114 protein-coding genes, 1 tRNA gene and 1 pseudogene (2 of these 116 running past the window's edge) are annotated in these 112,113 nt (G+C 64.5%); 48 read left to right on the forward strand and 68 right to left on the reverse strand.

The window, feature by feature from the left end; all coding sequences use genetic code 11:
• The 8 genes from MU856_RS04295 to MU856_RS04330 all read right to left on the reverse strand — a co-directional run.
• A protein-coding gene (locus MU856_RS04295) for a hypothetical protein (protein WP_263588434.1) crosses the window boundary here: on the reverse strand, positions 1–295 show its beginning. 710 nt of this gene lie to the left of the window's left edge; only the first 295 of its 1,005 coding nucleotides appear in the window; its start codon is at positions 293–295; its stop codon lies off the left edge, out of view.
• Positions 288–488, reverse strand: a complete 201-nt coding sequence (locus tag MU856_RS04300; protein WP_263588435.1) for a hypothetical protein — start codon at positions 486–488, stop codon at positions 288–290. Before MU856_RS04300 ends, MU856_RS04295 begins: the two co-directional genes overlap by 8 nt.
• A 1-nt stretch (position 489) precedes the next feature.
• Positions 490–885 (reverse strand): hypothetical protein, encoded by a 396-nt coding sequence (locus MU856_RS04305; RefSeq protein WP_263588436.1) that lies wholly within the window; start codon positions 883–885, stop codon positions 490–492.
• Positions 878–1,066, reverse strand: a complete 189-nt coding sequence (locus MU856_RS04310) for a hypothetical protein (protein WP_263588437.1) — start codon at positions 1,064–1,066, stop codon at positions 878–880. Before MU856_RS04310 ends, MU856_RS04305 begins: the two co-directional genes overlap by 8 nt.
• Positions 1,063–1,257, reverse strand: coding sequence for a hypothetical protein (locus MU856_RS04315; protein ID WP_263588438.1), 195 nt, complete (start codon positions 1,255–1,257; stop codon positions 1,063–1,065). The genes MU856_RS04310 and MU856_RS04315 overlap by 4 nt, the downstream gene beginning before the upstream one ends.
• A 274-nt stretch (positions 1,258–1,531) precedes the next feature.
• Positions 1,532–1,726: a helix-turn-helix transcriptional regulator gene (locus tag MU856_RS04320; RefSeq protein ID WP_263588439.1), complete on the reverse strand. Its 195-nt coding sequence runs from the start codon at positions 1,724–1,726 to the stop codon at positions 1,532–1,534.
• Between the two features lie 130 nt (positions 1,727–1,856).
• Entirely contained in the window at positions 1,857–2,861 is a 1,005-nt protein-coding gene (locus MU856_RS04325) for a hypothetical protein (RefSeq protein ID WP_263588440.1), read from the reverse strand.
• 74 nt (positions 2,862–2,935) lie between these two features.
• Positions 2,936–4,198: a tyrosine-type recombinase/integrase gene (locus MU856_RS04330; RefSeq protein WP_263588441.1), complete on the reverse strand. Its 1,263-nt coding sequence runs from the start codon at positions 4,196–4,198 to the stop codon at positions 2,936–2,938.
• A gap of 329 nt (positions 4,199–4,527) precedes the next feature.
• On the opposite strand from MU856_RS04330, the gene MU856_RS04335 reads away from it, so the two are divergent.
• The 4 genes from MU856_RS04335 (at position 4,528) to MU856_RS04350 (ending at position 8,938) form a co-directional block, all read left to right on the forward strand.
• Positions 4,528–5,499, forward strand: a complete 972-nt coding sequence (locus MU856_RS04335) for a glucokinase (protein WP_234180147.1) — start codon at positions 4,528–4,530, stop codon at positions 5,497–5,499.
• 45 nt (positions 5,500–5,544) lie between these two features.
• Positions 5,545–6,285, forward strand: coding sequence for a gamma-glutamyl-gamma-aminobutyrate hydrolase family protein (locus MU856_RS04340; protein WP_234180149.1), 741 nt, complete (start codon positions 5,545–5,547; stop codon positions 6,283–6,285).
• Positions 6,286–6,488: 203 nt separating this feature from the next.
• Complete coding sequence (locus MU856_RS04345) at positions 6,489–7,862, forward strand: aspartate aminotransferase family protein (protein ID WP_263588442.1); 1,374 nt, start codon at positions 6,489–6,491, stop codon at positions 7,860–7,862.
• A 140-nt stretch (positions 7,863–8,002) separates the two neighbouring features.
• Positions 8,003–8,938 carry a DUF808 domain-containing protein gene (locus tag MU856_RS04350; RefSeq protein ID WP_234180153.1) on the forward strand — a complete coding sequence of 312 codons (936 nt, stop codon included), beginning with the start codon at positions 8,003–8,005 and terminating at the stop codon, positions 8,936–8,938.
• 95 nt (positions 8,939–9,033) lie between these two features.
• On the opposite strand, the gene MU856_RS04355 is transcribed toward MU856_RS04350, so the two are convergent.
• The 8 genes from MU856_RS04355 to MU856_RS04390 all read right to left on the reverse strand — a co-directional run bounded on the left by MU856_RS04355 (position 9,034) and on the right by MU856_RS04390 (position 18,537).
• Positions 9,034–10,164, reverse strand: coding sequence for an ABC transporter ATP-binding protein (locus MU856_RS04355; protein WP_263588443.1), 1,131 nt, complete (start codon positions 10,162–10,164; stop codon positions 9,034–9,036).
• A gap of 2 nt (positions 10,165–10,166) precedes the next feature.
• Positions 10,167–11,012, reverse strand: a complete 846-nt coding sequence (locus MU856_RS04360) for an ABC transporter permease (protein WP_058813279.1) — start codon at positions 11,010–11,012, stop codon at positions 10,167–10,169.
• Positions 11,012–11,917 carry an ABC transporter permease gene (locus tag MU856_RS04365; RefSeq protein ID WP_263588444.1) on the reverse strand — a complete coding sequence of 302 codons (906 nt, stop codon included), beginning with the start codon at positions 11,915–11,917 and terminating at the stop codon, positions 11,012–11,014. Before MU856_RS04365 ends, MU856_RS04360 begins: the two co-directional genes overlap by 1 nt.
• A 24-nt stretch (positions 11,918–11,941) precedes the next feature.
• On the reverse strand, positions 11,942–13,048 hold the full coding sequence (locus MU856_RS04370) for an ABC transporter substrate-binding protein (RefSeq protein ID WP_263588445.1): 1,107 nt from the start codon (positions 13,046–13,048) through the stop codon (positions 11,942–11,944).
• A gap of 118 nt (positions 13,049–13,166) precedes the next feature.
• A complete protein-coding gene (locus MU856_RS04375; protein ID WP_234180161.1) occupies positions 13,167–14,558 on the reverse strand; it encodes a glutamine synthetase family protein in 1,392 nt (463 codons plus the stop codon).
• A 7-nt stretch (positions 14,559–14,565) separates the two neighbouring features.
• Positions 14,566–15,909, reverse strand: coding sequence for a transaminase (locus MU856_RS04380; protein ID WP_263588446.1), 1,344 nt, complete (start codon positions 15,907–15,909; stop codon positions 14,566–14,568).
• Positions 15,906–17,177, reverse strand: a complete 1,272-nt coding sequence (locus tag MU856_RS04385; RefSeq protein WP_234180165.1) for an NAD(P)/FAD-dependent oxidoreductase — start codon at positions 17,175–17,177, stop codon at positions 15,906–15,908. Before MU856_RS04385 ends, MU856_RS04380 begins: the two co-directional genes overlap by 4 nt.
• 13 nt (positions 17,178–17,190) lie before the next feature.
• The gene (locus MU856_RS04390; RefSeq protein ID WP_263588447.1) at positions 17,191–18,537 is read right to left on the reverse strand and encodes a glutamine synthetase family protein; all 1,347 of its coding nucleotides are present in this window, start codon (positions 18,535–18,537) and stop codon (positions 17,191–17,193) included.
• 215 nt (positions 18,538–18,752) lie between these two features.
• Between MU856_RS04390 and MU856_RS04395 the strand changes: the two genes are divergently transcribed.
• Positions 18,753–20,072, forward strand: a complete 1,320-nt coding sequence (locus tag MU856_RS04395; RefSeq protein WP_263588448.1) for an aspartate aminotransferase family protein — start codon at positions 18,753–18,755, stop codon at positions 20,070–20,072.
• Between the two features lie 93 nt (positions 20,073–20,165).
• Here the strand turns inward: MU856_RS04395 and MU856_RS04400 are convergent, their stop codons facing one another.
• Together MU856_RS04400 and gltX are read right to left on the reverse strand one after the other, a co-directional pair.
• Positions 20,166–21,452, reverse strand: a complete 1,287-nt coding sequence (locus MU856_RS04400) for a citrate synthase (RefSeq protein WP_062902222.1) — start codon at positions 21,450–21,452, stop codon at positions 20,166–20,168.
• 37 nt (positions 21,453–21,489) lie between these two features.
• The gene (gene gltX, locus MU856_RS04405) at positions 21,490–22,956 is read right to left on the reverse strand and encodes a glutamate--tRNA ligase (RefSeq protein WP_234180168.1); all 1,467 of its coding nucleotides are present in this window, start codon (positions 22,954–22,956) and stop codon (positions 21,490–21,492) included.
• Positions 22,957–23,025: 69 nt separating this feature from the next.
• Here gltX and MU856_RS04410 point away from each other — a divergent pair, with 69 nt between their 5' ends.
• Complete coding sequence (locus tag MU856_RS04410) at positions 23,026–23,601, forward strand: hypothetical protein (protein ID WP_234180170.1); 576 nt, start codon at positions 23,026–23,028, stop codon at positions 23,599–23,601.
• Between the two features lie 120 nt (positions 23,602–23,721).
• Here MU856_RS04410 and lexA read toward each other — a convergent pair whose 3' ends face one another.
• From lexA to MU856_RS04430, 4 genes are all read right to left on the reverse strand, one after another.
• Positions 23,722–24,405 (reverse strand): transcriptional repressor LexA, encoded by a 684-nt coding sequence (gene lexA / locus MU856_RS04415; protein ID WP_058813269.1) that lies wholly within the window; start codon positions 24,403–24,405, stop codon positions 23,722–23,724.
• 65 nt (positions 24,406–24,470) lie between these two features.
• Positions 24,471–25,661 (reverse strand): molybdopterin molybdotransferase MoeA, encoded by a 1,191-nt coding sequence (locus MU856_RS04420; protein ID WP_263588449.1) that lies wholly within the window; start codon positions 25,659–25,661, stop codon positions 24,471–24,473.
• Entirely contained in the window at positions 25,658–26,131 is a 474-nt protein-coding gene (gene moaC / locus MU856_RS04425) for a cyclic pyranopterin monophosphate synthase MoaC (RefSeq protein ID WP_062902226.1), read from the reverse strand. The genes MU856_RS04420 and moaC overlap by 4 nt, the downstream gene beginning before the upstream one ends.
• Before the next feature lie 15 nt (positions 26,132–26,146).
• On the reverse strand, positions 26,147–27,376 hold the full coding sequence (locus tag MU856_RS04430; RefSeq protein WP_263588450.1) for a sensor histidine kinase: 1,230 nt from the start codon (positions 27,374–27,376) through the stop codon (positions 26,147–26,149).
• Between the two features lie 160 nt (positions 27,377–27,536).
• On the opposite strand from MU856_RS04430, the gene MU856_RS04435 reads away from it, so the two are divergent.
• Both MU856_RS04435 and MU856_RS04440 read left to right on the forward strand, forming a co-directional pair.
• Positions 27,537–27,950 (forward strand): hypothetical protein, encoded by a 414-nt coding sequence (locus MU856_RS04435; RefSeq protein WP_263588451.1) that lies wholly within the window; start codon positions 27,537–27,539, stop codon positions 27,948–27,950.
• Positions 27,951–28,007: 57 nt separating this feature from the next.
• Positions 28,008–29,009, forward strand: coding sequence for a fumarylacetoacetate hydrolase family protein (locus MU856_RS04440; protein WP_263588452.1), 1,002 nt, complete (start codon positions 28,008–28,010; stop codon positions 29,007–29,009).
• A 73-nt stretch (positions 29,010–29,082) separates the two neighbouring features.
• Here MU856_RS04440 and MU856_RS04445 read toward each other — a convergent pair whose 3' ends face one another.
• The 7 genes from MU856_RS04445 to MU856_RS04475 form a co-directional block, all read right to left on the reverse strand.
• Entirely contained in the window at positions 29,083–30,129 is a 1,047-nt protein-coding gene (locus tag MU856_RS04445; RefSeq protein WP_217373288.1) for a type II secretion system F family protein, read from the reverse strand.
• Between the two features lie 13 nt (positions 30,130–30,142).
• Complete coding sequence (locus MU856_RS04450) at positions 30,143–31,114, reverse strand: type II secretion system F family protein (protein WP_263588453.1); 972 nt, start codon at positions 31,112–31,114, stop codon at positions 30,143–30,145.
• A gap of 69 nt (positions 31,115–31,183) precedes the next feature.
• Positions 31,184–32,452 carry a pilus assembly protein CpaE gene (locus tag MU856_RS04455; protein ID WP_186403072.1) on the reverse strand — a complete coding sequence of 423 codons (1,269 nt, stop codon included), beginning with the start codon at positions 32,450–32,452 and terminating at the stop codon, positions 31,184–31,186.
• Entirely contained in the window at positions 32,449–33,096 is a 648-nt protein-coding gene (locus tag MU856_RS04460; RefSeq protein ID WP_263588454.1) for a CpaD family pilus assembly protein, read from the reverse strand. The genes MU856_RS04455 and MU856_RS04460 overlap by 4 nt, the downstream gene beginning before the upstream one ends.
• Positions 33,097–33,119: 23 nt before the next feature.
• Complete coding sequence (locus MU856_RS04465; protein WP_263588455.1) at positions 33,120–34,625, reverse strand: type II and III secretion system protein family protein; 1,506 nt, start codon at positions 34,623–34,625, stop codon at positions 33,120–33,122.
• A 1-nt stretch (position 34,626) separates the two neighbouring features.
• Positions 34,627–35,649 carry a Flp pilus assembly protein CpaB gene (cpaB, locus tag MU856_RS04470; RefSeq protein ID WP_263588456.1) on the reverse strand — a complete coding sequence of 341 codons (1,023 nt, stop codon included), beginning with the start codon at positions 35,647–35,649 and terminating at the stop codon, positions 34,627–34,629.
• A 47-nt stretch (positions 35,650–35,696) separates the two neighbouring features.
• Positions 35,697–36,281 carry a prepilin peptidase gene (locus MU856_RS04475; protein WP_263588457.1) on the reverse strand — a complete coding sequence of 195 codons (585 nt, stop codon included), beginning with the start codon at positions 36,279–36,281 and terminating at the stop codon, positions 35,697–35,699.
• On the opposite strand from MU856_RS04475, the gene MU856_RS04480 reads away from it, so the two are divergent.
• Complete coding sequence (locus MU856_RS04480) at positions 36,280–37,419, forward strand: NAD(P)/FAD-dependent oxidoreductase (RefSeq protein ID WP_263588458.1); 1,140 nt, start codon at positions 36,280–36,282, stop codon at positions 37,417–37,419. The genes MU856_RS04475 and MU856_RS04480 overlap by 2 nt on opposite strands.
• 84 nt (positions 37,420–37,503) lie before the next feature.
• Positions 37,504–37,680 carry a YegP family protein gene (locus MU856_RS04485; protein WP_082657463.1) on the forward strand — a complete coding sequence of 59 codons (177 nt, stop codon included), beginning with the start codon at positions 37,504–37,506 and terminating at the stop codon, positions 37,678–37,680.
• A gap of 54 nt (positions 37,681–37,734) precedes the next feature.
• On the opposite strand, the gene dcd is transcribed toward MU856_RS04485, so the two are convergent.
• The 4 genes from dcd to MU856_RS04505 are packed head-to-tail and all read right to left on the reverse strand — an operon-like array spanning position 37,735 to position 40,036.
• Positions 37,735–38,289 (reverse strand): dCTP deaminase, encoded by a 555-nt coding sequence (gene dcd / locus MU856_RS04490; protein ID WP_058813255.1) that lies wholly within the window; start codon positions 38,287–38,289, stop codon positions 37,735–37,737.
• A 39-nt stretch (positions 38,290–38,328) separates the two neighbouring features.
• Entirely contained in the window at positions 38,329–38,781 is a 453-nt protein-coding gene (locus tag MU856_RS04495) for a cytidine deaminase (protein WP_263588953.1), read from the reverse strand.
• Positions 38,781–39,542: a glycoside hydrolase family 25 protein gene (locus MU856_RS04500; protein WP_263588459.1), complete on the reverse strand. Its 762-nt coding sequence runs from the start codon at positions 39,540–39,542 to the stop codon at positions 38,781–38,783. The genes MU856_RS04495 and MU856_RS04500 overlap by 1 nt, the downstream gene beginning before the upstream one ends.
• Positions 39,539–40,036: a UPF0262 family protein gene (locus MU856_RS04505; RefSeq protein WP_003044535.1), complete on the reverse strand. Its 498-nt coding sequence runs from the start codon at positions 40,034–40,036 to the stop codon at positions 39,539–39,541. The genes MU856_RS04500 and MU856_RS04505 overlap by 4 nt, the downstream gene beginning before the upstream one ends.
• 128 nt (positions 40,037–40,164) lie before the next feature.
• Here MU856_RS04505 and MU856_RS04510 point away from each other — a divergent pair, with 128 nt between their 5' ends.
• Entirely contained in the window at positions 40,165–41,676 is a 1,512-nt protein-coding gene (locus tag MU856_RS04510; protein ID WP_058813253.1) for a replicative DNA helicase, read from the forward strand.
• Positions 41,677–41,800: 124 nt separating this feature from the next.
• Here MU856_RS04510 and MU856_RS04515 read toward each other — a convergent pair whose 3' ends face one another.
• The 6 genes from MU856_RS04515 to astD form a co-directional block, all read right to left on the reverse strand.
• Positions 41,801–42,709, reverse strand: coding sequence for a phosphoadenylyl-sulfate reductase (locus MU856_RS04515; protein ID WP_238929667.1), 909 nt, complete (start codon positions 42,707–42,709; stop codon positions 41,801–41,803).
• Positions 42,702–43,124 (reverse strand): DUF934 domain-containing protein, encoded by a 423-nt coding sequence (locus MU856_RS04520; protein WP_263588460.1) that lies wholly within the window; start codon positions 43,122–43,124, stop codon positions 42,702–42,704. The genes MU856_RS04515 and MU856_RS04520 overlap by 8 nt, the downstream gene beginning before the upstream one ends.
• Positions 43,117–44,751 carry a nitrite/sulfite reductase gene (locus MU856_RS04525; protein WP_263588461.1) on the reverse strand — a complete coding sequence of 545 codons (1,635 nt, stop codon included), beginning with the start codon at positions 44,749–44,751 and terminating at the stop codon, positions 43,117–43,119. Before MU856_RS04525 ends, MU856_RS04520 begins: the two co-directional genes overlap by 8 nt.
• Before the next feature lies 1 nt (position 44,752).
• A complete protein-coding gene (locus MU856_RS04530) occupies positions 44,753–45,049 on the reverse strand; it encodes a DUF2849 domain-containing protein (RefSeq protein ID WP_062902239.1) in 297 nt (98 codons plus the stop codon).
• Complete coding sequence (cobA, locus tag MU856_RS04535) at positions 45,037–45,834, reverse strand: uroporphyrinogen-III C-methyltransferase (protein WP_263588462.1); 798 nt, start codon at positions 45,832–45,834, stop codon at positions 45,037–45,039. The genes MU856_RS04530 and cobA overlap by 13 nt, the downstream gene beginning before the upstream one ends.
• Positions 45,835–45,920: 86 nt before the next feature.
• Complete coding sequence (gene astD, locus MU856_RS04540; protein WP_217373302.1) at positions 45,921–47,366, reverse strand: succinylglutamate-semialdehyde dehydrogenase; 1,446 nt, start codon at positions 47,364–47,366, stop codon at positions 45,921–45,923.
• Positions 47,367–47,595: 229 nt separating this feature from the next.
• Between astD and MU856_RS04545 the strand changes: the two genes are divergently transcribed.
• From MU856_RS04545 to MU856_RS04555, 3 genes are all read left to right on the forward strand, one after another.
• Entirely contained in the window at positions 47,596–48,486 is an 891-nt protein-coding gene (locus MU856_RS04545; RefSeq protein ID WP_263588463.1) for an alpha/beta fold hydrolase, read from the forward strand.
• Positions 48,483–49,685, forward strand: a complete 1,203-nt coding sequence (locus MU856_RS04550; protein WP_263588464.1) for a glycosyltransferase family 4 protein — start codon at positions 48,483–48,485, stop codon at positions 49,683–49,685. Before MU856_RS04545 ends, MU856_RS04550 begins: the two co-directional genes overlap by 4 nt.
• Before the next feature lie 85 nt (positions 49,686–49,770).
• Positions 49,771–51,174 (forward strand): NAD(P)H-dependent flavin oxidoreductase, encoded by a 1,404-nt coding sequence (locus MU856_RS04555; protein ID WP_263588465.1) that lies wholly within the window; start codon positions 49,771–49,773, stop codon positions 51,172–51,174.
• A 42-nt stretch (positions 51,175–51,216) separates the two neighbouring features.
• Here MU856_RS04555 and MU856_RS04560 read toward each other — a convergent pair whose 3' ends face one another.
• Positions 51,217–52,215, reverse strand: a complete 999-nt coding sequence (locus MU856_RS04560; RefSeq protein ID WP_062902244.1) for a 2-hydroxyacid dehydrogenase — start codon at positions 52,213–52,215, stop codon at positions 51,217–51,219.
• Between the two features lie 136 nt (positions 52,216–52,351).
• Between MU856_RS04560 and MU856_RS04565 the strand changes: the two genes are divergently transcribed.
• On the forward strand, positions 52,352–52,810 hold the full coding sequence (locus MU856_RS04565) for an SH3 domain-containing protein (protein WP_003044512.1): 459 nt from the start codon (positions 52,352–52,354) through the stop codon (positions 52,808–52,810).
• 84 nt (positions 52,811–52,894) lie between these two features.
• Here MU856_RS04565 and MU856_RS04570 read toward each other — a convergent pair whose 3' ends face one another.
• Positions 52,895–53,359 (reverse strand): RcnB family protein, encoded by a 465-nt coding sequence (locus MU856_RS04570; protein WP_062902246.1) that lies wholly within the window; start codon positions 53,357–53,359, stop codon positions 52,895–52,897.
• Between the two features lie 278 nt (positions 53,360–53,637).
• The gene (locus MU856_RS04575; RefSeq protein ID WP_263588466.1) at positions 53,638–54,825 is read right to left on the reverse strand and encodes an acetyl-CoA C-acyltransferase; all 1,188 of its coding nucleotides are present in this window, start codon (positions 54,823–54,825) and stop codon (positions 53,638–53,640) included.
• A 166-nt stretch (positions 54,826–54,991) separates the two neighbouring features.
• On the opposite strand from MU856_RS04575, the gene MU856_RS04580 reads away from it, so the two are divergent.
• Together MU856_RS04580 and MU856_RS04585 are read left to right on the forward strand one after the other, a co-directional pair.
• A complete protein-coding gene (locus MU856_RS04580) occupies positions 54,992–56,446 on the forward strand; it encodes a coniferyl aldehyde dehydrogenase (protein WP_263588467.1) in 1,455 nt (484 codons plus the stop codon).
• Positions 56,447–56,512: 66 nt separating this feature from the next.
• A tRNA-Leu gene (locus MU856_RS04585) sits at positions 56,513–56,597 on the forward strand.
• A gap of 576 nt (positions 56,598–57,173) precedes the next feature.
• Here MU856_RS04585 and MU856_RS04590 read toward each other — a convergent pair.
• The 3 genes and pseudogenes from MU856_RS04590 to MU856_RS04600 form a co-directional block, all read right to left on the reverse strand.
• Positions 57,174–58,247: pseudogene (locus tag MU856_RS04590) on the reverse strand (recombinase family protein); the annotation flags it as partial.
• Between the two features lie 382 nt (positions 58,248–58,629).
• The gene (locus tag MU856_RS04595; RefSeq protein WP_263588468.1) at positions 58,630–58,923 is read right to left on the reverse strand and encodes a type II toxin-antitoxin system RelE/ParE family toxin; all 294 of its coding nucleotides are present in this window, start codon (positions 58,921–58,923) and stop codon (positions 58,630–58,632) included.
• Positions 58,920–59,189 (reverse strand): CopG family ribbon-helix-helix protein, encoded by a 270-nt coding sequence (locus tag MU856_RS04600; RefSeq protein WP_263588469.1) that lies wholly within the window; start codon positions 59,187–59,189, stop codon positions 58,920–58,922. The genes MU856_RS04595 and MU856_RS04600 overlap by 4 nt, the downstream gene beginning before the upstream one ends.
• A 680-nt stretch (positions 59,190–59,869) precedes the next feature.
• Between MU856_RS04600 and MU856_RS04605 the strand changes: the two genes are divergently transcribed.
• A complete protein-coding gene (locus MU856_RS04605; RefSeq protein WP_263588470.1) occupies positions 59,870–61,945 on the forward strand; it encodes a ParB/RepB/Spo0J family partition protein in 2,076 nt (691 codons plus the stop codon).
• A gap of 94 nt (positions 61,946–62,039) precedes the next feature.
• Here the strand turns inward: MU856_RS04605 and dmeF are convergent, their stop codons facing one another.
• The gene (gene dmeF, locus MU856_RS04610; protein WP_263588471.1) at positions 62,040–63,005 is read right to left on the reverse strand and encodes a CDF family Co(II)/Ni(II) efflux transporter DmeF; all 966 of its coding nucleotides are present in this window, start codon (positions 63,003–63,005) and stop codon (positions 62,040–62,042) included.
• A gap of 11 nt (positions 63,006–63,016) precedes the next feature.
• Positions 63,017–63,292 (reverse strand): metal/formaldehyde-sensitive transcriptional repressor, encoded by a 276-nt coding sequence (locus tag MU856_RS04615; protein ID WP_263588472.1) that lies wholly within the window; start codon positions 63,290–63,292, stop codon positions 63,017–63,019.
• A gap of 378 nt (positions 63,293–63,670) precedes the next feature.
• On the opposite strand from MU856_RS04615, the gene MU856_RS04620 reads away from it, so the two are divergent.
• Entirely contained in the window at positions 63,671–63,970 is a 300-nt protein-coding gene (locus MU856_RS04620) for a DUF736 domain-containing protein (RefSeq protein ID WP_263588473.1), read from the forward strand.
• A gap of 198 nt (positions 63,971–64,168) precedes the next feature.
• Here the strand turns inward: MU856_RS04620 and MU856_RS04625 are convergent, their stop codons facing one another.
• From MU856_RS04625 to MU856_RS04635, 3 genes are all read right to left on the reverse strand, one after another.
• Positions 64,169–64,522, reverse strand: a complete 354-nt coding sequence (locus MU856_RS04625; protein ID WP_263588474.1) for a Rap1a/Tai family immunity protein — start codon at positions 64,520–64,522, stop codon at positions 64,169–64,171.
• A gap of 33 nt (positions 64,523–64,555) precedes the next feature.
• Entirely contained in the window at positions 64,556–64,903 is a 348-nt protein-coding gene (locus MU856_RS04630; RefSeq protein ID WP_263588475.1) for a PepSY domain-containing protein, read from the reverse strand.
• Between the two features lie 76 nt (positions 64,904–64,979).
• Positions 64,980–65,867, reverse strand: a complete 888-nt coding sequence (locus MU856_RS04635) for a DUF1259 domain-containing protein (protein WP_263588476.1) — start codon at positions 65,865–65,867, stop codon at positions 64,980–64,982.
• A gap of 277 nt (positions 65,868–66,144) precedes the next feature.
• On the opposite strand from MU856_RS04635, the gene MU856_RS04640 reads away from it, so the two are divergent.
• Both MU856_RS04640 and MU856_RS04645 read left to right on the forward strand, forming a co-directional pair.
• Positions 66,145–66,813, forward strand: a complete 669-nt coding sequence (locus tag MU856_RS04640) for a response regulator transcription factor (protein WP_263588477.1) — start codon at positions 66,145–66,147, stop codon at positions 66,811–66,813.
• Positions 66,806–68,194, forward strand: a complete 1,389-nt coding sequence (locus MU856_RS04645; RefSeq protein WP_263588478.1) for a sensor histidine kinase — start codon at positions 66,806–66,808, stop codon at positions 68,192–68,194. The genes MU856_RS04640 and MU856_RS04645 overlap by 8 nt, the downstream gene beginning before the upstream one ends.
• Before the next feature lie 7 nt (positions 68,195–68,201).
• Here MU856_RS04645 and MU856_RS04650 read toward each other — a convergent pair whose 3' ends face one another.
• From MU856_RS04650 to MU856_RS04680, 7 genes are all read right to left on the reverse strand, one after another.
• Positions 68,202–69,347, reverse strand: a complete 1,146-nt coding sequence (locus MU856_RS04650; RefSeq protein ID WP_263588479.1) for an ABC transporter ATP-binding protein — start codon at positions 69,345–69,347, stop codon at positions 68,202–68,204.
• A complete protein-coding gene (locus tag MU856_RS04655; protein ID WP_263588480.1) occupies positions 69,344–70,021 on the reverse strand; it encodes an ABC transporter permease in 678 nt (225 codons plus the stop codon). The genes MU856_RS04650 and MU856_RS04655 overlap by 4 nt, the downstream gene beginning before the upstream one ends.
• A 173-nt stretch (positions 70,022–70,194) precedes the next feature.
• Complete coding sequence (locus MU856_RS04660; RefSeq protein ID WP_263588481.1) at positions 70,195–71,049, reverse strand: substrate-binding domain-containing protein; 855 nt, start codon at positions 71,047–71,049, stop codon at positions 70,195–70,197.
• A 4-nt stretch (positions 71,050–71,053) separates the two neighbouring features.
• Positions 71,054–71,539 (reverse strand): chromate resistance protein ChrB domain-containing protein, encoded by a 486-nt coding sequence (locus MU856_RS04665; protein WP_263588482.1) that lies wholly within the window; start codon positions 71,537–71,539, stop codon positions 71,054–71,056.
• Between the two features lie 14 nt (positions 71,540–71,553).
• Positions 71,554–72,222, reverse strand: a complete 669-nt coding sequence (locus MU856_RS04670; protein ID WP_263588483.1) for a superoxide dismutase — start codon at positions 72,220–72,222, stop codon at positions 71,554–71,556.
• A gap of 71 nt (positions 72,223–72,293) precedes the next feature.
• Positions 72,294–73,697: a chromate efflux transporter gene (gene chrA / locus MU856_RS04675; RefSeq protein ID WP_263588484.1), complete on the reverse strand. Its 1,404-nt coding sequence runs from the start codon at positions 73,695–73,697 to the stop codon at positions 72,294–72,296.
• The gene (locus MU856_RS04680) at positions 73,694–74,653 is read right to left on the reverse strand and encodes a chromate resistance protein (protein ID WP_263588485.1); all 960 of its coding nucleotides are present in this window, start codon (positions 74,651–74,653) and stop codon (positions 73,694–73,696) included. The genes chrA and MU856_RS04680 overlap by 4 nt, the downstream gene beginning before the upstream one ends.
• Positions 74,654–75,066: 413 nt before the next feature.
• Between MU856_RS04680 and MU856_RS04685 the strand changes: the two genes are divergently transcribed.
• From MU856_RS04685 to MU856_RS04795, 23 genes are all read left to right on the forward strand, one after another.
• Entirely contained in the window at positions 75,067–75,909 is an 843-nt protein-coding gene (locus tag MU856_RS04685) for a DUF932 domain-containing protein (RefSeq protein WP_263588954.1), read from the forward strand.
• Positions 75,910–76,428: 519 nt separating this feature from the next.
• A complete protein-coding gene (locus MU856_RS04690; RefSeq protein ID WP_263588486.1) occupies positions 76,429–76,692 on the forward strand; it encodes a DUF2285 domain-containing protein in 264 nt (87 codons plus the stop codon).
• A 133-nt stretch (positions 76,693–76,825) separates the two neighbouring features.
• A complete protein-coding gene (locus MU856_RS04695) occupies positions 76,826–77,068 on the forward strand; it encodes a transcriptional regulator domain-containing protein (RefSeq protein ID WP_263588487.1) in 243 nt (80 codons plus the stop codon).
• Positions 77,007–77,630 carry a DUF2285 domain-containing protein gene (locus tag MU856_RS04700; protein ID WP_263588488.1) on the forward strand — a complete coding sequence of 208 codons (624 nt, stop codon included), beginning with the start codon at positions 77,007–77,009 and terminating at the stop codon, positions 77,628–77,630. Before MU856_RS04695 ends, MU856_RS04700 begins: the two co-directional genes overlap by 62 nt.
• 130 nt (positions 77,631–77,760) lie before the next feature.
• Complete coding sequence (locus MU856_RS04705; RefSeq protein ID WP_015459426.1) at positions 77,761–78,027, forward strand: helix-turn-helix transcriptional regulator; 267 nt, start codon at positions 77,761–77,763, stop codon at positions 78,025–78,027.
• The gene (locus MU856_RS04710) at positions 78,024–78,530 is read left to right on the forward strand and encodes a DUF2840 domain-containing protein (RefSeq protein WP_263588489.1); all 507 of its coding nucleotides are present in this window, start codon (positions 78,024–78,026) and stop codon (positions 78,528–78,530) included. Before MU856_RS04705 ends, MU856_RS04710 begins: the two co-directional genes overlap by 4 nt.
• The gene (locus MU856_RS04715) at positions 78,527–79,072 is read left to right on the forward strand and encodes a S26 family signal peptidase (RefSeq protein WP_263588490.1); all 546 of its coding nucleotides are present in this window, start codon (positions 78,527–78,529) and stop codon (positions 79,070–79,072) included. Before MU856_RS04710 ends, MU856_RS04715 begins: the two co-directional genes overlap by 4 nt.
• A 35-nt stretch (positions 79,073–79,107) precedes the next feature.
• On the forward strand, positions 79,108–79,443 hold the full coding sequence (locus MU856_RS04720; RefSeq protein WP_230188836.1) for a DUF736 domain-containing protein: 336 nt from the start codon (positions 79,108–79,110) through the stop codon (positions 79,441–79,443).
• A 184-nt stretch (positions 79,444–79,627) separates the two neighbouring features.
• Entirely contained in the window at positions 79,628–80,359 is a 732-nt protein-coding gene (locus MU856_RS04725; protein WP_263588491.1) for a lytic transglycosylase domain-containing protein, read from the forward strand.
• Positions 80,360–80,597: 238 nt separating this feature from the next.
• Positions 80,598–82,364, forward strand: a complete 1,767-nt coding sequence (locus MU856_RS04730) for a relaxase/mobilization nuclease domain-containing protein (protein ID WP_155178405.1) — start codon at positions 80,598–80,600, stop codon at positions 82,362–82,364.
• A gap of 15 nt (positions 82,365–82,379) precedes the next feature.
• A complete protein-coding gene (locus MU856_RS04735) occupies positions 82,380–84,362 on the forward strand; it encodes a conjugal transfer protein TraG (RefSeq protein ID WP_155178407.1) in 1,983 nt (660 codons plus the stop codon).
• Positions 84,363–84,371: 9 nt separating this feature from the next.
• Entirely contained in the window at positions 84,372–84,800 is a 429-nt protein-coding gene (locus tag MU856_RS04740; RefSeq protein WP_155178410.1) for a CopG family transcriptional regulator, read from the forward strand.
• A 228-nt stretch (positions 84,801–85,028) separates the two neighbouring features.
• Entirely contained in the window at positions 85,029–86,015 is a 987-nt protein-coding gene (gene trbB, locus MU856_RS04745) for a P-type conjugative transfer ATPase TrbB (RefSeq protein ID WP_155178412.1), read from the forward strand.
• Positions 86,016–86,068: 53 nt separating this feature from the next.
• Entirely contained in the window at positions 86,069–86,380 is a 312-nt protein-coding gene (locus MU856_RS04750) for a TrbC/VirB2 family protein (protein ID WP_031290822.1), read from the forward strand.
• Entirely contained in the window at positions 86,377–86,658 is a 282-nt protein-coding gene (locus MU856_RS04755; protein ID WP_155178416.1) for a VirB3 family type IV secretion system protein, read from the forward strand. The genes MU856_RS04750 and MU856_RS04755 overlap by 4 nt, the downstream gene beginning before the upstream one ends.
• Entirely contained in the window at positions 86,655–89,102 is a 2,448-nt protein-coding gene (gene trbE / locus MU856_RS04760) for a conjugal transfer protein TrbE (protein ID WP_155178418.1), read from the forward strand. The genes MU856_RS04755 and trbE overlap by 4 nt, the downstream gene beginning before the upstream one ends.
• A complete protein-coding gene (trbJ, locus tag MU856_RS04765; protein ID WP_155178420.1) occupies positions 89,099–89,818 on the forward strand; it encodes a P-type conjugative transfer protein TrbJ in 720 nt (239 codons plus the stop codon). The genes trbE and trbJ overlap by 4 nt, the downstream gene beginning before the upstream one ends.
• A gap of 15 nt (positions 89,819–89,833) precedes the next feature.
• On the forward strand, positions 89,834–90,223 hold the full coding sequence (gene trbK-alt / locus MU856_RS04770) for a putative entry exclusion protein TrbK-alt (protein ID WP_155178422.1): 390 nt from the start codon (positions 89,834–89,836) through the stop codon (positions 90,221–90,223).
• Positions 90,220–91,560 (forward strand): P-type conjugative transfer protein TrbL, encoded by a 1,341-nt coding sequence (trbL, locus tag MU856_RS04775; RefSeq protein WP_263588492.1) that lies wholly within the window; start codon positions 90,220–90,222, stop codon positions 91,558–91,560. Before trbK-alt ends, trbL begins: the two co-directional genes overlap by 4 nt.
• Positions 91,561–91,566: 6 nt before the next feature.
• Positions 91,567–92,250 (forward strand): conjugal transfer protein TrbF, encoded by a 684-nt coding sequence (trbF, locus tag MU856_RS04780; RefSeq protein ID WP_155178426.1) that lies wholly within the window; start codon positions 91,567–91,569, stop codon positions 92,248–92,250.
• A complete protein-coding gene (trbG, locus tag MU856_RS04785; RefSeq protein ID WP_155178428.1) occupies positions 92,247–93,269 on the forward strand; it encodes a P-type conjugative transfer protein TrbG in 1,023 nt (340 codons plus the stop codon). Before trbF ends, trbG begins: the two co-directional genes overlap by 4 nt.
• The gene (locus MU856_RS04790; protein ID WP_155178430.1) at positions 93,269–94,531 is read left to right on the forward strand and encodes a TrbI/VirB10 family protein; all 1,263 of its coding nucleotides are present in this window, start codon (positions 93,269–93,271) and stop codon (positions 94,529–94,531) included. Before trbG ends, MU856_RS04790 begins: the two co-directional genes overlap by 1 nt.
• Positions 94,528–94,749, forward strand: a complete 222-nt coding sequence (locus tag MU856_RS04795; RefSeq protein ID WP_155178432.1) for a DUF2274 domain-containing protein — start codon at positions 94,528–94,530, stop codon at positions 94,747–94,749. Before MU856_RS04790 ends, MU856_RS04795 begins: the two co-directional genes overlap by 4 nt.
• A gap of 19 nt (positions 94,750–94,768) precedes the next feature.
• Here the strand turns inward: MU856_RS04795 and MU856_RS04800 are convergent, their stop codons facing one another.
• The 4 genes from MU856_RS04800 to MU856_RS04820 form a co-directional block, all read right to left on the reverse strand.
• Complete coding sequence (locus tag MU856_RS04800) at positions 94,769–95,074, reverse strand: hypothetical protein (RefSeq protein WP_155178434.1); 306 nt, start codon at positions 95,072–95,074, stop codon at positions 94,769–94,771.
• Between the two features lie 86 nt (positions 95,075–95,160).
• Positions 95,161–96,072: a LysR family transcriptional regulator gene (locus MU856_RS04805; RefSeq protein WP_174834971.1), complete on the reverse strand. Its 912-nt coding sequence runs from the start codon at positions 96,070–96,072 to the stop codon at positions 95,161–95,163.
• 470 nt (positions 96,073–96,542) lie between these two features.
• Positions 96,543–97,742: a 3-oxoadipyl-CoA thiolase gene (gene pcaF / locus MU856_RS04815; protein WP_155178438.1), complete on the reverse strand. Its 1,200-nt coding sequence runs from the start codon at positions 97,740–97,742 to the stop codon at positions 96,543–96,545.
• Positions 97,743–97,788: 46 nt separating this feature from the next.
• Positions 97,789–98,382 (reverse strand): NADPH-dependent FMN reductase, encoded by a 594-nt coding sequence (locus tag MU856_RS04820; protein ID WP_155178440.1) that lies wholly within the window; start codon positions 98,380–98,382, stop codon positions 97,789–97,791.
• A 220-nt stretch (positions 98,383–98,602) separates the two neighbouring features.
• Between MU856_RS04820 and MU856_RS04825 the strand changes: the two genes are divergently transcribed.
• Both MU856_RS04825 and MU856_RS04830 read left to right on the forward strand, forming a co-directional pair.
• Positions 98,603–99,358 (forward strand): nitroreductase, encoded by a 756-nt coding sequence (locus MU856_RS04825; protein ID WP_217482577.1) that lies wholly within the window; start codon positions 98,603–98,605, stop codon positions 99,356–99,358.
• A gap of 15 nt (positions 99,359–99,373) precedes the next feature.
• Complete coding sequence (locus MU856_RS04830) at positions 99,374–99,913, forward strand: DUF4863 family protein (protein WP_155178442.1); 540 nt, start codon at positions 99,374–99,376, stop codon at positions 99,911–99,913.
• Here the strand turns inward: MU856_RS04830 and MU856_RS04835 are convergent.
• The gene (locus MU856_RS04835) at positions 99,889–100,920 is read right to left on the reverse strand and encodes a LysR family transcriptional regulator (protein WP_233387977.1); all 1,032 of its coding nucleotides are present in this window, start codon (positions 100,918–100,920) and stop codon (positions 99,889–99,891) included. The genes MU856_RS04830 and MU856_RS04835 overlap by 25 nt on opposite strands.
• A 243-nt stretch (positions 100,921–101,163) precedes the next feature.
• Between MU856_RS04835 and MU856_RS04840 the strand changes: the two genes are divergently transcribed.
• Positions 101,164–102,519: an aldehyde dehydrogenase family protein gene (locus tag MU856_RS04840; RefSeq protein WP_233387976.1), complete on the forward strand. Its 1,356-nt coding sequence runs from the start codon at positions 101,164–101,166 to the stop codon at positions 102,517–102,519.
• Between the two features lie 381 nt (positions 102,520–102,900).
• Complete coding sequence (locus tag MU856_RS04845; RefSeq protein WP_263588493.1) at positions 102,901–103,884, forward strand: helix-turn-helix transcriptional regulator; 984 nt, start codon at positions 102,901–102,903, stop codon at positions 103,882–103,884.
• Between the two features lie 34 nt (positions 103,885–103,918).
• Here the strand turns inward: MU856_RS04845 and MU856_RS04850 are convergent, their stop codons facing one another.
• The 6 genes from MU856_RS04850 to MU856_RS04875 all read right to left on the reverse strand — a co-directional run.
• Positions 103,919–105,028, reverse strand: coding sequence for a DUF2817 domain-containing protein (locus MU856_RS04850; protein ID WP_155178449.1), 1,110 nt, complete (start codon positions 105,026–105,028; stop codon positions 103,919–103,921).
• A gap of 19 nt (positions 105,029–105,047) precedes the next feature.
• Positions 105,048–106,058: a DMT family transporter gene (locus MU856_RS04855; protein ID WP_155178451.1), complete on the reverse strand. Its 1,011-nt coding sequence runs from the start codon at positions 106,056–106,058 to the stop codon at positions 105,048–105,050.
• Between the two features lie 13 nt (positions 106,059–106,071).
• Positions 106,072–107,118: a threonine aldolase family protein gene (locus tag MU856_RS04860; RefSeq protein WP_155178453.1), complete on the reverse strand. Its 1,047-nt coding sequence runs from the start codon at positions 107,116–107,118 to the stop codon at positions 106,072–106,074.
• A 72-nt stretch (positions 107,119–107,190) separates the two neighbouring features.
• Complete coding sequence (locus tag MU856_RS04865) at positions 107,191–108,807, reverse strand: GMC family oxidoreductase (protein ID WP_174834965.1); 1,617 nt, start codon at positions 108,805–108,807, stop codon at positions 107,191–107,193.
• Between the two features lie 94 nt (positions 108,808–108,901).
• Positions 108,902–110,368 carry an aldehyde dehydrogenase family protein gene (locus MU856_RS04870; protein WP_174834964.1) on the reverse strand — a complete coding sequence of 489 codons (1,467 nt, stop codon included), beginning with the start codon at positions 110,366–110,368 and terminating at the stop codon, positions 108,902–108,904.
• A gap of 111 nt (positions 110,369–110,479) precedes the next feature.
• Positions 110,480–112,113, reverse strand: the 3' portion of a protein-coding gene (locus tag MU856_RS04875) for a TonB-dependent receptor (protein WP_174834963.1). The gene runs 556 nt beyond the window's last position; 1,634 of the gene's 2,190 nt are visible here — the last part of the coding sequence; its start codon lies beyond the right edge, outside the window — the gene reads right to left on this strand; it ends in the stop codon at positions 110,480–110,482.

Consider the following 112,113-nt stretch of genomic DNA (forward strand, 5'->3'; position numbering starts at 1 on the left):
AGCCGCGGTCCATTAGCTCGACCAACGCCCGCGAATTGGCGGCATGGTTCTGATTGCCGAGCGCGGCGCCGAGGTTGTCAATCGACAGGCCGATGTGGCCATTGTTGAAGCCGTTGAAGCGTTCGAGAATGACGAGAAAGCAGGAGCGGGCGCGCTGCGACAGGCTCATGAAGGCAGGGCTGCGGAGTAATGCCCTAGGAATCTGGACGAAGCCGCCACCGTCAACACCATGGTCAACGGGCTGCGCCCTTTCCTTGTGGCCCTTCCTGTTGGGCCTTTTTGTTCTGTCAGCCATGCAAAGCTCCCTTCTTGTCTGCATTATCGACGAGCGGGAATCCGGTAGCGTCCGACAGCAATTGCGCCGTGTCGCGGGCGAGCTGGAGATTGGTATAGGTGGACGGACGGGCGAACGAGCGGGGCAGGGCCTCCACCGGGTCACATTGGACCCGGTAGAAGCTCCCCGCGCGCGAAAGGATCACGCGTCCCACGTTAAGCCGCCTTGTCGAACAGATCGGGCGAGCTATCGTCATTGTCAGGCTTGGGCAGATATTCCGCCGCGACCCACAGATTGACCCGAACCCCCGAATTGCCTTCGGTGCGCTCGCCTTTCTTTCCAATCTTCCCTTGCTTCTTGAGGTCCGACAAGCGGGCGCGGCAAGTTGAGAGATCGGGGAAGGGGGAATCCGGCGCGGTGTAAACGTCGTTGGCGCGAACGCCGCGAACCCCCGCCGCCTTTACTACGGCAAGTGCGAAATCGCATTGCGTGACCCGCCCGCCAGTGCGGTTGACGAGGCGGGCGCCATCCTTGCTTGCCTCGTCGTCACGGTGCGGAGCGCCAGCAGGATAGCGCGGCAGATCATCTGTGTTTTGGATATCCTTACGCATGATGGAGAACCTTTCCAGCCTGGCCCACGGCGCGCTTGGCGACCCGTGCAAGCCACTCACGTTGCGCGGGCGAAGGGTGATCGACCCGGCACATGGCCCCGACGAACTTGCGTTCCTTGGGGCCAAGGAACCCGGAGAGCGCCATGAGCCAGCGCGCGGTCTCTTTGTGGTCATCCGTCATGCGGCGACCCCTTCAAACGACAGTCCGGCTTCCTCGCAGAGCTTTTGCAGCCAGACGGATTGCTTGGGGGAAAGTGGGCGATCAGGAAGCCCCGCGACTTGCCCAAGAAACTGGCAGCCTTTCCACGAAAGGCCGTGATAGTGATCGGTGAGAATTGCGAGCGCAGCCGCTCGCGGTGTCATCTTTTCCATGATTATCTCCGATGATTTGCAGACGGGCGCGCCGAGGGGCCGCGAGCTTCGCGGTCGCTGTATCTGCGCCCATGTCGGTTTGCGTCGGCCCACGCATCGCGGGCCTGGAGCATCGAGGCAGCCCACACTTGCGCGGCCCGCCCTTCGTCGCTATTTTCAGAGATACCAGCCCCGACCAAAGCGCTGATAATCTCAGGACGCCGCACCGTCAGAAGGGTGCGGCGTTCGCTGTTTTGGGCCGCCGAGTGCCCGCTATGTTCGCCACCCATAGCACTTAAGCCGCCTGCGCTTCGCTGGTCGAAGCGACCAAATTGCAGGCAAGATATTCGTCCAGATCGGCGCGGCGGTAACGGACCGAGCGACCGAGCTTTGCATATTTCGGGCCTCGACCGGCAACGCGCATCTTATCGAGAGTGTTACACGCCAGCTTGAGATACGCCGCCGCCCCTTCTCGGTTCAGAACTTCCATTGTCATATTGACCTCACTTGGCAGTAGCCAACGCCGACCATCAGCGCGCTACACTGTCCAATTAGGTCAAGGATTCCGGGAGTTTTAGACACCGCCCAAGGCTTGCTAGTAGTAGCCCTAGGGGTGCGGGTTATTCGCCGTAGCCGTTCGCAGGATTGTATGATCTGGACGTTGGCGGCGTCAGCTTCTTTATGGATCGCTCGACAATGCCTTGCACCTTATCGGTATGCGCGGCGCAAATTTGTTTCGCCACCCAATAAACGGTTTGCTCTGGATACTCGTCCCACAATTCCTGCGCCCGCTGCCGAGCCACATGGTCGGCAGTTTTCTCACCACCTGCTATCGCTCCTCGTGCCGCCCCGGCAGCTTGCCGCTCAGCGCGCCGCGCCTCATGTTTCGCCAACGCAAAGCCCGCAAGCATCGCTGAATTTACCAGCGAGCGCAGACGGACATAGGAGCTTGTGTCATCGATTGGCAGCCCATCCAGCATCTCAAACAGCAGATCATGCGCGGCTGCTGCATGATACTTCGCCATATGGTCGGCGCCTTGTTTCCAAGTAGGAGGGCCAGAAAGGTTGCCGAAGCCGACCGGCTCGATTGCCGCGATACGCGCGACTGCATTGTCAAACGCCTCGCGCGACCCGTGCGATATTATCCGGGTGTTGCCGTAGAAGGCGAGGGGGCCAATACCCGTCTCAATGCTGCCATCGGCGCGCGTCAATTTCAGGTAGGCAAGGCGCACCCCGTAGTCATGGGGATGGTGAAGGAATGTCACTTCATCAACCTGCTGCACCCGCTCGACCGTTACCCTATCCCCGGCCTTGGCAAATATGGCTCGCCGGGTGACGCCCTTTTTCGCTTCCTTGAAGTCTGGCGCCGCTGCCTCGCCGGGGAATATCAGGCCGGAATGATGCTCGGCATCGCCCCACACGTGCCACCAAGGTCGCGCCGACCATTCAGCGGCCGGAATGTCAGGATGGGTGAAATCAATTTCGACGCCTTGAAACACCCCAACACGCCCGGTTGTGGCAAGCTCGACCGCTATGCGTCCGTCCTCGCCATCCTGAACCTGTAGGTTAGTAACGCGGCGTATATCGCCACCGAGGCGCACCGGCACTGTTGCAATGTTATTCATCGTGTCGCCTCCGCTGGCGATCCGCACGGAATGATGACGACGCGGCAGCCGGGCGGAAACCGGCCTTTCGGGAGCTACCCTAGCCGCGCCGCCTTGCTCGCGCTCACCGAAGCGAGCGGAACCACGTTGTCCTTTGGATCAATGAGGCCCGCGACATGCGCGCCCCAAGTTTCCAGCGCCTCGCGCTTTTCGTCGGCAAATTCGTAGCGCTGATAAACGCCCGCCATTCCGCTCTTGCGCCTGTTCTGCGCGGCTTCGATCCAGTCGGACGGAATACGCAGACGTTGAAGCCCTGTCGCTGCGCTGCGCCGTAGATCGTGAAAGCGCCATGGTTCAACAGGCGCCTCGTCATCCTCGATCAGATCGGCAATCTGTTCGTCTAACTTTCGTTTTGCCTTGGAGAATCCAGACACCCGCGATTTGCCCGCATCGGTCGTGAGGACGTAGCCCTTCTTGGGCCAGCGCTCCCCGTCAGCCAGTGCGTCGAACAGCGCGACAGCTTGAGGCGACAGGGGGATTAGATGCTCGCGCCCGTTCTTCGCCCTGGAGGCTGGCAGCAACCATTCGGCGCGCTCGCGATCCAGTTCGCGCCAATCAACCGCGGCGACTTCATCCCGGCGCTGCCCCGTAATCAGGAGCAAGCGCACCAGCGCACAAAACACCGGCCCCAATTCCTCGCTCGCGATCCAGACTAGCCGCAACTCCCGGTCGGCCAATACGCGATTACGGCTGGCAACCGGTTTCGGCGCCTCAATATCTTCCAGCGGATTTGCCGCCAGCTCGCCCCGGCCCTTAGACCAGCGCAAAAGGCGATGGATAACCGCATAGACGTTGCGGCGCAGGGCGGGGCCGCCTTCCAGATCATCGAGCAGCGCGATAATCTCAGGCCCGGTGATGGAAGGGAGCGCCCGCTTGCCGAGCTTGGGACGCAGATGCAGGCGCAGCGCGTCCTTCACGAAGCCGCCCGACTTGGGCCACCGCTTCGGAATCTCAAGCGCCTCAAAGCGATCGGCAACAGCATTAAATGTCAGGTCGGTTGCTTCGCGCTGGCGCTGGCGCTTATCGTCGGACGGGTTCCCGCCTTGGTTGACGATGGCTAGCAGCCGCTTCGCTTCCTTCTCTGCCGCGTCTGGCGTCCACGGGCCATGCGGGCCGATGGTGTAACGCTGTGTTGGAGTGCCAGCGCCGCCGAGTCGATATTGCAGGATATAAACCCGCTTCCCGGCTGGCGTGATCTTGACCCCGAATCCCTTGGTTTCGTTATCCCATAGGAAATCGTTGCGAGGACCAGCCCGCATCGCGTCAACCGCGCGCTTGGTTATCTTACCCGTTGCCACCTTGTCGCATACTCGCTTCGGCAATCATCTGGCAATCAGATAGGCGCCAACGCCAGCCAACGCAAGATGAGAACGGGGCATGAACGGTGGCGGAATCGCTGGGGCGCTGGAAACGCCAGCCAATTTGAGAATACGCAGATTGCCGAGGACCACAAAACTACGAATCTGAGGGTCGGACGTTCGAATCGTTCCGGGTGCGCCATTTCCCTTCGGCATCGAAATTCAGGCTTCGCGGGCGCGACCGTGCATAGCTATGCCCTGTTGCATCGCTGCCGGGCCTGCGACATTCCGGACGCGATCCGGCCATGATGGACCGGCAAGGGAGAGTCATGAGCGAAGCCATCGTCACGGTCGATATCGGCGGCACGCACGCACGTTTCGCGATCGCCGAGGTGGCGGCCGGCCGCGTTGTCTCGCTCGGGCCCGAGACGACGCTGCATACAAAAGACCACGCCAGCTTTCAGACCGCCTGGCAGGATTTCGAGCGGCAGCAGGGCGGTGCGCTCCCGCGCGCCGTCGCCATTGCGATCGCGGGGCCGACGCGCGGCGAGATCATTCGCTTCACCAACAATCCCTGGATCATTCGCCCGGCGCTGATCGGCGAGAAGCTGAATGTCGACCGCTATACGCTGGTCAATGATTTCGAGGCGGTCGGCCATGCGGTCGCGCAGGCCGATGCGGGGTATTTCGAGCGGCTGACAGGTCCTGACGAGCCGCTTCCCGCAATGGGAACGGTCAGCGTTATCGGCCCCGGGACCGGGCTTGGCGTTGCGCATGTATGGCGCGACGGGACCGACTATCGCGTCCAGGCGACCGAAGGCGGACATGTCGATTTCGCGCCGCTCGACAGCATCGAGGACGCCATCCTCGCGCGGCTGCGCAAACGCCATCGCCGCGTGTCGGTAGAGCGTATCGTATCCGGTCCTGGCATCGTCGATATTTATGAAACGCTGGCGGCGATCGAAGGGCGACCGATTGCGCCGCTCGACGACAGGACGATATGGGGCCGGGCGATAGGCGGCGAGGATGCGCTGGCGGCTGCGGCCGCGGATCGCTTCTGCCTCTCGCTCGGCAGCGTTGCAGGCGACCTTGCGCTTGCGCAGGGCGCCAGCGGCGTCGTGATCGCGGGGGGGCTTGGCTTGCGTATCCGCGACCAGCTCGTCCGGTCGGGTTTCCCCGAACGCTTCGTCGCCAAGGGGCGGTTCGAGAATTTCATGGCGGCGATCCCGGTCAAATTGATCACCCACCCGCAGCCCGGCCTTTTCGGTGCCGCCGCAGCATTCGCGCGCCAGCATCGCTGAAAAAATCCGCTGGCGCGAGGACGCAAAACGCGGCAGCACGGGGGCATGTCCGCGCGCCCCGTCCTCGGTATTATCGCCTGCAACCGCACCGTCGGGACAGAGGTCGCGCAAACGGTGATCAACCGCTATGCGACCGCCGCGATGCGCTACGCAGATTGCGCGGCGCTCATCATCCCGTCGCTTCCCGATCATATGCAAGCGCGCGAGATCGTCGGGCGGCTCGACGGCGTGCTGCTCACCGGAACGCCGTCGAATGTCGCGCCGGCGCTCTATGGCGATCCGGCGGAAGGCGAGGGGCCGTTCGATCCCGATCGCGACCGGATGATGATCGAGCTTGTCGAAGCGACGATCACCACACAGCGCCCGCTCTTCGGCATCTGCCGCGGTTTTCAGGAGATCAACGTGGCGCTGGGCGGAACGCTGCGCCGCGATACGTCGGCGAGCGACGAACTGCTGCACCATCACGCGCCCGACGATGCCGCTTTCGACGCGATGTTCGATCATCGGCACAAGGTCGATCTCGTCGAAGGCGGCCTGCTTGCGTCGGCCTATGCCGCGCCCTCGCTCGAGGTCAATTCGGTTCATTATCAAGGCATCGGTGCGCTCGCCGACAGCCTGGCGGTCGAGGCGCGCGCGCCTGACGGGCTGGTCGAGGCCTATAGCGCGCGGCCGAACGGCGCGCCGCTGCTCGCGGTGCAATGGCACCCCGAATGGGCGACCGACGGCAATGATCAGAGCCAGACCTATTTCCACCTTCTCGGCCGCGCGCTAAGAGGCGAACTATGAACCGCCGCGTCACCCGATATGATCGCTATCTCGCGCGGATCAGCTTTTCGCCCTGATTGGAGAACTCCCCTCCCGCTGGCGGGAGGGGCGGGGGTGGGGTGAGCCACAGGCGAACGTCCATCCTCTCGTCCTTCGGAGCGCGCTTGCGCGTGCACACCCCCAACCCCTCCCGCCTGCGGGAGGGGAGTTTCAGGATCAGAAACATGCCCCGTAATCACGACATCGCCGAACTGCGCCGTCTCGACGTCGCGCACCATCTTCCCGCGCAGGCCGACTGGGCCGAAATCGAAAAACTCGGCGGCAGCCGCATCATCACCCATGCCGAAGGCTGCACGATCGTCGATGGCGACGGCCACCGTATCCTCGATGGCATGGCGGGCCTCTGGTGCGTCAATGTCGGCTATGGCCGCGAGGAACTGGTCGAGGCTGCGGCAGCGCAGATGCGCGAACTGCCTTTCTATAATACCTTTTTCAAGACCGCGACGCCGCCGACGGTGACGCTCGCGGCGAAGATCGCCGAGCTCACCGGCGGGCGCCTGCCGCACATCTTTTTCAACGCCTCGGGCAGCGAGGCGAACGACACGGTGTTCCGCATGGTGCGCCATTATTGGAAGCTGAAGGGCGAGCCCAAACGGACCGTCTTCATCAGCCGCTGGAATGCCTATCACGGTTCGACCGTCGCGGGCGTATCGCTCGGCGGGATGAAGGCCATGCACGCGCAGGGCGACCTGCCGATCCCCGGTGTCGAACATGTCCGCCAGCCCTATTTCTACGGCGAAGGGCAGGGGATGACCGAGGAGGAATTCTGCGATGCCTGCGTGGCTGCGATCGAGGACAAGATCTTGGAAGTCGGTCCCGAAAATTGCGCCGCCTTCATCGGCGAGCCGGTTCAGGGCGCCGGCGGGGTCATCATCCCGCCCAAGGGCTATTGGCCGAAGGTCGAGGCGGTGGTGCGCAAATATGGACTGCTGCTCGTGGCCGACGAAGTCATCTGCGGCTTCGGGCGCACCGGGAAGATGTGGGGGCATGAAACGATGGGTTTCACGCCCGACCTGATGCCGATGGCGAAGGGGCTTTCGTCGGGCTACCTTCCGATCTCGGCGACCGCGGTGGCGAGCCATGTCGTCGACGTGCTCAAGACCGGCGGCGATTTCGTCCACGGCTTTACCTATTCGGGCCATCCGGTCGCTGCGGCGGTCGCGCTCAAGAATATCGAGATCATCGAACGCGAAGGGCTGGTCGAACGCACCGGCAGCGTGACGGGTCCGCATCTGGCGAAAGCGCTTGCGCCGCTGGACGATCATCCGCTCGTCGGTGAAACGCGCTCGATCGGCCTCCTTGGTGCGGTCGAGATCGTCGCTGACAAGGAGACGCGCGCGCGGTTCGGCGGTGCCGAAGGGACCGCCGGCCCGATGGCGCGCGACGCGTGCATCGCGAACGGGCTGATGGTGCGCGGTATCCGCGACAGCCTGGTCATGTGCCCGCCGCTGGTCATCACCACCGAACAGATCGACGAGATGGTGACGATCATCCGCAAATCGCTCGACGAGGTGATGCCGAAGCTGCGGGCGCTCTAGCGATTTCTTGCCATTCCCGTTCGTGCTGAGCTTGTCGAAGCACTGTTTTCTTCTCTAGACGTGAAGAGAAGAACGGTCCTTCGACACGCTCAGGACGAGCGGGTTGAGGGCATATATATCCAGTAAAAGGATCGACCCCCATGCCATCCGGCCTTTTTGCGCTGCTCGATGATGTTGCCACGATCGCCAAGGTTGCTGCGGCGAGCATAGACGACGTCGGCGCCGCGGCGTCGAAGGCCGGCGCCAAGGCCGCGGGGGTGGTGGTCGACGATACCGCGGTGACGCCGCGTTACGTCACCGGCTTCACGCCCGATCGCGAATTGCCGATCATCTGGCGGATCACCAAGGGATCGCTGTTCAACAAGCTGGTGCTGATCTTGCCGGCGCTGCTGCTGCTGTCGACGTTCCTGCCCTGGGCGATCACGCCGCTGTTGATGATGGGCGGCGCCTATCTCTGCTTTGAGGGTGCGGAGAAGGTCATCCACGCACTGCAGAAGGACAAGACGAGCCTTGCCGAGGACGCCGAGATCGTGGCCGACAAGGATCATGAAGAGACGATGGTGAAGGGGGCGGTGCGCACCGATCTCATCCTGTCGGCCGAAATCATGGTGATCGCGCTCAACGAAGTGCTGGACGAACATCTCGTGATGCGCGGCGCCACGCTTGCGCTGGTTGCGGTGCTGATTACCATCGCGGTCTATGGCGTGGTCGGGTTGATCGTGAAAATGGACGACATCGGCCTGCATATGGCCAAGCGCGGATCGGCGGCGCGGCAGGCGATCGGGCGCGCGCTGGTTAACCTCATGCCCAGTCTGCTGGCGGCGCTCGCGACGATCGGCACGGCCGCCATGTTGTGGGTCGGCGGGCAGATCGTGCTGCACGGCCTGCACGAATATCATATCGGCGGCATCGCCGAAGCGCTCGAATCGCTGGCTCATTCGGTCGCGGGCGGACTTCCGCTCGAAGGGCTTTGGACGTGGCTCATCAAGGCGACCGGCGACGGTATCTTCGGATTGCTGCTCGGCAGCGTGATCGTCGGAGTGCTGCACTTCGTGCCGGGCAAGAGGGCCCATTGATTTCGTCATCCCGGACTTGATCCGGGATCCACCGCGGCGCCGGAAGTCATGGACCCCGGATCAAGTCCGGGGTGACAATGGTGCAAGGGTTGCCGTCAGCCCAGCAAAACCACCGGACTGTCGGCGCGCCAGTGCATGCTGACCTTGTCGTCCCAGGTGAAATCCTCCTGGTCGTGGCGCGACAGATTGGGGCGCGACACGCGTAGCCGCGCGCCCGATTCGAGTTCGATGTCGTAAAGGGTGATATCGCCGAGATAGCTCATGCCCTTGATCGTGCCGCGCGCGAAATTATGCCCCTCGGGGGCGTCCTGCGCCGCGGCGCGCACCGCTTTGCCTTCGCCCGGAACGTGCAGATAGATCTTCTCGGGCCGCAGCGCGACCCAGACGTCGGCGCCATGCGGGCCGGTCACGCCATGATTCAGATAGACGCGCCCCAATCCGGGGCAGTCGACCGCGGCGCGATCGGGTTCGTCGAGCGTCAGCTTGCCTTCGAAGATGTTCACCGAACCGACGAAATCGGCGACGAAGCGATTGGCGGGATATTCGTACAGGTCCGAAGGCCCGGCGAGCTGCGCCACGTCGCCCTTGTTGATCACCGCGATGCGGCTCGCCATCGACAGCGCTTCGTCCTGGTCGTGCGTCACGGTGACGAAGGTGATGCCGACCTGATCCTGAAGATCGGCGAGCTCGAACTGCATCTGCGCGCGCAATTTGGCGTCGAGCGCGGACAGCGGTTCGTCGAGAAGCAGCACCTTCGGCCGCATGATGAGGCTGCGCGCCAGCGCGACGCGCTGCCGCTGGCCGCCCGACATCTGGTCGGGCATCCTGTCTTCGAAGCCGCCGAGCTTTACCAGCTCGAGCGCTTCGGCAACGCGGTCCTTGACCTCGCCGCCGCGCACGCCAGCGATCTTGAGGCCGTAGGCGACATTGTCGGCGACGCTCATGTGCGGAAAGACGGCATAGCTCTGGAACACCATGTTCACCGGCCGCTTGTTCGGCGGGATACCGGCCATGTCCTGCCCGTCGATCAGGATATGGCCTTCGGTCGGCAATTCGAAGCCGGCGATCATGCGCAACAGCGTCGTCTTGCCGCAGCCCGACGGGCCGAGCAGCACGAAGAATTCGCCCGCCATGATGTCGAGGCTGACGTTATCGACCGCAGTCACCTTGCCGAAGCGTTTGGAGATATTCTGGATCTGGATGATCGGCTTGGGCGCGTCGGTCATGGTCAGTGGGTTTCCGCAATGGCTTTGACGCCCTGAAGTTTCAGCGCGACGGCGGTGAGCAGGATGGTGAGGAGGATGAGCAGCGTCGATGCCGCGTTGACTTCGGGCGTCACCGAGAAGCGGACCATCGAATAGACCTTTACCGGGAAGGTGATCGTGTCGGGGCCGCTGGTGAAATAGGTGATGACGAAATCGTCGAGGCTGAGCGTGAAGGACAGCAGCGCGCCCGCGATCAGCGCCGGGCGCATGTGCGGGATCAGCACATCGCGGAACACCGCCCATTCGCCGGCGCCGAGATCCTTTGCTGCTTCCTCCTGCTCGCGGTTGAAGGTGGCGAGGCGCGATCGCACCACCATCGTCACGAACGGAAAGCAGAAGGTGATGTGGGCAATGATGATCGCGCCGAGATTGAAGGGCCAGATCAGGTCGGTCGGCCATTCGAGCCATTTGGCGAAAAAGATCAGGAAGGCGACGCCCATGCATATTTCGGGAACGATGATCGGCAGCGAAATCGTTCCGTCCACCGCGCCCTTCAACGGGAAGCGGAAACGCCAGAGCATCACCGCCGCGACGGCGCCGAGGATCAGGCTGATAAGCGTCGCGAGCGCCGCGATGGTGAGCGAGTTGACGAGCGCTTCGACCAGCACGTCGTTGCCGAGGGCCTTGTCATAATATTTGAAGGTGAAGCCGCGCCAGACGACGTTGCGCTTGCTGTCGTTGAAGCTGAAGATCATCAGCACGACCAGCGGCGCGTAGAGAAAGACCATGACCGCGCCGACCCACAGCCGCATCCATAAGGTGCGGCTATATTCGAGCGGCGCGCGCGGGGTGCGGGAAAAGATCGCCATCAGCGCGCCTCCGGCACCTTGCGCCGCATCGATTGCAGCGCGATCAGGATGAACATCGCATAGATGAGGATGAAAGAGAGCGCAGCGCCGAACGGCCAGTCGTTCGCCTTCTTGAACTGCCGTTCGATAACGTTTGCGATCATCTGGCTGTCGGTCCCGCCCATCAGGTCCGGCGTGAGATAGGCGCCGAGCGCGGGGATCAGCGTGATCATCACGCCGGCGACGATACCCGGCGCGGCGAGCGGCACGACGATGCGCATGATCGTGCGGAAATGCCCGGCGCCAAGGTCGAGGCTTGCCTCGATCAGGCTGCGGTCGAGCCGGTCAAGCGCGGCGTAGAGCGGCAGCACCATGAAGGGCAGATGGACATAGACCAGCCCGAAGACGACCGCGAAATTGTTGAAGAGCAGTTGCACCGGCTCCCATGTCGGAAGCGGCTGCATCCCGACGAGCGTCTTGAGCCAGCTCGCACCGTCCCACAGCGCGCCGAGCCCCTTGTTGGCAAAGCCCTGGGTGCCGAGTAGCATCATCAGTGCGTAGGTGCGGATCAGCAAATTGGTCCAGAAGGGCAGCATGATGCCGAGCAGCAGCCATGGCCGCCATTTCTCGCTTGCGAAGGTGATCGCCATCGCCACGGGAAAGCCGACGATCAGGCAGATCAGCGTAACGAGCGCCGCAACCGCGAAGCTTTTGCCGAAGATCGACAGATAGAGAAATTCGGTCGCGCGCTTGTAATTTTCGAGCGTTCCCGAAAATTCGATCTCGGTCAGGCCGCGGTTCTCGCCGAAGCTGTAGAACCAGACGATCGCCATCGGGATGACGAAGAACAGGAGGGTCCACAGCAGGGTCGGAACCGACACCGCCGCGAAGACCCGCTTGTTCACTTTCCAGTCCTGCTCGGCCATCCCCCCGATGCCCCTTTCAGACCGTTACGACGCCCGCACCTTCGTAAAGGCTTCCTCGTAGAGTGGCTGAAGCTTTTCGTTGAACTTCGCATATTCGCACTTGGCGAGCACGTCCGCGGGCGGGAAGATGACCGGATTGTCCTTGTAGCTGTCGGGCATCAGCGCCTTGGCGGCGGCATTGGGGGTCGGGTAGAGGATCGTTTCGGTGATCTTCTTGTCGACCTCGGCATCGAGCATATAGTTGATGAAAGCGTGGGCGTTCTTCGGGTGCGGCGCACCTTTCGGAATGCACAGCGTATCCGAATTGAGCTGGCTGCCTTCTTTCGGCACAACGAAATCGAGATCAGGATCCTCGGTCATCGCCTGTGCGATGTCGCCATTATATTCGAGCACGACATCGACGTCGCCCTTGAGCAGCAGATCCTGCCCGTCATCCTCGTGGAATTTCTTCACATAGGGCTTTTGCTTGATCATCATCGCCGAAATGGTCTGAATATCCTCCGGCGTCAGCGAATTGACCGATTCTCCGAGATATTTGCCATAGAGGCGGAACATGTCGCCGGCCTCCGACAGCCAGGCCATGCGGCCCTTATATTCGTCGCTGTCGAACAGGACCTTCCAGCTGTCGGGCGCGGTCTTCACCTTCGACTTGCGATAGCCGATGCCCAGAACCAGCCAGGTGTAAGGCATCGAGAATTTGCGGCCCGGATCATAATCGACGTTCAGGAAGCTGGGGTCGATATTCTTCATGTTCGGGATCTGCGCATGATCGAGCGGCATCAGCATGTCGGCGCGCGCCATGCGTTCGACAAAGTCGTTCGACGGCACGATGACGTCATAGCCGGGATTGCCCGCCTTGAACTTCGCGAACAGCGTGTCGTTGCTGTCGAACAGGTCCATCGTGACATCGACGCCCGTCGACGCCTTGAAATCGTCGAGCGTCGTTTCGCCGATATAGGTGTCCCAGTTGTAGAAGTTGAGCTTGGCCTCTTCGCCGTTGGCAAGTTTCTTGTCGCTGCCCTTGCTGCACGCGACGAGGCCGCCGAAGCTGATCCCGATTGCGGCGACGCCCATCGCCTGAAGCAGCGAGCGGCGATTGCGGCCCTGCGCGAGCAGTTCGTTCAAATCCATGGCTGGCCTCCCTGATTGTGACCGCAAGCTGACTCATTAATGTCGGCGTGAAAAGAGGCTTTTTTGCACCGCAACACGAATCCGTGACATTTTCGTGCGTCGTGGCCCAGGCAAGTCGCTATGCGTTGCGCAGATACCAGTCGTAGTCGATCGTCGGCACCGTCCCGAAATAGCGATCCTGTTCGACCCGCTTCACGATGCTGAACATGTCGACGAAGCGGTCGCCGAGATAATCGCGCATCAGCGCCGAGGCGTGGAAGCGGTCGACGGCCGCGAACCAGTTCGACGGCGGCTTGTCGTCGCCCGAGGCGTCGCGATCATAGCCGTTGCCGACGACCGCCGGACCCGGGTCGGTCCGGCTTGTCATTCCGTGATGCATGCCGGCGAGCACGGCGGCTACCGCGAGATAGGGATTGGCATCGGCGCCGCAGGCGCGATGCTCGACATGCCGGCTTGGCGGCGGCCCGGCCGGGATGCGGAAGGACACGGTGCGATTGTTGACCCCCCACGTCGGCGCTACGGGGGCGTAGCTGTTCGCCTTGAACCGGCGATAGCTGTTGGCGTGCGGGGCAAAGAGCGCAAAGCCGTCGCCCACGCTGCCGATCATGCCGCCGATCGCGTGGCGCAGCGCATCGGTGCCCTCCGGATCGTCGCTCGCAAAGATATTGCCGCCCGCGGCATCGTTGACCGAGACGTGGATGTGCATCCCGCTCCCTGCCTGTTCGGCGAAAGGCTTGGCCATGAAGGTCGCTTCGAGCCCATGTTGCTGCGCGATCGCCTTGACCAGGCGCTTGTACATGATGGCGTCGTCGCAGGCGCGCAGCGCGTCCGGCTTGTGGCGCAGCGTCAGCTCGAACTGGCCCGGCGCAAATTCGCTGATCGCGCTTTCGAGCGGCAGGCCCTGCACGTCGGTCGCCGCATAGAGGGCGTCGAAGAAGGGACGAAAGTCGTCGAGTTCACGCAGGCCATAGACTTCGACATTGCGCGGCGTGTCGCGGCTGTAGCCGGGGCGGGCGGGGCGCACAGACCCGTCCCGCGCGCGGCGCGGGTCGAGCAGGTAGAATTCCAGCTCGACTGCAAGCACCGGGGTCAGGCCGTCGGCGGTGTAGCGGTCGATCACGCGGCCGAGCACATGGCGGGGATCGAGGTCGTGCGGCGTGCCGTCGAGTTCATAGAAATCGACAAGGAACTGCGCGGCCTGATCGCCGCCCCACGGGGTGCGGACAAGGGTGCCGGGGATCGGCTTCATCGATCGGTCGGCGTCGCCATCTTCCCAGACAAGGCCTGTTTCGACGGTGTCCTGCCCAGTGATGTCGACGACGGTGATCGAGCCGGGGAACATGCGTCCGCTTTCATAGACAGCGAGCACTTCATGTTGGCGCAGCCGCTTGCCGCGCGGGACGCCGCCCATGTCGGTATAGATCATCTCGATCGAATCGATGTCGGGATTGGCCCGGAAGAATTCCTCGGCCTCCGCCCGCGGCGCGATCACGCCCGACGACTTCGCCATTGCCCCACTACTCCTTCAGCGCCTTGATGCAGTCGGCGAAGCCGCCGACCAGCCGGTCGATCTGGTCGTCGCCGGTCACCGGGCTCACCAACATCATATTGTGAAATGGCGCCAGCAAAATTCCCCGGTTGGCGAGGAAAATGTGGATCGCGGCCTCCAGCGCGGGGTGCATCGCCGCCCTCGCCTCGCCGCCGCTGCGGGGCGGGACGGGACAGGTCAGAAACTCGACGCGGGCGCCGACCTGCGTGACGTGCCAGTCGAGCGACGCAGCGGCGATTTCGCGCTCCAGCCCCGTGACCAGCCGCGCGGCACCGCGCAGCATGGCGTCATAGGCGGTGGGGGTGATGACCTCGCCGAGCATGACGTCCATCGCGGTGATCGCAAGCGCGTTGGCGGAGAGCGTCGTGCCGATGCCGCTATGCCCCGGCGGGCGCGCCCGGTTGAGCGCCGCCATGCGATCCGCGACCGCGACGCTGAAACCATAGACGGCGCACGGCACGCCGCCGCCGATCGACTTTCCGACGACCATCAGATCGGCCATCGGGCCATGCGTGCGGGCATGGCCGCCATAGCCCGACGAGATGCTGTGCGTTTCGTCGAAAACCAGCAGTGTGCCCGTCTCGTCGCACAGGCTGCGCAGCGTTTCGAGGAAGCCCGGCGCGTCCTGCACCATGCCGACGTTGGTCATGACGGGTTCGGCGAGGACGCAGGCGATATCGCCGCCGCGCAGCGCGGCGGCAAGCGCGCCCGCATCGTTGAACTCGATCACCGTCGTCGTGCCGCAAAGATCGTGGACCTGGCCGATCAGGCTGGCGCGCATCACCGGCGCGCCGTCTTTCAGATCGACGAACACATCGTCGACGGCGCCATGATAGGCGCCGTTGAAGGTGAGGATTTTCGGGCGCCCGCTGATCCCGCGGCACCAGCGGATGACGGCGCGATTGGCTTCGCTCGCCGTGGTCGTCACCTGCCATTGCGGAAAGCCGAACATGGCCGAAAGCTTCGCGGCCAGCGCGGCACCGCGGGCGGTGGGCAGCATATAGCTCAGCCCCTCGGCCGCCTGCCGTGCGAGCGCGGCCGCGAGCGCGGGCGGCGAATGGCCGAACAGGCTGGCCGTGTCGCCAAGGCAGAAATCGTCATAGGTTCGCCCGTCGATGCTGGTCAGCGTCGCGTCCTTGGCCGAGGCGGCGACGATCGGGGCCGGGCTGGGCCAATCCTTCATCCAGTGGAAGGGCACCGACTGGAACCAGCCGGTCGCCGCGGCCTGATGCGCGAAAGCGTGCGGGTTGTCGGCGCGGAAACGATCGGCCTCGCGCGCGGCGACGCGGGCGATGGCGGCGTCGGCGATCATCCCAGCCTGTCTTTCAGTGCGTAATAGAGAAGGCCCAGCGTCGCGAGCGGGCGGCGCAGCCATTTGCCGCCGGGGAAGGGGCGCGACGGCAGGCTCGCGAGCACGTCGAAGCGTTCGGCGGTCCCCGCCAGCGCCTCGGCGATCAACTCGCCGACGGTCGTCGTGATCAGCGCGCCATGCCCCGAAAATCCGTGGGCGAAAAAGACGTTCCCGCGCCGCCCGATATGCGGCAGCCGGTTCATCGTCACCGCGACCGCACCGCCCCAGCCATAGTCGATCTTGGTATCGGCGATCTGCGGAAACACCGCGACCATGAACGGACGCACGAACGCGGCGATGTCGCGCGGCGGCGTCTGCGAATAACGCTCGCCGCCGCCGAAGATCAGGCGCTTGTCGGCCGACAGGCGGAAATAGTTGAGCACGAAACGGCTGTCGGCGACCGCGGCGTCGCTGGGCAGCAGTGCATCGGCGTTCGCGAGCGGCGCCGTCGCGATATTATAGTTCATGATCGGTACCGTGTAGCGCCCGAGGTCGGGCTCGACCTCGCCGATCCAGCTATCGGTGGCGTCGATGACGTAACGAGCTTCGATGATGTCCCGTGTTGTGAACAGCCCGCTCGATCCGTCGCTGAAGTTTACAATTTGTTCGACGCGTTCATTCTCCAGGATGCGCACCCCCATGGCCTCCGCCGCCTTCGCTAGGCCGATGGCATAATTAAGCGGGTGGAAATGGCCGCCCTGCGGATCATGGATTCCACCATGATATAAGGGGCTCGAGATATGCGCGCCCATCGCGGATTTTGTGACGACTTCGGTTGTATAACTGAAGCGTGTGTCGAGAAAGGCGGCTTCGCGTTGCATGGCGTCGAAGTCTTTCGGCGTCCACGCTGCCTCCAGATGGCCCGCTTTTAGGTCGCAATCGATGCCATGGTTTTCGATCCGCGCTTTGACGCGATTGTTGCGCCAGCACAGGTCGAACAGTGCATCGGCGCGCTCGCGGCCGAACTCTTCCTCCAACTCGGATGTAGTCCAGCGCAATCCCGGTATCAGCTGCCCGCCGTTGCGCCCCGAGGCCCCGAAGCCGACATGCTCGCGCTCGATTAGGATCACCGAAAAGCCGCGCTCCGCGCAGGCCAAAGCGGCCGAAAGGCCTGTGAAGCCGCCGCCGATCACAGCGACGTCGCACTCCAGATCGTCCGCCGTTGAACGAAGCGGCCGCCACGGATTCGCCGTCGCGGCATAATAGCTGTGGCTCAGCGGGTCGGTCATGGCGTCGCGCGCGTCAAACGCGCATCAGCAGATGTTCGCGCTCCCAGCTCGACACCACCGACTGATAGTTGAACAGCTCATAATCCTTCACGGCGTAGAAGATTTCGAAAAAATCGTCGCCGAGCAGGTTGCGGACCTTCTTGCACGAGCTGAACCGGTCGAGCGCGGCTTCCAGCGTGCGCGGCAGGGTGCGGGCGCGGTTATAGGCGCTGCCGGTGATCGGCTTGGGCGGAACCATGCGGTCGATCATGCCGATATAGCCGCAGACGAGCGAGGCCGCGATCGCCAGATAGGGATTGCTGTCGGCGCCGGGCAGGCGGTTTTCGACGCGGCGGTTATTCTTGTCGGACACTGGAATGCGAAAGCCGCATGACCGGTTGTCGACGCCCCACTGGACGTTGATCGGCGCCGCGCTGTCGGGACGCATCCGGCGAAAGCTGTTCACATTGGGCGCCCACATGGGCGAGATTTGCGGCATGAAGCGAATCAGCCCCGCGACATAGGATCGAAAGGCCGCGCTGTCGCGGCCGTTGGCGGTCGCGAACAGGTTGCGCCCCGTCTCGGCATCGACGACCGATTGGTGAATGTGCATCGCGCTTCCCGGCTGACCGGCCATCGGGTTCGCCATGAAGGTGGCATAGACGCTGTGTTGTTTCGCGACGTTGCGGACGACGCGTTTGAAGAGAAACACCTCGTCGGCGAGCCGCAGCGGATCGCCGTGCATGAAATTCACCTCGAGCTGTGCGGCGCCCATTTCGTGGATCATCGTGTCGATATCGAGCCCCATGAGCTCGCAATCGTCATAGATATGATCGATGATATCCTCATATTCGTTCATGGCTTCAAGGCCATAGGGCTGGCTCGCGGTTTCCGCCCGGCCCGACTGGCCGGTCGGCGGCGTCAACGGAAAGTCGGGGTCGGTGTTCTGCGAGACGAGATAGAATTCGACCTCGGGCGCGATGATCGGCTTCCATCCCTTGTCCTGGTAAAGGCCCAGCACCTTTTTCAGGATCGTCCGCGGCGCGATATCGACCTCGGTCCCGTCGCCATTATAGGCATCGGCAATGACGAAGGCCGTCGGCGAGGTGAAGCCCGGCGCGACGCAGATGGTATCGGGGTCGGCAAGCAGGATCTTGTCGGGATCCTTGTCCCAGATATCGTCGATATCCTCGGGATAATGGCCGTCGATCGTGCAGATGAAGACGCTGCCGGGGATACGCAGCGACTTGTCCTTGACCGAAGCGAGGAATTTCTTGGCGGGCAGAACCTTGCCGCGCTGGACCCCGTTGATGTCGGGAACGATACATTCGACTTCGTCGATATTATGGTCGCTGATCCATTGTTCCAGATTGGCTGACATGCGCCCCCGATTGGGCCGAGGAGCCGGCCCGTTTGTGGAAGGTGCAGCGTATAGCGAAGTCCGCCGGAGCGCCAGAGGGGCCGTTATCGGTCATTTCGGGCATTGCCAGTCGCACGGTAGCTCGCCAGATTGCGCCCAGATTACGCATCGTCATTGCGAACGGATTGCCGCGTCGCCTTCGGCTCCTCGCGATGACGATTCTTGGGAAGAGGAACATGACGATGCAGGGTGACAACGACCAGCTGGCAAGCTTCTGGATGCCCTTCACCGCGAACCGTTCCTACAAGGCCCATCCGCGCCAGCTCGTCGCAGCGAGCGGGATGTATTATCAGTCGGGCGACGGACGCCGGATCCTCGACGGCACCTCGGGCCTCTGGTGCAGCAATGCCGGCCACTGCCGGCCCGAAATTGCCGAAGCCATCGCCAAGGCGGCGACAACGCTCGATTTCGCGCCGACCTTCCAGCTTGGCCATCCGCTGCCCTTCGAGCTGGCGCAGCGTCTCGCGGCGCTGATGCCCGAAGGGCTCGACCGGATATTCTTTACCAACAGCGGGTCCGAATCGGTCGATACCGCGCTCAAGATCGCGCTCGCGGTGCAGCGCGCGAAGGGGCAGGGGACGCGCACGCGGCTGATCGGGCGCGAGCGCGGCTATCATGGCGTCGGTTTCGGCGGAATCAGCGTCGGCGGGATCGTCAGCAATCGCCGCACCTGGCCGGGGCTGCCCGGAACCGATCATCTGCGGCACACGCACGATCTGGCGCGCAACGCCTTTACGCGCGGTTTCCCGGCACACGGCGCCGAACTCGCCGACGACCTTCAGCGGCTCGTCGACCTGCATGGCGCCGAAACGATCGCGGCGGTGATCGTCGAGCCGATGGCGGGATCCACCGGCGTGCTGATTCCCCCGGCCGGTTATCTCCAGCGGCTGCGCGAGATCTGCGACCGGCATGGCATCATCCTGATCTTCGACGAGGTAATTACAGCATTCGGCCGGGTCGGCGCGGCGACCGCTGCCGAGGCGTGGGGGGTGACCCCCGATATCATCACCATGGCGAAAGGGCTCACGAACGCGGCGGTGCCGATGGGCGCGGTCGCGGTGAAGAGCGAGCTGCACGACGCGGTGATCGAAAGCGTGCCGGGCGGGATCGAGCTGTTCCACGGCTATACTTATTCGGGCCATCCGCTTGCGAGCGCGGCGGGGCTCGCGACGCTCGATCTTTATGCGCGCGAGGGGCTGTTCGAACGGGCGAACGAACTCGCCGGCTATTGGGAGGATGCGGCGCACAGGCTGAAGGGGCGGCGCCACATCATCGACATCCGCTCGATCGGGCTTGTCGCCGGCATTGAGCTCGAACCGCGACCCGGCGCCCCGACGGCGCGGGCGATGGAGTTGTTCCACGCCGCCTTCGACAATGGGCTTCTGGTCCGCGCGACGGGCGACATCATCGCGCTGTCGCCGCCGCTGATCGTCGAAAAGGCGGAGATCGACGCGATGTTCGGCAAGCTTGCCGAGCTTCTGGAGCGCATCGATTGACGGCTCCGCTCTGGCGGGCGCACAAAAAAGGGACCGCACATGCGGCCCCTTTCTGCAATCGATTCTGAACCGGGACAGGCTCCCGGTCCGTCCTCAGCGCTTGTCGACCGGGACGTAGGCGCGCTGCGTCGGGCCGGTGTAGAGCTGGCGTGGGCGGCCGATCTTCTGCGCGGGGTCCGAGATCATCTCGTTCCACTGCGCGACCCAGCCGACGGTACGGGCGAGCGCGAACAACGCGGTGAACATCGTGGTCGGGAAGCCGATCGCCGACAGGATGACGCCCGAATAGAAGTCGACATTGGGGAAGAGCTTCTTTTCGACGAAATAATCGTCGTTGAGAGCCATTTCCTCAAGCTGCAGCGCGACGTCGAAGACCGGATCGTTGACCTTGAGCGCGGTGAACACCTCGCGCACGGTTTTCTGCATCACCGTCGCACGCGGGTCGTAATTCTTGTACACGCGGTGGCCGAAGCCCATCAGGCGGAACGGGTCATCCTTGTCCTTCGCGCGCGCGATATATTCGGGGATGCGTTCGGGGCGGCCGATTTCGCGCAGCATGTTGAGCGCGGCTTCGTTGGCCCCGCCATGCGCCGGTCCCCACAGGCAGGCGATGCCCGCCGCGATGCACGCGAAGGGATTGGCGCCCGACGAACCCGCAAGGCGAACGGTCGAAGTCGACGCATTCTGCTCATGGTCGGCATGCAGGATGAAGATGCGGTCGAGCGCGCGGACGACCGCCGGATCAACCTCATATTCCTCGGCCGGAACGCCGAAGGTCATGCGCAGGAAATTATGCGTGTAGCTGAGGTCGTTTTGCGGATAGATGAAGGGTTGACCCACCGAATATTTATAGGCCATCGCCGCGATCGTCGGCATCTTGGCGATCAGGCGGTGGCTCGCGATCATGCGCTGGTGCGGATCGTGGATTTCGGTCGAATCATGATAAAAGGCCGACAGCGCGCCAACGACGCCGCACATGATCGCCATCGGGTGCGCGTCGCGGCGGAAGCCGCGATAGAAGGTCGCAAGCTGTTCGTGCAGCATCGTGTGGCGCGTGATCGTGGTATCGAACTTCGCCAGCTCGTCGCCGCTCGGCAATTCGCCGTTCAGGAGCAGATAGGCGACCTCCATGAAGGTCGAATGTTCGGCAAGATCGCCGATCGCATAACCGCGGTGGAGCAGGACGCCTTCGTCGCCGTCGATATAGGTCAGCTTCGACTCGCAGCTCGCGGTCGAGGTGAAGCCCGGATCATAGGTGAAGGCGCCGGTCTGGCCGTAGAATTTGCGGATGTCGACGACGTCGGGGCCGACGGTGCCCTTCAGCACCGGACTCTCGACAATCTTGTCGCCCAGGGTGATTTTCGCGGTCTGGTCGGTCATATTTTTTCCCCTGATCTGCGGGCGGGAGAGTGAGTGGCTACGCCCCTGCCGGATAATTGTGCGCTGCGTCAAGTCGCGCCAGGCTCTCGTCGCGCCCCAATAGCAGCAAGACGTCGAAAATGCCCGGAGAAACGGTGCGGCCGGTCAGCGCGGCGCGCAGCGGTTGAGCCAGCTTGCCAAGGCCAACTCCGGCCGACTCGCTCGTCTCGCGCACCGCCGCCTCGATGGCATCGTGCGACCAGTCGCCGAGCGCGCGCAGGCGGTCGGTGACATTCGCCAGCAAGCCTTCCGGGGCTTCGGCGATTAGCGCGGCAGCTTTCTCTTCGACCGCCAGCGGACGCACAGCAAACAGGAAGACGGCGCCCTCGGCAATCTCGTCCAGCGTCTTGGCGCGCGGCTTGAGCACGTCCATCGCGCGCGCCAGCAATGCGCGGTCGTCGCTGTCGAGCGCGCGGCCGACCAGCGTCTCGATGCGCGGCGCCACCAGGCCCGCAAGCCGGGCATCGTCGGCCTCGCGGATATAATGACCGTTCAGATTCTCGAGCTTCTTGAAATCGAAGCGCGACGGCGAGCGGCCGACATTCGCAAGATCGAACCATTCGACCGCCTGCTCGCGGCTGATGATTTCGGCATCGCCATGCCCCCAGCCGAGGCGGAGCAGATAATTGTTCACCGCCTCGGGCAGATAGCCAAGCTCGTCGCGATAAGCATCGACGCCGAGCGCGCCGTGGCGTTTCGACAGCTTTGCGCCATCGGCGCCGTGGATCAGCGGGACGTGCGCATAAACCGGCTCGCGCCACGCCATTGCACGGATCAGCGCGAGTTGGCGGAAGGCGTTGTTCAGGTGATCGTCGCCGCGGATGACATGGGTGATCCCCATGTCGTTATCGTCGACGACGACGCTGAGCATATAGGTCGGGGTGCCGTCGCTGCGGAGCAGGATGAAATCGTCGAGCTCGGCATTCTGGACCGTCACCTCGCCCTGCACGCGGTCGTGGATCGTCACCGCACCGTCCTGCGGCGCGCGCAGGCGGAGGACGTGCGGCGCGGCGGGATCGCCGTCGTCCCGGTCGCGCCACGGGCTGCGGACGCGGAAGGGGATGCGCTTTTCCTGCGCTTCGGCGCGCATCGCGGCGAGTTCATCCTGCGTCAGATAGCAGCGATAGGCCGCGCCTTTGGTGAGCAGCTCGTGTGCAACCTCGGCATGGCGTGCCGCGCGCGCGAACTGATAGACGGTCTCGCCGTCCCAATCGAGGTCGAGCCACTGCATCCCGTCGAGAATCGCGTCGATCGCGGCGTCGGTCGAGCGTGCGCGGTCGGTATCCTCGATCCGCAGCAGGAACTTGCCCCCGTGATGGCGTGCGAAAAGCCAGTTGAACAGCGCGGTCCGCGCGCCGCCGATGTGCAGATATCCCGTGGGGGAGGGGGCGAAGCGGGTGACGACGGCGGCGCCCGTCGCTTCGGGGGTCGCTTTTGCCAATTCGGTTTTGTTTTCGGTTGCCACTCTGGCCTCTTTCACTCAGGCTGCCGGCCGCGAACAGGGACCGCGGCGGATTTCGGGGCTGCCCCTAGCATGGCGACAAGCACGCTTCAAACGCCCATTGCCGCGCAAACGCTTTCATGGTTCGGCGCCTTGCCGGCGGCGCTCGAGAGGCGCCTGGAGACCGAGTGCGAGCGGCTGCCGCTCTGGCTTCCCGTGGCCTTCGGCGCGGGGATCGCGCTGTGGGTCGCTTTGCCGACCGCGGCGCAATGGATCGGGCTTCTTTGCGCCATGGCGGGGATGGCGGTGCTGCTCGCACAGCCGCGCCCCGACCTGCTCGTGACCGGCGACGGGCGGCATATCGCGGCCGCCGTGCCGGGCGGCGGCTATGCCATGCTGCGCGATCGTGCCGGCGATTTCGTACGCGACGCGATGGCCGAAGCGGCGGGGATCGACACGCCGCTCGTTGCGCTCGGCGATCTCGACCATGTCGATTGCAATCGCGATTTCTGCCGCTGGACACAGGGCAGAGGCGATGCGCCGCGCGTCATCCTCGCCGCGCACGGCGCGACCGGATCGCGGGTGAGGAGATGGCGGCCGCCTGCGCCGCCGCCGATGTGGTCATCAGCGAACGCTGGCTACCGCGCGAATGCGTCGCGCGCTGGCTGACGATCGACCGCGATACGCTGGAACAAAGCGGCGGCCTTGTGCTCTATCTGGGCACAAAGCCGCGGCTCGTTTCGGCGCTGCGCGCGGGCGATACGCATCCATGGCGTCGCCCGCACGAGCTTAGTGGTAACGACGAAGCAGTCCCGACAGCCGACCTTGCACCATAACGCGATCGGCTTCGTAACGCTGCGGTTCATAGGCGCTGTTGGCGGGATCGAGGCGCACCATCCGGCCTTCGCGGTGGAAATATTTGAGCGTTGCGTCCTGTCCGTCGACGAGCGCGACGACGATATCGCCCTCGCGCGCGGTACTCGCCTTCTGGATCAGCGCATAATCGCCGTCGAAAATCCCCGCCTCGACCATCGAGTCGCCCGATACTTCGAGCGCATAATGTTCGCCCGCGCCGAGCAACGCGGCGGGAACGGCGAGCCGGTTATAATCCTCAAACGCCTCGATCGGGACGCCGGCGGCAATCTTGCCGTGCAGCGGCACTTCGATAATGTCGTTCGCGGCGATGGGCTTCAGCGCCGGTGCGGGCTTGCGCAGCGGCACCACATTGTCACTGTCGCTCCGCGTTTTGGGCTTGGCCGCATCGGGCAGCTTCAACACTTCGAGCGCACGCGCACGATTGGGCAGGCGGCGCAGGAAGCCGCGTTCCTCGAGCGCGCTGATCAGCCGGTGGATGCCCGATTTCGACTTGAGGCCCAGCGCCTCCTTCATTTCCTCGAACGACGGCGAGATGCCGCTGGCGTCGAGCCGTTCCTGGATGAAGTGGAGCAGTTCGTGCTGCTTCGCGGTCAACATCGGTCGTTCTCCATTATGGCGTTGCTGGACATAAGGGGAACGATAGTGGAACAGACCGGAACTTGTCAAGCGATCGCGATATAGTTTGCAAGCTCCCCCGCCGCGCGGGGTGCTGCGCCGATATCGCGGACGATCAGCGCGTTGGCAGAGATCAGCGGTTGCGTCTGGCCGCTGTCCTGTCCGTCGCAGGGGGTGAGCAGTCCCTTGTCGAGGCGCGCGCGCAGATAATCGCGCCTTGCCCCGCCGGGCCCGAGTGGAACCGCGAGGGGGGCCTGGCTGACCTCCGGCAACGGCGCGGCCGCCCCGGCAAGGTAGCGGACGAGCGGTAGCAGAAAGAGCGTCGTGGTCACGAACGCCGAGGACGGATTGCCCGGCAGGCCGAGCAGGATCGCGTCGCCGATCCGGCCGGCGATCAGCGGCTTGCCGGGGCGCATCGCGATCTTCCAGAAATCGAGCTGCCCGCCCGCATCGTCGAGCGCGCCGCGGACATGGTCGTGATCGCCCACCGACGCGCCGCCAACGGTAACGATGACATCGTGCCGCCGCGCCATATCGCCCAATATATTGGCGAGAACGCCGCGATCGTCGCGCGCGCGCAGCGGCAGCGTGACGTCGGCGGGTTCGGCGGCGAGCATCGCGGCGAGCATCGTGCCGTTGCTGTCGGGTATCTGACCGGGCGCGAGCGCACGCCCGGGCGCGACCAGTTCGTCGCCTGTCGTCAGGATCGCGACGCGCGGGCGTCCCCCGACGATCAGGTCGCCCGCACCGCCCATGATGGCGGCGGCGAGCGCGCCGGGAGAGAGGAGACATCCCGCCGTGAGCAAATGCGCTCCCGCTGCAAAATCGCTTGCCCGGGCGCGGACATGGCGTCCACGCGACGCGGGGCCATCGCCGGTGAGCGTCAGGCGCGCGCCATCGGCGATGACATCCTCTTGCACCACCACGGTATCGGCATTGGCCGGCAGCATCGCGCCGGTGAAGATGCGGATCGCTTCGCCGGGGCCGAGCGCGTGGGCGGGCGCGGTGCCGGCGGCGACTTCGCCGGCGATCGTCCACGGACCGGGCAGATCGGCAAAGCGGATCGCATAGCCGTCCATCGCCGACAGCGCCGCGGCGGGCTGGTCGCGCCCAGCGACGACGTCCTGTGCAAGATAGCGCCCGGCGCATTGCGCCACGCCGATATTGTCGGCGCCGAGCGGCGGCTTCAGCGCCAGCAGCCGCGCCTGGGCCTCTTCGACCGCGAGCAGCGCGCTCATGCGGCGCGCCAGTCGCCCGACCGGCCGCCGCTCTTTTCGAGCAGGCGGATATCGCCGATTACCATGGCCCGGTCGAGCGCCTTCGCCATGTCGTAGAGCGTCAGCAATGCGACGGACGCGGCAGTTAGCGCCTCCATCTCGACCCCCGTCGGCCCGGTCGTCGCGGCGGTCGCACGGACCGAAATGCCATCGGCCTCCCAGTCGAAGTCCACGGCGACGCTGGTCAGTGCCAGCGGGTGGCAGAGCGGGATCAGCTCGGCGGTTCGCTTGGCCGCCATGATGCCGGCGATGCGCGCGGTCGACAGCACATCGCCCTTGGGCGCGTCGCCAGCGCGGATCGCGGCGAGCGCTTCGGGCGTCATCGTGATGCGGCCGCCGGCGACGGCACGCCGACCGGTCGCGGCCTTCGCGCCGACATCGACCATATGCGCCGCGCCGCTTTCGTCGAGATGTGTTGGTCGGTTCGTCATCGATGCGGTCCTTTGTCAGTGCGCTTCGGACAGCGGGAAGGACACGGACACGCGTGTGCCCTTACCAACTTCGCTTTGAATATCGAGCTGGCCGTTATGCCGTTCGCTGATGTGCTTGACGATCGCCAGCCCCAGCCCGGTGCCGCCGACCGAGCGGCTGCGCGCTTCGTCTACGCGGTAGAAGCGTTCGGTGAGGCGCGGGAGGTGATCGGGCGCGATCCCTTCGCCTTCGTCCTGGACCGACAGACGGACGCGGCGGCCTTCGCGCGTCAGTTCGACCGTCACCGGGGTGCCGGGGCGGCCGTATTTCATCGCGTTGGAGACGATATTGTGGACGAGCTGGCCGAGCTGCGCCGCGTCGCCCAGCACCGGCTGTGCAGCGTCGCCGAGGCGATCGACAATGTCCTGCGGCCGCGCCTCCGCACTGTCCTTCATCTGGGCGAGCGTATGGCGGACGATGGCGGCGAGATCGACCGGGGTGGTCGGGCGGCGGAAGCGATCGGCTTCGACCCGCGAGATCGACAGCAGGTCGATGACGAGCTGCTGCATCCGCCGCGCCTCGCGCTCGATGATCGCGAGGAAACGGTTGCGCGTCGGGGCATCGGCCTCGTCGTTCATGTCCTGCAATGTCTCGACATAGCCGAGGATCGCGGCAAGCGGCGTGCGCAGTTCGTGACTGGCGTTGGCGACGAAATCGGACCGCATGCGGTCGGCGGCATCGATCGCCGAGCGGTCGGACAAAAAGATGATGCGGCCGCCGTGCGACAGCGTCGCGATCCGCATTGTCCAGCGCTGGCCGGGCCGCGGATAGTCGGCGAGATCGACGGTCATCGCGCCCGTGTCGACGTCGCCAGCCGACAGCCATTCGGCCGCCACCGGATGGCGGATCGCGGTGCGGATGTCGGCGCCGACGATGTGGCGTCCGAGCAGGCGGACCGCTGCATCGTTGGCGATGGCGACGACATTGTCGATTACCCCCAGCACCGGTTCGCGCTCCTGATCGGCCCAGCGGGTGAAATCGGGATGGCGCAGCAGCAGCGGCGGTTCGGCGGGGACCGGAGAGGCGACGGCAGGCGGCGTTGCGGCGGGCGGCGGCTGCGCGCCATAAACAAGGACCGCGCCGAGCGCCCCTGCGAGTGCCAGGATCGCGATCGAGGCAAGGTCGCCGCCGACAAGCGCCGCGAAAATCGCCGCGACGGCGACAAGCGTCAGCGCCGCAACCAGGCTGGACAGGCGGTCGAACATCGACGCTGCGCCTCGCACGAAGCGGCGCGGCGCGCAAGGCGCTTCGCGGGGCGGTGCATCGGGTTACCATCGCGGCGCAGCCTGTCCCAAAGCGGGAAGGGCGCGGGAGGCGGCCGGTCTTTTGCTTTTCCTAAAGGCTTCACTGGTTTAATGCGCGGCCATGGAAGACAGCGACATCCCGACCGAAGCGCCCGCGACCGGCGACGAAGCCGTTCCCTCGCGGCGCAAGATGCTCGCGCTCGGCGCGGTCGGCGTGTCGGCGGCGCTGACCATCCGCCCCGCCTTTGCACAGACCGCGGTATCGGTGATGAACTGCCAGATTCCGGTGCCCGACGCATCGGCCGCCGGCCGCTACATCGACGCGGCGGGCAAGCTTGTCCCGCCGGGGACCCAGGGGGCGTTTCCGGGCGCGGCGCGGCCGTTCACCGGCGAGGAAGTCAAGCGCGCCTTTCGCGGCCAGACGCTGCCAGGCACCAGCTACAACCAGTCGCAGGCCTATCTGCAATATATCCGGCGCTTGCAGGCGGGGCAGAGCGGCTTTACCTGTTTCGCATCCATCCAGATGCCGCGCTGATCGTCGCTCCCCCCTTTGCGATGATGGTTCGCCGGCATCGCAGACAAAGGGACAGATGTGAAACTAGCTTCGCTGAAAGCCGGGCGCGACGGCCGGCTCGTCGTCGTTTCGGACGACCTCGCCTGGTATGCCGACGCGACCCATATCGCGCCGACGCTGCAGGCGGCGCTTGACGACTGGGCGGAAACGGCGCCGCGGCTGAAGGCGCTTGCCGAAGATATCAATCACGAGGCGATCCCGCGCGAGCGCTTTCACGAGCGCGACGCTGCTTCGCCGCTGCCGCGCGCCTATCAATGGGCCGATGGCAGCGCCTATGTGAACCATGTCGCGCTGGTGCGGCAGGCGCGCGGCGCCGAAATGCCCGAAAGTTTCTGGCACGATCCGCTGATGTATCAGGGCGGCAGCGATGCCTTTCTGGCGCCGCGCGATCCGATCCCGCTCGGCGATCCGGCGTGGGGCTGCGACATGGAGGCCGAGGTGGTGGTCGTCACCGGAGACGTGCCTATGGGTGTCGATGCCGAAACGGCGCGGAGCCACATTCTGCTCGTCGGCCTGACCAACGACGTGTCGCTGCGCGGGCTGATCCCCGGCGAACTGGCCAAAGGCTTCGGCTTTTTCCAGTCGAAGCCGTCGAGTGCGATGTCGCCGGTGTTCGTTACACCCGACGCGCTCGGCGACCGGTGGCAGGACGGCAAGCTGCACGGCACGCTGTGCGTCGACCTCAACGGCCAGCCGCTCGGCCGCGCCGATGCCGGCGTCGACATGACCTTCGACTTCGGCCAGCTGATCGCCCATGCCGCAAAAACGCGCGACCTGCGCGCGGGGACGATCATCGGATCGGGGACGGTGTCGAACCGCGAGGCCGATGGCGGACCCGGCAAACCGATCAGCGAGGGCGGGCTCGGCTACAGCTGCCTTGCCGAGGTGCGGACGGTCGAGACAATCCGCGACGGCGAGGCGAAAACGCCCTTCATGCAGGCAGGCGATACGGTGCGGATCTGGATGGACGACGAGCGCCACCACAGCATCTTCGGCGCGATCGAACAGACGGTCGCCTGACGCGCCGGCGGCAAAAAAGAAGGGGCGGGAATGATCCCGCCCCTTTTTTGTTGGGTTTGCGATGCGGCGTTCGTCAGGGCTTGCCGCCGCCGAGGCTGCCGCCCGACATCGCATCGCTGAGCGAGCAGGCCGCCGGGCCCAGGATAACGATGAACAGCACCGGAAGGATGAACAAGATCAGCGGTACCGTCATGATCGCGGGCAGGCGCGCGGCCTTTTCTTCGGCGCGCATCATGCGTTCGTTGCGGAATTCCGCCGACAGGACACGCAGCGCGCTGGCAAGCGGCGTCCCGTATTTTTCGGTCTGGATCATGGTGGTGACCACGCCCTTCACCGATTCGAGGTTCACGCGATACGCCAGATTTTCGAACGCTTGCCGCCGTTCGGTCAGGAAGCCGAGTTCGATCGAAGTCAGCGCGAATTCCTCGCCCAGTTCGGGATAGGCACGGCCGAGTTCCTTCGAAACGCGGGAAAAGGCCGAGTCGACGGTCAGACCGGCTTCGGCGCAGATGACCAGCAGGTCGAGCGCGTCGGGAAGGCCTTTGCGGATCGCGTCGGTGCGCTTTTGCCGCTTGTTCTGGATGAACAGGTCGGGCGCCTTGTAACCGAGGATGAGCATGGCCATCGTCGCGCCCGAACGCTTGAACGGCGTCAGGTCGGGCCACATGTCGACCCAATAGATGAGCAGTGCCGCGATGCCGCCGAAGACGATCGGCAGGACGAGGCGGCCGAAAATGACCGCGACGGCCAGATCCTTCGACCGGATGCCGGCCTGCGCCAGCTTTTGCTGCACTTCCTTGATCTGGCTGTCCTGCAGCACCTGCAGCTTGCCGAGGAAGGTGCGCATCTTGTCGGCGGTATGGTTCTTGCGGACGAGGCGCGCGCGGCGCTTGGCGGTCGAGGCGGTGATGCCGGCCTTCAGCTGTTCGCGGCGATCGTTGAGCGCCTTCACGCGCTTCGCCATCGGGTCGCGAACGGTCAGCGCGCCGTAAATGGCCACCATGACCGCGAAGATGCCGACCGCAACGAGCATGGTCGAGGCCCAGACGACGTCGACGCCCAATAGCGTCGGGCCCTGCTGCGCTCCGGAGAAGGCGGTGAGGAGGAGGGTGCTGTTCATGCTGCGTCCTTCCTCAGATTTCGAACGAGATCATGCGCGACATGATGAAGGCGCCGATGCTCATCCACACCAAACCGCCCAGGCCAGCGACGATCAGCCGCTGTTCGAAGAAGAAGCCCTGCAGATAGCCGGGGTTCATCGACCAGACGACGCCGAAGACGAAGAACGGCAGGGCGCCGACGATATAGGCCGAAGCCTTGGCTTCCGAAGACATGGCCTTGATCTTCAGCTTCATCTGCGCGCGCTTGCGCAGCACGTCCGACAGATTGGCCAGCGTTTCGGCAAGATTGCCGCCCGTTTCGCGCTGGATCGCGATGGTGATGCAGAAGAACTGGAATTCGGGCGTGCCCAGCATTTCTGCCGATTCCTGCAACGCCTGTTCCATCGTGTTGCCGATGCGGATGCGTTCGACGATCCCGCGAAACTCCTCGCCGACGGGGCCGGGCAGCTCCTGGCTCACCACCTGAAAGGTCTCGGTCACGGGAAGCCCCGATTTCAGACCGCGAACGAGCAGGTCGATCGCGTCGGGAAAGCGCGCATTGAATTGGAGGACGCGCTTCTTTATGGTCCGCCCGACCACCATATGCGGAAGCCCAACCCCGGCGAGCAGCCCGAACATCAGCGCCAGCATGAAAGGCGCACGCACGGACAGCATGCCGCCCGCAACGATGACGAACAACGCCATCGACGCGAACATATATTTGCTGAGCGTCCAGCCCTTGCCGGTCCGGCGAAGGCGCAGTTCCATCAATTCGCGCCGCGGCATCAGGCTGCTGATGCTGGTGTTGCCGCTATTGCCAGCGGCTGCGATCGTCTTGCGCATCTGGGCCGCGACGACTGCCTCGGTCGAGGCCGCGTGGCGATCCTTCACCGACGACAGGCGGCGGCTCTTGGCCTTGCCGGCAGAAGGTCCGGCGAAAGCCAGCGCCAGCATGCCGACCGCCAGCAACGCGGCGCCGAATGTTAGGATGATTGGCAGGTTCATGATCGCCCTTTGCCCCGTTCCCGCTGTGGTCGCGGCGGCGGCCGGCCTGCGCCGGCCCCCGTCACGTGCTTATTTCGCGCCTTTTTTGACGAGCGTACCCAGACCGCCCAGCTTGCCGAGCAGCGAGCCGCCCGATTTTGCTTTCGCCGGTGCCACCTCTTCGGCTTCGGCATCGGCCCCGTCGAGGACGACGCGCGTCAGATTGGCCCAGACCTGGCCGGCCTTGGTTCCCTTGCACACCTCGGCATAGGATTTGCCGAGCTTGGCCGCCTGCGCGACAAGCTTGGGGTCGAAGGGGACTACGATATCGATCGCGCGCTCGATCGACGATTCGAACTCCTTGCGCGACAATTCGCCGATCGTGGTCTGGAACTTGTTCGCGACGAGCACGACGCGCGCGCCCGGCACATTCTGTTTGAACCACGACAGGAGACGGATCGTATCGCGCGCCGAAGCCAGCGTGACGTCCGTAACGAGCAGGATCGTCCCGCATTCCGACACGAGGTGCGGGAAGGGGATCAGAACCTGACGCGGAATATCGACGATCGTCATCTCGAACGCGTTCCGCAGCTCTTCTTCGAGCTGGTAGAAGGCCGAACCGTCGGTCATCACCGGCTGGTGGATCGGCGCTTCGGCCGACAGCAGGCTGAGCTTGTCCGAGGCGCGCACCATGGCGCGTTCGATGAACAGCCCGTCGATACGGCTGGGATTGTCGATCGCGTCGATCAGCCCGCGGCCGGGTTCGAGATCGAGCGTCAGCGCACCGGTGCCGAAATGCACGTCGAGGTCGAGCAGCGCGGTCTGGCGGTCGGCCTGTTCGCTGATCGCCCAGGCGAGCGAGGTCGACACCATCGAGGCGCCGACGCCGCCGCGCACGCCGACGACCGCCATCATGTGGTGCGGTTTGTCGTCATGCATGTCGGCATGTTTGGGGGCCGAAAGGATCGCCTGCGCATTGGTCAGCGCGTCGCGGACCTGATCGAGCGACAGCGGTTTCAGGAGGTAATCCTGAATGCCGCTCGACAAGAGATCGCGATAGAGGCGAACGTCGTTGACCTGGCCCGCTGCGATGACGACGGTGCCGGGTTCGCAGACCTCCGCCAGCGCGTTGATGTCGTTGATCGGATCGCCCGACTCGGACATGTCGACGAACAGGATATTCGGGCTCGCCGAGACCGACAGCGACTGCACCGCGTTGCGCAGGCCGCCCTTGTTGCACTTCTCGATGGGCCAGCCCATGTCGGCGGCGGCGACGCGGATCAGCTCCAGCGTATCGTCGTCGCACACAAAGGCGTTGAACGGGTCACGCAGCCCGGCTGCTTTGAAAGGCGCGTTCACTGGCTTCCTCCGCTGTTGCTGGTCGCCTGTCCGCGCAGATCACCTGCGCCCGTCGGCGGTTTGTCGCGATAGGTCTTGATCGCGCGGGTCGCGGTCGTCGGATCATTGTCGCGCTCGCTGGTGCCCTTGATCAGATCGTTGGGATCGGCGACCATCGCGGCCAGATTGCTGTTCGTCGCGCAGCCATAGTTGGCCGAGGTCGCGTTATTGACGTTGATCGCCGAACGGCTCGACCAGTTGGGGCAGCTCGGCACCGAAGCTGACGCCCGCGTCACGATCACGCGAACATAGCCCGGCGCGACCGCGCCCGTCGTCACTGGCACATCGCCGCTGAGCAGCAGGCCGCGGCGTTCGACCATCTCGCGGATCGTTTCCTTCGCGCCGCTGCTGCCATAGGCCGACGGGTCCTCGATCGCGATGCGATCGCCGTAACGGACGTTCATGGCATCGAGCCAGCCCTGCAGACGGCCTTGCTCGCTGGGGGCAAGGTCACCGCTCGCCGCCGCGACGTCGAACTGATAGATGTCGTTGCGCACCACCGGCTGATGCACCGATTCAAGGCTGCGATTGCTGTTCGCGGCACCCGCGCAGCCGGCGAGAGTGGTTGCCAGCGCCAGGACGGTCCAAGTTGCGATTTTCTTCATCACGTTGCTCCTGATTGCCAGCATCACTTCTTGAGGTTGAAGCCGGGCGCCGCATCGGGCGAACCCGCCCGCGGCCGGTCGGCATCGTTCACCGACGTTTCAAGGCGCGGTTTGGGACGATCGCCGCCCGTCACGCCATCGGTCTGCTGGTTGAGCAGCAGGCGCTGAAGGTCGTTTGCGTCCTGATAGCCATCGGTCGGCAGCTTGATGTCGTTCGCCGACACCGGCTTGACGAGATAGGGCGTCACCACGATCACCAGTTCGGTTTCACCGCGGCGGAAGCTGTCCGATTTGAACAGCATGCCCAGGATCGGCACGTCGCCGAGGCCCGGCACCTTGTCGATGGCGCCGATCGAACGGTTGTTCATCAGGCCGGCGATCATGAAGCTTTCGCCCGACCCGAGCTCAACCGTCGTTTCGGCGCGGCGGATCGTCAGCGCGGGGATCTGGAACCCGTCCATTTCGATCGCGCCTTCGGTTGACAGTTCCGACACTTCGGGACGGACGCGCAGGCTGATGCGGCCATTCGACAGCACCGTCGGCGTGTAGGCCAGGCTGACGCCATATTTGCGATATTCGATCGTCGTGCCGGCGAAGTTGCCGGGGATCGGGATCGGAAATTCGCCGCCCGCCAGGAAGTCGGCGGTTTCGCCCGAAATCGCGGTCAGGTTCGGCTGTGCCAGCGTGACGACCATGCCCGACCGTTCGCCGAGATCGAGCGAGGCCATCAGGTCCATGCCGAACAGGCGGCCGGCGGCGCCAAAGCTGTTGGTGCCGGCGGGAACGGTGAAATTATAGGCCGTCGTACCGGGCGCAACCGGCGGATCGCCTTCGCCCGGATAGAGGATCGAGCCCGGCGAGCGGCCGCGCACGATGCTGCCGAGGAAGCCGTTGCCCATCGCCCCGTCGCGATCGCGCGACAGCACGTTGCCGTTGATTTCCTTGACGAGCGTGCGGTTCACTTCGGCGATGCGGACCTGCAGGTTGACCTGCAGCGGCGTCGCGGTGCGCAGGCGCGACAGCACCTTCGTCTGTTCGCCGACAAACGCCTGGACGAGGCGTTCGGCCTCGGCCGCATCGTCGGGCGACTGGACAGTGCCAGTCAGCAGGACGAAGCCGTTCATCGTGTTCGACTGGATCTTCGCGTCGGGCATGGCGAGCGACAGCATCTGGTCGATCGTTTCGATATTGTTGCCGACACGGGCGACCGTCGAATAGACGACGCGGCCGTTGCCGTCGGTCGCATAGATGCTCGTTTCACCCGGCGCCTTGCCGAAGATGTAGAGCTGGCGCGACGAGCGGACCTGAACGTCGGCAACCTGGTCGTTGGCGACGAAAACGTCCGACATTGCTGCCGGCAGGCTGACCAGGCGGCCGCGGCCGACCGACAGGTCGATGCTGCTGCTGGCGTTCTGAATGGCCTGCGCAACGGCTTGCTGCGCCGGGGCGGAGATCAGCGTCGCTGCAACCAGGCCGACGGCCAGGGTGCGGGCGAGGGCCGCCGCCTTGAAATTGGCTTTGCTGTGCATCTTACTTACCCCCAACCGGAACTGCGGTCACTTTGTCGCCACGGGTCACGCGGACCACCGGGCCGATCGGCACGGCGGCGGCCTGCGGGCTGCCCGCTGCAATCGGCATGCCGGCGGGCGGGCGCGGCGCCGAGACGCGGCCGCTGACCGGAACCCAGAAGCGCGAGACGTCGCCGCCCGTGGTAGCGGTGCGCGACGGGGTCGGACGACCGGCGGCATCGGCCATCATCCGGCGCTCGGCCGCGCTGCCGCCCTTGGTCGGCACATTCACGTCGCCCGACGCGATCGCCGCTTCGAGTTCGCCGGTGTTTTCGGCGAGCGGACGCAGCGCGAGCGATAGCTTGCCCATATTTTCGGCGACCGCGATGCGTTCGGCGATGTCGGGCGTTGCTTCCAGCGTCACCGAGCCGAAGGTGCGCACCGGCGTCTTGCCGGTTTCGTCTTCGGCGTCGTAGCGCTGGTCGGTGGCAAGGACGCGGACGTTCCGCACGATGGTTTCGGCGGTGTAGAGCTGGTCGTCGGGATAGGAGCTGCCTTCCTTGACCGCGATCGTCTGCGCAAGCAGCACGTCGACGCGGTCGCCCGGGAAGACGAAACCGGCGACGCCCTGTTCCTGCGAAACCTTGACCGTGACGGCGCGCATGCCCGGTGCGAGAGCGGCGGCGAGGAAGCCGCGGTCATCGGGATGGACGAGCGAGCCCTGGGTCAGCGGCTGGCCGGCGGTGATCGGGTAGCGCACGACGGTGCCCACCAGCGTATTCACGTCGGTCTTGTCCTTCAGGAAATAGGCCTTCTCGACCAGCTCCTTCGGCCACGGCTGATAGCGGAAGCTGTCGGGGCCGATGATCGTGCCCGTCGGCAGCTGCCGCGTCGCGACGAGGATCATGGGGCCGTTGATTTCGGGCGCCGCTGCTGCGCGCGCCGTCGGTGCGGAGGAACCCCGCATCATCTGGTTGACCCCGAACGCCGCGCCGATCGCAATGATCAACGCGCCGACGATCAGCATAATCTTTCGCGTATCCATGACGGTTTTTCGCCTCCTACACCCACCGGACGCGGGGATGCTTGCCCTCAGGTCGATCCGATAAACTGAAACTGGTTAAGATAGTGTTGGTGAAGCGCCCAAAGGCCCCCGGCGGCGATCGCGAGCCCGTAGGGAACCTCTATCGCCTTGTCCGAAGGACGAATTTTGGACTGAATCAGCATCACAGCCGACAGGATTCCGCCCCCGATCGCCATGATGGTCAGCATGGGAAAGTACAAATAAAGTGGAATCCAGAGCATCACGGCGCCGATCATCTTCACATCACCGCCGCCCATCGCTCCCAGAGCGAAGAGACCGGCGAACACCGCGAAGACCGCAAAGGCGGCGCCGAACTGCATCGGCATGTCGGGCCAGAATGCCATGCCCGACACTATCCAGAAGGGGATAGCGAAGAGGGCGATGGTCGCATTGAGGCCGTTCGAGATAGTGCGCGAGCGCAGGTCGCTGACCGCCGCGGCGATCATCAACAAGGCGAGCAGCCCCATCAGGCCCAATGCGATGATTTTCTGGTCCATGCCGCCGCTGTAGCGACTATGGCTTATCAAATAGTAACCATGAGTGTGCGCCCGCCGGGTTGCATTCCGCGGGCCAGCGGATATGCGGCGTCGCATGTCCGACCCGCGCCCTTCCTCCACCGACGTGCTGATCGTCGGCGCGGGCATCGCCGGTGCAAGCGTCGCCGCCGCGCTGGCGCCGCACCGCCGCGTGCTGATGGTCGAGGCCGAGGAGGCGCCCGGCTATCATGCGACGGGCCGGTCGGCGGCCTTCTGGCACGAAAGCTATGGCGGCCCCGGCGTGCAACCGCTGTCCGCTGCGTCGTTCGATGCGCTGGCGCGGCCGGCAGCCGATTTTTCCGACAAGCCTTTCCTGACGCCGCGCACCGCACTGACCATCGGTCGCGGCGGCGCGGAGACCGCGGCGGTCGATGCCTTCGTTGCCGAATTTCGCGCCAAGGGGGTCGCGGTCGACCGCTTGGGCTTCGATGCGATGGCGGCGCTGATACCCGATCTGCGCCCCGAATGGACCGCCGCCGCCTATGAAGCGGCGTGCAGCGACATCGACGTCGGCGCGTTGCATGCGGCCTATCTGCGCGCGACGAAGCGCGGCGGCGCGGTGCTTGCAACGCGCGCGCGTTTCGACGGTGCGCGCCGGGTCACCGGCGGCTGGGAGGTGAGCGTCGGAGGGGAAACGCTGCGAACCGAGCTGATCGTCGATGCGGCGGGTGCGTGGGCCGATATGGTCGCTGCGCGCTGCGGGATCGCGCCGGTCGGCATCCAGCCCTATCGCCGGACGGTGGCGCAGCTTCGCCTGGACGTGCCCATCACCGCTGACTTGCCGCTGATCGTCCACGTCGGCGGCGACTTTTATTTCAAAGGCGCCGGAGAGGGGCGCGTCTGGCTGAGCCCGCACGACGAGACGCCGTCCGAGCCGTGCGATGCCGCGCCCGAAGAGTGGGACGTGGCGGTCGCGATCGAACGGATGCAGTCGGTGGTCGACTGGCCCGTCGCCGCGGTCGAGCGCAAATGGGCCGGGCTGCGCAGCTTCGCCCCCGATCGCCTGCCGGTCTTCGGCGCCGACCCGGCCGAGCCCGCTTTCATCTGGTGCGCGGGGCAGGGCGGTTTCGGCATCCAGACGTCGCCCGCGATCGGCGCACTGCTCGCCGCGCAGCTTGGCGCGCCGACGCCGGGCGGGGCGATCGGTGCGGTCGATATCGCCGCCTATGCGCCGGGCCGGTTCGGCGCACACTGACACTCGGCGCTTGCGCGCGCAAATCAGGGGTTTAGGATGCGGGAGCCGCGTCGCCCGTGGCGCGGCTGACCAGTGGAGGTACCCGTGGCCCATTATTTCGAGATCAAGAAGAACAAGGCCGGCGAGTTCGTCGCCTATTTCAAATATAACAGCGAAACGATCTTCTGGACCGAAGGCTATAGCAGCAAGGCATCGGCGAAGAACGCCATCGAGTCGATCAAGAAGAACGGCCCTGCCGCGGAAACCCGCGAAGCCGAATGATCCCGGCGGCGCGGGCGCACGCAGCGCCCGCGCCAGCTGGTACGCTCGAGCGATCTACAGCTTGGGCAGCGTCACGCCCTGTTGCCCCATATATTTGCCGGCGCGGTCGGCGTAGCTCGTCTCGCACGGCTCGTTCCCCTGCAGGAACAGGAACTGGCAGGCGCCTTCGTTGGCATAGATTTTGGCGGGCAGCGGGGTGGTGTTCGAAAACTCCAGCGTCACATGGCCCTCCCAACCGGGTTCGAGCGGGGTGACGTTGACGATGATGCCGCAGCGCGCATAGGTCGATTTGCCAAGGCAGATGACGAGGATGTCGCGGGGGATGCGGAAATATTCGACCGTCCGGGCGAGCGCGAAGCTGTTCGGCGGAATGATGCAAACGTCGGTTTCGCGGTCGACGAAGCTGTTCGCGGCAAAATCCTTGGGGTCGACGACCGCGCTGTCGACATTGGTGAAAATCTTGAATTCGGGCGCGACGCGCGCATCATAGCCGTAGGACGAGAGGCCGTAGCTGATGCAGCCGTCACGCCGCTGCGCCTCCACGAAGGGTTCGATCATGCCCTGCGTCCGGGCGGCTTCGCGAATCCATTTATCGGAAAGAATGCTCATGCCGCTGTCTTGTCGGTCCTCGGCGGCTTGCGCAAGCGGTCAGTCGGGGATCATCCCCAGATCCTTCGGCCCGAAGGCGGCGGGGAGCAGTTCGCTCAGGCGATAGGTGGCGACCGCGCTGCCGTCGCCCGAAGCGCAGTGGACGAGGATGTCGGTTTTCGAACGTTCGGCGGCTTCGTTCAGTATCTGGCGGCAGCGGCCGCAGGGGTTGACCGGATCGCTGCCGATCAGCGCATCGCCCTTGGGACGCCCGCCGATGATGGCGACCTCGGCAAGTTCGCCGATCCAGCCTTCGTTGGCGATCTTGGCGATTGCGGTGGTTTCGGCGCAGAGCGTCAGACCGTAGCTCGCGTTTTCGACATTGGCACCGGTCACGACATCGCCGTTTTTCAACAGCAGCGCGGCGCCGACATGAAAGCCCGAATAGGGGGCATAGGCGCGGCTCGCGGCGTCGCGCGCGGCATCGATCAGGGCATCGCGGGTGTCGGTCATCATTCCTGTCCTTCGGGTCGCAGCACGTTCCAGCCCACCGTTCCGCCGGCGCCGGTCAGCCGGACATAGTCGTTCGCCTGCCACATCGCCCAAGGGTGGGCGCCATAATCGGGTTCGAAAAAGTCGCGGCGCAGCCAGGTGGTGCGCGCAATTCCAGCGGTGACGCGATAATCGGCCTCGAAGGCGGGGCCGGGCGCGATCACGCTGCGCTTGCCGGTATGTGCCTCGATCTGCGCGAGGAAGGTCGCAAGTTCGCTGAGCAGCAGCGCGCGCGTCGGCCGGTCGGGGCAGCGGTCGTCATAGTCGAGCCATACCACCGGCGGCAGCGCATCGGCGCGGCGCGCGACGTGGCGGATGAAATTGGCCGCCTGGTCGGTTGCCAGCCTGCACAGGCTGTAGCGATGAATCGCGCCCACCTGCACCCCGACGACGCGCGCCTGCGCGGCGTTGCGGGCATATTGCGGATCGATGCCGTCGGCGCCGTCGGTCGCCATGACATAGGCGAAATCGGCGCCCGCCGCCTTGATCGAGCCCCAATGGACCTTGCCATTGTCTGCGGAGATGGTGACGCCCTGAATCGGATAGAGCGCGCGGTCGGGCGTCCAGCGCGCCGCCCACCACAGCGCGAGACCGGCGAGCAGCAGGATCAGGACGAGTCCGCCGCCGATCCGGCGCGCCAGCCGGGCGGAGCGTGCCCGCCAGTCGGACAGGCCTTTCGTTGCGGTTTTGCCCTTTGTTTTTACCCCCGCGCGCATCGTCATCCCTTGATGTGAAGCACACAGATCAGCGTGAAGAGACGGCGCGCGGTGTCGAAATCGACCGCGATCTTGCCATCGAGCCGGTCCATCAGCATTTCGGCGGCCTCGTTGTGCAGCGCGCGGCGCGCCATGTCGACGGTCTCGATCTGCTGCGCGGTAGAGGTCTTGATTGCCTGATAATAGCTGTCGCAGATCGCGAAATAGTCGCGGATCGGACGGCGGAAGCGCCCGAGGCCCAGGATTACCGCTTCGAGCGGCGAGCCGTCCTCGCGGCTGATCTCGAAGATCAGGCGGCCGTCCTCGACGCGGAGCATCAGGCGATAGGGGCCGGCATAGCCATCGGGGTGGCCGCGCTGCGGCACGAACTTGTTGTCCTCGATCAGATCGAAGATTGCGACGCGCCGCTCCTGTTCGACATCGGGGTTGCGCCAGACGATCGAGCCCTCGTCGAGCTCTACCGAGATGATGCGCTGTTTCGATGGGTCGGCGTCGGTCATGCTGTCCGTGCTTCTACTTGGCCGGGCGCGAAGGGCAAGGGCGACTTATTCACAGCATTCCACAGTTATGATAGGTTGATCGATATCGTCGATTGCGCCCGCCGCGCCTTCGACGCATGAAAGCTGCCATGCCCGAGCTTGCCCTTTTTCCTGCCCCGGTCCCCGCCGGGGACGAACGCCAATTGCCCCGCAATATCGAGGCCGAGGCCGCCTTTCTGGGCGCGATCCTGATCGATAACCGAGTCGTCGAGGATTTGCCCGTGCAATTGACTGCGGCGCATTTCTTCGAACCGCTGCATGGCCGCATCTTTGGGCAGGCAATGGCGCTGATCGAGCGCAACAGCATTGCGACGCCGGTGACGCTGAAGCCCTTCTTCGAAAATGACGAAGCGATAAAAGCGGTCGGCGGGGTCGGCTATCTGGCGCAACTGACCGGCAGCGGCGCGGGCCTGATCGGTGCGCGCGACTTCGCGCGGCAGATTTTCGACCTCGCGCTGCTGCGCGAACTGGTCGGCGTCGGGCGGGGATTGGTCGAGGGCGCGCTCGACACGAGCGAAAGCGTCGACCCGCATGCGCAGATCGAGGAAGCCGAAACCGCGCTCTATCGCGTCGCGGGCGGCGAGGCCGAAATGGGGTCGGTCAAGAGCTTCAGCACCGCGAGCCTCACCGCCTTGCAGGCCGCCGAGCGCGCGCTCAATTCGGGCGGCCATCTGTCGGGGATCACGACGGGTATCGGCAGCATGAACGCCAAGATCGGCGGCATGCACAATTCGGACTTGATGATCCTCGCCGGGCGTCCGGGGATGGGCAAGACCTCGCTTGCGACCAATATCGCCTATAATGCCGCCGAACGCTGGCGGCGCGACGAGGAGGACGGGATTCCGCCCGAAAAGAATATGGGCGCCAAGGTTGCCTTCTTCAGCCTCGAAATGTCCGCTGACCAGCTCGCGACGCGTGTGCTGGCCGAACAGTCCGGGGTGTCGGGCGAGGCGCTGCGCATGGGCAAGATCAGCAAGGAGCAGTTCCAGCAATTGTCGCGCGCCGCGCAGGCGCTGCAGACGCTGCCGCTGTTCATCGACGATACGCCTGGCCTGACGATCGCCAGCCTGCGCACCCGCGCGCGCCGCCTGCAGCGCCGCCACGGCATCGGCTTCATCATCGTCGACTATTTGCAGCTGCTGCAGGGCTCGTCGAAGAGCGGCGACAATCGCGTGCAGGAAATTTCGGAAATTTCACGCGGATTGAAAACGCTGGCGAAAGAGCTTCACGTTCCGGTGATGGCGCTGTCGCAGCTCAGCCGCCAGGTCGAAAGCCGCGAGGACAAAAGGCCGCAGCTTTCCGACCTTCGCGAATCGGGATCGATCGAGCAGGACGCCGACATGGTGCTCTTCGTGTTCCGCGAGGATTATTATGTCGCCGCGCGCGAGCCCAAACGCCCGGTCGAGGGCGACGATATCAAGATCCACGCGGCGCATGAGGAATGGGCCGCCGAGATGGAGCGTGTTTTTGGCCTCGCCGAGGTGATCGTCGCCAAATCGCGTCACGGCTCGACCGGCAAGATTCGCCTGCACTTCGAGGCGAAGACGACGAAGTTCAGCGATCTGGCGGACGACAGCCAGGCCTATGCGGATTATGAGTAGATAGCCGCGCCCAGTGTCCCTGCGAAGGCCGGGGCCCATCACGAGGTTTTGCAATCAAAAGCCTGCGTCTGGCGAAGGGGCAGGAGATGGGCCCCTGCCTTCGCAGGGGCACGCGGATCTGTTCTCAGAACGCCGGGTCGTTCGCCGGATTATCGTCGATCGGCGTCACCGCTTCGTGGATGCCGCATTCGGTCTTGTCCCAGCCGCGCCAGCGGCCCGCGCGCGGGTCTTCGCCCGGTTTGACCTTCGAGGTGCAGGGCGAGCAGCCGATCGAGGGATAGCCCTCGGCCTCGAGCGGATGGCGCGGCAGATCGTGCTCGGCGAAATAATCGTCGAGCATTTCGCGCGTCCAGTTGGCGAGCGGGTTGAATTTCAGGCGGCCGGTGTTGCCGTCGAGCTCGAAGCGCGGCAGGCCGGTGCGCGTCGACGACTGGAAGCCCTTGCGGCCGGTGATCGACGTGTCGAAATCGGCGAGCGCCTTTTCGAGCGGCTTGACCTTGCGGATTTCGCAGCAGCCGTCGGGATCATACGACCAGCGCAGTTCGGTCGCGTCCTTTTCGGCGAGTTCGGCGGCATCGGGCGTGAGATTGACGAGATTGAGGCCGAGCCGTGCGGCAAGTTCGTCGCGATAGGCCAGCGTTTCGGGAAAATGCTTGCCCGTGTCGAGGAACAGCACCGGCATGTCGGGCGCGACGCGCGTCACGAGATGGAGCAGCACCGCGCTTTCGGCGCCGAAGCTCGACACGATCGCAGTGTCGCCGAGCAGCCCCGCGCCGATCACGCTTGCAACCGCCTCGCCCGCGTCCTGGCCGCGGAACAGGTTGTTGAGACGGATGACATCGGCCTGCGTGAAACGCGGCGCGACGTCGATCCGGTCGCGGGTGCGATCCGCGCGCCCTTCTTGCCGTTCGTCCTGAGGAGCCGTTGAGCTTGTCGAAACGGCGTCTCGAAGGGCTTCGCCCGGTGCTTCGAGACGGGCCTTCGACGAGCTCAGTCCCTCCTCAGCACGAACGGATTTCCTGAAATCAGCCATGCCTCAGCTTCCAGATCGGCACCGCCGCGTCGGTGGCGTCCTGATAGACGAGGGCGTAACGGTTCAGCGCCGCCTCGACATCGGCGGGGTTGAGCGCATGCTGCGAGGAGAAGCTGTCGAAACCGCAGCGCCGCATGAAGAAGAGGAGGTCGATCAGCACATCGCCCTCGGCGCGCAGTTCGCCCGTGTAGCCCGCTTCGCGCAGGATGCGCGCGCTCGAAAAGCCGCGCCCGTCGCGAAAGCGCGGGAAGGAAATTTCGATGAGTTGCAGGCGGTCGAAATAGGGGATGAGGCGCCGCGCATCCTCGCCCGCCTCGAGCCGCACCGCGGTCGCGTCGGGCTGTTCGAGGAAGGCGTCGAGCGTGACCGCGGGTTCTTCGTGCGGCTGGTCGTCGCGATAACGGAAATTAGCCATAGATGGCCTCCTTGAAAGGGTCGAGACCGACGCGGCGATAGGTGTCGAGAAAGCGTTCGCCGGGCTCGCGCAGTTCGCGATAGCGTTCGACGGTGCGTTCGACGGCATCGACGATGCCCGCTTCGTCGAAGCCGGGGCCGGTGATCTTCGCCTGCGACGTGTCCTCGGCGCCCGAGCCGCCGAGGAGGAGCTGGTAATTTTCGGTGCCCTTGCGATCGACGCCAAGGATGCCGATCTGCCCCGCGTGGTGATGACCGCAGGCGTTGATGCAGCCAGAGATCTTGATCTTGAGCTCGCCGATATCGAGCTGGCGTTCCATATTCGCGAAACGCTCGGCAATCTTTTGCGCGACCGGGATCGAGCGCGCATTGGCGAGGGTGCAATAATCGAGACCGGGGCAGGCGATGATATCGGTGACGAGGTCGAGATTGACGTTCGCGAGCCCCGCGGCGTCGAGCGCCTGCCATAGCGCGTAGAGATCGGCCTTGCGGACATGCGGCAGGACGAGATTCTGCGCGTGCGTCGCGCGAATCTCGTCGAAGCTGTAACGTTCGGCAAGGTCGGCGACGAGTTCCATCTGCTCGGCCGAAATGTCGCCGGGGATGCCGCCGACCGGCTTCAGACTGATGTTGGCGATCGCATAGCCCGGTGCCTTGTGCGCCACGACCTGGCGGTAGACCCATAGCGCGAAGTCGGGATCGCTGCGGTCGATGTCGTCGGACAGGCCCGCCTCGAACGGCGGCGGCGTGAAATAGGCCGCGATGCGGTCATACTCGGCCTGGGGGAAATCGGTGCCGAGCGCGAGGAAGGTCTGGAACTCCTCCTCGACCTGGCGGCGGAATTCCTCTTCGCCGAGCTCGTGGACGAGGATCTTCATCCGCTGTTTGTGGATATTGTCGCGCCGCGCGTGGAGGTTCCACACGCGCAGGATCGCCTGGAGATAGGAGAATATCTGGGCTGCGGGCAGGAAATCGCGGATCTTGTAAGCGATGAATGGGGTGCGCCCCATGCCGCCACCGGCATAGACCTCGAACCCTTCCTCGCCCGCTTCGTTGCGCACGATGCGCAGCGCGCAGTCGTGCCAGCGCAGCGCCGCGCGATCCTCCGCCGCCGAGATCACCGCGATCTTGAACTTGCGCGGCAGATAGCTGAATTCGGGGTGGAAGGTCGTCGCCTGACGGATCAGTTCGGCCCATGGGCGCGGATCGCAGATCTCGTCGGCGGCGGCGCCGGCATATTGGTCGGCGGAGATGTTGCGGATGCTTTCGCCGCTGGTCTGGATCGCATGCATCTCCACCGACGCCAGTTCGGCGAGGATGTCGGGCGCCTCTTCCAGCTTGATCCAGTTATACTGGATATTCTGGCGGGTGGTGAAATGACCGTAGCCGCGGTCATATGTGCGCGCGATATGCGCGAGCTTGCGCATCTGCCGCGAATTGAAGGTGCCATAGGGAATGGCGACGCGCAGCATATAGGCGTGGAGCTGGAGATAGAGGCCGTTCTTCAGCCGCAGCGGCTTGAACTGGTCGTCATTGATGTCGCCCGCGAGGCGGCGGCGCACCTGGTCGCGGAACTCCTCGACGCGCGCATCGACCATCGCCTGGTCATATTGGTCATATTGATACATGTCAGATCACCCAGTCGCCGGCCGTCGGATCGGCGGGTTTCAATGTCAGGTCGGGGCGCACGGTCGGGCCGAGCGCGCGGATGCGGTCCTTGATATGCGCGGGGCGCGGACCCTCGGCGGTCTGCTCCGCATCGACGATATAGCCGCCGTTGACGCGGCGCGCGCCATCCTCGGCCGCGAGCACCGCCTCGCCATGTTCGCCGACGTCGGCCGCATCCTCGACATGGAGCGACCAATCGCGGCCGGTCCACCAGATGACGGCACCCGATTTCAGGTCGTTTCCGGTCAAGATTCGCATGCAATATCCTTCAGAGCATTGGCGACGCCCGGGGCGCCGAGGCAGTCGAGCGCGTCGGCGCGCGCCGCGACCTTGCCGACGATGATCAGTGCCGGGCTTTGCACCGCCTCGCGCGCGACGAGGTCGCCGAGATCGGCGAGCAGGGTGCGCAGCACGCGCGCCTCGGCCGTGGTGCCGCGTTCGATCACCGCGACAGGCAGGCCGGGCGAGACCCCGTCGGCGATCAGCTTGTCGGCGATCGCATGCGCCGTCGCGAGGCCCATGTAGATGACGAGAGTGCGGCCATGTCCCGCGAGCCCCGACCAGTCCTGATCGGTCAGATCCTTGCACTGGCCCGCAACGAAGCTGACCGCGCTCGCATCCTCGCGGTGGGTGAGGGGGACGCCCGCCTGCGCGGCGCAGCCCGCGGCCGCGGTGATGCCGGGAACGACCTCGACCGCGATGCCCGCCGCGCGCGCGGCGTCAAGCTCTTCGCCGCCGCGGCCGAAGATGAAGGGATCGCCGCCCTTCAGCCGCACGACCTGTTTTCCGGCGAGCGTCTCGCGCACGATCAGCGCGTTGATCAGTTCCTGCTTCATCGTGTGACGGCTGCGCTGCTTGGCGACGCTGATCCGTTCGACATGCGGCGGGATCAGCGCGAGCACGCCCGCCCCGACCAGCCCGTCATGAACGACAAGGTCGGCGCTTGCCAGCAGTCGCGCGGCGCGCAGCGTCAGCAGGTCGGGATCGCCAGGCCCGGCACCGACGAGCCACAGCTTGCCTGCCAAAGAAGGTTGCTTTTCCATGCGACCCTAAATGGTCGGCGGGCGCCGGAATCGCAAAACAGGCTTTGTTGGCGAGGGTGAAGCTAAAATTGCCCCGGATCTGGCGGTCAGAGATATTTCTTCGTCACCAGCTTCGGCGTGTCGTCGTCGCGCAGGCCGACCCCGATCGAAGCGCGCAGCGCGTCGCTTTCGGAGCTGGCGACCGGATAGGCGCAATAGTCGGCGGCGTAAAAGGCGCTCGGCCGATGGTTGCCCGACAGGCCGACGCCGCCAAAGGGCGCGGCCGAGGAGGCGCCGTTGGTCGGGCGGTTCCAGTTGATGACGCCGGCGCGGGCATTCGCCCAGAATTGGTCGTAAAGCTGCGGTGTCCCACCGATCAGCGCCGCCGAGAGGCCGAAGGCGGTGTTGTTCGCCTCGGCAATCGCGGCTTCGAAACTGTCGACGCGGATCACCTGCAGCAGGGGGCCGAACAGCTCGATATCGGGGCGTTCGGGCATCGCGGTGACGTCGATGATGCCGGGGGTGAGGAAGGGGCGGTTTGCATCGGGCCGCGTCATGTGGCGGATCACCTGGCCGCCGTTTGACATCAGGATCAGAAAGCTTTCGGTCAGGCCGTCGGCGGCCTCGTTATCGATTACCGGCCCCATATAGGGCGCAGGGTCGGCGTGGGGATGACCGACGATCAGCCGTCCCGAGAGCGTCTTGACCTCGGCGAGCAGTTGGTCGGCCAGATCCTGTTTGACGATCAGCCGCCGGGCATTGCTGCACCGCTGGCCCGCGCTCAGGAAGGCGGACTGGACAACGATCGTTGCCGCGGTCGCGATGTCGGCGGTGTCCCAGACGACGATCGGATTGTTGCCACCCATTTCGAGCGCGACGATCTTCCCCGGCTGTTCGGCGAACTGGCGGTTGATCGCGACCCCGGTCCGCGCCGACCCGGTGAACAGCAATCCGTCGATGCCGGGATGCGCGGCCAGCGCCTTGCCCGCGTCGGGTCCGCCGATGACGAGCCGCACGACTTCTTCGGGAACGCCGGCGCCGTGGAGCAGTTCGACAAGTCGCGCGCCAACCGCAGGGGTTTTTTCCGACGGTTTGAACAGCACCGAATTGCCGGCGATCAACGCTGGCACGATATGGCCGTTCGGCAGATGCGCAGGGAAATTATAGGGGCCAAGGACGGCAAGCGCGCCATGCGGCTTGTGGCGCACCGCGTTGCGCAGCCCCATCGCGCCTTCGATCCGGCGGTTGGGGGTGCGTTCGGCATAGGCCTTGATCGAGATATCGACCTTGTTCGCGACCGATTCGACCTCGGTCCGGGCTTCCCACAAGGGTTTGCCGGTCTCGCGCGCAATCAGATCGGCGAGCTGTTCGCCATCGGCCTTCACCCGGTCGGCAAAGCGGCGCAGCGTTTCGGTGCGGAAGGTGACGGGCTTCGCGGCCCAGGCGGGCCAGGCGGCGCGCGCGGTTGCAACTTCGGCGTCGATGTCACTGATACGGCCGCGCCATAATTCGGCGCCGGTTGCCGGCTCGAAGGACAGAAGGTCTTCGCTCATCCCCGTTCCCCCGTCGATTTGGGCGCGCAAAGGCGCCAGTGCGCTCGATCATTGGGGGGCGGCAAAAGCATTGTCGCCCTCTTATCTGCGAAAGCGTACGGCGGCAACCGCGATAGGCCCCGCAACAGCGAAAGCGGGCCGATTGTCACGGGCGCGACAGGGTGACTTGCACCGGCGCGCGCGGTTCGCGATAGAGGCGGATAGTATCGGCTTAAGGGGACGGGCAATTTTGGCGCGACAGGATGCACAGCGCGAATGGAGCGATCATTTTTGGTGGTCGGGCGACGGCGTTCGCCTGCACGCGCGCATCTATGACGGACCCCCGACCGCGGCGGAGGCGCCGCCGATCCTGTGTATGCCCGGCTTGGCGCGCAACGCCCGCGATTTCGAGGCGCTGGCACCGCATATGGCGGCGCAGCGGCGCGTGATTGTGATCGAGTTCCGCGGGCGAGGCGAGAGCGCCTATGCCAAGGATCCGATGACCTATGTCCCGCTGACCTATGTCCAGGATGTCGTCGCGTTGATCGACGAGCTGGCGATCGCGCGCTTCGCGACGGTCGGCACGTCGCTCGGCGGGCTGGTGTCGATGTTCCTTGCCGCCAGCCTGCCGGGTCGTCTCGTCGGCGCCGTACTCAACGACGTCGGCCCTGAACTCGAGGTGGCAGGGCTCGATCGCATCCGCGACTATATCGGAGCCGGCGGCAGCCAGCCGACGTGGATGCACGCGGCGCGCGCCTATGCCGAGCTCAACGCCGCGGTTTATCCGGACTATGACATTCACGACTGGCTGCGCATTACCAAGCGCACCCACCGGCTGACCCCCGAAGGACGCATAGTCACCGATTACGACAAGCAGATTGCGGCGCCGCTGCGCCTTGCCGGCGATCAAGAGGGTATCGACCTGTGGCCCGCCTATCGCGCGCTCGGCGCTGCACCGGTGCTGATCCTGCGCGGCGCGCTGTCGGACATTCTCGCTGGAACGGCTGCCGCAAAAATGCAGGCCACGCTGCCCCATGCGACGCTGGTCGAGGTTCCGGGCGTCGGTCATGCGCCGACGATGGACGAGCCCGCGGCGCGCGCGGCGATCGACGCCTGGATCGCGGCGCTTCCCGCCGCGTGACCGAAGTCGGCGCGATCGAGGAGCGGGAGCATCCGGTGCGCATCCTTCACCTTCACTCGAGCTTTTCGCTCGGCGGCAAGGAGGCGCGGTCGGTTCGCCTGATGAACCTGATGGGCGACCGGGCGCAGCACACGATCCTGTCGGCGGTCCCCGATGCGCTCGGCGCGCGCGATGCGATCGATCCGGGGATCGACGTCAGCTTTCCAACCGATGCGCCGCCGCTCGCCGGGCGGCCGTCGCTGGCGCGTTTCCGCGATCTTGCGACCTATATCTACCGCTTCGACCTGGCGCTCAGCTATAATTGGGGCGCGATGGACGGGGTGATGGCGCACCGGCTCTACTGGCATCGCTGGTGGTATCAGATGCCGCCATGCCTGATTCATCACGAGGATGGGTTCAACGAGGACGAAAGCGTCCGGCGCAACTGGAAGCGCAACCTCTATCGCCGCTATGCGCTGCGTACTGCCGCGGGCGTCGTCGTTCCCTCGACACTGCTCGCCGGGATCGCGGCGGACGAGTGGAAACTGCCGCCCGATCGCATCCATCTGATCCGCAACGGGATCGACGTTGCCGCCTATGCCGCCGCGCCATCGGTGCCGATCCCGGGCTTCGTCCGCAGGCCGGGCGAGGTGGTGATCGGGACGGTGGCGGGGCTGCGCAAGGTCAAGGATCTGCCCCGCCTCGTGCGTGCGCTTGCGGCGCTGCCGCCGCATGTGCGGCTGGTAATCGTCGGGGAGGGGCCAGAGCGCGCTGCGATCGCCGACGAGGCGGCGGCGTGCGGCATGACCGACCGGCTGGTGCTTGCGGGGTTCATGCCCGAACCGGCGCGCTGGATCGGCCATTTCGACCTGCTCGCGCTCTCGTCGCGGAGCGAACAGGCGCCGATTGCGGTGATCGAGGCGATGGCGGCGGGGCTGCCCGTCGTCAGCCCGGCGGTCGGCGACGTGGCGGCGATGGCGGGCGAGGCGAACCGCCCGTTCATTGCGGCGGACGAGGCGGGTTTTCGCGCCGCGCTGGCGCGCCTTACGAGCGATGCCGCGCTGCGCGGAGCAATCGGCGCGGAGAATCGGCGCGTCGCTGCCGAGCGCTTCGCCGAATCCGGGATGGTCGCGGGCTATCAAAGCCTCTATGCTCGCGCGCTGGAAGGATATGACGTTTTTACGGGGCGTTTCCTGGGGTCGGACCCCGCCTTCGATTGACAAAGGCGGTCCGGTTCCGCTTACGGAAGAGGCAAATGGGGGCTGGCGCGCGGCTGCGCAGCCGGCGGAGAGAAAGAGGTTTATAGTGTTCAAAGGTTTGAAGCCCATCCTTTACGGCGGACGCGAAGTCTGGCCGCTGGTCGAGGGCGGGAAGGGCGTGTCGGCGACCAACCATATGTCGAGCGGCGCGTGGGCCGCGGCCGGCGGGATCGGTACCGTTTCGGCGGTCAACGCCGACAGCTACGACGCCGAAGGCAAGATCGTGCCGCAGGTCTATCGCGCCGCGACGCGCCGCGAGCGGCACGAGGAGCTGGTCCGCTACGCCATCGACGGCGCGGTCGAACAGGTGAAGCGCGCTTATGACCTCGCCAGCGGCAAGGGTGCGATCAACATCAACGTCCTGTGGGAAATGGGCGGAGCGCAGCAGGTATTGGAAGGCGTGCTCGAACGCACCAAGGGGCTGATCACCGGCGTCACCTGCGGCGCGGGGATGCCGTACAAGCTCAGCGAAATCGCGGCGCGGCACAATGTCCATTATCTGCCGATCATCTCGTCGGCGCGTGCGTTTCGCGCGCTCTGGAAGCGCGCCTATCACAAGGTCGCGCATCTCATGGCGGCGGTCGTCTATGAAGATCCGTGGCTCGCCGGCGGGCACAACGGCCTGTCGAACGCCGAAGATCCGCTGAAGCCCGAAGATCCCTATCCGCGCGTCAAGGCGCTGCGCGACACGATGCGCGCCGAGGGGATTTCGGACGAAGTGCCGATCGTGATGGCGGGCGGCGTCTGGTATCTGCGCGACTGGAACGACTGGATCGACAATCCCGAATTGGGCTCGATCGCCTTTCAATATGGCACGCGGCCGCTACTGACGCAGGAAAGCCCGATCCCGCAGGAGTGGAAGGACCGGCTGCGCACGCTCGACGAGGGCGATGTGTTGCTCCACCGCTTCTCGCCCACAGGCTTTTATTCGAGCGCGGTGCGCAATCCATTCCTCCGCGATCTCGAAGCGCGGTCGGAGCGGCAGATTCCCTATTCGAAGCAGGAAGCGGGCGACCATGTCGCGCAGCTCGACGTCGGCGTGAAGGGGCGCAATTTCTGGGTGACCCCGCACGACCGCGACCGCGCGCGCGACTGGGTGGCCGAAGGCTATACCACCGCGCTCAAGACGCCCGACAATACGGTCGTCTTCGTCACCGAAGAGGACAAGGCCGTGATCCGCAAGGATCAGGCCGATTGCATGGGCTGCCTGTCGCACTGCGGCTTTTCGGCGTGGAAGGACCATGACGATTATTCGACCGGCTATCTCGCCGATCCGCGCAGCTTCTGCATCCAGAAAACGCTGCAGGACATCGCGCACGGCGGCGACGTCGACCAGAATCTGATGTTCGCGGGCCACGCCGCGTTCAACTTCAAGACCGATCCCTTTTATTCCAACAACTTCACCCCGACGGTGAAGGAACTGGTCGACCGGATTCTGACGGGGGATTGATGGTCCCCGTCGCCCCCGCGCAGGAGGGAGGCGACGGGTCCTCTAAGCCCACCCCTCCAGCACCTGATCGGGCGGCCGGTGCCCGTCGCACCAGGCACGGATATTGGCGATGACCTTTTCGCCCGACGCCTCGCGGCCCTCGATCGTCGCCGAGCCGAGGTGGGGTAGCAGCACGACATTGTCGAGCGCGAGCAGGTCCGGATCGACCGCAGGTTCGTGCGTATAGACGTCGAGCCCCGCGCCCGCGATGCGGCCGGTCTTGAGCGCCGCGATCAGCGCCTTTTCGTCGACGATCTCGCCGCGCGCGGTGTTGATCAGATAGGCAGTCGGCTTCATCGCACCGATACGCGCCGCGCTGACCATCTCATGGGTTTCGGCGGTGTGCGGACAGTGGATCGTGACCACGTCGCTGATCCGCAGCAGCGTGTCGACGCTCGCATGATAGCTCGCGCCCAGTTCCTCTTCGATCGTTTCGGGCAGGCGGCGGCGGTTGTGATAGTGGATCGACAGGCCGAAGGCGCGGGCGCGCCGCGCGACGGCAAGGCCGATACGACCCATGCCGACGATGCCGAGCAATTTGCCGCCGACGCGGTGGCCCAGCATCGCGCTCGGCGCCCAGCCCTGCCATTTGCCCGAGCGCATCAGCTTTTCGCCCTCGGCCAGCCGGCGCGGGACCGACAGGATCAGCGCCATGGTCATGTCGGCGGTGTCCTCGGTAAATACGCCGGGGGTGTTGGCGACCATGATGCCCTTCGCGCGCGCCGCGGCGAGGTCGATATGATCGACCCCGGCCCCGAAATTGGCGATCAGCTTGAGCCGGTCGCCCGCGGCGCCGATGATCTCGGCGTCGATCTCGTCGGTCACGGTGGGCACCAGCACGTCGCAGTCGGCGACCGCAGCCTTGAGTTCGTTCTTGGTAAAGGCGTGATCGTGTGCCGACAGGGCGACGTCGAACAATTCGGCCATGCGCGCCTCGACCGCCGGCATCAACTGGCGGGTGACGATGACGCGCGGGCGTTTGGGGCGGGATGAATCGGGCATGGCGCCGATAGAGCGCGGCGGCGCGTGGGGGTCAAGAGGGCCAAGCGTGCGCTGACGCGAAAGCCGCTGTGGACGAACGGGGCGAAGGCTGCGGCGAACGGTTGAAAAGCGCCCCCGATTTTGACAAGGCAGGCGAATGACCAGCCGCACGATATTCGCCCTCCTGACGCTGGCCGTGGCGACCGGACCCGCCGCGGCGCAAAGCGATCCCGAACTGCCCTATTGGGCGTCGATCAGCGTCGACGAGGCGCGGATGCGCAAGGGGCCGTCGCCCGATGTGCCCGTGGTGTGGGAATATCGGCGCAAGGATCTGCCCGTTAAAGTGGTCGCGCGCCACGATATCTGGCGCAAGATCGAGGATCCCGACGGGACGCAGGGGTGGATGGCGGCGCGGCTGCTCAGCCGCACGCGCACCGCGATCGTCACCGGCGGCATCCGTCCGATGCGCGAAAAGCCCGACGCGGCCGCGGCGATCGCCTTTCGCGCCGAGGCCGGTGTGGTCGGCCGCATCACCGACTGCAAGGACGGCTGGTGCTTGTTCAACGTGAAGGGCCGCAAGGGCTGGATCGAAACCGACCACATATGGGGCGATTGATCACCCGCAACGCATGACCCCCGCAACGCATGACAAAGGGGCCGGCAGTCGCCTGCCGGCCCCTTCTCTCGTCACCATTGGTATTTAGCGCCAGCGGAAGTGGTTATAATAGACGCGAACCACCTTGCCCGTGCGCACATTGACCAGCAACAGGTCGTTATAGTGGCGGACATAGGCCAGGTTGCGGCCCGCCTTCGGGACGCCCCAGCGCGCATCATAGTTCAGGCGATAGGTCGGGGCGTAATAGGTCGAACGCAGCGAATTGCCGACCGCGAAGCGGTGATAGCTGAACGGCGCACGCCAGTTCTGGTAGCGATTGTCGCGGCGCCAGTCGCGCTTGTCCTCGCGATATTCGCGCTTCGCGTCGCGCACGTCGCGGTGAGCATCGCGCACATCATGGCGATCGCCATAGCGCTTCGCCTGGTTGAGGTCGCGCTGTTCCTGGCGAATATCCTGGCGATCGCGGGCGAGCTCGCGCGTCTGGGCCTGCGCCACGGCGGGGACCATCATCGCGGCGATCAGGCCGGCGGTGAGAATTTTGCTCTTCATAATGCCATTCCTTGTCTTGCCGTCAGGGGGAGGGGATCTGCCCGATGACAGGGAAAGGATTAGGCGAGTCGATTTGAACGGAGCCAGAATGCCGCGTTTATTTTGAGGACATTAGTGTCGCAAAGTGTCGCGCGGGTTGAAAATGGCCGCGGCGCGACCGTCGCCATGCGTCGTCATTGCGAGCGGCGGAGCCGCGCGGCAATCCAGAGCTGGCATAAACCGCTCTGGATTGCTTCACCCGGCTTTCGCCGGGTTCGCAATGACAGCATGGAGCTGGCTTAAACCAGCTCGACCGCGACCGCGGTGGCTTCGCCGCCGCCGATGCACAGGCTGGCGATGCCGCGCTTCTTGCCGTGGCGCTGAAGCGCGGCGATCAGCGTGGTGATGATGCGCGTGCCGCTGGCGCCGATCGGATGGCCGAGCGCGGTCGCGCCGCCGTGGACGTTGATCTTGTCGTGCGAAATGCCAAGGTCGTGCATCGCGAACATCGCGACGCAGGCGAAGGCTTCGTTGACTTCGAACAGGTCTACGTCGCCGATCGACCAGCCGGCCTTCGCCAGCACCTTGTTGATCGCGCCGACGGGAGCGACCGTGAAATCCTTGGGTTCCTGTGCGTGCGCGGCATGCGCGACGAGCTTGGCGACCGGCTTCTTGCCCTTCGCTTCGGCGACCGACTGGCGCGTCAGCACGACCGCGGCGGCGCCGTCGGAGATCGACGAACTTGTCGCCGCGGTGATCGTGCCGTCCTTGGCGAAGGCAGGACGCAGCGTCGGGATCTTGTCGGGGTTCCCCTTGCCGGGCTGTTCGTCGGTGTCGACGACAACCTCGCCCTTGCGGGTGGTCAGCGTGACTGGCGTGATTTCGGCGGCGAAGGCGCCGTCGGCGATCGCTGCCTGGGCGCGCTTCAGCGATTCGATCGAATAATCGTCCTGCGCCTGGCGGCTGAGCTGATAGGCGTCGGCGGTGTCCTGTGCGAAAGTGCCCATGGCGCGGCCGGCGTCATACGCGTCCTCCAGCCCGTCGAGGAACATATGGTCATAGGCGGTGTCATGGCCGATGCGCGCGCCCGAACGATGCTTCTTGAGCAGATAGGGGGCGTTGGTCATCGACTCCATGCCTCCTGCAACGACGAGGTCGATGCTGCCTGCGGCAAGGGCTTCGGCGCCCATGATGACGGTCTGCATGCCCGAACCGCAAACCTTGTTCACGGTGGTCGCCTGCACCGACTTGGGCAGGCCCGCCTTGATCGCCGCCTGACGTGCCGGCGCCTGGCCGAGCCCGGCGGGCAGCACGCAGCCCATATAGATGCGTTCGACATCGTCGCCGGAAACGCCCGCGCGCTCGACCGCCGCCTTCACCGCGGTCGCGCCGAGATCGGTCGCGCTCGCGTCCGACAACACGCCCTGCATGCCGCCCATCGGGGTGCGGGCATAGGAGAGGAAAACGACGGGATCGGTGGCGGTCATGGCAAAAGACTCCGTAGGGGAAAGGTCATCGGTGGCCCGATTAGCGCCTTTGCTGCACTTGCGAAAGGGGGTGGGGTAGGGGGATCGCCCTAAACAATGCGCGTTTCAACTTGAAACCCGCTGCAGAGCGTGGTCAAACAGGCGCAATCATATGGGGAGACGGGTCATGGCCACCGCCATCAAGGAAGATATCGCCAGCGAAACCGAGCGGATGCGGCGCGTGCTCGAAACGCAGCGGGCCAGCTTTACCGCCGCGATGCCCGAAAGCCTGTCGGTCCGCACCGACCGCATCGACCGCGCGATCGCGCTGCTGGTCGATCATGCCGAGGATTTCGCCAAGGCGGTGAGCGAGGATTTCGGCCATCGCAGCCGCGAACAGACGTTGATGACCGACATCATGCCGTCGGTCAGCGCCCTCAAGCATGCCAAGAAGCATATGGCGGCCTGGTCGCGCGGCGAAAAGCGCAAGCCCACCTTTCCGCTCGGCCTGCTCGGCGCGAAAGCCGAAGTCGTCTATCAGCCGAAGGGGGTCGTTGGCGTCGTGGCGCCGTGGAATTTCCCAGTCGGCATGGTCTTCGTGCCGATGGCGGGGATATTGGCGGCGGGCAACCGCGCGATGATCAAGCCGAGCGAGTTTACCGAGAATGTCTCCGACCTGATGGCGCGCCTCGTCCCCGACTATTTTGACGAGAGCGAAATGGCGGTGTTCACGGGCGGGGCCGACGTTGGCGTCGCTTTCTCGAAGCTGGCTTTCGACCATCTGATCTTCACCGGGGCGACCAGCGTCGGCAAGCATATCATGCGCGCGGCGGCGGATAATCTCGTGCCCGTGACGCTCGAACTGGGTGGCAAGTCGCCGACGTTCATCGGACGCAGCGCGAACAAGGATCTTGTTGGGCAGCGCGTCGCGCTCGGCAAGATGATGAATGCGGGGCAGATCTGCCTGGCGCCCGACTATCTGCTCGTCGCCGAGGATCAGGAGGACGAGGTGATCGACAGCGTGAGCAAGGGCGTCGCGTCGCTCTATCCCACGCTGCTCAAGAATGATGACTATACGTCGGTCGTCAACGGCCGCAATTTCGACCGCCTGCAGGGCTATCTGGCCGACGCGCGCGAAAAGGGCGCCGAGGTGATCGAGGTCAATCCCGCGAACGAGGATTTCGCGAGCGCCAACGGCCACAAGATGCCGCTTCATATCGTGCGCGGCGCGACCGACGATATGAAGGTGATGCAGGAGGAAATCTTCGGCCCGATCCTGCCGGTCAAGACCTACAAGACGATCGACGAGGCGATCGATTATGTGAATGCGCATGATCGTCCGCTCGGCCTTTATTATTTCGGGCAGGACAAGAGCGAGGAGGACCGCGTGCTGACGCGGACGATTTCGGGCGGCGTCACGGTCAACGACGTGCTGTTTCATAATGCGATGGAAGACCTGCCCTTCGGTGGGGTCGGGCCGTCGGGAATGGGCAATTATCACGGCGTCGACGGCTTCCGCACCTTCAGCCACGCGCGCGCCGTTTATCGCCAGCCCAAGCTCGACGTCGCCGGGCTCGCCGGCTTCAAGCCGCCCTATGGCAAAGCGACCGCCAAGACGCTGGCGAAGGAATTGAAGAAATAGCTTGGCAAGCGGCGGCGCTTCGCCCTAGGGGGAGCGCCGCGCTTTCGGGCGATGCGCCCGTGGCAGGCCCCTGTGGTGAAATTGGTAGACGCGCTCGACTCAAAATCGAGTTCCGCAAGGAGTGCTGGTTCGAGTCCGGCCAGGGGCACCATTTCGGTCCGAAAGGACGAGTCCCTAGCACCGCCGCCTCTACGCCAGAGGCGGCGGTGAGGGTTCGCAGCAATTCGGTGCGCGTGCCGCGGATGCGGACGTCCGTTTTGCTGACCACTTCTACCCGCTGCGCGACGGCCCGAACATAGTTCCGCGCGTAGGAGCCGTCGCCGTGCCGGAGCTTGCTCTTTGCTACCCGCGCAAAGGTTTGCAGGCTCTCAGCCGTTATCTCCGGGTTGATACGCTCGATATGCGCCACAGCCCGGTCGGCATCGCCCCTGGCCTGATCGCGGATCGCGGTCAGCTCGGCGATCCGGGCCTTGAGCGACGGGTCGGCCATGTTGACCAGTCCATTCTCGATCGCCTCGTAGAGCCGGGCGAGCTTCGTGTCTGCCTCCGTCGCGCGACGTTCCATGTCGGCAACGTGCAGCCGGCGCTCGGTCACCCAGTCGTCCCGCCGGGCGATCATATGGTCCATCATGACAGCGAGACGATCCGGATCGAGCAGCCGCGTTTCGAGATGCTCGACCACGGCCGCGTTCAGTTGGTCCATCGGCAGCGTGACGCCGGAGCATCCCGTCTTGCCCTTCACTGCCTTGGTCGCACAGGTATAGTAGCGATACTCTCGGCCGCTCCGGCTGGTGCCGGTGCGCAGCGTCATCGAGCCGCCGCAGCAGGCGCAAAAGCAGATGCCCGTCAGCAGCGTCGATCCGCCCACCGCGCGTGGCGCCATCATCTTCGGGCTGCGCGCCTTGAGCGAGCGCTGCACCGCCTCGAACTCCGCAACCGTGACGATCGGCGGCACTTCCATGATGGCGTGCTCCTCCGCCGGTTTGGCGCGGCCCTTCTTGACATCGTAGGTGTTGAAACGGTGCTGACCGATATAGGTGGTGCGCGTCAGCACCTGATGGACCATGCCTTTGCCCCAGCGCCCGCCATAGCGGGTGCGGATATTGTTCTCGTTCAGCCAGCAGGCGATCGCCATCACGCCGACCGGTCCGCGCTTGTCAGGCCCTTCCAGCGCAAGCCGGAAAATCCGCCGCACCGTCTCGGCATGGATCGGATCGACCTCCAGCTTCTTCTTGATCTTCGCGCCGCGCTGTTCGGCCTCGACCACTCGATAGCCGATTGGTGGCCGAGCGCCGTTCCAGAAGCCCTGTCGGGCGTTCTCGTTCATCGCGCGCAGCGTATGCTTGGCGGTCTCCTTCGACTGATATTCGTCGAACAGCGTCATGATCCGGCGCATCATCTCGCTCGCCGGATCGTCGCCGAGCACCTGCGTGATCGAGACGACCCTCACGCCGTTCTTCGCCAGCTTGCGCAGGTAGAACTCGAACTGGAACTGATCGCGGAAAAAGCGCGAGAAGCTGTGGACGATGATCGTGTCGAACGCCGGCGGCTTCTCCAGCCCAGCGTCGATCATCGCCTGAAAGGCGGGACGGCGATCGTCGGTGCCCGACACGCCGGGTTCGACGAACTCGGCCGCGACCTCCCAGCCTTGCGAGAGGCAATACGCCTCAAGCTGGCGGCGCTGGTCGGGGATCGACAGATCATGGTCCGCCTGGCGCGGGGTCGAGACGCGCAGGTAGAGCGCAGCGCGCGCCGTCGCCACGACCGGCGCCTCCGCTTGTTCAAGGACGGCACTGGTCATGACACGATGCTCCTCAATTCACGGCAAGGGACCGAACAGCGCGTCCAGTTCCTCGCGCAGATGGCCCTCAAGGACGCGCAGCTCGGCGTCGCCGATCGGCACTTGCTCGGGCCAGTCGTCGGTGACGACGATCTGACTGTTCTTTGCGTTGGCAGCCCGCGCGGACGGGCGCCGTTCCTGTTGCGGCTGCATATAGTCGTGCAGATCGTCGAGACCTTCCGACCATCCGCGCGGCGTGCGGAAACGGCGTTTGCGAGACAGGGCCATCCATAGAAGCTGACGGTCGGCGGCAGGCGGCGCAAATGGCTTATCGCAGCGTAGCGCAGATAGGGGCGAACTGCGGCGTGCTGCGCCGTAGCGCTGTTGTCGGTCGGCGCGATCATCACTCGTCCGACTCGAAGCTGCGGTTCTCGCGGCAATGCCAAAGCCGCAGGATGAAGATCGTCGCGTCGGCGATCTCGTAGCGCAGCTCGTAATTGCCGACGATGATCCGCCGGACCTCGCGCGGCGCATAGGCGTCCAGCTTCTCGCCGATCCGCGGATAGTCGAGCAGCCGATCCGGCGCACGGGCGAGCTGCTGCACCACGCGAGCCGCCGCCTCGGGGGCGACCGGGCGCAGATGCTCGTGCAACCGCACGAGATCGGAGGATGCCTTGCCGGTCCATTTGATCCTCATGCCACGGGCGGCGGCAAGGGTTTGTCCGTGCCGAGGCTATCCGCCCATGCCTGAATGGCCTGGTGGTCGATGACGCGCCCGGCGTCCACATCTTCCAAGGCTTCGAGCGTCATGCGGTGACGCTCCTCCTCCTGATCGACCCAAGCGGCGAGCGCTTGCTTCATCACCCAACCGCGCGAGCGTTCGAGCCGGGCCGCCATCGCTTCAACCTTCTCCACAAGGGCAATCGGAACGTGCGCCGTCAGTACCTTGGTGTCCGTAGCCATGTTACCAAGCCTCTATCGTTGTGATTAAAATATAATCGAAACGTGTTGCGAAAGCAAGGTAAGGGTGTGGCGCCTCCCTGCGGGACCGCCGCTCTATCTCCGCTTCGCTCCGACCGAGCCCCTGACGGGTCTCGTCCGTGCCGGTGACGATCAGCATGGCGGGACGGCGCTTGCGCGCCGGGCGGAACGCGGATTCAATCGAGCGCACACTGCGGCGTCTGTCGAAGCCGACAGGGTTCGCGCGTTGCTTTGGCCGCGTTGCACTCTTGCTCTGCCCGGAGGGCACGGCGACGGCTGGCCCCCAGGTCCGCGCGCACGCCGCCGTGCCGGACGGTCGCCGCAAGGGTGCGGCATTGATCGCGCCGCAGAGCGGCGCGGTTGCCGGGGCTCCGCCCTTATCGGCGGACCCGATGGCGGGTCCGGCTTCCTTCCTGTTGCGGAGATCGGGCCAGGGCTGCGCCGGCCCGATCGCGTTGCTGTGTCGTTGCACTCCCGCGATGGGGTGGGCGTCGCTTCCCTGTAGGCCCGCCGCGCCGGGCCGCAACGCGCGGGCTCGCCCGCGCTTACCTCCTCTGCGTTCCGGTCCTGCGGATGCTGCCCGGCTCCGCCGGCGGGCCTGCCGGTCGCTCTTTCGCCGCCCACCCCATTCCGGGGTGAGTGTGGTTTGAAGGAGAAGTGTGATGAACGCTGTTACCGAAACCGTAGCCGCCGAGCCTGTGTCCGGCGTCGAAATCTTCGTGCCGCTCGCCAAGCTCAAGAAGTCCCCGAAGAACGCCCGCAAGGTGCCGCATGGGGAGGCCGCTATCGCGGCGCTGGCCGCGTCGATCCAGCACAAGGGGCTGATCCAGAACCTTGTCGTGGAGCCCGAGGTGAAGGACGATGGGACGCCTACCGGCAATTACCTCGTCACCGCTGGCGAAGGCCGCAGGCTGGCGATGCTGCTGCGCGCCAAGCGCAAGCAGATCAAGAAATCGGAAGTCGTGCGCTGCTGGCTCGATACGGCCAACGATCCGTCCGAGGTGTCGCTAGACGAAAATGTGACCCGGACCCCCATGCACCCTGCCGACCAGTTCGAGCGTTTTGCGGAGCTTTCCCGCGACAGGGGATGGGGTGCGGAAGAGATCGGCGCGCGGTTCGGCGTGTCGGCGGGCGTGGTCAAGCAGCGGCTTCGCCTTGGCGCTGTGTCTCCCAAGCTGTTGCAGGTCTATCGGGAGGATGGCCTGACGCTGGACCAGCTTATGGCCTTCGCCATCACCGAGGACCATGCCCGGCAGGAGCAGGTTTTCGAGGGGCTGCATCACAACCGCGAACCGTGGATCATCCGCCGCGACATGACCGCCGCCAACGTGCCTGCCGATGATCGCCGCGCGGTGTTCGTCGGGGCCGACGCCTATATCGAGGCGGGCGGCAACATCATCCGCGACCTGTTCAGCGAGGATCGTGGCGGGTTCTTCGAGGATGCGGGCTTGCTCGACATGCTCGCCACCGAGAAGCTGCACGAGATCGCGGGCGAGGTTCAGGCCGAAGGCTGGAAATGGACCGAGGCGCATATCGACTATCCCCACGCGCACGGGATGCGGCGTTTTTATGTGCAGTCGGTTCCGCTGTCCGACGAGGACGAGGCGCGGCTTGAGGCGCTGTCCACCGAGCATGACGCGCTTGCCGAAGGCTATTCGTCGTATGACGAGATGCCCGAGGAGGTGGCGGCGAAGCTGGAGGCCGTGTCCGACGAGATCGACGTGATTTCGGCCAAGCGTTCCGCCTACGACGCCAGCGTGATCGCGCATGGCGGCGCGTTCGTCGTGCTGCACCATGATGGCACGGTCAGGGTCGAGCGCGGTTTCGTGCGGCTCGAGGATGAGGCGCTGGCCGATCCGCAGCCCGAGCCGGAAGAAGGCGATGCGGCGGCCCCGGAGAATGGGGACGACGAACAGCCCGAGGACGGCGACGAGGACGTGCAGGAGATCGAGGAGGACGAGGAACCGGGCAAGCCCATTTCCGACAGCCTTACCCGTGACCTGTCCGCGCATCGGACGCTGGCGCTGCGCGTGGCGCTGGCCGAGCAGCCCGATACGGCCTTGATCGCGCTGACCCACACGCTGACCGCGCAACTGTTCTACAGCTATGCGGAGGCCGGTTGCCTTGAAGTTCGTCCAACCGTGACCCCGTTGGGGAGCCATGCGGACGGGATCGAGGACACCCCCTTGGCGGCACGGGCGAGCGAGCAGCACGAGGCATGGGCCGAGCGGATGCCGCGCGACGTGGCGGACCTGTGGGGCTACATCGTTGCGCTGGACGACGAGAAGCGGACCCTGCTGCTGGCGCATTGCGCGGCTCGCACGGTCAATGCGCTGCGTCTGCCGTGGGATCGCAAGCCCCGCTCGCTGCAAACGGCGGACAGGCTGGCGACCGCGCTGGCGCTGGACATGGCGAAGAACTGGACGCCGACCGTGGACAGCTACCTTGGCCGCGTCACCAAGGCGCACATCGTGGAGGCCGTGTCCGAAGGCGTGTCCGAGGATGCGGCCCGCCGCATCGCCGACATGAAGAAGCCCGACATGGCGCAGACCGCCGAGCAGCTTCTGGCCGGGACCGGATGGTTGCCAGCGACCCTGCGGACCCCCGAGCCGGAGGCAGAGCAGCCTGCGCCCGTCGAGGCCGAGGAAGCCGAAGCCGTGGAGCAGCCGTCCGAAGCGCAAACCTCCGAAGCGCAAGCGCAGGACGATGAAGCGTCCTATGCTGTCGCCGCCGAATAGCGGCATTGGGCCGGGGCCGCGCGAGCGGTCCCGGCTCTTCTCTTGTAGCTACCCAAAAAAAACGCGGCCGCGCCCCAACCGGGCGCGGCCGCAATCAATGCTGCTCAATCGTGATATGCTGTAGCTCGTGAACGGGCGCCAGACGGCGGCGCAGTTCCGATGTGCTGACCTGATCGCCCCGCGCAACGACTCCGATGATGGCAGCGTGCGCTTCTGGTCCGACCCGCCAGACGTGAAGGTCGGTAATGCGTGCATCGCCTGGACCTTCGATCACGTCCCGCACTTCCTCCGCGACATGCGCATCGGTACGATCGAGCAGGACGGCGGCAGTATCGCGCATCAAGCCCCAGGACCAGCGGGCGATGACGATCCCGCCAACGATGCCCATGACCGGGTCGCACCAGATCCAGCCCAGATAGCGGCCAGCGAGAAGGGCAATAATTGCCAGCACCGAGGTCAAGGCATCGGCAAGCACATGGAAATAGGCGGAACGAAGATTGTTGTCGCCATGCCCGCCGGTGCCATGCTGGTGACTTCCGCCTTCGGCGGCGTGATGGTCGTGGGCATGGTCGTGATGATGAGCATGATCGTGATGGTGATGATGACCGGACAAGAGCAGTGCGCTGACGATGTTCACACCCAGGCCGATCACCGCGATCACGGTCGCCTCGCCAAATGCGACGTTGATCGGCTTGAATAGACGCAGGAACGATTCCACGCCGATTCCGAGCGCCACGAGCGCCAGCACGAGGGCCGACGCAAATCCGGCCAGATCACCGACTTTTCCCGTCCCGAAGCTGAAGGCCGGGTTGCGCGCATGGCGACGGGCATAGGCGTAAGCGGCGGCGGCGACGCTGAGAGCGCCGGCGTGGGTAGCCATGTGGAAGCCATCGGCCAGCAGCGCCATCGAGCCCGTCAGATAACCGGCAACGATCTCGCCCACCATCATCACGGCGGTCAGCGCAACCACCCACATGGTTCGCCGGGCATTCTCGTCGTGCCTGGCGCCGAGGAAGTAATGCTCGTGGGCGAGCTGTTCGATTTCTGCTTGGGTAGCCATATCGGTATCTTCTACTTGGCGTAGCGGCGGATTGCCGCGATCAGCGCGTCGGCGCCTTCTGCGCGCTCATCCGGCGACAGATCGGGAGCTGCCACATGAGCCTTGATGTGTGCCTCGATCAGTTCGTCGATCAGGCCGTTGAGCGCACCCCGCACTGCCGCCGTCAGATGCAAGGTCTTCGAGCAGTCCTGGCCTTCAACCAGCGCTCGCTCGACCGCCTGGAGCTGCCCGACGAGGCGGCGGACGCGTAGCACGAGTGCATCTGTATCGTTGGAGAGGTGAGCCATAGGGTAGCCCCCTATGGTATGCCGGATGAGAGCGCAAGCCCTCCTGTTTGTTGGTCGATAGTGGGTCAGCATCGACCAGTTCCGTCATCCGGCACGACCGCGCGGCCTCTCGATTGGCTTGATCTAACCGGGGCCGGCTTCGCCTTGCTCGGCCTGGCGCAATGGCGCCGCGCGACTTTTTTCCGCCGCCTTCGGCTTTGCATCGCGAAGCAAAAAAGCCGCGCGTCGCCATCCTCCGCTCCGCTCCGGCCGCAAGCCCACCCCGTCGCGCTGGCGCGACGGGGACCCCAGGCAGCGGTGCGCGTCCGATCATCCCCGCTTCACCGATCGCCATCGAGGCCGCGGCGGTCGTGGCCCGAAAGCGAAAGGAACTACGACATGGCCACCATCGGCACCTTCACCCAGGCGAGCAACGGCTCCTTCACCGGAACCGTCAAGACCTTGACCCTCAACGCCAAGGCGACCCTCCGGCCGATCGACAAGGAAAGCGATAAGGCGCCCGATTATCGCCTGGCAGTCGGCTCGGTCGAATGCGGCGCGGGATGGAAGAAGACCAGCCGCGAGAACCGCGATTACATCTCGGTCAAGCTGGACGATCCGAGCTTCCCGGCGCCGATCTACGCCACCCTGAGCGAGACCGATACCGCCGGCGAATATGCGATGATCTGGTCGCGCTGAGCGGCCCGAGCGCCCCGCCCTCAGGCGGGGCGCTTAATCGTGCGGCGAGATCCCGTTTGACGGCACGGATGAGGGCTGGATGATGTTGCTGGCCGATGGCTTCCACATGGCCACCCATATGGTGTCCCGCTGCGTCACTTCGGTCCGGCAGCATCCAAAAGCGCGCCGTCGACACCGATCCAATTGTCCCCCTTTGCGCTATTTCCTGGACGACTTGCCGACTTGCTGTTTGCACGGCCAGGCCTCCTCCAGCGCTCGCTGAGCACCCGCGACCATGTGAACGTCCAAAAAATAGCCGTTTGCGTCCGCCCAGCGTAGATAGGCCGTGCGCATGGCGCTTCGATCATAGCGCGGCGCTGCACATTCATCGCGCCGCGCTACGATCATCATGTCCAGCACACCCTGCAAATATGCGCCGCACACCGGGCTGTTGGCGCGGCAGTTCGCGACAAGCGCAGCGCCGTTTCCTTGTGTCGGCTGCTCTTGCGCGTGACTTGGGGTCGCAAGGGCTATGGAGACAAGGCACGCGCCGACCCAGTGTGACATGTTCATCTCCCCTCTCCGTTGCCGACTCCCCTCCCGCGCTTAGTCCTTGTCCTCATCGCCATCGTTTCCGCCGCCGAGCACCTGGCCGTCGGGCGTCACGAACAGCTCGACCTTCTTGCCGGCCTTGTCCTTGCCTTCGATCTCGTAGAGCGTGCTGCCGTCCGCCTTTCTCGTCACCAGCTCGGCTTCGCGGATGGACGCAAGGCGTGCGCGAGCGGCGTTCATCGCCGCCTCCGGCACCTGATTGAGCGCGATGTCCTTTTCGCTGTGTTCGCCGATGATGCGGTTCTCGTTCGCCTCATGGTTCTGCTGCGCGGCGAGCGCGACGCCTGCCGCCGCCAGAACAGCGACGCCCGCGCCGATAAGAAGGGTCTTTCTGCTAGCCATGTTCCACTCCACTTCGTTGAAGAGGGCCTGGGATTGACGGGCGGCGGTTGCGGCCCAACTGGCCGTCGTCCGGTTCCTAGCTCCGCTGATTGTTCATCTTGTCGAGCGCCGACCGGAGTCCACGGGCAAGCTTGGCCGCGTCGTCGTTGGCCCAGAAGTGCATGAAGAATAGCCGCGGCTCGTCGTTCAGCATGTGATTATGAAGCGCGGTAACTTCGATTCCACCTGCTCGAAGCGCTCGGAGGACGGGATCGACTTCGCTCGCAATCAGGACGAAGTCGCCAGTAATCGCGGCCTTTCCGCCTCCGGTCGGCTGGAAATTGATCGCAGTCGCCGTTCCTAGCGATGGAGGCGTGACCATGCCGCCATCCATCAGCCGCTCAGCACGGGGGATGCTGTATTGGAGCACACCGCCGTTGACCTTGCCTTTCGCGCCCATCAACTGGTCCAGCGTGGCGGTGTTGAGATCGAGCGGGGGCGGCGCGCCCGAACCGGCGGAAGAGGGTGGCGGCGCCATCGGAGTGTGGCTGGCGGCGAGGGCCTGGCGAAGAGCCGTCGCCAATTTCACCGGCTCGCCGTGCCCGGCGATATGCATGTACATCGTGCTGGGCGCGGACCGGAGCAAGTGATTGTGAAGTGCCGTGATCGTAAATCCACCCTGCAATAGGCGACTCATCACGGGGTTCACTTCCTCGTGCGTGAGCACGAGGTCGCCCATGACCATGACTTCGTCGCCCATCGGCTGAAACGCGGCCCAGGAGCCGAGCCCCAGCGTGGGCTTGATCGAGACGCCGTCCAGGACGACGCGCAGATCCGATCGTGGGAAACCGTAGCGGTGAACACCGCCTGCCTGCTCGACACCCGCGCGTCCCAATGCGGCATCGACCCCCGCCCAGTCCGGCGCAGCCCAGGCGGGCGCGGCGAGAAAAAGCGTGGCCAGTCCCGACATCAGTATCTTTCGCACGGTTCTTCCTTCGACATTGTTTCATGCGCTTCGGACGGCGGCCCGCTTCCTTTCGACCGTCGCGCCGTTCCGCCGACCTATGCATCCGCGCTGGCCAGAACGCACCTTGTGGATTCACAAGGTGCGTCGATGGCAGTTTGCAATAAAAGCCCTCCCGATCACACACTTGCGCAAATATAGCGGCTGAGGAGACAGCATCGGCTGTTCGGTGCGCTGTCGCTGCGGCTCGTGCACGGCTATGATTGGCCCAAGCGAAAGAAGGAGATGCTCCGGCACGATGCGCCTGCTGCTGATTGAAGACGATGAGGAGACTGGAAACGCCGTTGTCGGCGCGTTGCGTGCTCGCGGCCACGCGGTCGATTGGGAGACCGATGGGCATGGCGGTCTCACTCGCGCCGCAACGGGCGGCTACGAGCTGCTTGTGGTCGACCGAATGCTGCCGGGGATCGACGGGCTCTCGCTCGTCTCCGACCTTCGCAGCCGGCAAATCGCCGCTCCCGTGTTGCTTCTCACCGCGCTCGGCTCGGTGGGCGACCGCGTCGAAGGCCTCGAAGGCGGCGCGGACGACTATCTCGTGAAGCCCTTCGCCATAGCCGAACTCATGGCGCGCGTCGAAGCACTGCAACGCCGCTCGGCCGGTCCGCCCAACATCCTTTCGCTGGGCGATCTGGTGCTGGACCGTCTTGCGCGCACGGTGCGGAGAGGCGCCACGGCGATCGAACTGATCCCGCGCGAGTTCCAGCTTCTCGAACTGCTCATGCTGAATGCCCCGGCCGCGCTCACGCGCTTGATGCTGCTGGAGACGGTGTGGAAGTTCCGGTTCGATCCCGGCAGGAACCTTGTCGAAAGCCATATCAGCCGGCTGCGGGCGAAGATTGATCGCGGTGGGGATCCGCCTCTGATCCATACCGTGCGCGGAGAAGGCTATGCCGCTTGGAGTGAGTAGCCGGCTGCTGCGCTCGACGCTGTTTCGTGTCAGTGCGCTCAACGCGCTGCTGCTCGTCATCAGCATGGCCGCGGGCGCGGTGGGCGGCTGGCTCGCAACACGCGGGATCGTCGAGCGGCAGGCGCGGAGCCGCGTCGAACTCGAATCGGATACGATCGCCCTTGAATTTCAGCGGAGCGGCCTCGATCGCGCGATCGAGATGATCCGGTCCAAGGCAAAACGACCCGGGGCGCTCGAATATTATCTGATCGATCCGCGCGGCCGCACTGTGATCGGCGACCTTGAAATCGTGCCGAGAGAGGCTGGTTGGCATTTTGTCGAGGAACCCTCGTCGCAACCCGGCGTCGAGGGAGCCCATCTTGTGGCACTGACGCGACGCCTTCCGGATACCTCCCTGCTTATGGTCGGCGAGGACATGGAACGAAGCGACGCGATCCGGGACGCCGTGTTCGGGGCGATCCTCCTTGCTGGCGGGACCGCACTGGCGTTCGGCATCTTCGCGGGCTTGCTCGCGACTCGGCGAACGTTGCGACAAATGCAGCGGATCAGTGCCAGCGTGCGCGCGGTCGAGAATGGCGATCTGTCCGCGCGGATCGGCGGTCCGGTCGAGGCACGCACCGATCTCGACGACCTCGCGCTGACGATCGACGGGATGCTCGATCGGATCGATACGCTGGTGGCAACGGTCCGCCGCGTGTCGGCTGAGGTTGCGCATGACTTGCGCACGCCGCTGACGCGCGTGAGGCACGCAATCGAAATAGCACTCGCACAGCCCGACGCCGGGCTGCGGACTGCGGCGCTGGAACAGGCAATGGCAGGGCTGGACGAAGCGCTCCGCCTGTTCAGCGCGGTACTGGATCTCGCTGAGATCGATGCCGGCAGGGCGCGCGCGCAGTTTACGCAGGTCGATGTGGCGGAGGTCGTTGACCGGGTCGTGGATTGCTATCGCGCCGAGATCGAAGCCTCCAGCCGTCAGATCTCGGTAGACTTGGCTGGAGAGGCAGTGGTCGCCGGTGACGCTGATCTCCTGGCGCGTGCACTCGCCAATCTGATCGAAAACGCGCTCAAATACTCCCATGATGCCGCTCGCATCGACGTTTCGGTCAAGGCACAAGGCGATGTAGTGACGATGGCGGTCGCGGACGACGGCCCCGGTGTCTCCGACAACGAGGTTGCGGAGATGCTGCGCCCGTTCGGCCGCCTCGATCGTGCGCGGAGTGAATCCGGGAACGGATTGGGCCTCGCCATCGCCGACGCCGTCGCGCGCTTGCACCGTGGAACGCTTCTGTTTGCACAGGTGCAACCGGGCCTTGCGGTCGAAATCAGAATACCGCGGTCAACGGTAGCATGGGCGGATTCGGAAGTGCCTAGATTTGACTAGCTTGCGTTCACTGGCGGCAAGCATGGCCGGAAGCCTGCCCGGTCATATCCGTTGCGTTATCGCGGCTGTCCAACCTAGCCGAGATGATCGTGACCGCATGAGCGGGAACAGAGATCGTCACACGTGCCCCCAGCAACGGACGCGGCTCGTCGAAACAAAGCACACGCACAGCATGCAGGTTGTCCAGTTTGACGGTCACCAGTCGCCCCGATCCTTGGCGACGAATCCGCACGACCTCTCCCGCAAGCGTGCACTCCGAGACCTCGTCCGATTGGGGGCGCAGCGTTAGACGGTCAGGCCGCAAGGCGAATGCCACCTGTGTGCCGGGCAGTGTCGCAGCGGTGCCTTTCGCGCGGACGCCATGGCCATGCCAGTCGAGCATCAGGTCCTGCATATGCGCCTCTCTCACGACGGCCTCGAAGATGTTCTCCTCGCCGATGATCTCGGCGACACGCCGTGAGGCCGGCAACGCAACAAGATCGTCGAACGGCGCGTCCTGGAGGACTCGGCCGCCGTCGATAACGACGCACCGGCTCGCCAGGTCGCCGGCCTCGGCGAAATCGTGGGTGACGAACAGCGTGGCTATCTGACGTTCCGAGAGAATATCGGCGAGTTCTTCGGCGAGGCGGGTGCGCGTCGGAGCGTCAAGAGCGGCGAAAGGTTCGTCGAGAAAGAGTGCTTGCGGTTCGAGAACGAGCGCACGGGCGAGGCTCGCGCGCTGCGCTTCGCCGCCGGACAGGGCGCTAGCCGGGCGGTCCGCGAGATGCCCGATCCGGAGGCGTTCGAGCCACGGGCGGACACGCCGTTCCCGCTCCTCCGGAGCAACACCACGCAGCTTGAGCCCGAGGCCGACATTATGGGCGACGGTCCCGCGCAGGAGCAACGGTTCCTGGAACACGGCCGCAGTCCGGCGATGGAAATCGAGCAAGGTGAGGTCGCGGCCGAGGGTCCGGCCGGCGAACGACACGGTTCCCGACGTGAGCGGCAGCAGTCCGGCGAGTGCCAGGAGAAGCGTGCTCTTGCCCGCTCCGTTCGGGCCGTAGACCGCGAGCGTCTCGCCCCGCGCGACAGCGATATCGATCGGATCGAGCACGGTGCGCACGCCGCGCCGAACGCTTACGCCAACGGCCGCCAGCAGCGGGCTTTCGCTCACTGCCGGTCGTCCCTTTGCTGCACGAAGGTCAGAATGCCGACTATCAACGCGACGAGCACCAACAGGACGATGCCGTAGGCTATGGCGCGATCATAGTGTCCCATCCCCGTTTCCATCACGATGGCGGTGGTGAGCACGCGCGTCGAGCCGGGCAGGTTGCCGCCGACCATCTGGCTCGCGCCGACCTCGGACAGGACGGCGCCGAACCCCGCCATATAGGCACCGATGAGCGGCAGTCGGATTTCACGAGCGAGCAGCCACAGCGTCTGCCGGCGCGAGGCGCCGAGCGCGCGCATCTGCAAACGTAGCTTCGAATTGAGCTGCTGTACCGCCTGGGCAGTCAGGCTGATGATGATTGGCAAGCTGAGGATGAACTGCGCGGCGATCATCGCCCCCGGCGTGAAGCGCAGGTTGAGCCAGCCGAGCGGCCCGTGGCGCAAGAGGAGGATCGATAGAACCAGCCCTACCACCACGGGAGGCAGGCCGAAGCCCGTATTGAAGATCGTGAGCAGAAGGCCTCGCCCCCGAAATGTCGCCAGCGCGATCCAGGCGCCGATTGGGGCGCCAAGCAAGAGGCTCGCGACGGTGGCGCTCACCGAGATCAGGAGCGACTGGCGAATGATCGCCCAGGTCTCCGGATCGCCCGTGATCAACAGCGCGACGGCGCCGGTCACGCCGGCGCCCAGTTCAGCCCAATAATCCCACATGTCCGATCCCACAGCGCTTCCTTTCTATCGTTGACGCTGCCGCGATGGATCGGGAGTGAAGTATAAGTGCAAATCAGCCAAGCTTTGCGTCGAATGTCCTTCTGGCATCCGTCGCCTATCTTGGAGGTTCGGCAATGTGCTCAATTCGAGTGAAACTCTGCTTCGCTCTTGCCAGCCGCTGGCGTGAAGAGCGAACGACCGTATTTTTCCTTGCCGAATTCGGCGATGATCTTCTGGCCTTCCGGCGAGACCAGCCAGTCGGCGAAGGTCCGGCCGCCAGTGACGTTCACCAGCGGGAACTTGGCCGGATTGACCGGCATCACGTGGTAGATGTTGTAGAGGCTCGGATCATTCTCGACCAGAATGGGCAGGCCGATGCGCTGGGCGTGTACGAGGTAGGTGCCGCGGTCCGTGAAGGCGTAGCCTTGGAGTTGCGAGGCGACGTCCATCGTCTGCCCCTGTCCCTGGCCGGTCTCCCGATACCAGGACTGCCCTTTGGGCGCGATGCCTGCCTGCTTCCACAGCCCGAGTTCGCGGGTATGCGTGCCGGACTGGTCGCCGCGCGAGACAAAGATGGCTTTGGCCGCGGCGAGGCGCTTGAAAGCGTCCACGGGCTTCAAGCCCTTGACCTTGGCGGGATCTCCCTGAGGTCCGATGATGACGAAGTCGTTGTACATGACGAGTCGCCGGGATAGCCCGTTTCCTTGCGCCATCCAGTTCTGCTCGGCCTGAGGCGAATGGGTGAGCAGGACGTCGCCTTCGCCGCGCGCGCCCTGCTTCAGTACATCGCCGCTGCCGGCCACGATGGTCTTCACGGTAAGGCCACTCTTGCACGCGAAGGCGTCCGTCAGATGCCTGAGGATTCCACTATCCTGCGTCGTCGTGGTGGTCAGCAAAATCACCTCGTTTCGACGTGCCGGCTCCGAGGGCGAGCAGCCAAGCAGCGCAAGCACGGTGGCGGCCACCAATGCCGATTGCCATTTGCGGATCGTCATGGAGCTACTCCTCATTGACCGGCTTCGCGCCGATGAAGCCGGCCGGCGGCCAATCGTGCGTCTCGCCCTGACAGGATCGGCACCAGGCATAGAGCGCGTCATAGACGATCATGCCCTGGCCGAGCATCTCGTGGTCGTTGGCGTAGATCGCGGACAGCCCGAGCGAGATGGCGAACAGTCCGCCTGACTGCGGCGTCAGGTCGAGCCGGGAGGTGTCCGCGCCGCGAACGATCAGCGCGAGCTGCTGGAGCGCGGCATCCCCTTCAAGCCCATATCTCTCGATGAAGGCGTCGAAACTGCACTTCTCGCCGACATGGCTAAGTTCAGCGCCCGGTATGTCATAGGGGGTCGCACCTTCCGTTTCGGCGACCTCAAACACCTTATCGGCGGGCACATAGAGAAACTCCGGCGCCTCATCGATAAAACGTGCAATCAGCCACGGACAGGCGATCCGGTCGATCTTGGGGCGTTCGCGGGTGATCCATTTCATGGCAGCCTCCTGCGTCAGATGCGGGCGGCGGCGACCGCCTGTGCATAGCGGCGATCGACCGCCTCCCAATCGAGGTTCTTGAACCAGGCGTCGATATATTTTGCGGCCTGGGTGCCGTAGTCCATGTGGAAGCTGTGCTCGTACATATCGAGCACGAGCAGTGGAACGCTGCCCGCGGCACCATGCATATGATCCCACGCCCAATGATTGTTCAGCGAGCGGGTATGCAGATTGTAGCCGAGGATCGTCCAGCCCGATCCACCGGCCAGACTCATGCCCGTGCGGCGGAACTCGGCTTCCCAGGTCGCGAAGGAACCGAACGCAGCCGTGATCGCATCGCGGATCGAACCTGCCGCCTGCCCGTTGCCGCCCAGGCCGTCGAAATAGATTTCATGGAGGACCACCGAGCCGGTGCGGTGCAGCTCTTCGCGTTTGAGGCCGCCATAGATTGCGGGCGGTGCCTCGCTATCGGCGAGCGCGGCCGCAAGCCGGGCCCGAACGGCATTCAGCGTTTTCACCGAACCCTGATAGTTGTTCTCCCAATGCGACTGGATCAGCCGTTCCGATAAGCCGACGAGCTTTGCGGGATCGAATTTCAAGGGCTTGGGCTGAAACCCGCCGATAAAGGCCGGCGCGGACGCCTTCAACGGCTCCTGCGCTTCCGCCGTATCCATTGCTGCCATTGCAACTGCTCCTATTCCAAGGGCCTTGACGGCCGTGCGTCGTGAAACTTCCGTCACCGGGACATCTCCGTTCATTTGAAGAGAACATAAGCGGCGCCGAGCGCCGCGCAGCCGAACAGCACCGGGATCATGCCGATCTTGAACCGGAACACCGCGACCGCGGCGCACACCGCCAACACCAATGCGGGCAGGTTCAGCGAAGCGAGGACGGGCAAATCCAGTTCAGCGCCAGCGACCTTGACCGCTCGAACATCGCGGAACAGCGTGTGAATACCGAACCAGAGTGCAAGGTTGAGGATAACACCCACCACTGCGGCCGTGATCGCGCTGAGCGCGCCTGACAGCGAACGGTTGCCGCGCATAATCTCGACAAAGGGCGCACCGGCGAAGATCCACAAGAAGCACGGTACGAACGTCACCCAGGTCGTGAGGATCGCACCGAGCGTCGCCGCGACCAGGGGGGGTAGCCCGGTCGCATCCCGGAACGCGGCGAGGAAGCCCACAAACTGCGTCACCATGATGAGAGGGCCAGGCGTCGACTCGGCAAGGCCTAACCCATCCAGCATCTCGCCGGGCTTGAGCCAGCCGTAGGTGCCGACCGCTTCCTGTGCGACATAAGCAAGCACCGCATAGGCGCCGCCAAACGTCACCATTGCCATCTGGCTGAAGAATGTCGCGATGCGCGTGAACACATCGTCTGGACCGAGGATGAAAAACAGAGCGACAACAGGCGCAAGCCAGAGGAACAGCAGCGCTCCGGAAATTTTAAGCGACCAGGCCAGATTCGGCCGAACATGGTCCGGCAGGCCTTCGCCAAGCGCGGTATCGCGGTCGTGGACGACGTCGCCGCTTGCCGGTCCATGCCCACCGCCGCCTTTAAAGGCCGGAAGGCCGAGGCGGCCACCGATATAACCGGCCAAGGCAGCGGACAACACGACAAGCGGGAATGGTGCATCGAGGACGAAGATCGCAACGAACGCGGCGGCGGCGAAGCCGCGCATGACGTTGTTCTTGAGCGCCCGCGATCCGACCCGCGCCACTGCCTGTATCACGACGGCGAGAACCGCCGCCTTGAGGCCGAAGAATAGCCCCTCGATCAGCGGGGTATGGCCGAGCAGCACGTAGATATAGCTTAGGCCCAGGATGGCGAGGAAACCTGGCAGGACGAACAGCGCGCCGGCGACAAGACCACCCTTGGTCTTGTGCAGCAGCCAGCCGATATAGGCGGCGAGCTGTTGCGCCTCGGGGCCGGGGAGCAACATGCAATAATTGAGCGCGTGCAGGAATCGCTCCTCGCCGATCCAGCGCTTCTCCTCGACGAGGATGCGGTGCATGACCGCGATTTGTCCCGCAGGGCCGCCGAAGCTCAGCGACGCGATCCGCGCCCATACGCCAACGGCTTCGCTGAACGGAATGCCATGATCCCGATAGGCCGCATCTGGTCGTTCAAGCGGCGCCGTGATGGCTTCGCTCATCTTTCCCCCTTCCGATTACTGAAATAAGCATGAAACTGGTCAAGCGCGTCGCTCGCGCTAGCGATGCGCTGGAGATCGTCATCGCTGGACGCGCAGACCCCTGACAGCATTGCGCCGAGGCCCGGAGTTTCCGGGCGGCCGAACTTGCCGTCGCCGATGTCGAGGTCGTGGATGATCTCGGCGATCGATACCAAGGCCGGATCGCCGCCCAATTCGGCACGAAGCACCAACGTCTCGAAGCTGCAACGATCGCCCTCATGCGTGAACTCGGCATCGACCATGTCGAAGCGCAATTCACCCGCCTGGGGCGTGTAGCTATTCGCATCGACGAACTTGAAGCTGGCCACGGGGTCGATGAACCGGCGGATCAGCCAGGCGCAGGCGATCCGATCGACGTGAATCCCGCGGCGCGTCACCCACACGCGGTTCTTGAGGTCGATGGGGCCAAGCGACCCCGGCTCGCCGGTGCGGCCGACATCGGGATGAACGTAGCGCTTCTCGTCCAGCTCCCGCAATGCTGCCTCCGCGCCTTGCCGTCCGTGTGCGCCGAAGAAATCGAGCTGGACGATCTCGGCAAGCCGCCGCTGGAGCTTGGCGATCTCGGGACCGGAGGCCGGCCCCGTGTCGAGCAGGCCGCGCGCGGCCTGTGCCAGCTCGTCATAGTCGGCGTCACGCGCGGCATCGAACAGCGCGTGAAGTTCGGCATCGCTCTGGCCCTCGATCAACCGCGCCTCGATCAGAACCGCCTCGCCGCCGTTTGAGATGATCTCGGCGAGCAGGTCGCGGAAGGCGGCCTTCGTCTCCTCGCGGCGCGGCAGGACATGGACGGCGTTCTTGAGCGGCACCGCGCCAACCGCCTGCAAGCGGCGCCAGATTTTCACGCGCAGATAGGGCGGCTTCGCTGGGAGCTGGTGCAGCAGCACCAGCCAGATATCGGCACCGGCTGTATCAATCATAGTGCATATGTATCATAGTTATCGAATCAATGAAACATATATATCTTCCATGCTCATCGCCACGTCGATCGCGGCCGTTGCCCAGCCCGCCTGCGCGCAGCAGGCGCCGCCCCGCGCCGAGGCATCGCCATCGGACGATGGCCTGACGCTTTCAGGCTCGGCTCGCGTGCGTTAGCCTTCGGTCTTTTTTGCTTCGTTCGCGGCTATCCAAGAACGAGAAGTGGCTTGGGGCGCTGCCCCCAGCGCCCTTCGGAGCGGCTTCCGCCCAGCTTCCTCCACGCGGCGAACCGCGTTCCGTGCAGCCGGTTCCCCGCGAAGCCGCCCACTCCGGTTGCACCCCCGGTCTCGCCGACGGGCAGGGTTTCAGCGCGGCGCTTCGCTGCGCGAAACCCAGACCCAAGGAAGGACAGACCATGTATCACCAACTCGCCACCCGGTTCGGCCGCAACGCCCACCAGATCAGCGGATATGAGGCGCTCGACAACGAGTCGCTCTATCGGCACGTCCCGTCCATCTTCGCCCGCGAGGCGCACGACAGCCGTTCGGAGCGGTATGTCTATGTCCCGACCATCGACATCGTGGAGGGACTTCGCCGGGAAGGATGGTTTCCGTTCTTCGCCGTTCAGTCCGTTCCCCGCGACGGCAGCCGCCACGGCCACGCCAAGCACATGCTGCGCCTGCGCCGCGATGACGGAATCGGCAAGCCGGAGGCCGCCGAAGTCATCATCGTCAACAGCCATGACGGGACCAGCGCTTATCAGATGTTCGCCGGGATGCTGCGGTTCGTCTGCACCAACAGCATGATCGCGGGCGAGCGGTTCGAGGAGGTTCGCGTTCCGCACAAAGGCAATATCGAGCATGACATTATCGAGGGCGTTTACACCGTGGCCGAGGATTTTCCCCGGCTGATCGACGCCAGCGAAACCATGAAAGGGATTCAGCTTTCCACCGACGAACAGCGCTTGCTTGGCGAGGTCAGCCTCGTCGCCCGCTACGGCGACGATGAAAGCCCGGTGCGGCCCGAACAGATCATCGAGCCGCGCCGCCGCGAGGATGTGGACCGGAGTCTCTGGACCACGTTCAACGTCATTCAGGAGAATGTCGTTCGCGGCGGGCTGCATGGCCGCAAGCGCAATGCCGAGGGCCGCATCCGGCGCAGTCAGACCCGCGCGATCAACGGCATCGACCAGAATGTGACCCTCAACCGCGCGCTGTGGACGCTGGCCGAGGGGATGCAGCGCCTCAAAGCCGCTTGAGCATTCGCCACCGCAGGGCCGGGCTTCCGGCCCTGCGGCTTTCCCGTTTCGCGCCGATCCGCTGCACCGGATCGGCGGCGGCCGCGCGGCCCAAGGTCCGCGCGGCCGCAATGGTGCGCGAGCCGGGCTGGCGCCCGGCCCGCGCAGGTGGTGGTCAAATCGATCACGCTATTCTATGAAGCCGGTGGGCCGCTACGCGGCGGCCTGGGGCGTGGAAACCCCTGAATATTCGGTTTGGCGCCAGCCGTGACGGCGCCGACATCCTTGACCACATGGTCGGGGAGCCTGTGACGTATACAACAGGCTTCCGGGCTAAAGGTCATAGGGACCGAGATATTCCGGTTTTCCAACTCCCCGACTACGGGTCTAGGAGCTGTTTGCGGGGGCGCACCGCAAACCAGCAGTTCCATGAGTGACTATCGAGCAATGCGGATTGCGCGCGTAGTTATGCCGAGCAAGCGCATCGAAAATGCTTCACTTTGAGCCTACTCGTTAACGTGGGCGAAGATTGGGGGCATCATGGACGACAATCGTTTTGATGACCGAGCGCCCGATGTGCCGCAGCTCACCGCCTATGACGAAAGCCATTTGGCGGACTATCTGCGCTTGCTCGACGCGGCCGAGGAGGGCGCCGACTGGCGCGAGGCCGCCGCCCTTATTCTCGGCGTTGATGCCGTGGCCGAACCGCATAGGGCGAAGACCATGCACGCCAGCCATCTCGCGCGAGCGCGGTGGATGACCGAGGTGGGCTACGCCCATCTGCTCGGTTGCGAGCGTCCCTAAAGCGTTAAGATTTCATCCATTTTGGCGCTTCTTCGCGGTTCCGGCCGCAGCCTTCCGAGCATGGTTGGGCGCAACCTTCGCGCTATTGTGAGGCTTCCTGCGCGGCAATGTTGTCCCTCCCGAAATTCGCGCAATGCGCGGCTGGGAGGATGCAATGCCGATGCCGCCGGGACGGCGCCAGCAACGCATCGGCGGCTTGTCCGATGCAAGCGGGCGCGCTGAAATCGCCGCCGAGTTTCTACGGCGAAACCCCACTTATCGCGCCGAACATGCGCAGATGCAGAAGCGCATCGCCAGCGGCGCCGTCGCGAAGGATGCCGCAGAGGCGGCGTTCGCGCGGCGCTGGGGGTTGTCCTTTCGCCACGGCGCCGGATGATCTTTCAGAGCCGGTCGTCTGGCGACCGGAACTGACCGCCGTCACGGTCATTCTCGACGCCGCCCCGGATGGATTCGAGCGTGCCGCGCCGGTCGATCCGCGCACGCTCGGCGCGCTGCTCGCCGACGTGGCCGGTATCGAAGGGCGCCATGTCATCGTCTCCGACGCGGCCGGCGAGCATCGGCTTTGGCTGCGCGATCCGGAGCCCGGCCGGCCGCTCGCCGCCATCATCCCGCTCGACAAGGATTTCATCACGCGCGTGGCGAGTCTGCTGCGCTTCCACCGCCGCCTGTTCGGGCGTGCGGCCGGGCCGTTGCCGCGCGGCTGGCCGCTTACCGCCTATAAGCTGGCGCGGCTCGACCTGATGCTCCGCGCGCTCGACCTGCGCGACGGCGGCGCGACCTATCGCCAGATCGCGGCCGAGCTGGGGCGTGATGACGCGACCAGATTGTCCGCCAGCGATTGGAAGATGTCCGCTTCGCGGTCGTTCGTCGTGCGCCTGGTCCGCGACGGCATCGCGATGATGAACGGCGACTACCGCAAACTGCTCCGCATTCGCTGATCCGTCCGCCCCGGTGGCACCCTCGCAGGGGGTGGTCAGATCCGTGGAGCCGCACATCTTCATACCCCACCCGGCCGCGTCCGGCCTGTCATTTACGCCTCCTGCCGCCACTGCCCGCAGGAGCCGTCACTTGTCCGATACGCCCACCAACCTGCCGCCCCGCTTCCTGCGCACGCCGGAAGCCGCGCGCTTTCTCGGCCTCTCGGGCCGAACGCTGGAGAAGCACCGCTATTTCGGGACCGGCCCGGCCTACCGCCGGATCGGCGGCCGCGTCGTCTATTCGGTCGATGACCTGCGCGCCTGGGCCGACATCGGCATCAAGCATTCGACCTCCGATCCGGGGCAGGACGACCTCATGCCGCGCGCCGACTCGGCCATCGCCCGGAGCCGGCGATGACTGTGCCGCCGTCACCCATGCGCCTGCCGACCGCCACCGGCGACGGCCTGACCCGCGTCGAACTGACGTGGATCGAGAAGCGGATCGAGCACTGGATCAGGTTCGGCCGCGTCGCCAAGGACGAGATCGTCGATCGCCGCCGCCGCATCGTCAGCTTCCGGCCGGGGGCGGTGTTCGCGTTCGTCCGCTGGGCGTCGAACGACTACGGCACGATCATCTCCCGCATCGACGTGGTGCGCGCGGTCGCAGCCGGTGAGCCGTTCACGACGCTGCCGTTCGTGCGGCCGGGCGGCGAGATCCTGCTCAAGATCGAGGGCTGGCCCAAGGTCCAGCAGGTGCTGGCCGCGATCGACGCGACCGAAGCGGCCGGCGTCGACCCGTGCGACGCCGCCCCCGATCATTGGCGCCACGTCCACAACCGCATCGCCGCCGGACATCAGCCGCGTCTCTACACGCTGGAGCGTCATCGCGCCTGGCTCAAGCGCCGGGAGATCGAAGGATGACGCGCCACTTCTACGTCCGCGCCACAGCGATCACGGCATCGGCTTTCGCTATCGCGTTCGCCGTCATCGCGATCACCGATCCGCTGCCGCGCGTCGTCTGGAACGCCAGCGCGAGCGCGCCGCTCGGCCTCTATCGGATCGAGCCGGACCGCGATCCGCCGCGCGGCGCGCTGGTCGCGGTCGCGCCGCCCGAGCGGCTTGGCCGCTGGATGGCCGAGCGCGGCTATCTCGGCAGGAACGTGCCGCTGTTGAAGCATGTCGCCGCCAAGGCCGGGCAGCATGTGTGCCGGATCGGTGTCGCGGTGAGCGTCGAGGGACGGCCCGTCGCTGTCGCGCTGATGCGCGACCGAATCGGCCGTCCGCTGCCGGTCTGGCAGGGCTGCCGCACGCTCGCGGCGGGCGAACTGCTGCTGCTCAATCCCGATCATCCCGACAGCCTGGACGGCCGCTATTTCGGGCCGCTCCGCGCCTCCGCCGTGCTCGGCCGCGCGATCCCGATCCTCACCCGACAGACCCCCGACGCGCCGCTCACCTGGCGCTGACCCGATTTTTCCCTGCCAACCCAAAGGAGATTCCCATGCAGATCGGCAGCTTCATTCGCACCGCCAATGGCTTTGAAGGCATCCTCGAAAGCGCGATGCTCGACATCCGCATCTCCATCGTTCCGGCCGAGCCGAGCGATGCCGAGAAGGCGCCGGACTGGCGCGTCCATCGCGGCGATGACGGCGACGGGCCGGAGATCGGCGCGGGCTGGAACGAGAGCGGCGAACGCGCCGGGGATTACGTCTCGCTGCGCATCGACGATCCCACGTTCGCACAGCCGATCCGCGCCGCGCTGTTCCAGAACACCAATGACAAATCGGCATGGTCGCTGCGCTGGAACCGGCCCCAGAAGCCGCGCGAGCAGGACTGAGATCGTGCGCTTGTCCATCATCCCTTGGTTCGCGGGAAAGCCGTCTCATCCCTTCGTCCCGCTCAGGCGTAGGCCGGCCGGGGCGCGCAGCGAAGGTCAAGGGCGGCCGAAGGCCGGCGCGCCGCGCGCACCCTTTACCGCAGCGAGCACGCTGGCAGGCTGGCGGCGGAGCGGAGTCGGATCGGTGGTGGCGCTCGCCCTCGGTCTGCTTTCGGCCGGGGCCGTCCCGGTGGCGGCATCGGCGCAGGACGCGGCGACGGATCGGCCGGTGGCGCGTCATCCCTATGCCGGGCATGTCGCCGACGCGGCGCGCCGGTTCGGCATCCCCGAAGCGTGGATTTGGGCGGTGATGCGCGTCGAGAGCAACGGCGATGCCCGCGCCGTTTCATCGGCCGGGGCGATGGGCCTGATGCAGATCATGCCCGCGACCTGGGCCAATCTGCGCGCCCGCCACGGTCTCGGGAGCGATCCCTATGACGTGCGCGACAACATCATGGCCGGCGCGGCCTATCTGCGCGCGATGTTCGACCGCTATGGCAGCGCGACGGCGATGCTGGCGGCGTATAATGCGGGGCCGGGACGCTACGAAGATTACCTGTCGCGCGGCCGTCCGCTGCCCGCCGAGACGCGCGCCTATCTCGCAAAACTGACGTCGATTGTCGGCACGTCGGACGCAGTTGAAACGACGGTGAGCGCTTCGCCCGATCCATTCGCCTGGCGCCGCGCTGCGTTGTTCGTGCGCACGGCGAGCGCGGATTCGGATGCGGTTGCTGTGCAGCCGGGGAGCGCGACTGGTGCAGTGCCAACGCCGCCGGGCCGACCAGCACCCGGCGAAGATAACGCCATTTCATCGCCAACGGAGAGGCAGGCCGACACGCTGTTCGTCTCCCGCGCTCGCGCGGGTCGACCGCAATGATCGGCATCGCGAAACCCTCGACCATCCGAAGCAGAAGTGAGGCTGGGGAGGGAGAAAACGGCAGGGACAGACGAGGGCAAGATAGAAAGCGCACCCCAAATTCGCTGAAAGCCTTTGTCTTTCAACGATTTGGCGCGGGTGCGTCGGTCGGCGAGCGTGCCGCTCGGAAGAAAAAAGCAAGTCATTTCAAAGCGCCGAATGGCACCACAGGCCATTTTCGGCGGAAAGCAGCCCGGCCGTGAGCGAGGACGAGGATTTCCGCGTCCGGCCGGGCAAGGTCAGGAACAGGGGAGCCGGCCAGGGCCGCAAGGCGCAAGGATTTGTCGTCCAGGTGCTCCGCGTCGCCGCGCGCAGCGGCGGAGGCCGGCGAACGGGCGGCTGGGGCGGATCGCGGCGCGTCGGGCAATCGAACTTCGGCCGGGGCCGCACGTCCTTCGCGCGCAGCCGGCTGTTCGGATCGGGCCGGCGCGTGCTGGTCAAGATCGTGCCCCTCACCCGCTTCCACCGGAACGGGCGGCCGAGGGCGCCGCTCTCCGCGCACATCGCCTATCTCAAGCGCGAGGGCGTCACCCGTGACGGATCGCCCGCGCGGATGTTCGACGCCAATGGCGACGGCGCCGACGACCGCGCCTTCGCCGATCGCTGCAAGGACGACCGGCATCATTTCAGGATCATCGTCTCGCCCGAGGATGCGGCGGACCTCACCGACCTGCGCGAATATACCCGCGATCTCGTTCGCCAGATGGAAGCCGATCTCGGGACGCGTCTCGAATGGATCGCGGTCGATCACTGGAACACCGACAATCCCCACGTCCATCTGCTCGTGCGCGGCGTCGATGACCAGGGGGCCGACCTCGTTATCAACCGGGAGTATATCAGCCACAATCTGCGCTCGCGCGCCGAGGAACTGGCCTATGCCGAACTCGGCCCCAAGCCCGAGCATGAAATCCAGCGCGCGCTCGAACGCGAGGTGACGGCCGAACGCTGGACCAGGCTCGACGCTGAGATCGATCGCACGGCGGACGCACTCGGCGTCATCGACTTGCGCCCCCAGCAGCCCGGACCCGACGATCCCCAGGTCCGCCGCCTGATGATCGGCCGCTTGCAGCATCTGGAGACGATGGGGCTCGCAGCCGAGGCCACGCCCGGTCAGTGGGCACTGGCGGCGGATGCGCAAGCCAGGTTGCGCGAGCTGGGCACGCGCGGCGACATCATCCGCACGATCGGCAAGGCGCTGAACGATCGCGGCCTGCAGCGCCCGCTCGACAGCTACGAGATCGTCAGCGCCGCGCCGCAAAAGCCCATCGTCGGCCGGTTGATCGACAAGGGGCTGCACGACGAGCTGCATGGCTCGGCCTATGCCGTGATCGACGGCATCGACGGGCGCACCCACCATGTCCGGCTTCCGGGCATCGAGGCGCTGGAGCGCAGCCCGGATATCGGCGGCATCGTCGAGCTGCGCGCTATCGGCCGGCCGGGCGATCCGAAGCCGACGATGTTCCTGGCGACGCGATCCGATCTCGACCTCGCCGCCCAGGTGAACGCGACAGGCGCGACCTGGCTTGATCATCGTCTCATCGAGCGCCGCCGTGCGGTGACGGCCGCCGGGTTCGGATCGGAGGTGCAGCAGGCGCTCGACCAGCGCACCGATCATCTCGTGCGCGAAGGACTGGCCCGCCGCTTCGGCAACCGCGTGGTTCTGCAAGGCAACCTGATCGACACGCTTCGCCGCCGCGAGCTGGACGCGACAGGTGCCGAAATCGCGGGCCGGACGGGACTCGCCTACCGCCCCACCAGTCCCGGCGACAAGGTCGCCGGGACATGCCGCCAGCGCCTCGCGCTCGCCTCGGGCCGCTTCGCGATGATCGACGACGGGTTGGGCTTCCGGCTCGTGCCTTGGTCGAACGACCTCGAACGCCAGCTGGGCCGGCAGATCGCAGGCGTCGCCCGCGACGGCGGCGGCATCGGCTGGTCGCTGGGCCGCAAGCGCGGCCTCGGCATCTGAACAAGGAGATAAACCATGCCCGCTACCAAAATCCTCTGGGGCCAGATCATCGCCGTCTTCCTGATCGTGCTCGCCGCGATCTGGAGCGCCACGCAATGGACGGCGGCGGCGCTGGCATATCAGCCCGAGCTTGGCGAACCCTGGTTCATGGCGCTCGGCTGGCCGGTCTATCCGCCTTACGCCTTTTTCTGGTGGTGGTTCAGCTTCGATGCCTATGCGCCCGGCATTTTCCAGACCGGCGCCTATATCGCCGCGTCGGGCGGGTTCGTGGCGGTCGCGGTCGCCATCGCCATGTCGGTGTGGCGTGCGCGCGAGGCGAAGAACGCGGAAACCTATGGCTCGGCGCGCTGGGCGACCGAGGACGAGGTGCGCGCGGCCGGACTGCTCGGCGACGACGGCGTGGTGATCGGCAAGCTGGGCCGCGCCTATCTGCGCCATGACGGTCCCGAGCATGTGCTGTGCTACGCGCCGACCCGCAGCGGCAAGGGCGTGGGGCTGGTGGTGCCCTCGCTCCTGACCTGGCCGGCGTCGGCGATCGTCCATGACATCAAAGGCGAGAACTGGACGCTGACCGCTGGCTTCCGCGCGCAGCATGGCCGCGTCCTGCTGTTCGACCCGACCAACGCGGCGTCGGACGCCTACAACCCGCTGCTGGAGGTGCGGCGCGGCCAGTGGGAAGTCCGCGACGTGCAGAACGTGGCCGATGTGCTGGTCGACCCGGAAGGCTCGTTGGAGAAACGCAACCACTGGGAAAAGACCAGCCATGCGCTGCTGGTCGGCGCGATCCTGCATGTGCTCTACGCCGAGCCCGACAAGACGCTTGCCGGCGTCGCGGCCTTCCTGTCCGATCCGGCGCGCACGATCGAACAGACGCTGGCCGCGATGATGGCGACACCGCATCTCGGCGAAGCCGGGGTGCATCCGGTGGTTGCTTCGGCCGCGCGCGAGCTGCTCAACAAGAGCGACAACGAACGCTCGGGCGTGCTCAGCACCGCCATGTCGTTTCTAGGGCTTTACCGCGATCCCGTCGTCGCCCAGGTCACGCGCGCCTGCCACTGGCGCGTCATGGATCTGGTCGCGGGCGAACTGCCAACAACGCTCTACCTCGTCATTCCGCCCAGCGACATCTCGCGGACCAAACCGCTCATCCGCCTGATGCTCAACCAGATCGGGCGGCGGCTGACGGAGGAACTGAACCAGGGCAACCGGCATCGCCTGCTGCTGATGCTCGACGAGTTTCCCGCACTCGGGAGATTGGATTTTTTCGAGAGCGCGCTGGCGTTCATGGCCGGCTATGGCCTGAAATCCTTTCTGATCGCGCAGTCGCTCAACCAGATCGAGAAAGCCTACGGACAGGACAATGCGATTCTCGACAACTGCCACGTCCGGGTGAGCTTCGCGACCAACAACGAGAAAACGGGGGAGCGCGTGTCGAAGGCGCTCGGCACCAAGACCGAGATGCGGGCGATGAAGAATTATGCCGGGCACAGGCTCTCGCCCTGGCTCGGGCATCTGATGGTCTCGCGCTCCGAAACCGCCCGGCAGCTTCTGACGCAGGGCGAAGTCATGCAGCTGCCGCCCGACGAGGAAATCGTCATGGTGTCGGGCGTCCAGCCGATCCGCGCGAAAAAGGCGGCCTATTATGCCGATCCCCGTCTCGCCGCGCGGATCATGCCGCCGCCCGATCCGGCCGCATCGCCACCGCGGGAGGTCCGTCCCCACGACTGGACGGGGCTCGCCGCCACGGCCGATCCCGCCGAGATCGCGGCGATCATCCGGCGCCAGGAGGATGCCGCCAACAGCGGGCTGCGCCGCGAGCCCGAGCTTCCCGATCATGTCGCCATCGTGAAGGAGACGGCGCCCGCACCGCCCGCGCAGGAATTTTCCATCGTCGAGGACGAGCCCGAGGACGCCGCGCGCCAGGCCGCGGCGCGGCGCCGGATGCAAGGCATCGCACGGCAGGCGTCGCTCGATCCCGACGACGGCATCGAAATGTAGGAGGCTCCCATGCGCGTCCGTCTCAACGTCTATTTTCCGCCCGAACTGGCCCGCCAGGTGAGCGAGCTGGCGATCCGCCGCCGCATCTCGCGCTCGGCTATCGTGGAAGCGGCCGTTACGTCCTGGATGTCGCCGGACGGCGCCGACCGGATGGAGGCCGCGTTCGCGCGGCGGCTCGACCGTCTCTCGCGCCAGGTTCAGCGGCTCGAACGCAACACCGGCCTCACCACCGAGGCGCTGGCGCTGTTCGTGCGTTTCTGGCTGGCGGTCACGCCACCGCTGCCCGACGAGGATCAGGCGGCGGCCCAGGTCAAGGGGCGCAAGCGCTATGAGGGTTTTGTCGAGACGCTCGGCCGGCGCTACGCCAGCGGCAAGAGCCTGCTCGATGAGATACCGGAGGATATTGCAGGTCGTGACGGCGGCTCAGCCGACACATGACAGTGTGCGAACCAATCGGGGCCGGCCATGCGCGACTCGGCCAGCTATGTTCGCGAAAATAGCGCGGGCGGAGAGCGGCGCCGAAAGTGTCCGACCGCAACGCGCACTTATCTACCGCCGTCACTACTACGCCCTGACATAGTTGTTGCCCCGCGCGATTTCCTGTCTCTCTTGATGTGCCCCTGACGCCGGGCGGCGGTTCGCCCGGCCCAATTCAGGGGCCGTTCCTTGTCCGTCCAGTCGATCCGATCCGAAGCGAACATGCGCGGCGCGCGGATGCTGCGCACGGCGCTGGGGCCGTCGATCGCGGCCTGGCTCGACGATGCCGCCGTGATCGAGGTGATGCTGAACCCGGACGGCCGGCTGTGGGTCGACCGGCTGGGCGAAGGCATCGGCGACACCGGCATGATGCTCGGCGCGGCGGATGGCGAGCGCATCGTGCGCCTGGTCGCGCACCATGTCGGCGTCGAGGTCCATGCCCGGTCCCCGCGCGTCTCGGCCGAACTACCCGAAGGAGGGGAGCGGTTCGAGGGGCTGCTGCCGCCTGTCGTCGCCGCCCCGGCCTTCGCGATCCGCAAGCCGGCCGTCGCGGTGTTCACGCTGGGCGACTATGCCGCGGCCGGCATCATGTCGTCCGCCCAGGCGGACACGCTCCGGCAGGCTGTTTCGGCCCGCGCCAACATCCTCGTGGCGGGCGGCACCGGCAGCGGCAAGACCACGCTGGTCAACGCGCTCCTGGCCGAGGTCGCAAAGACGACTGATCGCATCGTCCTGATCGAGGACACGCGCGAGCTTCAGTGCGCCGCGCCGAACCTTGTCGCCATGCGGACCAAGGATGGCGTCGTCTCGCTGTCCGATCTCGTGCGGTCCAGCCTGCGCCTGCGTCCCGACCGTATCCCCATCGGCGAGGTGCGCGGCGCGGAGGCCCTCGACCTCCTCAAGGCCTGGGGCACCGGGCACCCCGGCGGCATCGGCACCATCCACGCCGGGACCGCGATCGGCGCGCTGCGCCGCATGGAGCAACTCATCCAGGAGGCCGTCGTCACGGTCCCCCGCGCGCTGCTGGCCGAGACCATCGACCTTATCGCCGTGCTGGTCCGCGACGGGCACGGCCGCCGTCTCGCCGAACTGGCCCGCGTCGAAGGGCTCGACGCCGCGACCGGCGACTACCGCCTCACGCCGCTCATCACCCCCCAGACCGGAGACCTGCCATGACCAACGACGCCAAGCCCATCAGGACCATGAAGGGCCGCCTGCTCGGCGGCACCATGCTCGACCGCCTCGGCCATATCGGCATCACCGCCGCTGGCCTGCTCTACGCGATGCCCGCCCATGCGGGCGGATCGTCGATGCCGTGGGAAGCGCCGCTGCAAAGCATCCTCGAATCGATCGAGGGGCCGGTTGCCAAGATCATCGCGGTGATGATCATCATCGTGACCGGCCTGACCCTGGCCTTCGGCGATACGTCGGGCGGGGCGCGGCGAATGATCCAGATCGTGTTCGGCCTCAGTATCGCGTTCGCGGCCAGCTCCTTCTTTTTGAGCTTCTTCTCGTTCGGCGGCGGGGCGCTGATCGCATGACGGGCGCGGCCGATCACGGCGAGCCCATCGCGGGCTATTTCGCGCCGGTCCATCGGGCGCTGACCGAGCCGATATTGCTCGGTGGCGCCCCGCGTTCGCTCGCCATCGTCAATGGGACGTTGGCGGGCGCGATCGGCCTGGGCCTGCGCCTCTGGATCGCGGGCCTCGCCCTCTGGGCCATCGGTCACGCGCTCTCGGTCTGGGCGGCGCGGCGCGACCCGCAATTCGTGGACGTGGCCCGCCGCCACCTCCGCTATCCGACGTGGATGCGGCCATGATGAGCCTGCGCGAATACAGGAACCACGCCGCGCATCTGGCCGACTTCCTGCCCTGGGCCGCGTTGGTCGGCGAGGGCGTCGTTCTGAATAAGGACGGGAGTTTCCAGAGGACGGCGAAGTTTCGCGGCCCCGATCTTGACAGCGCGACGCCGGCCGAGCTGGTCGCCACCACCGCGCGGCTCAACAATGCGCTGCGCCGGCTGGGCTCGGGCTGGGCGATCTTCGTCGAGGCGCAGCGCACGCCCGCGCTCGACTACCCGGAATCCGATTTCCCCGATCCCGTCTCGGCGCTGGTCGACATGGAACGCCGGGAGCAGTTCCGCGAGGAAGGCGCGCATTTCGAGAGCGGCTATTATCTGACGCTGCTCTGGATGCCCCCGGCCGAGGACGCCGCCCGCGCCGAAACCTGGCTCTATGAAGGCCGTTCCGGCACGGGCGTCGATCCGTGGGAGTTGCTCAAGGGCTTCACCGACCGCGGCGATCGCGTTCTCAATCTGGTCGAGGGCTTCGTGCCCGAGGTCCGCTGGCTCGATGACGCCGAGACGCTGACCTGGCTGCACAGCACGATCTCGACCCGTCGCCAGCGCGTGCGCGTGCCCGAGACGCCGATGCACCTCGATGCGCTGCTCGCCGACGAGCCGCTGACCGGCGGGCTCGAACCCCGTCTGGGCGACCATCATCTCCGCACGCTCACCATCACCGGATTCCCCAGCGTCACCTTTCCCGGCCTGCTCGACGAGCTGAACCGGCTCGCTTTCGAGTATCGCTGGTCGACGCGGGCGATCATGCTGGACAAGACCGATGCGACGAAGCTGCTGACCCGCATCCGCCGCCAGTGGTTCGCCAAGCGCAAGAGCGTCGCGGCGATCCTCAAGGAAGTCATGACCAACGAGGCATCGACGCTGCTCGACAGCGACGCCTCCAACAAAGCCCTGGACGCCGACACCGCCCTGCAGGAGCTGGGCGCCGACTATGCCGGCATGGCCTATGTCACCGCCACGGTGACGGTGTGGGATCGCGATCCCGCGATTGCCGCCGAGAAGCTGCGGCTGGCCGAGAAGATCATCCAGGGCCGCGACTTCACGGTGATCCCCGAGGGGATGAACGCCATAGAAGCGTGGCTCGGCTCACTTCCGGGCCACACCTACGCCAACGTCCGCCAGCCCCCGGTCTCCACCCTCAATCTCGCCCACCTGATCCCCCTGTCAGCGGTATGGGCGGGGCCGGAACGGGACGAGCATTTCGGACAGCCCCCTTTGCTCTACGCGAGGACCGAAGGCTCGACCCCGTTCCGGTTTTCCCTCCACGTCGGCGATGTCGGCCACACCCTGATCGTCGGGCCGACCGGCTCGGGCAAGTCGGTGCTGCTCGCGCTGATGGCGATGCAGTTCCGCCGCTATGCGGGGGCGCAGGTCTTCGCGTTCGACTTTGGCGGCAGCATCCGCGCCGCCGCGCTCGGCATGGGCGGCGACTGGCAGGATTTGGGCGGAATGCTCGCCGACGAGGCCGGCGATGGTGTCCAGCTTCAGCCGCTCGCCCGGATCGACGATCCGGCCGAGCGCGCCTGGGCCGCCGAATGGCTGGCCGCGATCCTCGCCAGCGAGAACGTCACCGTCGATCCGCAGGCGAAGGACCATCTCTGGTCGGCGCTGACCTCGCTCGCCACCGCGCCGGTCGCGGAACGCACCCTGACCGGGCTCGCCGTTCTCCTCCAGAGCCAGCAGCTCAAGCAGGCATTGGCGCCGTGGTGCGTGGGTGGCGCCTGGGGCCGACTGCTCGACGCCGAGAGCGAACGGCTCGGCGACGCGGCGATCCAGGCGTTCGAGACCGAAGGATTGATGGAAAGCGGCGCGGCGCCGGCCGTGCTCTCTTATCTGTTCCACCGCGTCGCCGGCCGGCTCGACGGCAGCCCCACGCTCGTCATCATCGACGAAGGCTGGCTGGCGCTGGGATCGCCGGCCTTCGCCAAACAGCTATCGGAATGGCTGGTGACGCTGCGCAAGAAGAATGCGAGCGTCATCTTCGCCACCCAGTCGCTCGCCCAGATCGAGGGCAGCCCGATCGCGCCCGCCATCGTCGAGAGCTGCCCGACGCGCATCCTCCTGCCCAACGAGCGCGCGGCCGAGCCGCAGATCGCGGTGATCTACGAGCGGTTCGGGCTCAACGCGCGGCAGATCGAAATCCTCAGCCGGGCGACGCCCAAGCGCGATTATTACTGCCAGTCGCGGCGCGGCAACCGCCTGTTCGAGCTGGGGCTGGGTGAGGTCGCGCTGGCCTTCGCCGCCTCCTCCTCCAAGACAGACCAGCTCGCCATCGCCGGGATCATCGAAACCCACGGCGTAGACGCCTTTGCCGCCGAATGGCTGCGGCATCGCGGCTGCGCCTGGGCCGTCGAGCTTCTTCCTGAAGCCCATCGCCACCCCCACCAGGAGTTGCCCCTATGAAGTCCACCATCCTGCGCCGCGCCCTTACGGCCGGCGTTCTCGCCACGTCGAGCATCATCGGCATCACCGCGTCCGCACCAGCGCACGCGCAGTTCGGCGGGATTGTCTATGATCCCACCAACTACGCGCAGAACGTGCTGACCGCCGCCCGGTCGCTGCAACAGATCAACAACCAGATTCAGCAAATCCAGCAGCAGGCGACCAGCCTCATCAACGAGGCGCGCAATCTCGCTTCGCTGCCGCTCTCGACGGTCGACACGCTCCAGCAGCAGGTCCGGCAGACGCAGCAGCTGCTCGGACAGGCCCAGCGCATCGCCTACGATGTTCGGAACATCCAGCAGGCGTTCGAGGGCCGCTACAAGGGAACCGCGCTCACCGGCACCAACGCGCAGATGATCGCCAACGCCAATGCGCGCTGGGAGGACAGCGTCGGCGCGTTCCAGGACGCCTTGCAGGTGCAGGCGGGCGTGGTCGGCAATATCGACGACGCCCGCACCACGATGAACAGCCTGGTCACGGCCAGCCAGTCCGCGACCGGCGCGCTCCAGGCGGCGCAGGCGGGCAACCAGCTTCTCGCCCTGCAATCGCAGCAGCTCGCCGACCTCACCGCCGCCGTCGCCGCGCAAGGCCGGGCGCAGTCGCTCGACGCCGCGCGACAGGCCGCGATCGAGGCGGAAGGGCGCGAACGCTTCCGCCGCTTCTTCGGCCGCAACTGACGGGGAGCCCTGCCAATGTCCCGCAACGCCAAGATCGCCGGTGTCGCAGCGCTCGGCGGCATCATGCTGGCCGTCGCGCTTGCTGGCTTGCGTGAACCGAACGACCCGCCCCTCGGCGCGGTCCTTCCTACCATTGAGCAGGGAGAGCAACAGAAGCGGCTGACGCGCGAACTGGAGCGTTGCGCTTCGCTCACCATGCCGGATTCCGGGTGCGAGCAGGCATGGGCGGCGAACCGCCGCCGCTTCTTCGGAAAGGATAGCGACGCGCCCGCGACGGCCGGGAATGCATCGCTCCCCGCCGCCTACAATAGCGCGGGCAGCGATGGCAGCCGGGCGAACGAGGCTATCCGGCCGGAGCTGCCCGGCAACTTTGTCGCCGATCAGGCCGGGAGCACCGCGCCATGAGCGATACCGGCATCGTCGATACCTTCCTCGACACCTTCTCCACCTACATCGATTCCGGCTTCGGCCTGCTTGGCGGCGAGGTCGGCTTCCTATCGTCGACGCTGATCGCGATCGACGTGACCATCGCCGGGCTATTCTGGGCCTGGGGCGCCGACGAGGACGTGATCCAGCGGCTGGTCAGGAAAACCCTCTATATCGGCGCCTTCGCCTTCATCATCGGCAATTTCCAGTCGCTTGCGACGATCGTGTTCGAGAGCTTCGCCGGGCTGGGCCTCAAAGCGAGCGGCGGCACGCTGACAATCGGCGAGTTCATGAAGCCGAGCACCATTGCCGCCAAAGGGCTGGATGCGGCGCAGCCGCTGATCGACGCGGCCGAGGCGTTCAGCAGCCTGTGGGCGGTATTCGCGAATCTCGCGATCATCGTCGTGCTGCTGCTGTCCTACCTGATCGTCATCCTCGCCTTCTTCTTCATGGCCGGGCAGGTCTTCGTGACGCTGATCGAGTTCAAGCTGGTGACGCTGGCCGGGTTCGTCCTGCTCCCGTTCGCCTTCTGGAACCGCACCTCGTTCATGGCCGAAAAGGTGCTGGGGCATATCGTCTCCAGCGGGATCAAGGTGCTCGTGCTCGCCGTCATCATCGGGATCGGCACGACCTTGTTCAGCACGTTCACGGTCACGATCGGACCCGAGCCCAACGCGCGGCAGGTTCTGGGAATCGCGCTCGGCGCGCTGTCGCTGCTCGGCCTGTCGATCTTCGGCCCCGGCATCGCCAACGGCATCGTCTCGGGCGGCCCGCAGCTCGGCGCGGGCGCAGCGGCCGGAACCGTGCTGGCGGCAGGCGGCGCGCTGGTCGGTGGCGCAGCCGCCGCGAAGCTGGGCCTGGGCGCTGCCGCCTCGACCATAGGCGCGACCGGCCGGATGACCGGCGCCGCCGCACGAGGCGGCGCGCGCATGGCTGGCGGCGCAGCGGGCGCTTACAGCGTCGGCTCGTTCGGCAGGAGCGGCGCGGGCGCGGTGGCGGGCGGCATGGCCGCTGTCGGACAGAAGGTGGCGAGTGGCGCTGCCAGTGCCGCGTTCTCGCCGCTGCGCCGGATGGCCGGAAAAGCCGGCGCATCCATGAAGGATAACTTCCGCACGGGCGCCCGCGCCGGCCTCGGTGCTGCGCCCGCATCGGGAAGCTCCGCGCCCGCAGCCCCGGCTTCCGCTCAGCCCGCATGGGCCTTGGCCATGAAGAACCGCCAGTCCGCCAGTCACGGCGCGACCGTGCTCGCCCACACGATGAAGGCCGGCGACAGCCACGGCGGCGGCGCCGGTCCCGACGTCAAGGAAAGGGAATGATCCGAAATGTTCCGACGACCCACCATCCGCTACGGCGAGACCCCCGAGCCCGCCACGCCCTATCAGCGCGCAGCGCAGGTCTGGGACGACCGCATCGGCTCCGCCCGCGTGCAGGCCAGGAACTGGCGCCTCGCCTTCTTCGGCGCGCTTGCCTTGTCGGGCGGGCTCACCGCCGGCCTCGTCTGGCAATCCGCCCGCGGCCACATCGTTCCCTGGGTGGTCGAGGTCGATCGGCTGGGTGAAGCGCAGGCGGTCGCCCCGGCCGAAGCCGGCTACCGCCCGACCGACCCGCAGATCGCGTTCCATCTCGCCCGCTTCATCGAGCAGGTCAGAGCGATCCCGGCCGATCCGGTTATCGTCCGCCAGAACTGGCTGCGCGCCTACGACTTCACGACCGATCGGGGAGCGGTGGCGCTCAACGACTACGCCCGCGCCAACGACCCCTTCGCCAATGTCGGCCGGGTGCAGGTCGCGGTGGACGTGTCGAGCGTGATCCGGGCATCGCCCGACAGCTTCCGCGTGGCCTGGATCGAGCGGCGCTATCAGGACGGTAGCCTCGCCGCCACCGAACGCTGGTCCGCGATCCTCACCGTCGTCGTGCAGCCGCCGCGCACGCCCGACGCCCTGCGCAAGAACCCGCTCGGCGTCTTCGTCAACGCTTTGAATTGGTCAAGGGAGCTGTCGCAATGACGCACACGCCATTTCGCCGTTCCGCCTCGGCGGTCCTGCTTGTCTCCGCCACCGCGCTCGCCGGCTGCGCCACCACATCGGCGAAGCCGCCCTCCATAGCCTACGACGATCCGCCGCGCGAGATCGCGGCGACGCCGGCCGCGGAACCGCCGCGCCCCGTCGAGGTGGTGACGATCCCCGAACCTCTGCCGCTCCCCGGCCAATTGAAGCCGGTCGCGGCCGGAGCGGCGACTTCCGAGCCCGCCGATCCGCGCCGCCGCGTCGGGGCAGCCAACGCCGCCGCGCGCATCCAGCCCACCCGCGACGGCTATGTGAACGCGATCCAGCAATATCCATGGACCGAAGGTGCGCTCTATCAGGTCTATGCCGCGCCCGGACAGGTGACGGACATCGCCTTGCAGGAAGGCGAGCAGCTCGTGGGGCCGGGGCCGGTCGCGGCCGGCGATACGGTCAGGTGGATCATCGGCGACACGGTGAGCGGCAGCGGCGCGACGGCGCGCGTGCATATCCTCGTGAAGCCGACGCGGCCCGACCTTTTCACGAACCTCATCATCAACACTTCCCGGCGCACCTATCATCTGGAGCTGCGCGCGACGGCTTCGACCTACATGGCGTCGGTATCGTGGACCTATCCGCAGGACGCGCTGATCGCCTTGCGCGGGGCCAACGCCGCCGCGGCATCCGCCGCCCCTGTGGCGAGCGGACTCGACCTCGCCGCGCTCAATTTCCGCTACCGGATCGAGGGCGACCGCGTGGCCTGGCGTCCGGCCCGTGCGTTCGACGACGGCCGGCAGGTGTTCGTCGAGTTTCCGGCCGGGATCTCGCAGGGCGAGATGCCGCCGCTGTTCGTGACCGGCCTGGCCGACGACGCCGAGCTGGTCAATTACCGCGTGCAGGGCCGCTACATGGTGGTGGACCGGCTGTTCACCGCCGCCGAGCTGCGCCTGGGCGACCGGCGCAGCGAGCGGCGCGTGCGGATCGTGCGCGACGGCGCGGAACCGCGCCGCAGGGGGCGGTGATGGCCGATCCCGCCGCCACGCCCGTCCAGCCTGCACGTGAGCAATCTGTGCCGGCCGCGCCGCAGGCATCCCCGCAACCCGCATCCGCGAATCCCGCCGCCTTCCAGCTTCGCGGGCCGGCGCCGCGCGTCATGCGCCTGTCGAGGAAGGCGCTGGCCACGCTCGGCGTCGTCGCCGGCTTGAGCATCGGCGGCTCGCTTTATTATGCGCTCGCGCCCAAAGGGGAGAAGGCGGCCAGGGAACTCTACAATACCGACAGCCGCGCCGCGGCGGAGACCATCACGTCGGGGCCGAAGGATTACGGCCAGGTTCCGAAACTCGGAAAGCCGCTCCCCGGCGATCTCGGCGGGCCGATCGTCTCGGCGCAGCAGCGCGGGCAAGACGTGCCCGCGCCGCCGATCGGCGCGCAGCCCGATCCGCGCGCCCAGGCCGCCGAAGCTGCGCGCCAGCGCATCGCCCAGGAACGCGACGCCGCCCGCACCAGCACGGTGTTCCTTGGGCAAAGCGGTGCCGGGGCCGTCGCGATGCCATCCTTGCCCGGATTGGCGATAGCAGCGCCGGACACCTCCGCTCCGCAATTCCCGGAACAGCAAGACGGCTCAGCGGCGCAGGGCGATCAGGCCGGAAAGCGGGCGTTCATGGCGCAGGCCGCCAACCGGCGCACAGTCAGCGCCGAGCGGCTGACCGCGCCGGTTTCGCCCAACATCGTGCAGGCGGGCAGCATCATCCCCGCCGCACTCATCACCGGCATCCGCTCCGACCTGCCCGGCCAGATCACCGCCCAGGTGACGGCTAACGTCTATGACAGCCCCACAGGGCGCATCCTGCTCATTCCGCAGGGCGCGCGACTGATCGGCGAATATGACAGCGAGGTTGCTGCGGGGCAGACCCGCGTGCTGCTCGCCTGGGACCGGCTCATCATGCCGGACGGCCACTCTATCGTTCTCGAGCGCCAGCCCGGCGCCGATGCGGCGGGTTATGCCGGCTTGCAGGACCGCGTGAATCAGCATTGGGGCAATCTGCTGAAAGCCGCAGCGGTCTCGACCTTGCTCGGCGTCGGGACCGAGCTGGGGGCCGACAGCGAGGACGACCTGACTCGCGCGCTCCGTCGCGGCTCGCAGGACACCATCAATCAGACCGGCCAGCAGATCGTGCGGCGGCAATTGAATGTGCAACCGACACTCACCATCCGGCCGGGGCATCCGCTCAGGATCGTCCTGACCCGCGACCTTGTATTGGAGCCCGTTGGAGGCACACGATGACGAAACTGAAGCTGGGGCCGATCCCGGAGGACAAGCCCGTCAAGCTCGCCGTGGAGTTGCCCGCCACCGTGCATCGCGATCTCGTCGCCTATTCAGACGCGCTCGCGAAGGAGACCGGGCAACAGCCGTTCGCACCGGAGAAACTCGTCGCGCCGATGCTGGAGCGGTTCATGGCGACCGACCGCGCCTTTCGCCGGCATCGCGCGCAGGGGAGTTGAAGGCGGTGTAAATCCCGCCTCAGTTGCCGAAGAACCGCTTGTGCCGCGCCCTGCCGTCCGCCTCCGTGACGGCCATCTCGGCATTGAAGCATTCGTCGCCGCGCACCGAGCCTTCCGCGCATTGCGTCAGAACCTGCCGGGCCTCGCCGAGATGCGCCGCAAAATACTGCTTGCCGCGCGGCTCAGCCGGCGAAGCAGCGGGAGCCGGGCTCGCGACGACTTGCGCCTGCTCGACCGGCGCGATTACCGGCCGGAGCACGAAACCCGCTCCGAACCCGACGATCAGCGTGACCAGCACGATGATGAGTGTCTTGCCTTGCGCCATGACGCGCTCCTTTCTCCGGTTGCAAATCAGGCCGGCCATTGGTTGCGATCCGGCTTGTTAACGTCGCATGTCACTGTCTCGCGCGTTCACGGAATGTCGAACGACAGTGCATGGCGGTCGCGCACGAAGGCGAGGAACCGCCGCAGTGCGGGATTGCCGTTGTCCTCTCGCCAATAGCCGGAATAGCTGACGAACGCCGGTCCCTGCTCGCCGAGGATGGGCCGATAGACGACGTCGGGATAGCGCGCGCCGGTCCCACCCTCGCAGATGATCGAGACACCGAGCCCGCCGCCGAGCACGCTCAGTATCGCTTCCCGGCTCGCCTGGTGCATCCTGATATCGGGAGGCTCGCCCGCCATCATCAGACGGCCGAGCAGTATGTCGCGAATCTCCGGGCCGGGATCGGCGCCGGGCAGCAGGAAACGCTCGCCACGCAGATCGGTCCAGTGAACGGTCTCGCGCCCGGCCAGGACATGACTGTCGGGCAGGGCGATCATCACGCGCTCGTTCCAGAACGACGCGTGCCGGAAATCGGCGTGGTTCGCTTCGCCCACCAGGATCGCGATGTCGATCTCGCCCGTATCGAGGCCGGCAAGCAATGCGCCCCGGTCGGCCTCCACGCCATCGACCTCGACGTCGGGGTGGGCCGCGCGCCAGCCCAGTATCGTCGCGCGCAGATGGCCGGCCGAAATCGCGCTGTTGTGCCCGATCATCAGCCCGCCGGCGCGGCCCTGACCAGCCGCCCGCATCATTGTCGCCATCTTTTCCGCGTTCGCCACCATCGGTCGCGCCGCGCGGATGAACTGCGCGCCGGCAAGGGTCATGGTGACGCCCGCTTGCGAGCGATTGAAAATTCTGCCGCCGATCACCCGCTCCAGCTTCAGGATGGCGCGGCTCAGGGTGGATTGCTCGACGTCTAGCGCCCGCGACGCGCGATATAAGCTGCCGTGATCGGCTGCTGCAATGGCAAATCGGAGTTGGCGAATGTCGAAAGGCATCGGAACTCCTTCGACATTCATTCCACGCGAGGCGCGGTCAGAAGTGACTGATAACTTCTGGCTTGGCGGCTTTTGGCAAAGCATCTCAGCGTTGTTTCAATACTGGAGAGGACCGAATCCTTAGTTACGTCGCCAGGATGGACGGCCACCCGAACCGTCAACAGCGGATGAAGCACCTGGCGAGCAAGCGCTGCGGAGGCTAGAGAAGACGCCGTCCTTGCAGTCGATCTGCTTGCCCAGGTGATCACTGGTGCGGTCGAAGTCCCCCTACGGTGTCTCAGGGAATGAGAACCGAAGCTCATGCCGCAGGAGGCGGCCTGCACCAAAGCGACAAGGACGCCTCTCGACTGTAGGCTACTCGAAGCCGTGACGGGGTAGTCGGCGAACGCCATACAAGTCGATCGACTAAGGTGCGGATACAGCGAGGCCACGCGATCATGCCTACTTTCTAATTTCGACGCCCGGCCGCCTCAGATTTTTTCGAGCAGTATTGCGACGCCTTGACCGACTCCGACGCACATTGTGCAGAGAGCCTTGCGTGCACCGCTGCGAATGAGTTCCTCAGTCGCTGTGAGTACGAGCCGCGTGCCGGACATCCCAAGGGGGTGGCCCAGCGCGATTGCTCCACCGTTCGGATTGACGTGGTCGGCACAGTCGGGAAGGCCGAGTAGCCTCAGGACCGCCAAACTCTGGCTCGCGAATGCCTCATTGAGCTCGATCACATCGATCGAGCTCAATGGGATGCCGAACCGCTCAAGGAGTTTCTGGCTCGCTGGCGCGGGCCCGATCCCCATGATGCGGGGTGCCACTCCCGCGACAGCTGCCCCGAGGATTTTCGCCCGCGGCGCAAGCCCGTAGGAGTCAACTGCTGCCTTGCTGGCCACAACGATTGCGGCAGCCCCGTCGTTGATGCCGCTCGAATTGCCGGCGGTTACTGTCCCGCCATCACCGGCGATGGGCTTCAATGCCGCTAGCCGCTCGATTGTAGTCGCACGAAGATGTTCATCATGCTCGAATTTTAGTTCTGTGCCCTTTGGCCCAGCGACCCTCACCGGTACGATTTCCAGTGAAAGCCGCCCACTTATTTGGGCGGTAGCCGCACGACGCTGGCTTTCCAAGGCGAAGGTGTCTTGGTCGTCTCGGCTTATACCGAACTCGTGCGCGACGTTTTCGGCGGTCTCCGGCATGGAATCGGTTCCGTATCGCTCCTTCATCAGGGCATTTGCGAACCTCCAGCCTATGGTGGTGTCATGGATCACGTTGGCGCGCGAAAACGCGCTTTCCGCTTTTGGCAAGACGAATGGCGCCCTAGACATGCCTTCCACACCGCCGGCCACTATCAGATTTGCTTCTCCTGTCTTGATCGCGCGAGCAGCAAGGATGACAGCGTCCATCCCCGAACCGCAAAGCCGGTTGACCGTCGTACCCGGGCATTGCTCGCCAAGACCAGAAAGCAGAGCCGACATACGTGCGATGTTACGGTTGTCCTCGCCTGCCTGATTGGCACAGCCAAGAATTACCTCATCGACATTTCCATCGATAAGCGGCCACTCGGACTTGAGAGCGGAGAGCGGCACCGCAGCGAGATCGTCGATCCGAATACTGGACAGACTTCCGCCATAGCGTCCGATGGCGGTGCGCACGGCCCCGCAGATATAAGCTTCGCTCAAGTCAGTTTCCCTCTGTCGCGTCAGACCGAGCGGCCGGTCAATTTCGTCAGCCGGATATCGCGTGATTGTCAGGCGCATTCGCCCAGTTCGTCATGCGGATGACATCCTCCAGCTTTCGCAACTGAGCTTCGATCATGGTACGCAAGGTGCCATCGAGAAGCTGCGAACGATCCTCGCTGAACTTGCTTGGCGCCAGACCCACGAAAATCTCGGGCGTCGCTACCAGATTGGCCTCAAGAAAGGTCAGCATCATCCGCATGTGATATTGCATTCGCGCTCCACCGAGCGGGCCGGCGCTCGCGGACTGAAGAGCAACAGCCTTTCCTTTCAGCGGCTGATTCTCGACTCGCGAAAGCCAGTCGAAAGCATTCTTCAGCGCTCCCGGGATGGTCCAGTTATATTCTGGACTCACAATTACCACTCCGTCGGAGCGGCGAATGGCTTCCGCCAGCGCGAGGACTGCTTCGGGTGTCCCGGCGCGCTGATGTTCATCGGCGTCATAGAATGGAAATTCAGCAAAGGACGGCGCGGTATCCATCGCAAACGATGCAGGTGCGAGCGACGGGAGCAGGCGGAGGAGTGCCGAGTTGTAAGACCCTGCCCGGAGGCTCCCGCTGATCATAAGTACGCGTACCGACATTCCGTATCCCCATGCAGAAAAGATCTGCAGCGACCTATCGTCTTGTGATGATTAGCGTCAAACTTGGGGCTTTGATCGTTCCCTGGAATTTTATCTTTAATAAACAGGAAGTTGTAGTCGCTTCATGCTCGTGATGAGAGTGCCGCATTTGGGTAATGCGTACTATTCACTTCTGAGTGATCGATCCGGGTGGCAAATCCGAAGGAGCATTGCCCCGTTAGTGCAGGCATTTTTGGAGCCGTACAGGTTGAGACCTCTCAGTGAAAAACGAGCGACCCTTCGGGTTCGGGATCGTGATCATGCTTCGATCGACGACGTCATCCGGTCGAGGACCTCGACGCGAAAATTCAGGACCGAGCCGGTTGGGGAGGAGCTGGTACGCGAAATCCTCGATGCCGCGCGGCACGCGCCGAGTGGAGCGAACATCCAGCCTTGGCGGGTTTATGTGGTTTCCGGCGAAATTCAGCACAAGATCGGCTCGACTCTCCTCCTGGCGCATGAAACTGAGAAAGACAGCTACGCTTCCGAGTATGCCTATTATGCGGAAGAGCTGCCGGAACCCTATCTTTCCCGGAAGAAGGACTTCGGCAGAATATTCTACGGATCACTGGGAATCGAGCAGGCCGACATGACGGGACGTGCACGACAGACCGGCAAGAACTATGGATTCTTCGGCGCTCCGGTCGGTCTCATCGTGACGATTGATCGACGTCTGGAACAGGGCAGCTGGCTGGATCTGGGAATGTTCCTGCAGAATATCATGCTGAGTGCAAAAGGGCGTGGCCTGAGCAGCTGCCCTCAGGAAACGTTCGCGAAGTACCACAAGCTATTGCGGACACTTCTCCCCATTGCAGATGCGGAAATGGTCGTTTGTGGAATTTCCATGGGCTTTGAGGAGGACGGCAACGCCATTGAACCTCGTTTGATGCCCAGAGCGCCAGTCGATGAATTTGCATGTTTTCTCGGCTTCAATTGAGGATTGGATTTATCCATGGGACATCGCGATCAGCTGATCGAACGCAGCATTTCCTTTCTCTCTGAAGTGAAGGACATGACCGCAAGCCGCGACTTGGAAGTCTGGCTGAACGAGAAGTACGGCCCCGCTACCGACACATATCGTGAACTCGCTACACTCATTCGATACGGCATCGACGAAGGTTGGGCGGCAAACCAGGAGATCGCTGGCAAGAGCTATCGTCGCAGCCGAATCATCGAGCCAGGGCCAGAAACCTTTCATTTCAGCATTACCGCCGTCTTCATGGACAGCAACGATGCGCGTGCCATTCGCGACGCGGACGGAGAGATCATCTTGCGTGGCGACTACCATGGTCATCCCTACGGTGAGTTGAACATGGTGGTTCCGATAGACGAGGGTGCCCAACTCCGCGGCTTGCACGGCTGGCAAGGTCCGGGCTGGACGGCTCCGGACCCAGGAAGTCGGCACTATCCCGAGGTGCGTGGCGGTGCGGTGATTGCATTGTTCTATCTTCCGGCAGGCCGCATCAGCTATGACTTTGCTCCGCCTAACTGATCGCCGTCGGAAACCAGACGAGATACCAAGCTCCGCAAAATGCTTCTGAACCATATCAATCCTTCATCCTTGTCGGATCGCTGGTGCCAGATCATGCCGATCTGCTGTGAGGCACAGGGATAGGGAAGTTTGTCGAGCCTTACTGGATGGGTCCTGCAGAAATGTGCGCCTAGCGGGTGTGGAATGATGGCGGTGAGATTTGCCTCCACGACAAGCTCGGGCAATAGCAGCGCATGGGGGATGGCCAACAATGGACGGGGTATCAAGCCGCAATTCCGAAATGCGCGCTCAAGTGCTGCCTTGTCGTACATCTCGGTTCTTCGGCCCAATCCCCTTTCATAGATGAAGCCGCCGATTGCGCCCTCTTCTTCGCCGCCGACGGACACCACGGCCAGTCGCCGGCTATGCAGTTGGTCGGATCTCTCGATAGGCGTGCTGCCAATGGGAGAGATCAGCACGTCGCGATAGGCAGCCATCGGATCGAACCGCATGTGCTCGGGCCATTCTGAGAAGCTTCCCAAGGCCACATCGATCCGACCGAGATCAATCATCTCTCCCAGATCCACGCGCGTGCCCGGTTTGACGACTAGAGATACACCGGGCGCGCTGCGCCCGAACTCGCGCAGCAGGTTTTGAACCGTGAGTATCGAGAGTGCGTCGCTCGCGGCCAGCGTAAACGTACGATCCGATGTGGCAGGATCAAATTCTTGCCGTTCAACAGCTGTCCGAACTATCGCCAGCGCCGCCACGATCTCCGGAGCGAGTTCCAGCGCGCGTGCCGTTGGCTTGAGACCCCTGCGTGTTCTCAGAAATAGGTCGTCGCCGAGCTGGTCGCGGAGGCGGGCGAGGGCGTGGCTGACCGCCGATTGGCTCGTGCACAGCAGGCGACTGGCCCGGAGGGCGCTCCGCTCCTCCATGACCGCCGCGAAAACGCGAAGGAGGTTGAGGTCCAGCTGTTTGAACGATGGGGCCATTGAACCATATTGCCGGAAAAGACGGACAAGCACTTTTGTTCTGGCCGCTCAGACATTTGAAGGCTTCCATATGGCTGCACAAACGAGCCGCATCGGAAGGGATGCGTAATGTGCAAGTCCGCATAAGCAAATGACCGCCGGGCAAATGTGGCAGCTAGCCGTTCCCCGCATAAACTTCCCGATCATCGATTGTCCGTGAGGCGGACGAGGCTCGGAGGCAACGGCATGGAAAACTATAGGATGTTGGTAGGCGGTAGCCTCATCGACGGAGACGAGATGGCCGATGTCATCAATCCGGCAACGGCAACGGTCGTTGCGAAAGCGCCTGTGGCAGACGCTGCTATTGTCGAAGCCGCCGTCTCAGCAGCGCATGCAGCGTTCGCGAGCTGGTCCATCGTGCCTCAGGCCGAGCGCGGCCAACTTGTCGCGCAACTTGCGAGTGGCATCGAAGCACAAAGCGCAAAGTTTGCTCGACTCCTCGTCGAGGAGCAGGGCAAGCCTCTCGGACTTGCCGAAATGGAAGTCGGGCAAACGGTTTACATTTTGCGCGCGTTTGCGAGCATGGAAACGACCGAGGAAGTCCTTCGCGATAATGAGGGAGAACGCATAGTCGAACATCGCACGCCGCTCGGGGTCGTCGCCATGATTACCCCCTGGAACTTCCCATTGCTTCTGCTGGCCACCAAATTGGCTCCGGGTCTGACTGCCGGCAATTGTGTCGTTGTCAAGCCAGCCCCGTCGACGCCCTTGACAACTCTGCTTCTGGGCGAGCTTTGCGCTGACATTTTCCCTGCCGGTGTCGTGAACATCATCAACGGACCAAGCCAGATCGGAGCGCTGCTGACGGAACACCCACTCATCGCGAAGATCGCGTTTACAGGTTCGACGAGCACGGGGCGCCACGTAATGGCGAGCGCCGCATCGACGATCAAGCGCCTGACCTTGGAACTAGGTGGCAATGACGCTGCCATCGTGATGAACGATATCGATCCTGAGGAAGTCGCCGAGCGCATTTTCGCTGGCGCAATGGTGAACTCGGGCCAAGTCTGTGTCGCCATAAAGCGGGTATATGTTCACGAGAATGTGTACGATGCGGTATGCGAGCGGCTAGCGGCCCTTGCTGAAGCTGCGGTCGTCGGTGATGGTTTTTCTCAAGGTGTGCAATTCGGGCCGTTGCAGAACGAAGCGCAATTTGCGCGCGCAAAAGAGTTTCTCCGGGAGGCTGCGAGAGATGGCACGATCATTGCCGGCGGCGATCCTATCGACCGACCGGGCTATTTCATTCCCCCGACGATCGTTCGTGATATTGACGACAGCGCGCGGCTGGTGACCGAGGAGCAATTTGCTCCCATTCTTCCGATATTGAAGTATGTCGACCTTGACGATGTCATTGCGCGCGCCAATTTTGGTACGTTCGGATTGGCCGCTAGCGTCTGGGGCAAGGATCTCGATGCCGCCTATGGCATCGCTCAAAAGCTCGATGCTGGAACGGTTTGGGTAAACAAGCATTTCGACCTCCCGCCGGATGTGCCTTTCAGGGGGGCAAAGCAGTCGGGCCTCGGCGCAGAGCTCGGCCGCGAGGGCATGGCCGAATACAGCCAGCCCAAGATCATTAACATGGCCACTCAGTAGAGTCGGCTTCTTGGTTGATGGCCGGAGGCGAATCGGTTGTGCGATAGCGCCGAAAAGGCTATAGTGTCAGTTTGATCGAAAGAGTGAATCAAAGTGAGTGACGTCAACTCAGATGAATGAGCCGCAATAACGATCGATATCGTTGTTGCGGCGATGAGCTGGATGCAGTCAACGCCTAGCGTGCTGCGTGCAGGATGCCGCTATATTTCTGCGGAGTTCTGTCATGCTGGCGTTGACTCGGCGCTATCGCCGTCACCTGTCTTCCTATCTATTTGACGCAGTAAATGCGGCGTATGAGCCATTGCTGCGCTCATATGATCAATATCTTCATGTTCGACGCATGTCGTTCGTCGGTTCGTGGCACATCGGGGAGGAATCCCTATGACAGCCATGCTCGCAGAACGAATGCTGAATCTGGTCCCACGCGACTACGAGATCGTCGAGCGCGAAGATGTCGGTTTGACCGCTCTGATCGCGACACGGCCGCAAAGGATGGACGCGGAGGGGTTCCGGAACGTCCTGATATTCCCAGGTGGTGTAACGGTAAGCTGGGCTTCGCTCCATCGTCTCCGAGATGTGCAAGAAAGTGAGGAGAGCGATGGCGCCCTCCGGATCCACATACGCATGGCAGGGCGTTCCATCATCACTTCTGCATCAGCTCGATCATTCGAAATCGAACCAAGAAGCTGCACCGTAGCAATCAGCCCTGCGGGAGTGGTGCGTACTCAAAGCTTTTTTTCGGGGGACGAAGAGCGATCTGTAACGGTTTCGTGCGACAAAAACTACTTGATAGAGTATCTCGGCTTGGACCCGAGCCTATACTCCGGGGCGCTCAGTGACTACCTGAACGACGTGAACGGGATATGCGGGATCATATCTACCGATTTGTCGTTCGAGCTTCGAGAAGCGGCCGCCGCTTTCTTCGAGGCTGCTGGTGCACCGTTCGCTCGCTGTCTCCTTCTGCAATCCAGAGCCAATGACATCATTCGCATCTTCTTCGAGCAGATTGTTCGGCGAGATGCTCGCGGTTCGCAGCCGCGGTCAAGAGACAGACTCGCTGTCGCTCGCGTCATGAAAATCCTTGAGGACAGGTATCAACAGCCGCCGCCTGCAAACGAAATTGCTCGCCAAGCCGGCATGAGCTTGTCGAAGCTTAGCAAGCTGTTCAAGGCAGTCGAGGGTAAGACGATGATGGAATATCTCCTCATGGTAAGGATGCGGCGGGCTTTGGACCTGATGCGTGAGGGCGATCTGTCGATAACGCAGATTTCTTACGAAGTCGGATACGAGTACCCGGCCAATTTTTCGACGGCTTTCCGACGGTTTTTCGGCACATCGCCTCGTGAAGCACTGTCCCAAGTCTGACCCAAGGCGAGGCTGGACGCTTCACCTGCCGAGCTTAACATCGGTCTGGCAAGCGGCGAGAAATGTCTGCGAGCACCTGGTCGAAAATCTGCTCGCCTCGATGCAGAACATAGTTCTGCCAGTGCGGATCGTCGGGCGCGAAGAAAGCTTTGAAAGCATCGCGTGCCGCTTTGAGCCTCGGATCGTCAGGCGTGCTGGCGAGATGCCGGGTATGGCGATGCTCGTTGATCATTGCAGCGACGAGCTGCGGCTGCGGTAGCGTGCCGATCTCGAGCACGCCGGCGATTACTTCCGCGTCTGGAAGCATCGCTTCGTAACCATCAGTCGTGTGACCGGTCGTTTCATACGTGGTGGCGGTAGGGCGAGCCCGAGGAGCGAGAATCCAATCGCCGAATACCTCGTGAGCTCGTTCGAGCTTCGAGCCCGTCTGCATCGCGACAACGCAACCATGAGCGTAAGGCCCGTAGCCGGTGTGATAATCTACCATGTAGACGTGCCGCGCTGATCTCCCTTCCTCAGTGATGATTTGCTCGATCGTGCTGCGGGACCAGGCCGGTTCCTTCCCCCCAAAGCCAATGCCGCTCGGGAAATGATACTGTCCGGAGAGGGCCACGTTGATGAAGGCTCCCAAGCCATTTTCCTCGATGAACCTTTCAATGATTGCGTCGGAACCTGCGACATCCGCAGGTTCCAGAGAAGCAGAGTCGATCGCCTCCTGAAGATCGATGAGCCTTTCCGAAACCTCTGTCTGCGTCGGAAATACGGTGAAGTTTCGGCACAGGTCTACATTGTCTTCCGTATAGCGCCGGCCATGAGCCGAGCCCCAGGGGTTGATAGCATGGATCAGCACGACCTTGACGTCCGCAGGCAAGGCAGCGAGCTTTCCGCCATTGACCAGGTCGATCTGACAGGCGGAACCTGCGATCAGTTCAGGGCCATGAACGCCGGAGGTGAGGAAAACGGTGTTGGCCGCTTGTGGGGATCCGAAGACAGCTACATCCACGTGTAGAGGCTCACCGGATGGTCCGCTTAGTGGATGTTCGATCGAATAGATCCTTGCAGCTTTGCCCGTCGTAGCCTGCAGAAAGTTATCACGTGCTGCCAAGTACGTTTGATTGAATACCTGCAGGTTTTTAGACATCATCGATCTCCTTTAGGAAAATCTAGGGGAGGTGTGGTTGGGACGCTTTTGCCTCTTTGGCGAAAATGATTGAGCGCTCATCGAGCAGACACGTGTTGATCTTCGGGTTTTCGGCTCGGCTGCCCGATCGATGGTTGACCAGATAAAGTCCGAGACCGACGAGCGCTCCGCCGATAATCTGATGGAGCCCCAGCACCGAACCAAGAAAGGGCACAGCGAGGAGGGATGTGAAGAGGGGAGCAAGGAAGAGGAAGCTGCTTGCCCGTGTTGCCCCACCCTTGGACAGAGCGACGAACCAAAGCCCAAATGACCCGGCCGAAGCAGGTATGGAAAGCCAGAGAAACCATATTACCTGGGCAAAATCGAGATGTGTCGGCCAGCGCTCACACTTAAGCTGCGCGATCGACATGAGAGTTAGGGCACCAACGAGCATCTGCCAGAAGTTGAGCGTGGCAGGCCGCAGGTTTGGCTGAAACTTTCTATGTGCAATTGTTGCCCCCGCCCAACAGAAGGCGGCCGCGATAGCCAGCCCGTGGCCAATCAAGCCGTTTGCGGACACCGTGATCTTGCCCCCGACGATGACGGGGATACCTGCGCATCCGACGACCATGCCAAGGCGATTTATCCGGTTGAGCTGCTCACCCAGCGCCCTTCCTGCGACGAGCATCACGATCAACGGGTTCGTGAAGAGGAGGATCGCAACGGTCGCAGCATCGATGAAGCGCATAGCTGCAGACACCAACGCCATGACCGCCGCAATCTGAAGGAGACCGAGCAGCAGCGTCAGGACTGCATCGCGCCGGCGGGGCGAACGCCAGCGAAATCCATCGCGTGGAGATTCCATCAGAAGAAACGGGAGAAGTGAGAGCGTCGCAACGAGAAAGCGGCACCCCGATAGCAGCAGCGGAGGCAAGCCACTCTTCAAGAGCAACTGTGTCGCAACAAAGCTTGAACCCATTAGGAAGGTCGATGAAAAGATTATAACCAAAAAGCTGGCGCCTTGCCCCGAAGGCGACCTCGAAAAAGGAGACATGGTCTAATTTCGGTCAGCTCAGGATTTCCGCGAAGTCCTGCAGATCGGTCGCATCGTTCATTGGACTTGTTACAAAGCGATATAGGCCCTCGTCTCCAGCGATGGCTATTTCGGTCTCTAAAGATGCGCGCCTGTAGAAGAAGGCTCCAGCCGCTTGAAGTCTCTCGGCTTCTTTGATTTTCATGATCGCGAAGACAATGTTGGCTTCGGGCGTCCAAGCGATCCGAGCTGCACCAGATCGCATCAGTATTGCAGTTAGTTCCGCCGCAAGCCTGTTAGCCTGCCTCGCCCACTTCCGCCAATTGTCTTCTGAAAGATAGGTTTCGAGCTGGGCAGAGATGAAGCGGGACTTTGAGAACAGATGCCCGGCCTGCTTTTGTGCATAAATCATATGTTCCGCATACCGAGGATTGAATACGAGGAGCGCTTCGGCGCACCAGCAGCCATTCTTGCTCGCACCGAAGGAGAGCATGTCGACGCCCTGCCTCCATGTCATGTCGGCGGGTGTGACATCGAGAGCGACGAGAGCGTTTGCAAACCGAGCCCCATCCATGTGGACCGCGATATTCCTCTTTCGGGCTATGGACGCGATTTCAGCAATCTGATCGAGCTGATAGAGGGTGCCCCACTCGGTCGCCTGTGTAAGCGTAACTGCTGACGGCTGACCGACGTGGACAAAGCCCTCCGGCAGTCGGCCGAGCGCAGCAGCAAACTTCTCAGGGGCAATTTTGCCCAGCGCGCCTTCGACAGGGGTGATCCGCAGGCCTCCGCCGATCTTCTCGATGGCTCCACATTCTTCTTCGAACATATGCGCATTTGCATGGCTGAACACCACGCCGCCGGGGCGACCAGCTGCCGACATCGCAAGACTGTTGGCAGCGGTGCCGGTTCCCACGAGAAACATCTCGAGATCGTGCTCGAATATCTCCTGGAAGCGATGGACGAGCGATCGATCGAGTTCGGAATTGCCATATGCGGCGGCGAAGCCGTCGCAATGGTCGACGAGAGCCTGAGCCACTTCAGGAAGGGCGCCCCCCCAGTTATCGGAAGCGAAATGCATCGGTCATATCTCCCTGGCCAAGCGATCGATCGTGCGTACGAGGGCCATCGGCTCCTGCGGTACGATATCTCCTCAGTGGCTTCTTCGGATCAGATCGGCCGCCCGTTCGCCAATCATGATGCACGGTGCATTTGTATTCGCGCTAACCAGCGTCGGCATGATCGAGGCATCCGCAACGCGAAGACCGGTGACGCCCTTGACGCGCAACTCCGGATCGAGAACCGCTGTCGGCCCAATTCCCATCGCGCAAGTGCCAGTCGGGTGGTACATCAGGAAGGCGCTCTGACGGATATACTCGATCCAATCAGCGTCGGTTTCGACCTGCTTTCCGGGTAAGCGTTCACCTTTGTCATATTCACTGAATGGCTTGGAACGGAAAATCTTGCGCACGATCCGGCATCCTTCGATGAGCTGCTTGATCTCATCATCTCCGCCGAGCAGCTCATGTTGGATAATCGGCCGCTCACTTGGATCGGTGGAGCGGAGCAGCAACTGACCGCGCGTCTCGGGCCGGCAGATGTTGATGGCAACGCCAATTGCCGCACGCTTGTACAGGTGTACGCCGTCCGGCGTGAAGTCGTACGCGATCGGCGAGAACGACAGTTGGATGTTGGGCCACTCGAGATGGTCTCGCGTGCGAATGAACGCGAGAGCGGAGGCAACGCATGCCGTGGCTGGCCCTCGCCCAAACAAAGCGAAGTTCAAGCCATGCTTGACTATCCTGGCGACGCTTTGCACTTCGACATTGAGGCTATCGATGCCGACATGGGTCGACATCAACACTCCGGGATGTTCCTGCAGATTTTGCCCCACTCCCGGGGAATCGACGACAACAGGGATGCCATGCTCGCCAAGATGCTTTGCCGGGCCAATGCCCGAGAGCATCAATATTTTCGGCGACGACAACGCGCCGCCGCAAAGAATGACCTCCTTGTTTGCCAAGTAGCGAACCGTGCGCCCGTTCTGAACGCCTTCGACGCCGATCGCGCGGCCTTTCTCGATCAGTACCCGACTGACCATGAAATGCGTCTCGACCTTCAGATTGGATCGGCGCTTCGCCTTGGCCAGATAGGCGCGTGCCGTTGAATGTCGCCAACCCTTGTTCTGGGTGGCTTGGCAGGGGCCGATACCCTCTTGCTCGGCACCGTTGGTATCCGGATTGTGCGGAATCCCCGCACGTACGCCAGAAGCGATGAATGCGTCGGCCAACGTGGTCGATAGGCGGGCATTCGATACGCGCAGAGGGCCCTTGTCGCCGCGAAAGCGCGAGCCGCCGTTTTCGTTCGTCTCGGCCTTGTTAAAGAACGGAAGCACGTCGTCATAGGACCAGCCCTTGCAGCCGAGCTGAGCCCATTGATCATAATCGCCGCGATTGCCGCGAACATACATCATCCCGTTGATCGACGAGCCGCCGCCGAGGACTTTGCCGGCCGGCCACATGTCTGCTCGATCGTTTCGTGAGGCATCCGGTTCCGCTTGATAGAACCAGTTGTACTCAGGATTCATGATCGCTTTGATCGAGCCCGCCGGAATCCGAATGAAAGGCGAGCTGTCCCACCCGCCGGCTTCGAGCAACGCGACCTCAAAACGCTTCTCTTCGCTTAGCCGAGATGCGACCACCGCGCCACTCGAACCGCCCCCAACGACGATAAAGTCCGTAGTTCTAATATCTTGCACAATGCCCTCCATGTGAAGGCCGCTCTAGCGCACCTCGGAAAGTTGGACTTTTGCGGTAGTCGCAAACAGATTTGGCGCTTGGGCCGATCTGCGATGTCGGCGGTGGCTAGCGATCCAGCGGCGCGAGGCAGCCAATTTGCTCCACGGCCATCCGACGGCTGTAGCTGGAGAGAGCGTCAACGCCGAACTCGATTCCGTAGCCGGACTGACCGGCAGGCTCCAGTGGAAGCGCCAGACCAGTCGCCGAGTCCTGACCAGCGACGGACTTGATCTTCAAATGACCGACGCAGAGTTCCTGCCGTAACATGTTGGCTCGAGCCAACTCGCCGGTCCAGAGCGTCATCGCCAACCCGTAGCCGCCGAGGCCGGCCAGTCTCACGGCATCGGAGATGCTATCATATGGAACGACTGCAAGGATCGGACCGAAATATTCATCTCGCAATATCGGCGATGTTGGGTCATCCGCTCTGACCACTGTCAGCGAATGATTCAGCATGTCGTGCTGCACGGGACGACCATCGCGGATGACTTGTTCGCCGCGACCGAGGGCCATGTCGACTGCCGATCGGATCCTGTCCGAATGAGCCTTGGACGCCAAGGGCCCGAATTTTGTGTTCGGCTCGAGAGGATCACCCGGCAAGAAATCTGCTGCAGCGGCTACGAGAGCGTCCGAGAATTGGTCAATACGATCGCTTGGGACGAGGATTTTTGAGCGGGCGACGCAAAGCTGACCGCTATTTGCATATGCTTCCGCTACAGCGTCGATGGCTATGCCCTGATAGTCGGTCATGTCGTCAAGAACCACGATCGCGTTCTTTCCTCCGGCCTCGATGATAGCAGGCACGAGCCGCTCGGCCGCGAGCTTGGCGACAGAGCGGCCCGTCTGGGTCGAGCCCGTGAAGGCAAGCATTGCAACCCCGGGATGGCTGCAGAGCGCTGCGCCCGTCGCCGCTCCGCCAGGGAGGACAGACAGCAGACCGACGGGGATGCCCGCCTCTTCGGCGAGGGTGCCAATCAGTATCGCGGAGCGGGGCGAAATCTCGGACGGTTTCAGCACCATGCCATTGCCGGCCGCGAGTGCTGGCCCAACTTTCATGGCGGCGTTTATACTTGGGTAATTCCACGAGACCATCGCGCCAACGACACCGTAGGGCACTCTCAGCGACAGAGAGATCGCCTCGCGCGACGACGCAATGACTTCTCCGCAAGCCTTGTCGATTGCCTGAGCGTACCAGCGCACAATGTGAGCGGCAACGCAGGCTTCCATCGTCGCAACGGCTATCGGTTTGCCCATGTCGACACAGTCGAGCATGCCGATGCGCTCGGCGGCGGCCTCTATTGCGTCGCCCCACCGCAGCATCGCCATTCGCCGTTCACTCGGCGCGAGCCGGTGCCACAAACCAGCAGCTCGACCCGCTGAACCGACGGCCCGCTCGACATCAGCGTGTCCGCCGGCGCGAAACTGAAGGGCTCTGTCCGGAGCGGTCGGGCTCGTCCAGTCGATGACTTCGCCGCTCATCGGGGTCAGGCTCCCGATAATTCCATCAAAGCTCGTCATGTCGATCTCGGTCACGGCAAATCCTTTGACAGCGAAGCAGCGTTTCGCTGCGGGCCGACGCTCCTTAACAAGGACACGATTCCTGAGTGGTCAAAGCCGCCGGCCAGTGAGGCCGGCGGCGGATGTTCACCAGCTGTAGTTCAGCTTCACGCCAAACTTGCGAGGTGGAAGCACCGAGGCGCGGGTGAACGGTTGGAACGGCGGTGCGAACCGGCGTGTAATGTTGAAGTTGTCCGTCACATTGTCGACGTAAACGGTCAGCTCCCATCGGTCTCTCTTCAGACTGGCGCGGAGGTCGAGCTGGTCATAGGATTGAACCTGCAGGATCGGATCAAACGGAGGAGCCCCGTTACCGGAATAATACGGCCCCACATAACGATAGTCGGCTGCGAGATTGAGTTCAGTGTCACCGATCGAGACAGTGTAATCTGCGCCGCCTGAAGCAGTCCACTTGGGGACATAAGGCAACGCATCGCCGGTCAGATGGGATCCTACCGGGCTCGTAATAGAGGTGAAGCGCGCGTCGGTATATGCAGCGTTCCCGCGAATCTTGAATCCGCGGAACGGCATGGCGGTTGCTTCGAACTCGAACCCGCGGTTACGGGAGGCACCGACATTGGCAGTGACACCGACAGGGAGACCGGTGACCGGGCTGATGGCAACAGAAGCCAGCTGCATGTCGTCCACCTGAACGATGAAACCAGCAACGCTGGCGATCAGGTGTCGGTCAAAGAGCGACGCTTTCAGCCCCACCTCATAATTGGTCGACTTTTCGTTGTCGAAAGCGATCCCAACGGCTGCACTGCTACCCGGATATTTGTCAAAGCCGCCTGAGCGATAACCTCGCGACACAGTCGCGTAAGTCATGACATCAGGCGTCCAGTGAACGGAGAATGAAGCGGACGGCGAGAAATTGCTGAAGCTTTTTGACGTGACTCCGCTGAACGCGTCGTTCGCGCCCACAGCCGGCACGATCACGACGCCCTGCTGGAATGCCCGCGTCCGCTCCCAGCCATATCGCCCGCCGACAGTCAGCTCGAAGCGATCGTTGAACTTGTAGCCGACTTGACCGAAAGCGGCCCAGCCGCGACGCCGCAACCTCGTCGCTTCCCGCACGTCGTTGGCGGGATTGAAAATCGGCGGAAAGGCGCAGATCGTACAGCCAGACAAGGCGAAATTGCGGTTCTGTTCGTGGATATCCTGAAAGGCGTACAATCCGCCAAGCCATGTGAAAGACCCGCCGCTCCTCGACTCGAAACGAAGTTCTTCGGAGAGTGCTGACTGGGTCGTGCGCTGGTCCTGAAAGTTGTCGGGGTCCGAATATCCATCAAAGTCGTACCAGAATTCGGTCTTTACGTGCTGATATCCGGTGATCGACTTGATCGTAAACGCCGGAAGATCGTACGACATGGTTAGAGAGCCGCCAAAGCTCGTGTCGGGCGAGACAACCTTGCGATCATCGAGTGTGGCATAACGCTTCGCGCCGTCGTCCACGACGCCGTAACCGAGATAACCGTTTCTGTTGCGAGAACCATCCAGTCGGAGAATGATCTCGAAGTCTTCGGTGGGCAATGCGCGAAGCACGAAGCGCCCGGCCAGGCTGCGAAGCGTATCCTGATCCTTGTCGATGGTCAGGTTGTGGATGTAGCCATCGGTGCTGTAATATTGACCAGAAAGGCTAGCGAAGAGCTTGTCCTCCACCAATGGGCCGCTGAAACTCGCGCCGAGGCGAACGCTATTGAAGTCCGCATATTCTGCGC

The organism is Sphingopyxis sp. GC21 (genome assembly GCF_025727575.1).
GTDB classification, from domain to species: domain Bacteria; phylum Pseudomonadota; class Alphaproteobacteria; order Sphingomonadales; family Sphingomonadaceae; genus Sphingopyxis; species Sphingopyxis terrae_A.

What these genes read in the sequence shown, in the direction of transcription:
- MU856_RS04305 (WP_263588436.1), bottom strand. Translation starts at nt 885, where the DNA reads ATGCGTAAGGATATCCAAAACACAGATGATCTGCCGCGCTATCCTGCT.
- MU856_RS04310 (WP_263588437.1), bottom strand. Translation starts at nt 1,066, where the DNA reads ATGACGGATGACCACAAAGAGACCGCGCGCTGGCTCATGGCGCTCTCC.
- MU856_RS04315 (WP_263588438.1), bottom strand. Translation starts at nt 1,257, where the DNA reads ATGGAAAAGATGACACCGCGAGCGGCTGCGCTCGCAATTCTCACCGAT.
- MU856_RS04320 (WP_263588439.1), bottom strand. Translation starts at nt 1,726, where the DNA reads ATGGAAGTTCTGAACCGAGAAGGGGCGGCGGCGTATCTCAAGCTGGCG.
- MU856_RS04325 (WP_263588440.1), bottom strand. Translation starts at nt 2,861, where the DNA reads ATGAATAACATTGCAACAGTGCCGGTGCGCCTCGGTGGCGATATACGC.
- MU856_RS04335 (WP_234180147.1), top strand. Translation starts at nt 4,528, where the DNA reads ATGAGCGAAGCCATCGTCACGGTCGATATCGGCGGCACGCACGCACGT.
- MU856_RS04340 (WP_234180149.1), top strand. Translation starts at nt 5,545, where the DNA reads ATGTCCGCGCGCCCCGTCCTCGGTATTATCGCCTGCAACCGCACCGTC.
- MU856_RS04345 (WP_263588442.1), top strand. Translation starts at nt 6,489, where the DNA reads ATGCCCCGTAATCACGACATCGCCGAACTGCGCCGTCTCGACGTCGCG.
- MU856_RS04350 (WP_234180153.1), top strand. Translation starts at nt 8,003, where the DNA reads ATGCCATCCGGCCTTTTTGCGCTGCTCGATGATGTTGCCACGATCGCC.
- MU856_RS04355 (WP_263588443.1), bottom strand. Translation starts at nt 10,164, where the DNA reads ATGACCGACGCGCCCAAGCCGATCATCCAGATCCAGAATATCTCCAAA.
- MU856_RS04360 (WP_058813279.1), bottom strand. Translation starts at nt 11,012, where the DNA reads ATGGCGATCTTTTCCCGCACCCCGCGCGCGCCGCTCGAATATAGCCGC.
- MU856_RS04365 (WP_263588444.1), bottom strand. Translation starts at nt 11,917, where the DNA reads ATGGCCGAGCAGGACTGGAAAGTGAACAAGCGGGTCTTCGCGGCGGTG.
- MU856_RS04370 (WP_263588445.1), bottom strand. Translation starts at nt 13,048, where the DNA reads ATGGATTTGAACGAACTGCTCGCGCAGGGCCGCAATCGCCGCTCGCTG.
- MU856_RS04375 (WP_234180161.1), bottom strand. Translation starts at nt 14,558, where the DNA reads ATGGCGAAGTCGTCGGGCGTGATCGCGCCGCGGGCGGAGGCCGAGGAA.
- MU856_RS04380 (WP_263588446.1), bottom strand. Translation starts at nt 15,909, where the DNA reads ATGATCGCCGACGCCGCCATCGCCCGCGTCGCCGCGCGCGAGGCCGAT.
- MU856_RS04385 (WP_234180165.1), bottom strand. Translation starts at nt 17,177, where the DNA reads ATGACCGACCCGCTGAGCCACAGCTATTATGCCGCGACGGCGAATCCG.
- MU856_RS04390 (WP_263588447.1), bottom strand. Translation starts at nt 18,537, where the DNA reads ATGTCAGCCAATCTGGAACAATGGATCAGCGACCATAATATCGACGAA.
- MU856_RS04395 (WP_263588448.1), top strand. Translation starts at nt 18,753, where the DNA reads ATGACGATGCAGGGTGACAACGACCAGCTGGCAAGCTTCTGGATGCCC.
- MU856_RS04400 (WP_062902222.1), bottom strand. Translation starts at nt 21,452, where the DNA reads ATGACCGACCAGACCGCGAAAATCACCCTGGGCGACAAGATTGTCGAG.
- MU856_RS04410 (WP_234180170.1), top strand. Translation starts at nt 23,026, where the DNA reads ATGGCGACAAGCACGCTTCAAACGCCCATTGCCGCGCAAACGCTTTCA.
- lexA (WP_058813269.1), bottom strand. Translation starts at nt 24,405, where the DNA reads ATGTTGACCGCGAAGCAGCACGAACTGCTCCACTTCATCCAGGAACGG.
- MU856_RS04420 (WP_263588449.1), bottom strand. Translation starts at nt 25,661, where the DNA reads ATGAGCGCGCTGCTCGCGGTCGAAGAGGCCCAGGCGCGGCTGCTGGCG.
- moaC (WP_062902226.1), bottom strand. Translation starts at nt 26,131, where the DNA reads ATGACGAACCGACCAACACATCTCGACGAAAGCGGCGCGGCGCATATG.
- MU856_RS04430 (WP_263588450.1), bottom strand. Translation starts at nt 27,376, where the DNA reads ATGTTCGACCGCCTGTCCAGCCTGGTTGCGGCGCTGACGCTTGTCGCC.
- MU856_RS04435 (WP_263588451.1), top strand. Translation starts at nt 27,537, where the DNA reads ATGGAAGACAGCGACATCCCGACCGAAGCGCCCGCGACCGGCGACGAA.
- MU856_RS04445 (WP_217373288.1), bottom strand. Translation starts at nt 30,129, where the DNA reads ATGAACAGCACCCTCCTCCTCACCGCCTTCTCCGGAGCGCAGCAGGGC.
- MU856_RS04450 (WP_263588453.1), bottom strand. Translation starts at nt 31,114, where the DNA reads ATGAACCTGCCAATCATCCTAACATTCGGCGCCGCGTTGCTGGCGGTC.
- MU856_RS04460 (WP_263588454.1), bottom strand. Translation starts at nt 33,096, where the DNA reads ATGAAGAAAATCGCAACTTGGACCGTCCTGGCGCTGGCAACCACTCTC.
- MU856_RS04465 (WP_263588455.1), bottom strand. Translation starts at nt 34,625, where the DNA reads ATGCACAGCAAAGCCAATTTCAAGGCGGCGGCCCTCGCCCGCACCCTG.
- cpaB (WP_263588456.1), bottom strand. Translation starts at nt 35,649, where the DNA reads ATGGATACGCGAAAGATTATGCTGATCGTCGGCGCGTTGATCATTGCG.
- MU856_RS04480 (WP_263588458.1), top strand. Translation starts at nt 36,280, where the DNA reads ATGTCCGACCCGCGCCCTTCCTCCACCGACGTGCTGATCGTCGGCGCG.
- MU856_RS04475 (WP_263588457.1), bottom strand. Translation starts at nt 36,281, where the DNA reads ATGCGACGCCGCATATCCGCTGGCCCGCGGAATGCAACCCGGCGGGCG.
- dcd (WP_058813255.1), bottom strand. Translation starts at nt 38,289, where the DNA reads ATGAGCATTCTTTCCGATAAATGGATTCGCGAAGCCGCCCGGACGCAG.
- MU856_RS04495 (WP_263588953.1), bottom strand. Translation starts at nt 38,781, where the DNA reads ATGACCGACACCCGCGATGCCCTGATCGATGCCGCGCGCGACGCCGCG.
- MU856_RS04500 (WP_263588459.1), bottom strand. Translation starts at nt 39,542, where the DNA reads ATGACGATGCGCGCGGGGGTAAAAACAAAGGGCAAAACCGCAACGAAA.
- MU856_RS04505 (WP_003044535.1), bottom strand. Translation starts at nt 40,036, where the DNA reads ATGACCGACGCCGACCCATCGAAACAGCGCATCATCTCGGTAGAGCTC.
- MU856_RS04510 (WP_058813253.1), top strand. Translation starts at nt 40,165, where the DNA reads ATGCCCGAGCTTGCCCTTTTTCCTGCCCCGGTCCCCGCCGGGGACGAA.
- MU856_RS04515 (WP_238929667.1), bottom strand. Translation starts at nt 42,709, where the DNA reads ATGGCTGATTTCAGGAAATCCGTTCGTGCTGAGGAGGGACTGAGCTCG.
- MU856_RS04520 (WP_263588460.1), bottom strand. Translation starts at nt 43,124, where the DNA reads ATGGCTAATTTCCGTTATCGCGACGACCAGCCGCACGAAGAACCCGCG.
- MU856_RS04525 (WP_263588461.1), bottom strand. Translation starts at nt 44,751, where the DNA reads ATGTATCAATATGACCAATATGACCAGGCGATGGTCGATGCGCGCGTC.
- MU856_RS04530 (WP_062902239.1), bottom strand. Translation starts at nt 45,049, where the DNA reads ATGCGAATCTTGACCGGAAACGACCTGAAATCGGGTGCCGTCATCTGG.
- cobA (WP_263588462.1), bottom strand. Translation starts at nt 45,834, where the DNA reads ATGGAAAAGCAACCTTCTTTGGCAGGCAAGCTGTGGCTCGTCGGTGCC.
- astD (WP_217373302.1), bottom strand. Translation starts at nt 47,366, where the DNA reads ATGAGCGAAGACCTTCTGTCCTTCGAGCCGGCAACCGGCGCCGAATTA.
- MU856_RS04560 (WP_062902244.1), bottom strand. Translation starts at nt 52,215, where the DNA reads ATGCCCGATTCATCCCGCCCCAAACGCCCGCGCGTCATCGTCACCCGC.
- MU856_RS04565 (WP_003044512.1), top strand. Translation starts at nt 52,352, where the DNA reads ATGACCAGCCGCACGATATTCGCCCTCCTGACGCTGGCCGTGGCGACC.
- MU856_RS04570 (WP_062902246.1), bottom strand. Translation starts at nt 53,359, where the DNA reads ATGAAGAGCAAAATTCTCACCGCCGGCCTGATCGCCGCGATGATGGTC.
- MU856_RS04575 (WP_263588466.1), bottom strand. Translation starts at nt 54,825, where the DNA reads ATGACCGCCACCGATCCCGTCGTTTTCCTCTCCTATGCCCGCACCCCG.
- MU856_RS04580 (WP_263588467.1), top strand. Translation starts at nt 54,992, where the DNA reads ATGGCCACCGCCATCAAGGAAGATATCGCCAGCGAAACCGAGCGGATG.
- MU856_RS04595 (WP_263588468.1), bottom strand. Translation starts at nt 58,923, where the DNA reads ATGAGGATCAAATGGACCGGCAAGGCATCCTCCGATCTCGTGCGGTTG.
- MU856_RS04600 (WP_263588469.1), bottom strand. Translation starts at nt 59,189, where the DNA reads ATGGCTACGGACACCAAGGTACTGACGGCGCACGTTCCGATTGCCCTT.
- MU856_RS04605 (WP_263588470.1), top strand. Translation starts at nt 59,870, where the DNA reads ATGAACGCTGTTACCGAAACCGTAGCCGCCGAGCCTGTGTCCGGCGTC.
- dmeF (WP_263588471.1), bottom strand. Translation starts at nt 63,005, where the DNA reads ATGGCTACCCAAGCAGAAATCGAACAGCTCGCCCACGAGCATTACTTC.
- MU856_RS04615 (WP_263588472.1), bottom strand. Translation starts at nt 63,292, where the DNA reads ATGGCTCACCTCTCCAACGATACAGATGCACTCGTGCTACGCGTCCGC.
- MU856_RS04620 (WP_263588473.1), top strand. Translation starts at nt 63,671, where the DNA reads ATGGCCACCATCGGCACCTTCACCCAGGCGAGCAACGGCTCCTTCACC.
- MU856_RS04625 (WP_263588474.1), bottom strand. Translation starts at nt 64,522, where the DNA reads ATGAACATGTCACACTGGGTCGGCGCGTGCCTTGTCTCCATAGCCCTT.
- MU856_RS04630 (WP_263588475.1), bottom strand. Translation starts at nt 64,903, where the DNA reads ATGGCTAGCAGAAAGACCCTTCTTATCGGCGCGGGCGTCGCTGTTCTG.
- MU856_RS04640 (WP_263588477.1), top strand. Translation starts at nt 66,145, where the DNA reads ATGCGCCTGCTGCTGATTGAAGACGATGAGGAGACTGGAAACGCCGTT.
- MU856_RS04660 (WP_263588481.1), bottom strand. Translation starts at nt 71,049, where the DNA reads ATGACGATCCGCAAATGGCAATCGGCATTGGTGGCCGCCACCGTGCTT.
- MU856_RS04665 (WP_263588482.1), bottom strand. Translation starts at nt 71,539, where the DNA reads ATGAAATGGATCACCCGCGAACGCCCCAAGATCGACCGGATCGCCTGT.
- MU856_RS04670 (WP_263588483.1), bottom strand. Translation starts at nt 72,222, where the DNA reads ATGGCAGCAATGGATACGGCGGAAGCGCAGGAGCCGTTGAAGGCGTCC.
- chrA (WP_263588484.1), bottom strand. Translation starts at nt 73,697, where the DNA reads ATGAGCGAAGCCATCACGGCGCCGCTTGAACGACCAGATGCGGCCTAT.
- MU856_RS04680 (WP_263588485.1), bottom strand. Translation starts at nt 74,653, where the DNA reads ATGATTGATACAGCCGGTGCCGATATCTGGCTGGTGCTGCTGCACCAG.
- MU856_RS04685 (WP_263588954.1), top strand. Translation starts at nt 75,067, where the DNA reads ATGTATCACCAACTCGCCACCCGGTTCGGCCGCAACGCCCACCAGATC.
- MU856_RS04690 (WP_263588486.1), top strand. Translation starts at nt 76,429, where the DNA reads ATGGACGACAATCGTTTTGATGACCGAGCGCCCGATGTGCCGCAGCTC.
- MU856_RS04695 (WP_263588487.1), top strand. Translation starts at nt 76,826, where the DNA reads ATGCGCGGCTGGGAGGATGCAATGCCGATGCCGCCGGGACGGCGCCAG.
- MU856_RS04700 (WP_263588488.1), top strand. Translation starts at nt 77,007, where the DNA reads ATGCCGCAGAGGCGGCGTTCGCGCGGCGCTGGGGGTTGTCCTTTCGCC.
- MU856_RS04710 (WP_263588489.1), top strand. Translation starts at nt 78,024, where the DNA reads ATGACTGTGCCGCCGTCACCCATGCGCCTGCCGACCGCCACCGGCGAC.
- MU856_RS04715 (WP_263588490.1), top strand. Translation starts at nt 78,527, where the DNA reads ATGACGCGCCACTTCTACGTCCGCGCCACAGCGATCACGGCATCGGCT.
- MU856_RS04720 (WP_230188836.1), top strand. Translation starts at nt 79,108, where the DNA reads ATGCAGATCGGCAGCTTCATTCGCACCGCCAATGGCTTTGAAGGCATC.
- MU856_RS04735 (WP_155178407.1), top strand. Translation starts at nt 82,380, where the DNA reads ATGCCCGCTACCAAAATCCTCTGGGGCCAGATCATCGCCGTCTTCCTG.
- MU856_RS04740 (WP_155178410.1), top strand. Translation starts at nt 84,372, where the DNA reads ATGCGCGTCCGTCTCAACGTCTATTTTCCGCCCGAACTGGCCCGCCAG.
- MU856_RS04750 (WP_031290822.1), top strand. Translation starts at nt 86,069, where the DNA reads ATGCTCGACCGCCTCGGCCATATCGGCATCACCGCCGCTGGCCTGCTC.
- MU856_RS04755 (WP_155178416.1), top strand. Translation starts at nt 86,377, where the DNA reads ATGACGGGCGCGGCCGATCACGGCGAGCCCATCGCGGGCTATTTCGCG.
- trbE (WP_155178418.1), top strand. Translation starts at nt 86,655, where the DNA reads ATGATGAGCCTGCGCGAATACAGGAACCACGCCGCGCATCTGGCCGAC.
- trbJ (WP_155178420.1), top strand. Translation starts at nt 89,099, where the DNA reads ATGAAGTCCACCATCCTGCGCCGCGCCCTTACGGCCGGCGTTCTCGCC.
- trbK-alt (WP_155178422.1), top strand. Translation starts at nt 89,834, where the DNA reads ATGTCCCGCAACGCCAAGATCGCCGGTGTCGCAGCGCTCGGCGGCATC.
- trbL (WP_263588492.1), top strand. Translation starts at nt 90,220, where the DNA reads ATGAGCGATACCGGCATCGTCGATACCTTCCTCGACACCTTCTCCACC.
- trbF (WP_155178426.1), top strand. Translation starts at nt 91,567, where the DNA reads ATGTTCCGACGACCCACCATCCGCTACGGCGAGACCCCCGAGCCCGCC.
- trbG (WP_155178428.1), top strand. Translation starts at nt 92,247, where the DNA reads ATGACGCACACGCCATTTCGCCGTTCCGCCTCGGCGGTCCTGCTTGTC.
- MU856_RS04790 (WP_155178430.1), top strand. Translation starts at nt 93,269, where the DNA reads ATGGCCGATCCCGCCGCCACGCCCGTCCAGCCTGCACGTGAGCAATCT.
- MU856_RS04795 (WP_155178432.1), top strand. Translation starts at nt 94,528, where the DNA reads ATGACGAAACTGAAGCTGGGGCCGATCCCGGAGGACAAGCCCGTCAAG.
- MU856_RS04800 (WP_155178434.1), bottom strand. Translation starts at nt 95,074, where the DNA reads ATGGCGCAAGGCAAGACACTCATCATCGTGCTGGTCACGCTGATCGTC.
- MU856_RS04805 (WP_174834971.1), bottom strand. Translation starts at nt 96,072, where the DNA reads ATGCCTTTCGACATTCGCCAACTCCGATTTGCCATTGCAGCAGCCGAT.
- MU856_RS04820 (WP_155178440.1), bottom strand. Translation starts at nt 98,382, where the DNA reads ATGTCGGTACGCGTACTTATGATCAGCGGGAGCCTCCGGGCAGGGTCT.
- MU856_RS04830 (WP_155178442.1), top strand. Translation starts at nt 99,374, where the DNA reads ATGGGACATCGCGATCAGCTGATCGAACGCAGCATTTCCTTTCTCTCT.
- MU856_RS04840 (WP_233387976.1), top strand. Translation starts at nt 101,164, where the DNA reads ATGGCCGATGTCATCAATCCGGCAACGGCAACGGTCGTTGCGAAAGCG.
- MU856_RS04845 (WP_263588493.1), top strand. Translation starts at nt 102,901, where the DNA reads ATGACAGCCATGCTCGCAGAACGAATGCTGAATCTGGTCCCACGCGAC.
- MU856_RS04850 (WP_155178449.1), bottom strand. Translation starts at nt 105,028, where the DNA reads ATGATGTCTAAAAACCTGCAGGTATTCAATCAAACGTACTTGGCAGCA.
- MU856_RS04855 (WP_155178451.1), bottom strand. Translation starts at nt 106,058, where the DNA reads ATGTCTCCTTTTTCGAGGTCGCCTTCGGGGCAAGGCGCCAGCTTTTTG.
- MU856_RS04860 (WP_155178453.1), bottom strand. Translation starts at nt 107,118, where the DNA reads ATGCATTTCGCTTCCGATAACTGGGGGGGCGCCCTTCCTGAAGTGGCT.
- MU856_RS04865 (WP_174834965.1), bottom strand. Translation starts at nt 108,807, where the DNA reads ATGGAGGGCATTGTGCAAGATATTAGAACTACGGACTTTATCGTCGTT.